This window comes from Actinocatenispora thailandica, from assembly GCF_016865425.1.
GTDB classification, from domain to species: domain Bacteria; phylum Actinomycetota; class Actinomycetes; order Mycobacteriales; family Micromonosporaceae; genus Actinocatenispora; species Actinocatenispora thailandica.
This window is the reverse complement of sequence record NZ_AP023355.1, coordinates 3,674,008-3,786,431: the sequence shown is the minus strand read 5'-3', so window position 1 is coordinate 3,786,431 and position 112,424 is coordinate 3,674,008. Positions and strand designations below refer to the sequence as shown.

Genomic DNA, 112,424 nt, shown 5'->3' with positions numbered 1-112,424 from the left:
CGGCCGTGCTGCCCCTGCTGCCGGGGGATCTCGTCTTCACCGGAACCCCCGCGGGCGTCGGTGCCGCGCGGAACCCGAAGCGGTTCCTGCGTGCCGGCGACGAGCTGGTCAGCACCATCGACGGGATCGGCGACATGCGCCACCGGTTCGTCGGCCGCGAACGCGTCGTCGGCGCGGAGACGGAGGGCTGAGATGGGCGTGCACCGCCTGACCGGGATCACCGTGGGAGTGCCGAACGTGGCCGACACGGCCGCGTACTACACCGAGTTCGGGCTGTCGCCGGTTCCCGGTGCGGACGACCGGCAAAGGTTCGCGACCGTGGACGGCGGCGAGCAGCTGAGCCTGCGATACAGCAGGCGACGACGGCTGCTGTCGCTGGGGATCGGCGTCGAGAACCCGGACGACCTCGACCGGATCGCCGTGGCGCTGGGGCGCATCGAGGTGCCGAGCCGCCGCGCCGGCGACACCTTGTACACGGTGGATCCGACGACGGGACTGGAGGTCGGCGTGTCGGTGGCGCCGCGGCTGGCGCAGCCGCCGACACCGCCGCCGCGGTACAACGGCCCCGGTGCGCCACAGCGTCGCAACGCCCGTGCCCCGGGCGTCGACCGCGAGCAGCCGGTGCGGCCCCGGAAGCTGGGGCACGTGGTGTTCGGCTCCGTCGACCAGGCGGCCACCCAGCGCTTCTTCACCGCGGGCCTGGGATTCAAGGTCAGTGACGAGGCGCCGGGGCTGGCGTCGTTCCTGCGGTGCTCGACCGACCACCACAACGTCCTCGTGCAGCAGGCGCCGGTGGCCTTCCTGCACCACACCGCCTGGGAGGTCGACGATGTCGACGAGGTCGGGCGCGGCGCCACCGGCATGCTCGACGGACATCCCGAGCGGCACACCTGGGGCCTCGGGCGGCACTACGTCGGATCGAACTTCTTCTGGTACCTGCGGGATCCCGCCGGGAACTTCTCCGAGTACTACTCCGATCTCGACTGCATCGTCGAGGACCAGCTCTGGGAGCCGGGAGTCGTCGCAGCGGAGCGGAGCCTCTACGCCTGGGGGCCGCCACCGCCGCCGTCCTTCCTCGCCCCGGACGACCTCGCCGGTCTGATGACCGACACGCACGGGTGACCGGCGGCGGCCATCGCCGCCGCGTCTGCGCACACCAACCGAAGGAGCACGCGCATGAGCGACCCCACGATGGCCCCCGCGATGGCCTGGACCGAGGCGGTCGAGTACTCGGCCAACCAGGGCCTGCTGGCCAAGCAGCTGTACGTGGTGCTGTCCGAACCCACGAACGGCTTCGGTCCGGTCCTGGCCAACCTCGAACAGCACCTGCGTTACCAGGCGAAACTGGAGAAGGACGGGGTCATGTTCGGCGCCGGCCCGTTCGCCGGTGCGGACGAACGGAACTGGGAGGGCAGCGGCATGTTCATCTACCGCGCCGGTTCCCTGGCACAGGCCCGGGAGTTTGCCGCGGCCGATCCGATGCACGCCTGCGGCGCGCGCAGCTACACGGTGCGGACCTGGCTGCTCAACGAGGGCACCGTCTCCCTCCGGATGTCCTTCTCCGGAGGCAGGGCGAGGCTGGACTAGCCACGACCGACGGCCCGTCCAGTGCTCGTCGTCGGTGGCCGGCGACCACGCCGGCACCCGGCAGCCCCGGTGTACGCCGGCCGGGTGCGCCCTGACGGGGGCGAGTATCGCCCGCAGGGTTGCGGTCAGCGGCGGCGCGGGTTGGTGCGGCGGGTCGCCGGTGCGATGGTCGGGTCGGCCGGCCACGGGTGCCGGGGGTAGCGCCCGCGCAGCTCGGCCCGTACCGCCGGATAGCCGGTGCGCCAGAACGACGCCAGGTCGCTGGTCACCGCGGCCGGTCGCCCGGCGGGCGACAGCAGGTGCAGCGTCAGCGGTACCCGCCCGGCGCCGATGCGCGGGGTGTCGGTGGCGCCGAACATCTCCTGCACCTTCACCGCGAGCACCGGTGCCGCCGGATCGGTGTAGTCGACCCGGATCGACGAGCCGCTGGGTACCGTCACCCGTTCCGGCGCGAGCCGGTCGAGCTCGGCCGCCTGGCGCCAGTCGAGCAGCCGGCGCAGCGCGGCGCTGGCGTCGATGCGCGCCAGGTCGGCCCGCCGCCGGGCCCGGGCCAGCTCGGGGCCCAGCCACGCGTCCGGGTCGGCGACCAGGCCGGCATCCGACACGTCCGGCCAGGGCTCGCCGAACACGGTGCGGCAGAACGCGATCCGGGCCCGCAGCGCCACGCCGCCCGGCCCGAACCGCAGCAACCGCGGGCCCTCGCCGCGCAGCCCGGCCAGCAACGCGTCGTGCACGGCGGCCGGCGCCGGGTCGGGCACCGGGCGGGTGGCGAGCGTGATCGCGCCCAGCCGGTCGATCCGGTCCGCGCGGACATCACCGTCGTACCAACCGATCCGTTCCTCGGTGTGCCGCAGCGCCGCGCCGAGTTCGGCAGCGGTGGTCGGGTCGATCGGTGCGGCCAGCCGGATCCGGGCGGCGGCCCGGCCGACGGGGCGGTCCGCGACCGCGATCGCCAGCCACTGCGCGCCGTGCAACGCCGAGCCCGGTGACAGCTGCGCGGCGGTACCGCCGGCCATCAGGTAGGTGTCCTCGTCGCCCTCGCGCCGGCGGGCCAGCCGCTCCGGGAACGCCAGCCCGGCAACGACGCCGGCCGCTGCCTCGGCGCCCACGCCGGTGGCCGGGTGCTTCGGTGCGGCGCGTTCCAACCGGTGCATCTCCGCCCGCCAGCCGGCCGCACGCCGGTCCCGGTCGAGCGTCCGCCGGGCCGCGGCGAGGTCGTCGGTGCCGGCCCCGTCGGGTTCGGCGAGCAGGGCCACCAGCTCGGCGGTACGCCGGCTGCCCAGCCGCGGCGCCCCGTCGAGCAGCGCCCGGGCCAACCGCGGATGGGTGCCGACGGCGGCGAGCGCCCGGCCTCGCCGGGTCACCCGGCCCCGCGCGTCCACCGCACCGAGCGCGGTGAGCGCCTCGCCGGCCACCGCCATCGCGCCGGCCGGCGGCGGCTCCGGCAGTGCCAGCCCGGTCCCGTCCGGTCGCCCCCAGCAGGCCAGATCGAGCGCGAAGGAGGTCAGGTCGGCGACCGCGATCTCCGGTTCGGGCCGGGCGGGCAGCCGCTCGTGCTGCGCGGCCGACCAGCACCGGTAGACGGTACCGGGGCCTTCCCGGCCGGCCCGGCCGGCGCGCTGCTCGGCGGCGGCCCGGGAGACCGGCACGGTGGCCAGCGAGCCGAGGCCGCGGGCCAGGTCCATCCGCGGTACCCGGGCCAGGCCGGCGTCCACCACGATCCGTACGCCGGGGACGGTGAGGCTGCTCTCGGCGACCGAGGTGGCGAGCACCACCCGGCGCCGGGGCCCGCCGCGCAGCACCGCGTCCTGGGCCGCCGCCGGCTGCCGCCCGTGCAGCTCCAGCACCTCGGCGTCCACAGTGGACAGTGCGGTGTGGACGGTGCCGATCTCGCCGGTACCGGGCAGGAACACCAGCACGTCGCCGGCGGTCTCGGCGAGCGCCCGGCGCACCGTGGCGGCCACGTGGGCGAGCAGCGCCGGATCGACCCGCAGGCCGAGCGCCGGCCGTACCGCCGCCGGCGGCGGGCACCAGACCGGCGTCACCGGATGCAGCGCCGCCGAGGCGGTCACCACCGGAGCGGACAGCGCCGCGGTCAGTGCCGGTACGTCGGCGGTCGCCGAGGTGGCGAGCAGCCAGAGGTCCTCGCGCAGCACCGCCCGCACGTCGGCGCTGAACGCCAGCGCCAGATCCGAGTCGAGCGCCCGCTCGTGACACTCGTCGAGCACCACCGCGGCCACCCCCGGCAGCTCCTCGTCGCGCAGCAACCGCCGCACCAGCAGCCCGGTGGTGACCACCTCGACCCGGGTGGCGGGCGAGACCCGGCGCTCACCGCGCACCGCGAAACCGACCCGCTCGCCGACCGGCTCGCCCAGCAGCGCCGCCATCCGCCGGGCCGCCGCCCGGGTCGCCACCCGGCGCGGCTCGGCCACCAGCACCCGGCCCTCGACCGCGTCGGCCAGCGCCAGCGGGGCCAGCGTGGTCTTGCCGGTACCCGGCGGGGCCACCAGCACGGCGGTGCCGGCGCCGCGCAGCGTGTCGGTCAACTCGCCCAGCACCGCCCGGATCGGCAGGTCGGGCGCGGCGGGCAGCATCCGGCCAGTCTGCCGCACCGCCACGGTGCCGGGCCGACCAGGTGAACTCAACCCACCTGGTCGGCCCGGCCCTGGCGGGACCTGCCGGTCCGCCGGTCGCCCGAGCGGTGACTGGTCGGCCCGGGCCGGTCCGCTCGGCTGGCCGGCCCGGGCCGTCAGCCGGCCGGGTGACCCGAGCGCCTGGCCGGCGACGTGAGGTTTTCGCCCGCTCGGTGCGGGCACCCGCACGGTATGACGCGGCCACGGGGCGACCTGCCGTTCGGGCCGCCGGCGCACAGCGCGCTGAACCTGCGCCTCGCGTTGGCGCTGTTCGGGTTCGTCGTTGCCGGCGGGGCGGCGGTCGCCGGGTTCCTGCTGGGCCGGGTGCTGGGCGGGTTCGTCCTGGCCGCCATCGCGGTCGTCGCCCTCGGCAACGCCGCCTGGGTCCAGCACCGGCGCCGCCAGCGCAGCCGGGCCGAGGGCGGCCGGCACCATTCGCTGTTCGAGTAGCTGCTCCGCCGGTACCAGCAGCGGTCCGCTCCGTGCGGCGGCCGGGGACCGCTGCGGCCGGAAGCGGGCCGGGGGTGCCCCACCCGGAGCCGGCGGTCAGGCCAGCGGTACGCGGGCGCCGAGAGAGTTCACCGCGGCACCGATCCTGCGGTACTCGCGCTGGTAGACCGCCCGCCGCGCGGCGGACGGGTGGCCGGCGAGCGCCGCGGACAGGGTGACCAGCCGGATCTTCGGTGCGATGTCCACCCAGGTCGGTACCGCGTCCAGGTGGGTCACCCGCCAGCGGCCACCGGGCGACTCGGTGAACGTCAGCCGCGGCATCACGCCCTCCCGGCTCGCCGCGATCGGGTCCTCGTGCCGGGCGATCTCGTTGCCCATGCCGTACACCACCCACTTGCCGCCGATGCGCTGGAACGGTTGCACCACGTGGGCATGGCAGCCGAGGATCGCGTCCACGTCGGGCGAGGCGAGCAGGGTACGGGCCTGCGCGCGTTGCTCCTCGGTCGGTTGCTGCTGGTACTCCACACCCCAGTGCAGCGACAGCAACACGATGTCGGCGCCGGCCCGGCGGGCCGCGTGCGCGGCGGTCAGGATCCGGTGCACGTCGGTGATGTCGACCAGCCAGGACTGGCCGGCCGGTAGCGACAGCCCGGTGTTGAGCCCGAACGTGTACGACAGGTCGGCGATGCGCACCCCGTGCACGTCGATCAGGTCGGTCCGGCCCGCCTCCCGGGCGCTGCGCGCGGTGCCGGCGTGGTGCAGGTGCGCGGCATCGAGCGCGGCGAGGGTGTCGGCGACCCCGGCGGTGCCCTGGTCGTACGAGTGGTTGGAGGCGGTGGAACAGTCGTCGAATCCGGTGTCCCGGATCGCCGTGACCACCTGCGGCGGGGCGGCGAACCGGGGCCAGCCGCGCGGTGCGTCCCCCGGCCCCGCGAGCGGCGTCTCCAGGTGGCAGATCGCCAGATCGGCCGCCGACACGTCCGGGCGTACCCCGGCGAGGATGTCGCGGAAGTCCATCCGGCCGTGCCCGTCGGAGCGGGCCTGCTGCCAGACCGGTGGGTGGACGAGTACGTCACCGGCGCCGAGCACGGTGACCTGGCGCGGCCCGGACGCTGAGGGCTGCGCGGCGGAGCGGGCCGGTGCGGATGCGGCGGGGGAGACCGTCCGCGGCCCGTCCGCCGCGCAGCCGGCGGCGGCGACCAGCGTCGCCGCCGCGGCAGCGACGATCGTGCAGCTGCGCTGCCAGGTGCGGCGCGCCCGGGTGGCCCCGCGGGGGGCCGCACGCCGCAGGGGGGCGGTCTCGGCGCGTCGCGACATCGGCCAACCGTACCGACAGCTTCGACGCGCCGCGGCGATTCGGTGATTTTCACCGCGGCCGGATCCTGAGAAGCGCGACCGCGGCGCGTCGCGCGCTGGGTAGGGTCGCCGGCAGACATCGACGTCTGGAGCGTAACGAGTCAGGCCCGCGCGGGCCTGCCTCGACACCGACCGCGAGACCGTACGGACTCGGCGTCGACGGGGGGCGCGGCACCTCCGGGCACGCCGGCGAAAGGCGCGACGAGATGAGCGAGCAAGCCAACATCGGGGTGACCGGGCTGGCCGTCATGGGCCGTAACCTGGCCCGTAACCTGGCCCGGCACGGCTACACCGTGGCCCTGCACAACCGGCACCAGCAACGAACCGACGACCTGGTGGCGGGCTTCGGGGACGAGGGCAGGTTCGTCCCGACCGGGTCGGCCGCGGAGTTCGTCGCCGCGCTGGAGCGGCCGCGCAAGCTGATCGTGATGGTCAAGGCGGGGGCGCCGACGGATGCGGTGATCGAGGAGTTCGCCCCGCTGCTGGAGCCCGGCGACATGATCGTCGACGGTGGGAACGCGCACTTCCTCGACACCCGGCGCCGGGAGAAGGCGCTGCGCGAGCGGGGCCTGCACTTCGTGGGTACCGGTGTGTCCGGCGGCGAGGAGGGCGCGCTGCACGGGCCGAGCATCATGCCCGGTGGCTCGAAGGAGGCGTACGAGTCGCTCGGGCCGATCCTGACCGACATCGCCGCCGACGTGGCCGGCACCCCGTGCTGCACGCACATCGGCCCGGACGGCGCGGGTCACTTCGTCAAGATGGTGCACAACGGCATCGAGTACGCCGACATGCAGCTGATCGCCGAGGCGTACGACCTGCTTCGGCACGCGCTCGGGTTGGAACCGGCGCAGATCGCGGACATCTTCACCGACTGGAACACCGGGCGGCTCGACTCGTACCTGATCGAGATCACCGCGCAGGTGCTCGGGCACGTGGACGCGGCGACCGGCAAGCCGTTCGTCGATGTCGTGGTGGACCAGGCGGAGCAGAAGGGTACCGGTCGCTGGACGGTGCAGACCGCGCTGGAGCTGGGGGTGCCGACCACCGGCATCGCCGAGGCGGTGTTCGCCCGGTCGCTGTCCGGCGGGGCGGCGCTGCGCGAGGCGGCGCGCGGGTTGCTCGGCCCGGCGCGGGCCCCGATCACCGGCGCCGCGGCCGAGACGCTGGCCGCCGACATCGAGCAGGCGCTCTACGCCTCCAAGGTGGTCGCGTACGCGCAGGGCTTCAACGAGATCCAGGCGGGTGCGACGGAGTACGACTGGCCGATCGACCTCGGCGCGGTGGCGACGATCTGGCGCGGCGGCTGCATCATCCGGGCCGCCTTCCTGGACGACATCCGCGCGGCGTACGCGAACGACCCGGCGCTGCCGACGCTGCTGACCGACGGTGGCTTCGCCGAGGCGGTACGCGACGCGCAGGATTCGTGGCGGTCCGTGGTCGCCACCGCGGCCCGGCTGGGCATCCCGGCGCCCGGCTTCTCCTCGGCCCTGTCGTACTACGACGCGCTGCGGGCGCCGCGGCTGCCCGCCGCGCTGGTGCAGGGCCAGCGGGACTACTTTGGGGCGCATACCTACCAGCGGGTCGACCGCCCGGGCACCTTCCATACCGAGTGGGCCACCCGCGACGCAGCGGAACACGAGGTGTAGTAGTTGAGCTACGACGCTATTCAGGCCGAGACCGTCACGATCGGCGGGCACGACGGTGACCGCATCGAGGCGTACCAGGCGCGCCCGCTCGGCCCGGGCCCGTTCGGCGCGGTGGTGGTGATCCACCACCTGCCGGGGTACGACCGGGAGAGCAAGGAGACGGTGCGTCGGTTCGCGGCCGAGGGCTATCTCGCGGTCTGCCCGAACCTGTACTCGCGGCAGGGCGCCGGGATGAGCCACGAGGAGGCGGCCAAGCTGGTCCGGGCCCGCGACGGCGGCATCTCCGACGAGCAGTTGATCGGCGACGTCACCGGCGCGGCGGCGTACCTGCGCGAGCAGACCAGCTCCAACGGCAAGGTCGGCTGCATCGGCTTCTGTTCCGGTGGCCGGCAGGCGTTCCTGGCGGCGGCCAACGTCGATCTCGACGCGGCGGTCGACTGCTACGGCGCGTTCGTGGTCGGCAACCCGCCGGCGGACGCCCCGTTGCGGGCCCGGGGGATCCTCGACCAGGCGCCGAACCTGCGCTGCCCGTTGCTGGGGCTGTTCGGCAACGACGACCAGTTCCCGTCCCCGGACGAGGTGGCGACGCTGGAGAAGGAGCTTTCCCGGCTCGGCAAACCGCACGAGTTCCATTCGTACGACGGGGCCGGGCACGCCTTCTTCTCGGTCGACCGCCCGATGTACCGGCCGGAGGCGGCGCTGGACGGCTGGTCGAAGATCCTGGACTTCTACGGCCGCAACCTGAACTGACCGGCTCGGTGCGGCGGGGTCACCGACCGGTGGCCCCGCCGCAGCGTGTCCCGGCGCCGACGGCGCTCGATCAGAGACCGAACAGCGTGCGCACGATGTCGACGTAGAAGTTGCCCTCGATGTGCCGGAAGATCGCGAACGGCTCGCCCGGGCTGCCCACGAACGGCCGCAGCGTCCACGCCAGCTGGGTGCCGACGAACCCGAACACCACTATCCACACGTACAGCAGTGCCATGCTCGCCTGCCGCTCGGGTGCCGGCGGTGCCGGCCGCATCGGGGCGGTCCCGTTGGTGGGTGCCGGGTGGCCGGCCGCGGCGGCGCCGGGCAGTGCCGCCGGCTGCCCATCGGGCTCGGCGCCGACCATCGCCGCGACCGGCTGCGCGGCCGGTACCGGCGCGACCGGTACCGGGGGTGCCGATGTCGGCTGGTTCATCGACCGCATGCCGCCGACGAGGAACTTCAACCCGACGAACGCGGTGAGCGCCATGATCGCGACGTTGAGCAGCTTGTAGAACGAGTAGTGCGGCGCGGTCACCAGGAAGAACAGGCTGATCGGCGCGAACGCCAGGCACAGCGTGGACATCACCGTCACCGCGACCGACACCAGCGCCACCGCCTGCCGGATCGACAACCGGGCGCCGAACACCAGGTTGAACAGGTACAGCGTCGGTAGGCAGATGACGAGCGTGACGAGCAGCAGGATCGGCAGCTTGACCGCGGAGGCGACGGCCTGCAGCGCTCCGTTCGAGGCGCCGAGCACGGCGCCGTACAGGGCGAGCGAGATCGCCGCGGAGGCGAGCAGTTGTCCCGTCAGTGGGCTGAGGTCACGGTCCTCGCGGATCTGTTCCCAGACCCCGGACCGGTCTCGCAGGATGCGCTCGATCACGAGCAGGCTCTGTGCGGATGCCATGTCAGGCTCCTTGCCGCGACGACGTCGAAGTCGCTACACCCTAAAGGACGCAGCCAACGTCAATCGGTGCGCTCCCGTTCCGTACCGGTCAATCGACGCAGTTCGGTGACCGCGAGGCCGGCCCGGTCCAGCTCGTCGGACAGCGCGGCCAGCGACGGCCCGGTCCCGGACGGCGCGGGCCCGGTGGCGCCCCACCGTTCCAGCCGGCGTACCTCGTCGGCGAGGGCGGCGTGCCGGGCCGGGTCGGCGCCGCAGTCGCCGGCGGCGGTGGCGACTGCCCATTCGATCCGGCGCAGCGACGGCTCGTCGAGGATGTCCGAGCCCGCGCGGATCGCGTCGATCGCCTGCTGCGCGGCGGCCAGCAGTGTCGTGGCCGGCGGGTCGGCCGCCGCCAGCGCGGCGAGCCGGCGGCGACCGAGCAGGACGCCGGCGACCTCGGCGGCTCGCTCGCGGCGCTGGCTGACCGCACCGCGGACCGCCACCAGCCCGGCGGCCAGGGCGACGAGCAGCCCGCCGTCGCCGGCCACCACGCCGAACACCGGTGACGCGCCGCTCGGCCGGGCCCCGGACAGCAGGATCGCGAGCCCGCCGATGCCGAACAGCACCGCGACGATGGTCGTCAGCAGGACCGTGGCCGGGTCGGTACCGCCGGCGAGCAGCCGCCGTCGCACCGGCTCGGGCACCTCGGGTGCGCACACCGGCCGCGGTCGCCGGTCGCGCGCGGGGGAGTCACCCGACGGCGCCGGTGCCTCGACCCGCTGTCTCATGCGCCCTGTCGTACCACAGGGTTCGGCGCCTGGGCAGCCCGGTGAGCTGCCGGCTCGGTCACGGTCGCAGAATTTTGCCTAGCAAGAAAAGTTGCGCTGCCCGCAAAAATTGCTATCGTGAATACGTGGCAGTCGACCCGAGCGGCCTGCGGGCACGCAAGAAGGAGCAGACGCGCATCGCGCTGAGCTGGGCCACCATCCGGCTCGCCGTCGAGCGCGGCCTGGCCAACGTCCGGGTGGAGGACATCGCCGCCGAGGTCGGCGTGTCCCCGCGGACCTTCAACAACTACTTCGCCAGCAAGGGCGAGGCGATCGCCGACCGCGAACTGGAGCGGTTCCGGCAGTTCGCCGCCGCGCTGCGCGAGCGGCCCGCCGGCGAGCCGCTGTGGCCGGCGATCACCGCCGCGGTGCTCGACCGGTACGCGCTCGCCGACGAAACCGGCGACAGTGCCGGGGTCGACGAGACCGCCCGGCGACGCTGGGTCGAGGGGGTGCGGCTGATGATCGCCGAACCGAGCGTGCAGCGCGATCTGGCCGTCGCGTACGCCGCCGCAGAGCAGCAGCTCGCCGCGGCGGTCGCCGCCCGTACCGGCACCGACGTCGACCGCGACATGTTCCCGCGGCTGGTCGCGGGCGCCGTCGGGGTCGCGCTCGGCACCGCCAGGCAGCAGTGGCTGCGCGACCAGTCGGTGCCGATCGCCGACCTCCTCCGCGATGCGCTGGCGCAGGTGGCCGGCGGACTCGCCGTACCCTGACCGACCCTCGCGGCCCGCCCCGCCCCGACACCGGTGGCCCTGCCGGCCCCCCGGCCCGACCCGGCCCCCGACCCGACCCGGCCCCCGACCCGGCCAGCCCCGACCCGCCCCGACCCGACCCGACCCGGAACCGCCCCGGGCAGCGACATCGGCGCCGCCAGGTGCCGGCTGGGCCGGCGATCCGGCACGCGCATCGCGCGTGCCACCACACATCCATGCCGCTCGTGGCCCGGCGGGGCCGCGCGCTGCACCCTGCTCGGAGGTTGCCATGCCCGAAGACGTCGTCATCGCCGGAGCCGGACCCGCCGGCCTGCTGCTCGCGATCGAGCTGAGCCTGGCCGGCGTCCGGCCGCTGGTACTGGAGGCGCTGCCGGAACGCTTGCCGCACAACCGAGCCAACGGACTGGTCGGCCAGGTGGTCCGGATGCTGGACCGGCGCGGCCTGTACGAGCGGCTCGCCGGCACCGCGGGGCCGCCGGTGCCGACCCCGCGGTACATGTTCGGCGGGCTGCCGCTGGATCTCACCGACCTGCCCGACGAGGACAACCCGTTGTACCTGCTGCCGGTGCCGCAACGCCAGATCGAGGACGTGCTGGAGGCGCGCGCCCGCGAGCTCGGGGTCGAGATCCGGTTCGGCCATCGGCTCACCGGCCTGATCCGCACCGACGACGGTGTCCTGGTCCGGGTCGACGGCCCGGACGGCGGGTACGAGCTGGCCGCCGGCTACCTGGTGGGTGCCGACGGTGGGCACAGCGCCACCCGCAAGCTCGCCGGCATCGACTTCCCCGGGGTGTCCCGGGACGACACCGTCTCCCGCTCGGCGCACGTCCGGGTCCCGGACGAGCTGCGCGATCCGGCCACCGGCGGGCTGCGGGTACCCGGCCATGGCACGATCCCGCCGTTCCTCTACCACCGCACCGAGCGCGGCCTGTTCGTCTACGCACCGTTTCCCGGCCGGCCGACGGCGGTGACCACGATGGAGTGGAACGCCCTCGACACCACCGGGGAGTTCGACCTTGCCGAGCTGCGCGCGAGCGTGCGACGGGTGCTCGGCGTCGACGTGGCCCTCGCACCGCCCGCGGGCCCGGGCCCGCACCTGCTGCGCCGCCTGGTCGGCGGCAACACCCGGATCGCCGAGACGTACCGGTCGGGCCGGGTGCTGTTGGTCGGCGACGCCGCGCACGTGCACGCCGCGGTCGGCGGGCCGGGGCTCAACCTGGGCCTGCAGGACGCGGTCAACCTCGGCTGGAAGCTCGCCGCGGCGGTGCGCGGTCGGGACGACCTGCTGGACAGCTACCAGGCGGAGCGGCGACCGGTGGGTGCCCGGGTCGTGACGCACACCCAGGCGCAGTCCGCGCTGATCACGGCCGGGCCGCAGACCACCGCGCTGCGCTCGGTACTCACCGAACTGCTCGCCGACCGCCCGGCCCGCCACCGGCTGGCGGAACTGCTGGCCGGGGCGGACACGCGCTATCCGGCCGAGCCGGGCGCGCATCCGCTGGTCGGCCGGTGGGCACCGGATCTGGTGCTGCGCCGGGCGACCGGCCCGCTACCGGGCTCCTCGACCGGTCCGGCCTCGGGCGAGGCGGCCGGTTCCCGAGCCGGCGGGGTGCCGGGCGCGGCGGCCGCTCCGGGGCCGGATGCCGGGGCTGCGCCGGTGCGGTTGGCCGAGCTGACGGCCGCGGGGCGCCCGCTGCTGCTGGACCTGACCACCGGCCACGACCTCGGTCGGGAACTCGCCGATCTCGCGGGGCGGGTGGATGTCGTCACCGCGGCGCCGGTTGCCGGGGCGCCGACCGCCATGCTGTTGCGGCCGGACTGCTATCTGGCGTGGGCGTCGGACTCAGCGAACCCGGACCCGGCGGAGCGGGCCGCACTGTGTGCCGCGGCCGGGCGCTGGTTCGCTGCGCGGCGGCTGGTCGAGCCGGTCGCGTGACTCCTCCTGCCGGTCGGCCCACCGGGACAGCTGGTCGACCTGGTCGGACAGTGCGGCGCGGCGCCCGGCGTCGCCGCCGCAGTCCAGCGCGGCCCGGCTCACTGCCCACTCCGCGCGGCGCAGTGCCGAGTCGTCGTCGCGGACCGAAGCGGCCCGGATCCGGTCGATGTCGCGCTGCGCGAGCGCCAGCAGCGTCGCCGCCTGCGGATCGCGCACCGCGAGGTCGGCCAGCAGGTGCCGGCTGAGGAACACCCCGGTGCGCTGCGCCCAGCGGCGGCGCAGCGCGCAGAACACGCCGTGCACCACGGTCAGCCCGGCGGCACCGGCGACCAGCAGCCCGCCGCCGCCGACCAGCTCGTCGAAGGCGTGCGGCGCGCCCTCCGGGCGGCCGCTGGAGGCGAGCACGGCGACTGCGCCGGCGCCGAACAGGGCGGTCAGCACGGCGGCGAGCAACGCCATCGAGGAGTCGGCACCGTCGAGCAGCCGCCGACGCATCGGCTCGGAGACCTGGGGCGCGCACACCGGGCGCAGCTGATCGACCATGCGCCTGTCGTATCACAATCAGACGCCGACGGGCACTCCGGAGGGCCGTGACACGTCGATCATTTCGATACGCAAACCGGGCGGGCCGCGGACCGTGCCGGCCGGACGACGATCGCGCCGGTCCGGTTCGAGCGCGGTCGCGCCGGCCCGGCCGCGGGGTGCGGTGGCCCGGCCCGACGCTGGTCGCGCCCGCCGGTCCGATCGGGCGGTCCCGCCGGCGGTCGGCCGCGACCGCTGGACCGCGAATCAGCCCTCGCTGTCCACTGTGGACATCCAGGACTCGACCTCGGCGGCGGTGCGGGGCAGCGCATCCGACAGCAGCCGGTAGCCGTCCGCCGTGATCAGCACGTTCTCCTCGATCCGGTAGCCGAGTCCGCGGAACTCGGCGGGCACCAGCTCGTCGTCCGGCTGGAAGTACAGCCCGGGCTCGACGGTGAGTACGTGGCCGGGTGCGAGCGTGCCGTCCAGGTACTCGTCGGCCCGGGCGGCGGCGCAGTCGTGCACGTCGAGGCCGAGCATGTGGCCCGACCCGCACAGCGTCCAGCGCCGGTAGACCGTCGAGTCCGGATCCAGCGCCTCCTCGGCCGAGCAGGGCAGCAGGCCGAGGTCGGCGAGCCCGTACGCGCTGACCCGCATCGCGGCGCGGTGGAAGTTGCGGTACGACGCGCCCGGCTTCAACTCCGCCAGCGCGGCGTCGTTCGCGGCCCGGTTCAACTCGTACAGGTCGCGCTGGATCGGGCTGAAGTGCCCGGAGATCGGCAGCACCCGGGTGATGTCGGCGGTGTAGAGCGAACGGGTCTCCACGCCGGCGTCGAGCAGCAGCAGGTCGCCGTCGCGGACCGGGCCGTCGTTGTCGATCCAGTGCAACGTGGTGGCATGCGGGCCGGCGGCGACGATCGAGTGGTACCCGACGTCGTTGCCCTCGGTGCGGGCGCGTCGCCAGAACGTGCCCTCCAGGTACCGCTCGGAGGTGGCCTTCGCGCGGTCCAGCGCGCGCACCACGTCGGCGAAGCCGCGCGCGGTGATGTCGCAGGCCAGCTGCAACTGCTCGATCTCGTAGGCATCCTTGACCAGCCGCAGCTCGGCCAGTACCGCGGCCAGCTCGTCCGCCGCGTACCCGTCGTCGCGGGCCGGCAGCAGCGCGTCCACGCCCGTGTCCACCCCGCGCAGTACCCGGGTGGGCAGGCCGGCGCGCAGCGCGGTCTCCAGGTCGGCCACGTCGCGGGTGACCAGGCCGAGTTCGGCGGTGGACTCGGCGAGCGACGGCCGGCGGCCGACCCACAGCTCGCCGGCCCGGCTGCGGTAGAACTCGCCGTTGTCCCGGCGCGAGCGCGGCGGCGCGAACAGCGTGTCGCCGTCCGGCTCGACCACCAGCACCGAGTCGGCGTGCTGGTCGCCGGACAGCCACACGTAGTTGGAGTGCGCCCGGAACCGGTAGTCCTGGTCGGCCGAGCGGGTCTTGAGCCGGCCGGCCGGCACCACGATCCGCTCCCCGGGGAACGCCGCCCGCAGCCGGTCGCGGCGCTTCGCGGCGAACCCGGCGACCGGCAGCTGCGCCAGCTCCCGGCGCTCGGTGTCCGCCCAGCCGGTACTCATGAACGCGTCCAGCGCCTCGGTCGGCGGCCAGTCGTGGCTGCCGGTGGCGAACTGCTCGCGGGCCATCACACCTCCCAGCGTTCCGTATGTCGAACGATGCAACGCTAGGCACCGGACCCGGCGAGGTCAATGCGCCGACCCTGGCTCGGTGTGGACCCTGGGCATTTGTCCGGCCGTACGGAATGGTCCGGTGGCGGACCTCACCGCCAGCCGTTCGATGCACGGAACGGACGCCGGTCACGACCCGCCGAGGAACTGGTCGAGCTCGGTGTCGAGCAGGGTCCCGGCATCGATGCCGACCGCGGCGAGCAGCCCGTCCAACTCCATGCTCACGATCCCGTGCAGCCGCACCCAGAGCCGCACCGCGGTGGCGGCGACGGTCGGATCGACCGCGCTGTCCCGGCTGCGAGCCCAGTCGGCAACCTCGCCGCGCAGCCGTGGCGGAGCCGGCGGCAACGGCCCGGGCAGGGCGGCGACCAGCTCCAGCAGTACCCGCATGGCCTGGTGCGACGCGGTCACCACGGTCGGCGCGGCCAGGTGCCCGTCGCCGTCCGGGTCGGTCAGCATCACCCGGTAGACGGCCGGGTCGGCGAGCGCCCATTCCCGGTACGCGGTGGCGACGGCGCGCACCTGCCCGGCCGGCCGGCGCCGCCGCGCCGCCTCGGCGGCGGCGGTGACCGCCGCGGTCAGCTGCTGGTAGCCGACCGTCGCGAGCGCGGTCACCAGCGCTGCGCGGGAGTCGAAGTACCGGTAGACCGCCGGGCCGGACATGCCCATGGCGCGACCGATGCCGTTGAGCGACAGCCCCGGTACGCCCCGCTCGGCGAGCTGGTCGCGCGCCCGCCGGAGGATCTCCGCCCGGGTCGCCGCGCGCTGCCGTTCCCGCCGCCCCGGCACCGCTGGTGTACCCGGGTGCGTGGCCGCGCCGGTCGGCGCCGTGCCCGGCTGTGCCGCTCGGGTACCGGCCGACGCGTCCGCGCCGGCCGGCTCGGCGGCGTCGTCGGCCGGCCGCCTCATCCGCGGAACGCGTCGGCGTGGTCGCGGGCGAACTCGTCCACCCCGCGCGCCGGGTGCCCGGTCAGCTCCGGTACCGCGGTGGAGACGCCGGCCGCCTCGCCCCGGCGGTAGTGCGCGTAGTCCTCCAGCAGGCCCTCGATCTGCCAGTCGGGCAGGGCGCCGCGCAACTGCTCGGCGAAGCTCTCCGGTGGCACGTCCGCGAAGCGCACCTCCCGGCCGGTCGCGGCCGAGAGCGCCGCGGCCAGCCGGGTGTGCGTGATCGCCTCCGGGCCGGTGAGGTCGTAGCGGCGGCCCAGGTGGCCGTCGGTGGTCAGCACCGTGGCCGCCGCCTCGCCGATGTCGCGCACGTCGACCGCGCTGACCGCGGCGTCCCCGATCGGCGCGCCGAACCCGCCGGTCGCCCGGATCAGCCCGGCGAACGCGAGGGTGCCCTGCAGGAACAGGTTGGGCCGCAGGATGGTGTGCGCCGGGCCGTGCTCGGCCGCGTAGCGCTCGACCTGCGCGTGCCAGCGCAGGAACCGCACCGGTGAGTCGGTCGCGGCGGCGAGCTGGGAGAGGATCGCGACCTGGCCGACGCCGGCCGCTCGGGCCGCGTCCAGGAACCGTAGCTGCCGCTCGGCGGCCCGCGCCGAGGACGGCGTCACCAGGTACGCGGCGTCGACATCGGCCAGCGCCGCGTCCAGCGCGGCGGGATCGTCGAAGTCGGCCCGCACGGTCTCGTCCGCGCCGGGCACCGGCCCGCCCTCGGTGCGCAGCATCGCGCGCACCGTCACGTCGCGCCCGGCGAGAGCCTGCAGCACCGCACCTCCGGTGGCGCCGCTCGCCCCGGTCACCAGAATCCGTCGCATGACGCCCGCCTCCTCAGTTATAGCCTCTAACAAAGTTAGAGTATCTCACTGAAGGCGGTCGGGAAGGTGATCGTCAGCACCGCCCGGCCGGGCCGTCCAGCGCAGGGTCAACTCCGGCAGCTGCTCCATGTTGTCGGCGCCGCGGCCGATCTCGACGAACCCGTGCCGGGCGTAGAAGGCCCGCGCGTCGACGTTCGCCTCGAACACGTGCAGCGTCAGGCACTCCGGGCTGTACTCCCGCACCGCGGCGAGCAACAGCGAGCCGATGCCGTGCCGGCGCCGTTCCGGCCGCAGGTACAGGGCATCCAGCAGGGTGCCGTCCAGCGCCGCGTAGCCGACGACCGTGCCGTCCGCCTCGGCCACCAGCACCCGGCAGCCCGGCAGGACTACCTCCCGTACCCAGCGCACCACCTCGTCGTGGCCGCGCCGCTGGGGCGGCAGGTACGGCATCGTCGCTGCCCGGGACTGCCGGTGCACCTCGGCGATCGCCGCCGCGTCGTCGGCCGTCGCCGGCCGGATGGAGATGGGTGTCCGCATCCGACGACCGTACGGGTCGTCGCCGGCCGCCGCGCGCGGGTTTCGGCCCCGCCGGGCGGCTACCGGTCGCCGAGGGTCAGCGCGGGCCGGATCGCGGCGCCGCCGTCGACCACCAGGGTCTGCCCGGTCAGCCAGCCCGACGTGCTGCCGGCCAGGAAGACGGCGGCGGCCGCGATGTCGGCCGGCTCGCCGATCCGGCCCAGCGGGATCGCCGCGTTCAGTGCCGGTTCGTGGCCCTCCCACAGGGCGCGGGCCAGCCGGGTCCGGACGATGCCCGGCGCGATCGCGTTGACCCGCACCCGCGGCGCCAGCTCGGCGGCGAACTGCCTGGTCAGGTGGATCACCGCGGCCTTGGTGGCGTTGTAGTAGCCGATGCCCGGCTCGGTCAGCAGTCCGCCGACCGAGGCCAGGTTGACGATGCTGCCGCCGCGCTCACGCATCGAGGCGCGCCACACCGCCTGCGTCCACAGCACCACCGACAGCTGGTTGACCTGCACCGTCTTCTCCGCGCGGGCCACGTCCAGGTCCACCATCGGCCCGTAGTAGGGGTTGGTGCCGGCATTGTTGACCAGCACGTCGACCCCGCCGAACGCGTCGACCGCGGCGGCGACGCAGCCGGCTGCGGCGTCCGGGTCGCCCACGTGCGCGGCGTGCGCCCGGATCTCGACGCCCGGGTACGCCGTCCGCAGCCTGTCGGCGACCTCGTCCAGCGCGTCCTGCCGGCGGGAGGTCAGCAGCACGTGGCAGCCCTCGGCGGCGAGTGCGGTGGCGATCGCGGCGCCGATGCCTCGCGATGCCCCCGTGACGAGGGCGGCGCGGCCGGCCAGTCCGGTGTCCATGCGGTACCCCTTTCGCGGCCGACCCGGGTCGATGTCCCGGTATGGGGCCGGTGTCCGGTGCGTGGCGTTGACGTGGTTCGCCGATGGGCTTACCTTACCGACCAGTAGCGTGCCGTCCAGCCGACACGAAAAGAGGTCCACTGTGGACAGGTTCACCGGGCGGGTCGCCGTCGTCACCGGCGCGGCGCAGGGCATCGGCGCGGCCACCGCGTGCCGGCTGGCGGGTGAGGGCGCGACCGTGGCGGTACTGGACCTCGATCTCGACCGCACCGCCGAGACGGTCGCGGCGATCCGGGCCGCCGGCGGCACCGCCGACGGGTACGCCGTGGACGTGGCCGACGCCGGCTCGGTGAGCGCGGCGGTCGACGCCGTCGCCGGGGCGTACGGGCGGATCGACGTGCTGGTCAACGACGCCGGCGTGACCCGCGACAACCTGGTGCACAAGCTCTCCGAGGACGACTGGGACACCGTCCTTTCGGTCAACCTCAAGGGCGCCTACCTGGTCAGCCGGGCGGTGCAGCAGCAGATGGTCCCGGCCGGGTACGGGCGGATCGTGTCGCTGTCGTCCACCTCGGCGCTCGGCAATCGCGGCCAGGCCAACTACGCCGCGGCGAAGGCCGGCATCCAGGGGCTGACCGCCACCCTGGCGATCGAGCTCGGCCGGTACGGCATCACCGCGAACGCGGTCGCCCCCGGCTACGTGGCGACCGCGATGACCGCGGCGACCGCGCAACGGGTCGGCATGGACCCGGCCGAGCACCAGCGGCTCGCCGCCGAGCAGATCCCGGTACGCCGGGTCGGCCGGCCCGAGGATGTCGCTGCCGCGATCGCGTTCCTCGCCTCCGAGGAGGCCGGCTACGTCAGCGGCCAGACCCTGTACGTGAACGGGGGGCTGCGCTGATGGAGTTCGGACTGACCGACGAGCAGCGCGCGATTCGCGACACCGTGCGCGACTTCGTCCGCAAGGAACTGTCCCCCGCGAGCCCGAGGTGCTGGCCCGGGACCGCCGCGGCGAGCCCGGGCTGACCCGCGAGGAACTGACCGGGTTGCAGGCCAAGGCGCGCGGTTTCGGCTTCTGGGGCCTCTCCACACCCGAGGAGCACGGCGGGATGGGCCTCGACGCGGTCACCCAGGCACTGATCCACACCGAACTGGGCCGCAGCTACGTGCCGTTCACCTTCGGCGGCGAGGCCGACAACATCCTCTACGAGGCGAACGACGCGCAGCGCGCCGAGTACCTCGTGCCGACGATCGAGGGCGACCGGATCTCCTGCTTCGCCATCACCGAACCCGGCGCCGGGTCGGATGCGGCGAACATCCGGCTCACCGCCCGCCCGGACGGCGACGACTGGCTGCTGTCCGGCGAGAAGACGTTCATCACCAACGGCAACGACGCCGACTTCGCGATCGTCATCGCGCTCACCGACCCGGCGGCCGGCGCCCGCGGCGGCTCCACCGCCTTCCTGGTCGACCGCTCGATGGGCTGGACCTCGTCGCCGATCGTCACGATGGGGCCGGCCGAACCGGCGTCGCTGTTCTTCGACCAGGTGCGGGTGCCGTCCTCGCACATCCTCGGCGAGGTCGGGCAGGGCTGGCGGCTCGCGATGCGCTGGATCGGCCGCGGCCGGTACCTGATCCCGGCCCGGGCGGTCGGCATCGCCGAGCGGGCGCTCACGATGGCCATCGAGTACGCGAAGACCCGGGAGACGTTCGGCGCGCCGATCGCCGCCAACCAGGCGATCCAGTGGATGATCGCGGACAGCGAGCTGGAACTGGAGGCGGCCCGGCTGCTGGTGCTGCGCGCCGCCTGGCTGGTCGACACCGGCGCCGACCCGCGGCACGCCTCCTCGATGGCGAAGCTGTCCGGCGCCGCCATGGTCAACCGGGTCGTCGACCGGGTGCTGCAGATCCACGGCGGCATGGGCTACACCCGCGAGCTGCCCATCGAACGCTGGTACCGCGAGGTGCGGCTGTTTCGCATCTTCGAGGGCACCGACGAGATGCAGCGGCTCATCCTCGCCCGTGATCTGCTGCGCGGCCACACGAAGGTGGGGCTGGCGTGAGAACGTTCGACAGCGCCGCCGAACTGCTCGCCGCCGCCGGGGCCGACCTGGGCACCAGCGACGCCCGGCCGGTCAACCAGGCTCGCATCGACGCGTTCGCCGACGCCACCGGTGACCGGCAGTGGATCCACGTCGACGCCGAACGGGCCGCCGCGGGCCCGTTCGGCACCACCGTCGCGCACGGGTTCCTGACCCTGTCGCTGCTGCCGATGCTGCTGCGCGAGGTGGTCCAGGTGCGGGCCGCCCACGCGCTCAACTACGGCCTGGACCGGGTCCGGTTCCCCGCCCCGCTGCCGGCCGGCTCGCTGGTCCGGGCCAGCGCCAGGCTGCTGTCCGCCGAGCCGGTCGAGGCCGGCGTGCAGACCGTGCTGCGCGCCACCGTGCGGGCCGACGGCGCCGCCAAGCCGTGCTGCGTCGCCGACCTGGTGACCCGCTACCTCTTCTGACCGCTGCCGCGGTCAGCCCGCCGACCCCGCCGCCGACCGGCCGCCGGTGCGGTCTGCCCACCGTCGCGCCGCCGCCGACCGGCCGCCGGTGCGATCGACCCACCGCCGACCCCGCCGCCGACCTGTCGCCGGTCCGGTCGGCCCACCGTCGGGCCGCCGACCATCCGGCCGCCGGTGCGGTCAACCGACCGTCGGGCCGCCGTCGACCGGGAGCACGGCGCCGGTCAGGTACGGGTTGGCCACCAGGGCCAGGATCGCCTGCGCCACCTCCGCCGCGGTACCGACGCGGCCGATGCTCGCCGCCTTGCCGTACTGGGTGAACACCGCCTCGCGCGCCTCGGCCGGGAACCCGGACCACCACGCGGTGTCGACGACCCCGGGGGAGACCGCGTTGACCCGAACCGGGGTCAGCTCGGCGGCGAGGCTCGCCACGCCGGCCTCCACCGCGCCGTTGATCATCGCCAGGCCGACCGCGCCGGGGGCTGCCGAGCGGGCGCTGGCCGCGCCGACCAGGGTGATCGAGCCACCTGGCTGCAGCGCCGGCAGCGCGGCCTGGATCGCCCCGAGGAATCCGATCACCTTGGTGTCCAGCCCCGCGCGGACCGAGTCGAGGTCGAGCCCGGTGACCGGGCCGATGCCGGCCGAGTCGCCGGCCGCGAGCACCAGATGGTCCAGCCGGTCGGGTACCGCGGCCGCGATCGAGCCGCGGTCGTGCAGATCGGCGACGCGCCAGGCGATCCGGTCGCCCGCGGCGCGCAGCTTGGCCTCGTCCCGGCCGGTGACGGTGACCTCGGCGCCGGCGGCGCGTGCGGCCCGGGCGGTGGCCAGGCCGATGCCGGAGCTGCCGCCGACGACGAGGACGGTACTGCCTTCGAGAACATCATTGTGAGACGTCATGTCTCGAAATATATCCGAGTCATGGCGTCTCGTAAACTGGCCGGATGGACGAGGCATCCAGGCGCGGCCGGCCCGACCCGGCGAAGGCCCACCCGCCCCAGGACTCGGGGCCCCGCCGACCCCGTCAGACGCGCGGTCCCGGCACGGCTCCCGGCCCCGGACCGGGCAGGGCTCCCGACCCCGGCCAGATGCGCGACCCCGGACCGGCTCCCGACCCCGGACCGGCTCGCGACCCCGGACCGGCTCCCGACCCCGGACCGGCTCCCGACCCCGGACCGGTTCGCGACCCCGGACCGGTTCGCGACCCCGGACCGGCTCCCGACCCCGGACCGGTTCGCGACCCCGGACCGGCGGCCGACCACGGCGGGGCGCGCGGTACCGACGAGGTGAAGCGCGGCCGGCCCCGGGACGAGCGGGCCCGGCTGGCGATCCTGCAGGCCGCCCGGGACCTGCTACTGGAACACGGGTACGGCGCGCTGACCGTCGAGGGCATCGCGCGCCGGGCCGGCGTCGGGCGGCAGACCGTGTACCGGTGGTGGCCGACCAAGGCCGACGTCGCGCTGGAGGCGATGAACGCGCAGGCCGAGCTGGAGATCGCGGCCGGCGACCTGGCCGGCTTCCTGCGGGAGACCTTCACCGTCGCGCCGCGGTACGTGGCCGCCCTGTCCGGCTTGATGGCGCACGCGCAGCTCGACCCGGCGTTCGCGACCCGGTTCCGGGCAGAGTTCCTGGCCCGCCGGCGGGCGGCGCTGATCGACCTGGTCCGCGCGGAGCTGCCGGACGCCGATCCGGAATACGCCGCCGATCTGGTCTTCGGCACCCTCTGGTACCTGGTGTTGACCCGCCCGGAGCGCCTCGACGCCGCCCTCGCCGACCAGCTGTACGCCACCCTGCGCGGCCGGCGCCGCTGACCCCGCGGCTCGGGTGCGGGGTCAGCCGCCTCCGCAGGGCGGCATCGAGCTGGCGGCGCCGGTGCCGGGGTAGGCGAGGAAGTCGGCCAGCACCGTGCCGGCCACCAGCAGCCCGACCAGGGCCGGCGCGGTCAGCACGATGCCGAGGGCGCGGACGCCCAGTGGCCGGCCTCGCCCGGCCAGGGCGACCACGGCGAGGACGAGCGCGGCGCCGAACACCGCGACGGTGCCGACCGGCACGGCGAGCGGGAACCCGTGCTGCCAGTGCACCGCGCTGTTGTCCCCGTCGAACCGCACGCAGGCGGCCCGCACCCTGGCCTCGGCGCGTCCGGCCAGCACGCTCATCGCCACCAGGCCGAGGACACCCAGGGTCAGGGCCGCGCCGGCCGCTGCGGCCCACCGCCAGCCGGCCGTCCGTCGGCGGCGGATCCGCTCCGCGTCCGGCGTGCCGTCGGACGGTGCCCGGACCGTCGGTGGCGTTGGCGGGTCGGCGTCTGGGTGCACGGCTCCTCCGGCGGGTGGGACGGGCGGCCGAACGCTAGCCTCCCGGCGCAAGCCGGCGAAACGGCGGAGTGTGATGCACACTGCGTTAGGTTGACCGATGGCGAACCACGTCGTTAGGTTCGGTGCCGTGGATGGTCATCTGCGTCTCGGCTACGAGCTGGCGCTCCTCGCGAACCACCGGCACGCCGTCGCCGACGTGCACTGTCGCTGACCGCTCCGTCGGTCGGGCTTCCGGACCACCGACACCACCCCGCTCGGTGACCGTCCGTGTCGGACGGAGCCGTCGCTTCTTGCCCCTTTTCTTGCGCATTTCCGCTCGCTAGTGTCATTCGCGGTGATACCGCCGACCGGCAGCGGTGCGCTTCCGGCTGCCGGTACCCCGCCGGCTTCTCAAGGAGCCCTCGTGAACCGCAAACCCGTCCTGTCGATCGCCGCGGGCGCGCTGCTGGCTGGCACGCTCGCCGCCTGCGGCACCACCGGCGGTGGATCGTCCACCACCGCCTTCGATCCCAAGACCTGCCAGGGCGGCACGCTGGAGGTGCTGAACCAGCGCGACATCACGCACCTGGACCCGGCCCGGATCTACACCTCCGGCGGCGGCAACATCCCGTCGCTGCTGTTCCGGACGCTGACCACCCGCAACCGGGCGGCCGGTGCCGCCGGCGCCAAGGTGGTGCCGGATCTCGCCACCGACCTCGGCACCCCCAGCGACAACGCGAAGACGTGGACCTACCACCTGCGCTCCGGCCTGAAGTACGCCGACGGTAGCGCGATCACCAGCGAGGACATCAAGTACGGCATCGAGCGGTCGTTCTCGCCCGACCTGCCGGGCGGCGCCGCGTACCTGCGCGACTGGCTGGTCGGCGCGAAGAACTACGCCGGCCCCTACAAGGGCGACGCGAAGACGCGGGAGCTGGCCGCGATCGAGACGCCGGACACCAAGACGATCGTGTTCCACCTCAACAGCCCGCACGGCGACTTCCCGTACCTTGCGACCGCGACCCAGTTCGCGCCGGTGCCGAAGGCCAAGGACGACGGGGTCGACTACGAGAAGCACCCGGTCTCCAGCGGCCCGTACCAGATCGAGACGTACCAGAAGAACAAGAAGCTGGTGCTGACCCGCAACAAGTACTGGTCGCGCGGCGTCGATCCGCAGCGGCTGGCCTGCCCGGACACGATCGACATCACCTCCGGGCTCAACCCGGACGTGATCAACCAGCGGCTCGCGGCGGGCTCGGGCAACGACGCGAACGCGGTCACCACCGACACCGACCTGGGCCCCGCACAGCTCGCGCAGCTGCAGAGCAACCCGGAGCTGGCCAAGCGCGTCGCCAAGGGCAACTTCCCGTACACGTACTACCTGACGTACGACACGACGAAGGCGCCGTTCGACAAGCTGAAGGTGCGGGAGGCGTTCAGCTACGCGGTGAACCGCAACTCGGTGATCAACGCGATCGGCGGCAGCTCGCTCGGCTACCCGGCGACCACCTTCCTGCCGGCGCAGAAGTCCATGGGCTACCAGCCGTACGACTACTTCCCGGCCGGCAAGAGCGGTAACCCGGCGAAGGCGAAGCAGCTGCTCGCGCAGGCCGGTTACCCGCACGGGCTGACGGTCACCCTGGCGCACAACAACACCGCCGACGACCCGAGCGGTCCGGAGGTGGCGACCGCGGTGCAGGACGCGCTGAAGAAGGCCGGCATCACGGTCAAGCTGCAGACCATCGACTCCAACTCGTTCTACGACACGCTGAACAACCCGAAGACGCAGCCGCAGCTGGCGATCGCCGGCTGGGGTGCGGACTGGCCGAGCGGCGGACCGTTCCTGATCCCGCTGTTCGACGGCCGGCAGATCATCGCCTCCGGCGGCAACTTCAACACCGCGATGGTGGACGACCCGGCGGTGAACAAGCAGATCGACAAGATCAACGCGATCACCGACCCGGCGCAGGCGGCGAAGGCGTGGGGCGCGCTCGACGCCTCGATGGGCAAGCAGGCCTGGTACGTGCCGCTCTACCACGGCAAGGACCTGACGCTGTACGGCAAGAACGTCAAGAACGCGTTCGTGTCCGACTGGACCGGCGTCTACGACCTGTCGCAGCTCTCGGTCAAGTGAGTACCGACGCACTGGCCGACCAGGCCGGGGCGCCGGCGCCCGAGGGGGGCGCCGGCGCCCGGTCGGTGTGGCGCGCCCTGCGCCGCGAACCGGCCGCGATGGTCGGCCTGGTCGTGGTCCTGCTGCTGATCGTGGTGGCGCTCGCGGCGCCGCTGCTGACCGCGCTGGAGGGCCAGGACTACACCAGCTACCACGACGGGCTGCTCGACTCCGCCCGCGGCGGGGTGCCGGCCGGCGACCTCGGTGGTGTCTCCGCGCACCACTGGCTCGGCGTCGAGCCCAAGACCGGCCGGGACCTGTTCGCCCGGGTGGTGTACGGGGCGCGGGTGTCGCTCGCGGTGTCGCTCGCGGCGACCGTCCTGCAGCTGCTGATCGGGCTGTCGGTCGGGCTGGCCGCCGGGCTCGGCGGCCGGATTGCCGACGCGGTGCTGTCCCGGGTGACCGACCTGGTACTGGCGTTCCCGGCGCTGATCTTCTCGATCGCGCTGCTCGGCATCGTGCCGCAGTCGTTCCCCCGGCCGGTGCTGCTGGTGCTGGTACTCGCGCTGTTCGGCTGGGCCGGTACGGCGCGCATCGCCCGCGGGCAGGCGCTGACGCTCAAGACCCGGGACTACGTCTCGGCCGCCCGGCTGGCCGGGGGCCGCGGTGCCCGGCTGGCCCGCCGGGAGATCCTGCCCGGCCTCGCCGCCCCGGTCATCACCTACGCCGCACTGATGGTGCCGGGCAACATCGTCGCCGAGGCCGGCCTGTCGTTCCTCGGCGTGGGCATCAACCCGCCGACGCCGTCCTGGGGCCAGATGCTGTCGTCTGCCACCACCTGGTTCGGGGGCGACCCGATGTACGTGGCGGTCCCCGGCGTGCTGCTGTTCGCCACCGTGCTGTCGTTCACGCTGTTCGGCGACGGGCTGCGCAACGCGCTCGACCCGCGGAGCACGTCGCTGTCGAAGAGGGCGGAGTAGCCATGGCCGCATACCTGGTGAGGCGGGTCATCGGTGCGCTGGTGGTGCTGCTGGTGCTGTCCGCCGCCGTGTACGTCATCTTCTACGCGCTGCCCGGCAACCCGGCTCAGCTGGTCTGCGGGCCGAAGACCTGCCAGGCCGACCAGCTGCACCGGATCGAGACCGAACTCGGCCTCGACCAGCCGATCTACCTGCAGTACTGGCACTTCCTGGTCGGCATCGTCGCCGGCCGGACGTTCTCCGGCGGCCCCACGGCGATCCACTGCGCGGCGCCGTGCCTGGGCTACTCCTACCAGACCGGCGAGCCGGTGACCTCGCTGCTGCTGGATCGGCTGCCGGTGTCGGCCTCGCTGGTGGTCGGCGGCTTCGTGATCTGGGTACTGGTCGGGGTCGGGCTCGGGGTGGTCTCCGCGCTGCGCCGCGGCCGGGCGCTGGATCGCGTCGTGACCACCGCGACGCTCGCCGGCAACTCGGTACCGGTGTTCCTCGTCGGTCTGCTGCTGCTGATCGTGTTCTGCGTGTACCTGCGCTGGCTGCCGTTCCCGGGCTACCAGCCGCTGACGGCGAACCCGGCGCTGTGGGCGCAGAACCTGATCCTGCCGTGGGTGGCGTTGTCGGTGGTGTCGGCGGCGGTGTACACCCGGCTGACCCGCACCTCGATGCTGGAGACGCTGGCCGAGGACCACATCCGCACGTTCCGGGCGTACGGGCTGAGCGAGTCGCGGGTGATCCGCCGGCACGCCCTGCGCGGCGCGCTGACCCCGCTGATCACGATCGGCACCATCGACCTGGCCACCTCGCTGACCGGGGCGACGCTGACCGAGAGCCTGTTCGGGCTGCCCGGGTTGGGGCAGCTGCTGGTCACCTCGGTACGCAACATCGACCTGCCGGTGGTGGTCGGCGTGACGATCCTGGCCGGCGCGGTCATCGTGGTCGCCAACATGTTCGCCGACATCCTGTACTCGGTGGCCGACCGGAGGGTGGCGCTGGCATGACCGGACGGCTTGCGCGAGAACCGTTCGACGAGAACGGGACCCGGGTGCCGGCGCCGCGGCCCGGCGGCCATGCCGGGGACGAGCCGATCGTCGCGGTGGACGAGCTGACGGTCACCTTCCCCGGCGGCACCCGGGCGGTCGACGGGGTGTCGTTCGACCTGGCGCCGGGCGCGTCGCTGGGCATCGTGGGGGAGTCCGGGTCCGGCAAGAGCGCGACCGCGCTGGCGCTGCTCGGTCTGCACCACGGCACCGGCGCGCGGCTCACCGGCCGGATCGAGGTCGCCGGTACGGTGGTCGACGACGGCGATCCGGAGCGGCTGCGGCGGCTGCGCGGGGCGACCGCGGCGATGGTGTTCCAGGATCCGATGTCGGCGCTGGACCCGTATTTCAGCGTCGGCAGCCAGATCGCCGAGGTGTACCGGCTGCACACCGGCGCCTCCCGGCGGGAGGCGTGGTCCCGGGCGGTGGAGGTGCTCGACCACGTCGGGATACCGCACGCGGCGCGGCGTGCCGCCGAGCCGCCGCACCAGTTCTCCGGCGGGCAGCGGCAGCGCGCGCTGATCGCGATGGCGCTGGCGCTGCGTCCGAAGGTGCTGATCGCCGACGAGCCGACCACCGCGCTGGACGTGACGGTGCAGGCGCAGATCCTCGACCTGCTGCACGGCCTGCGCGAGGAGACCGGGATGGCGCTGCTGCTGGTCACCCACGATCTCGGGGTGATCGCCGGCACCGTCGACGAGGTACTGGTGATGCAGCGCGGCCGGATCGTCGAGCGCGGTGCGGTGCGGCAGGTGCTGTCCGCGCCCGGGCACGACTACACCCGGGACCTGCTGTCGGCGGTACCGCGGGTGGACGCGCCGCGGCAGCGCGCCCTGGCCGACGGTGCGGCCCCGACCGAGCCGTTGGTGCGGCTGGTGGAGGTGCGGCAGGACTTCCCGGTCGGTCGCGGCCTGGTACCGGGCCGGCACCGGACCGTCGCCGCGGTCGACGGGGTGAGCCTGGACGTGCGCCGCGGTGAGGTGCTCGGCGTCGTCGGCGAGTCCGGTTCGGGCAAGACGACGCTGGCCCGGATGATGGTGCGGCTGCTGCGGCCCACCGGCGGCCGGGTCGAGTTCGACGGTACCGAGATCGGCGGGCTGTCCGACCGGCGGCTCGCACCGTTCCGCCGCGACCTGCAGATGGTGTTCCAGGACCCGATCTCGGCGCTGAACCCGCGGCGCAGCGTGGGGGAGAGCATCGCCGATCCGCTGCGTACCGCGGGGATCCGGGACGACACCACGATCCGGTCGACGGTGCGCGAGTGGCTGGCGCGGGTCGGGCTGGACCCGGACCGCTACGACGCCTACCCGCACGAGTTCTCCGGCGGGCAGCGGCAGCGTGTCGGCATCGCCCGCGCGTTGGTGCGCTCGCCGAAGCTGGTGGTGTGCGACGAACCGGTGTCGGCGCTGGACGTGTCCACCCAGGCGCAGATCATCGACCTGCTGGCGCAGCTGCGTACCGAGCTGGACCTGACCGTGGTGTTCGTGGCGCACGACCTCGCCGTGGTGCGCCAGGTGTCCGACCGGGTCGCGGTGATGCACGGCGGCCGGCTGGTCGAGCTGGCCGACGCGGACACCGTCTACACCGACCCGCGGCACGACTACACCCGGTCGCTGCTCGCGGCGGTACCGGTGCTGGACCCGGATCTCGCGGCGGAGCGCCGGGCCGAACGCCTCGCGCTGGTCCGCTGATGGCCGACCCGGTGCCGGTTCCGCTCCCGGCCGACCCGGTGCCGGTCCCGCTCGGGCCCGGTGTGGTGACGCTGTCCGACCGTCGGACCGAGCGGCATTGGGCGGTGTCGCTGGGCCGGTACCTGGTCGATCCGGTAGCGGTCACCCAGCGGCGGTACGCGGCCGTCACCGGCGCGTGGCCGGGCGCGGTCACCGATCCGGACCGCCCGGTCGACGGCGTCTCCTGGTTCGACGCGGTCCGGTTCTGCAACGCGTACTCGGCCCGCGCCGGGCTCGCCCCGGTCTACCGGTTCGACGGCGACGAGGTGACGGCCGACCCCGGCGCGGACGGCTACCGGCTGCCGAGCGAGGCGGAGTGGGAGTACGCGTGCCGCGCCGGCAGCGCCGGCCCCCGGTACGGTGAACTCGACGAGATCGCCTGGTACCGCGGCAACTCCGGTGGGCGCAGCCACCAGGTCGGGCAGCGCGCGCCGAACGCGTGGGGCCTGTACGACCTGCTCGGCAACGTGTGGGAGTGGTGCGCCGACCACTACGACCCGCAGGTCTACGGCAGCTACCGGGTGCTGCGCGGCGGCGGGTGGGCCGACGAGCACTGGAGCTGCCGCGCCTCGGTGCGCCGGCGCAGCCACCCGACGTTCCGCATCGACGACGTCGGCTTCCGCCTGGCCCGCTCGGTCCGGTGACCGTGCCGGGTGCGGCTCAGTCGTCGGCGGGCCCGGCCAGGTAGCCCCAGTCCCGGGCGATCCGGCGTAGCCCGCGCGGGACCTCGGCCGGGTCGGGCAGCGGGCGGGCCGGTTGCGGCCGGCCGGACCGGATGTTGTCCGACCAGTCGCCGAGCCCGCGGCGGTACGAGCCGTGGCCGTGGCTGCCGTACTCGACCATGCCGGGTTCCCATTCCACGCCGAGGAACGCGCACAGCCGTCGCGTCTCGCCCGCCGGGTCGGCGACGAGCCGCTCGTACCGGACGTCCAGTCCGGGCAGCGTCGCCCGGCACCGCTGCACCTCGGTACAGAACCGGCGCAGGTACGCGACCGTCTCGCCGGCCGGCTCGTTCGGGCGGGCGGCGCGCCACGACTGGTGGATGGCCCCCGGATGGCGTAGCAGGAACACGAACCGGGCATCCGGCCAGATACCGGCCAACCGGTCGGCAAGGAACACGTGGTTCGGCGTCTTCTCGACCAGCACGCTCTTCCCGCTGCGCCGCAACACCTCGGCGAGCAGCCGGTCCCACATCATGGCGGTCAGCTCGCCCTCGTCGATGCCGAACTCGGCCAGCGCGGTCTGCGCGAACCAGCTCGTCGCCTGGGCGGCGAGATCGCCGAGGTGCATCTCGTGCGGCGCGTACAGCGCCGAGTGACTGCCGAGCATGCTGCGCAGCAGCGTCGATCCGCTACGCACCGACGAGAGGATGAACACCGGTGCCCGCAACTCCCGCCGGGCTGGGACCAGGTCGCGGACCGGCTTGGCGCGGGTGGCGGCGCCGGCGCGCACCAGCCGCAGGCCGGTGGTCCGCGACAGCGCACGGTTCAGCGACCGTTTCACGTCAGGCACGCCGCGACGCTAACCACCGAGGCTGTCCGTCCTGCCCGCACTTGCTGTGCCTCGGCTAAGAGGTCGCGCGCCGCCACGCCGCAGCCACGAGCGTGCTGCGGCAAGGGGGCCGTTGGTGGCGGTGCCGGCCGGGCGCGCCGGCAGAGGATGGTGCACCCGCGACCGTGCGGCGGCACCGAACGGATCGGTGCCGCCGCACGAGAGGTCGGTCAGCGGGTGGCGAGCGCGGTGTCGATGCTCGCGAGGACGGTCGGGTCGTCCGGCACGGTGGTCGGGCGGTGCCGGGCGACGACCGTACCGTCCGGGGCGAGGACGAACTTCTCGAAGTTCCACTGCACGTCGCCGGCCGCGCCGTCGGCGTCTGCGGTGCCGGTCAGCACCTGGTACACCGGGTGCCGGCCCGGGCCGTTCACCTCGACCTTCTCGGTCAGCGGGAAGCTCACCCCGTAGGAGGTGGAGCAGAACGTGCGGATCTCGGCCGGGCTGCCCGGCTCCTGCTCGCCGAACTGGTTGCACGGCACGCCGACGACCGTCAGCCCGCGCCCGGCGTAGTCGCCGGCGAGCTTCTCCAGCGCCGTGTACTGCGGGGTCAGCCCGCACTTCGACGCCACGTTGACGACCAGCAGTGCGTTGCCGTCGGCGAGCTCACCAAGCGAGCTCGGCGCGCCTTCCAGCGTGCCGATGGGCAGATCCAGTACCGACACCGTGTCCTCCCGGGATGCGGAGTTGCCTGTGGTGGTGGCGTTCTCGGTGGCCGACTCGGCCTCGCGTTCGGCCCGCTTGGCCACCCGGAACGCCTCGTCGTCCATGCCGCGGCGCCAGTAGCCGGAGATCGACACCTGGTCGCGGGCGAGGCCCAACTCGTCGAAAAGATACCCGCGCAGCGCCTTCACGTCGCCCGCCTCGCCGTGCACGAACGCGTGCCCGCGGCCGGCCGGGACCGGCAGTGCCCGGACCGCTTCGGGCAGGCTCGGGCCGGAGCCGCGGTGCAGCCAGCGCACCGTGGTCCGCGCGCCGGCCGCCAGCGCCACCTCCTCGGCCGGGCCGTCGACCTCGATGAACGCCCAGGCGGGGGTCGTGTCGGGGATGCGCTCGAGGGCGACGGCGATGGCCGGCAGCGCCGACTCGTCGCCGGCCAGCAGGTGCCAGTCGGCGCTCGGGTCCGGCGCGTAGGCGCCGCCCGGTCCGGCGAGCAGTACCTCGTCGCCCGGCTTGAGGCCGGCGGCCCACGGTCCGGCCAGCCCCTGCTCGCCGTGGTAGACGAAGTCGAGGACCAGCTCGTCCGCGCTGATCCCGCGCACCGTGTAGGTGCGCAGCACCGGCCACTGCTCGCGGGGCAGCTGCTCGCGGGCGGTGCCGAGGTCGAACGGCTCCGGGTACTCCACCCCGGGGCGCCGGAATACGACCTTCACGTACTGGTCGGTGAACTCGTTGGCCCGGAACTCCGCGAGGCCGGGGCCACCGGCCGCCACCCGCACCAGGTGCGGCGTGAGCCACTCGGTGCGGACGACGGTCAGGCTGGTCAACTGTCCGCGCCGGGATCGTTCGGGCATCGGCGGCTACCTCCACAAAGATCGAGTGAGGCAACCCTAACCGAGTTTGTCGCCGTCATCGACTCTGACCGATCGGCCGATCTTGCCAGTTGCGTCATGTGCCCTAGCCTCGACCCATGATCGATCTGGAGGCCGAGATCCAGCGATTTGTCCGGGTCCAGTACCAGGGGGTGTTCGACCGCGTGCACGACAGCCACGCGCGCCGGCCGGTTCCCGCGGTACGGCAGGCGATCCTGGACGAACTTCGCCAGGCCGGCACCACCCCCCGCAAGGATCTGGTCGACGGCGCCGCCGAGGCGATCTCCGCCGGCAACCCCTACACGCTGCCCTAGACCAGCCGAGCCGGGCCGTCCGGTCCGGTAGCCCCCACCCCCGCGTCAGCCGTCGGCACGGGGGCATCGGTGCGTGCCCGGCGCGGTGTGCCGGTCGGGCCGCTCGCCGGTGCGATGCTGGCGCGGTGGGGGAGCGCATCGAGGACGACGAACTGCTCGCGGTCGCGGACCGGCTGCTCGCGGTCGAGTCCACCGCCGCGCACCCGGACGCCCTGCATGCCGCCCTCGACCTGGTACTGGGCCTGCTCGGCCCCGGTGTCACGGTGGAACGGTTCGCCTCCGGCGGCCGGCCGAGTGCCCTGGTGTACCGGCCGGCGCCGCGCCGGCCGACGTTCCGGGTGCTGCTCAACGCGCACCTGGACGTGCTGCCGGGTTCTCCCGACCAGTTCGTCCCGCGCCGCGTCGGCGACCGGCTGTACGCCCGGGGCGCGCAGGACATGAAGGTCACCGCGCTGGCGCTCGCGCTGGCGTTTCGCGAGCTGGCCGACGTGCTGCCCTACCCGCTCGGCCTGCAACTGGTCACCGACGAGGAACTCGGCGGCTACCACGGCACCGCGCACCAGGTGGCGCAGGGCGTCCGGGCCGGCTTCGCGATCGTGGGGGAGTTCAGCGGGCTGGAGCTGGTGACCGAGTCCAAGGGCATCGCGGACGTGACGCTGACCGCGGTCGGCCGGGCCGCGCACGGCGCGTACCCGTGGCTCGGTGACAACGCGGTGCTGCGGCTGGTTCGGGCGGTCGAGCGGCTGCTCGCCGAGTACCCGCCGCCGGCCGAACCGGTGTGGCGCGCCACCGTGAACCTCGCCGCGATCGAGACGGCCGACACCGCGATCAACCAGGTACCGGCGCAGGCGCAGGCCCGGCTGGACATCCGTTACCCGCCGGAGGACACCCGGTTCGCCGGCCGCGCCCCGGACGAGGTGGTGGCGGCGCTGGTGGAGCTGGTCGGCCCGGACGTGGCGGTACGGCTGGACCGGTTCGATCCGCCGCATCGCGCCGACGAGGGGTCGATGGAGGTGCGGGCGCTGCGCGACGCGGTCCGGGCCGAGGGCTACCCGGGCGGCTTCCTGCGCAAGCACGGTGCCGCGGACTCCCGGCACCTGGCCGCGGTCGGCATCCCGGCCGTCGCGTTCGGCATCGATGGCGACGGTCAGCACGGCCCCGCCGAGTACGCGGACCTGGCCACGCTCGGGCCGTACCGCCGGGCGTTGCGCCGCTTCCTGCTCGCGGTGGCGCCGTGACGCGCGTCGCGCGTGCCGCGCGCCCCGGGCCTGGGTCGAAGCCCGCCCGCGGGCTTCGGGGCGGGCGCCAGGGCGTGTCTTCACGGCCAGCCACCCTGCTGCGTCGGGCCCGTTCGCCCGCTCGCGGCGTTGTCGGCACGGGCGCATCCGACACCGGTATGCACCCGCACCTGCGCCTTGCGAGCGAACAGACGGACTCCGGCTCGCCCGGGCGGAGCCATGAAGACACGCCCTAGTCCTCCGCCGGTGGCAGCGCTCGGTCGGCGTAGGCGAGCAGCGGCGTGCCGTCGGACGATGGCCGCCGGCCCTGGAAGTCGAGGCCGACCCGCTCGGCCACCCGGATAGAGGCCGCGTTCGTGTCGTCGATCCAGGCGATCACCGGTACCGACGGGTCGACCGCGCCGGCCGCCGCGATGCCGGCGCGGGCGACCTCCTGTGCGTACCCGTGGCCGCGCGCCGCGGTGGCGAACCGGTAGGCCAGGTTCCAGCTGCGGTCCGGCAGGCGACGGACGCCGCCGAGCCCGATCAGCGTCTCGTCGCCGGGTCGGCGCACCGCCCAGTAGCTCAGCCCGTCGGCCGCCCAGCCGCCGAGCACCAGGTCGAGGAAGGCGCGGGTGGTGGCGATGTCGGTGTGCCGGCCGGCGGGGAAGTGGTGCCAGCCGTCGGGATCGCCGTGCAGCGCGAACAGCGCGTCGAGGTCGGTGTCGGCGACCGCCCGCAGGTCGAGTCGGTCGGTGCGGTGGTGGGTGAAGGTGGTGGCCACGGGGCCAAGCTACCGGGCGCGCGGGTCCGGCGCCGATGCGATTCGACAAATAGTTGACACTGACTAGTCGATCAGTAATAGTTGATCCTGACCAACAGATCGGACGATGACCCATGGCGACGAAGCGCAAGGTCGGCAACCTGCTCGGCCTGGCCGTGCTGTGCTACCTGATCCAGCGCCCGATGCACCCGTACGAGCTGAGCCGCACCCTGCGCGACAACAACGACGTGCGCAGCATCAAGTTCAACCACGGCTCGCTGTACATGGTGGTCGGCCAGCTGGAGCGGGCCGGCTTCATCGCCGCGCAGCAGACCAGCCGACAGGGCGCCCGGCCGGAACGCACCGTGTACGCGCTGACCGACGCCGGCCGCGCCGAGGTGCGCGACTGGCTGCGCGACCTGGTCGGCGACCCGAAACACGAGTACCCGCAGTTCGTCGCCGCGCTCTCGCTGGTCGCCGCGCTGCCGCCGGACGAGGTGCTCGTGCTGCTCGCGCAGCGACTGGCCCGGCTCGCCGAGCAGCGCACCGAGATCCGCACCATCATCGACACGGCCACCGCTCAGGGAGTGCCCGGGCTGTTCCTCGTGGAGGAGGAGTACCGGCTCGCCCTGCTGGACGCCGAGGTGTCGTTCGTCGAGTCGTTCCGCGACCGCATCACCGATCCGCACAACGACTGGAGTGCGCTCTGGGCCGACTTCCACGCCGGCCCGCAGGCGCCAAGGGGAGAGCAACCATGACCGACACCAGAACCGCGATCGTCGTCGGCGGCGGTATCGCCGGGCCGGTGACCGCGCTGGCGCTGCAACGCGCCGGGATCACCGCCACCGTGTACGAGGCGTACGACGGCACCGCCGACGGGGTCGGTGCCATGCTGAGCATCGCGCCCAACGGCCGCGCCGCGCTGGACGTGCTGGACGCCGGGCACGTGCTCGACGAGATCGGTACCCCGATGACCGCGATGCTGCTGCGCAGCTGGACCGGCAAGGTGCTGGCCGAACTCGGCACCCCGCCGGGGCTGCCGGATCAGCTGCTGGTGCAGCGCGCCGACCTGTACCGCGCGCTGTACGACGAGGCGATCGGCCGGGGCATCGCCGTCGAGCACGGCAAGCGGTTGGTGTCGCTGGCGGACGACGGATCCGCGGTCACCGCCCGGTTCGCCGACGGTACCAGCGCGACCGCCGACATCCTGGTCGGCGCGGACGGCATCCGGTCGACCACCCGCGGCCTGATCGACCGGGGCGCACCGGCACCCCGCTATGGCGGGCTGCTGAACTTCGGTGCGCTGGTCCCGGATGCCGGCGAGTCGACCGGCGGCAAGATGCACATGGTGTTCGGCAAGCGCGCCTTCTGCGGCTACCTGGTGTACGAGGGCGGCCTCGGTGGCTGGTTCGTCAACCTGCCGCGAGACACGCCGCTGTCGCTGGCCGAGCAGCGCGCGGTGCCCAACCGGGTGTGGCTGGAGCGGCTGCGTGCCGCGTTCGCCGGCGACCGCACCCTCGCCCCGGACCTGATCGGCCGTACCGATCCGGACGACCTGCTCGTCGTCGGCCCGGTCGAGGACCTGCCGACGGTACCGACCTGGCACCGCGGCCGGGTGGTGCTCGTCGGCGACGCCGCGCACGCCACCTCGCCGTCCTCCGGCCAGGGTGCGTCGCTCGCGATGGAGTCCGCGGTGCAGCTGGGCCGCTGCCTGCGCGACCTGCCGCCGCAGCGTGCGTTCACCGCGTACGAGCGGCTGCGCCGGTCCCGGGTGGAACGCATCATCGCGGCCGGTGCCCGCACCAACAGCAACAAGGCGGCCGGCCCCGTCGCCCGGGTGCTGCGCGATCTGGTCCTGCCGGTGGCGATGCGCTCGTTCGCCAAGCCGGAGAAGATGGCCTGGCAGTACGGCTACCGCATCGACTGGGACGCCTCCGCCGCCTGACCATCCACAGTGGACTATCCGGCCGGCGGGGCGAGCAGGGTGTCGGACTGGTGCGAGTCGCGCAGCGCGGCGGCCACGGTGCCGTCCGCCTTGAGCGCCTCGACGCTGGCCCGCAGGAACTCGATCGATCCCGCCGCCCGGTCCCGGGTGGTACCGACGGCCTGCCGGATCTGCATGAACCGCTCGTCGATCAGCCGCAGGTCCGGGTCGGCCGCGACGATCCCGGTCAGCGGCTGCCGGATGCCGGCCACCGCCTCGACACCGCCGGCGCGGAACACCTCGATCGACTCCGCGCCGCGCACCAGGGTGGCGTGCCGCAGCGTGCGGGTCAGGTACAGGTCGTAGGCGGAGCCCTGCTTGACCGCGATGCGCACGCCCGGGGCATCGACGTCGGCGACGGTGCGCAGCGGCGAGCCCTGCGGTACCGCGAACACCCCCTCGATCACCACGTACGGCGCGGTGAACGCCACGTCCGCTTCGCGCGCGGGCTCGATCGCGAGGAAGCAGATGTCCGCGGCGCCGGAGATCATCGCCTGGTACGACTTGCGGGCGGCGTCGAAGCAGACGAACTCGACGGGCACCCCGAGCCGGTCCGCGACCGCCCGGGCGATCGCCACCGTCACCCCCGCCGGCGCGTCCGCCGAACCCTGTGCGAGCACCGGATTCCCCAGGTTGATCGCGGCTCGCAGCACCCCGCTCGGGGCAAGATCGCCGACCACGTCGGCAGCGGCATCCACCATCCCCCGACCCTATCCGTACCCCCGCCGACTTCGGCTCGGCGGGATCGCCTCGGCCATCGGGGTCAGCGGGCGCGGCGGAGGGCGGCGTCGAGGGCGTAGGGGCCGGGGCCGGTGACCGCGATCGCCAGGAAGGCCCAGCAGAACAGGGCGGCCGGCTCGCCGCCGTTCTCGATCGGTAGCAGGGCGTGCGGTTGGTGCACGGTGAAGTATGCGAACGCCATGCTGCCGGAGCAGATCAGCGCGCAGGCGCGGGTGCCGAGCCCGAGCATCACCAGGGTGCCGCCGACCAGTTCGATGACCGCCGCGTACCAGCCGGGCCAGCTGCCGACGGAGCCGGCGGCGTGCTGCGCGACGGCGGGCCAGTCGAACAGTGCGGAAGCGCCGTGGCAGGCGAACAGCAGGCCGACCACCACCCGGAACGCGCCCAGCGGTACGGCCCGCCTCGGGCGTTCCGGGCCGGCCGCGGGTCCCGGTGGTGCGGGCTCGACGGCGGCGGGTACCGGATCGGTGGGGCGGTCGGTGTTGGGGTGCGGCATCGGATCGACCTTCCGCCGGAGGCAAGGGGGTACGCGTCGCCGGCGGCGATGCGGGCCGTCCGCCGGCGACGCGTTGCCCAACTATAAAGGTTGTTTACGGTAAAAGTCCGACGTATTGCTGCCAGCTGGCGCGCACCTGCCATCCCGCCGGCGCCGCACGCCCCGGACGCCGCTGCCGGCACGAACCGGAGCCCCGACGGGCACACGGAAACGGCGGCCGTCCGGGGTGGACGGCCGCCGCTTGCGGTGTGGTGCCGGTCGATCAGTGGGTCAGCATCTTGCGCAGCACGTACTGCAGGATGCCGCCGTGCCGGTAGTAGTCGGCCTCGCCGGGGGTGTCGATGCGCACCACCGCGTCGAACTCGACCTCGCCCGCGGTCACGTGCACCGTGCGCGGCGTCGTACCGTCGTTGAGCGCGGTGACGCCGCTGATCGCGAACGTCTCCTCGCCGGTGAGCCCGAGCGACTCGGCGTTCTGGCCCGCCGGGAACTGCAGCGGCAGCACGCCCATCCCGATCAGGTTGGAGCGGTGGATGCGCTCGAACGACTCGGCGATGACCGCCCGCACGCCCAGCAGCACGGTGCCCTTCGCCGCCCAGTCCCGGGACGAACCCGAGCCGTACTCCTTGCCGGCCAGGATGACCAGCGGGGTACCGGCCGCCGCGTAGTTCTGCGCGGCGTCGTAGATGGCGGCCTGCTCACCGGTGGTGAAGTCCTTCGTGAAGCCGCCCTCGACGCCGGGCACCAGCTGGTTGCGCAGCCGGATGTTCGCGAACGTGCCGCGGATCATCACCTCGTGGTTGCCGCGCCGCGAGCCGTACGAGTTGAAGTCGCGCCGCTCGACCCCGTGCTCGGTCAGGTACTTCCCGGCGGGGGAGTCCGGCTTGATCGCACCGGCCGGCGAGATGTGGTCGGTGGTCACCGAGTCGCCCAGCTTCGCCAGCACCCGGGCGCCGGCGATGTCGGCCACCGGCTGCGGGTCGCGCGCCATGCCCTCGAAGTACGGGGGCTTGCGCACGTAGGTCGACTCGTCGGCCCAGGCGAACGTGTCGCCGGTCGGAGTCGGCAGCGACTGCCAGCGCTGGTCGCCGGCGAACACGTCGGAGTAGTCCGACGAGAACATCTCGGAGGCCAGCGCGCCGCCGATCACGTTCTCGATCTCCAGTCCGGACGGCCACAGCTCGCGCAGGAACACCGGCTTGCCCTCGGCGTCGGTACCGACCGGCTCGGTCTCGAAGTCGATGTCCATCGTGCCGGCCAGCGCGTACGCCACCACCAGCGGCGGCGAGGCCAGGTAGTTCATCTTGACGTCCGGGTTGATCCGGCCCTCGAAGTTGCGGTTGCCGGACAGCACCGAGATGGCGGTCAGGTCGTTGTCGTTGACCGCGGCGCTGATCGCCTCCGGCAGCGGACCGGAGTTGCCGATGCAGGTGGTGCAGCCGTACCCGACCAGGTTGAAGCCGAGCTTGTCCAGGTAGGGCGTCAGGCCGGCGCGCTCGTAGTAGTCCATGACCACCTTCGAGCCGGGCGCGAGCGTGGTCTTGACCCACGGCTTGCGGTTCAGCCCGCGCTCGACCGCGTTCTTGGCCAGCAGCGCGGCGCCCACCATCACCTGCGGGTTGGAGGTGTTGGTGCAGGAGGTGATCGCGGCGATCACGACGGCTCCGTGGTCCAGCTCGAACTCGGTACCGTTCTCGTCGGTCACCCGCACCGGCCGGCTCGGCCGGCCGTTCTTGGCCGCGGACGGTACCCGCGGCGCGCCGGCCGCGTCGTCACCGGAGAACGCGGGGGAGTCGCTGGCCGGGAACGACTCGGCGTCCGCCTCGTCCTGCCCGCCGAGCTTCTCGTCGGTCACGTAGTCCTTGAGCGTGTTGCGGAACATCGACTTCGCGCTCGCCAGCGGCACCCGGTCCTGCGGGCGCTTCGGGCCGGCCAGCGACGGCTCCACGGTGGACAGGTCCAGTTCCAGCCGCTCGGAGTAGTCCGGCTCGGCCGCCGGGTCGTGCCACAGGCCCTGTTCCTTGGCGTACGACTCGACCAGGGCGATCTGCTTCTCGTCTCGCCCGGTGAGCCGCAGGTAGCGCACCGTCTCCGCGTCGATCGGGAAAATCGCGCAGGTCGAGCCGTACTCCGGGCTCATGTTGCCGATGGTGGCGCGGTTCGCCAGCGGCACCGCGGACACGCCGGGACCGTAGAACTCGACGAACTTGCCGACCACGCCGTGCTTGCGCAGCATCTCGGTGATGGTCAGCACCAGGTCGGTGGCGGTCGCGCCGTCCGGCAGCTGGCCGGACAGCTTGAACCCGACCACCCGCGGGATCAGCATCGACACCGGCTGGCCGAGCATCGCGGCCTCCGCCTCGATGCCGCCGACGCCCCAGCCGAGCACGCCGAGGCCGTTGACCATGGTGGTGTGCGAGTCGGTGCCGACCAGGGTGTCCGGGTAGGCGACGCCGTCGCGGGCGAAGACGGTGCGGGCGAGGTACTCGATGTTGACCTGGTGCACGATGCCGGTGCCCGGTGGGACGACCTTGAAGTCGTCGAACGCGGTCTGGCCCCAGCGCAGGAACTGGTAGCGCTCCTTGTTCCGCCCGTACTCCAGCTCGACGTTGCGCTCGAACGCGTCCTCGCGGCCGAAGATGTCGGCGATCACCGAGTGGTCGATGACCAGCTCGGACGGGGCCAGCGGGTTGACCTTGCCGGTGTCGCCGCCGAGCTCGCGCACCGCCTCGCGCATGGTGGCGAGATCCACGATGCACGGCACGCCGGTGAAGTCCTGCATCAGCACCCGGGCCGGGGTGTACTGGATCTCCACGCTGGGCTGCGCGGTCGGGTCCCAGCCGGCCAGGGCCCGGATGTGGTCGGCGGTGATGTTCGCGCCGTCCTCGGTGCGGAGCAGGTTCTCCAGCAGGATCTTCAGGCTGTACGGCAGGCGGGCCTGCCCGTCGACCGCGTCCAACCGGTAGATCTCGTAGGTGTCGTCACCTACCTGCAGGCTGCTCTTCGCGCCGAAGGTGTCGAGGCTCGCCACGTCGTACTCCTTCGCTCAGGTATGTCTTGCAGTCTCGCGTACTGGCCGGTCACCGCCCTACTTAGGCAAGCCTCAGCGGGGTGGCTCCGGCGCCGACCGTCGAAGTAAACCGTACGTCCGTCTTGCTATTTCGCGCAACCCGGGTCATGCTGCTCTCGCGATGTCCGGACACCCGAGGAGCACGCGATGATCCACCACGTCCAACTCTCCTGCCCGGCCGGCACCGAGGACGCGCTGCGGGCCTTCTACGCCGGCGTTCTCGGGCTCACCGAGATCCCCAAGCCGCCGGTACTCGCCGCGCGCGGCGGCTGCTGGTTCCGCGGCCACGGCGTCGAACTGCACCTCGGCGTCGAGGCCGACTTCAGCCCGGCGCGCAAGGCGCATCCCGGCCTGATCTGGCCCGACCTGGACACCCTCGCCGAGCGGCTGACCGCCGCCGGCTACCCGGTCGACTGGGACGACGACTTCCCCGGCATGCGGCGCTTCCACTCCGCCGACTGCCACGGCAACCGCCTGGAGTTCCTGCACCCCGTCGACGCCGAGGCCCAGTAGCCTCCCGACAGCCTTCGTTGACATCCACGACGAGCGAGGAGGGTGGTGTCCGACCACGAGCAGTTCGGCGACACCGTCGAGCTGCCCGAACAGTTCGGGTTCACCATCGAGACGACCGAGTTTCCGCCCGCCGACCGGATTGCGCCGGTCAGCGGGCTCCGGCGACTACAGCGGGAGGCGGGGGCCGGCGTTGCGCTGGGCGGCCACCCACGCCTCGACCTCGTCGGCCTTGCGCGGCAGCCCGGCCGACAGGTTCTTCGCCCCGGTCGCGGTGACCAGCACGTCGTCCTCGATACGGATGCCGACGCCGCGCAGCTCGGCCGGCACCTTCTCGTCGTCGGGCTGGAAGTAGAGGCCCGGCTCGACGGTCAGCACGAACCCCTCCTTCAGCTCGCCGTCCCGGTAGTGCTCCTTGCGCGCCTCGGCGCAGTCGTGCACGTCCAGGCCGAGCATGTGGCTCAGGCCGTGCAGGGTCCAGCGCCGGTAGTACATGTTCTGCTTGTCCAGCGCCTCCTCGGCCGAGGGCAGGATGCCGAGCGACTCCAGCCCCTCGGCGAGCACCCGCATCGCGGTCAGGTGCACGTCGGCGAACTTCACCCCGGGCCGGATGTAGTCCATGCCGGCCTGCTGGGCGGCGTAGACGATCGAGTACACCTCCCGCTGCAGCGGCGTGAACTGCCCGTTCACCGGCACGGTCCGGGTCACGTCGGCGGTGTAGAGCTGGTTGTTCTCGATGCCCATGTCCATCAGCAGCAACTCGCCCGGCGCGGTCCGGCCGTCGTTGCGCACCCAGTGCAGCGTGGTGGCGTGCGGGCCGGCGGCGACGATCGAGTCGTACCCCACCGCGTTGCCGGCGACCCGGGCGCGCAGCCCGAAGACGCCCTCCAGCAGCCGCTCCGGGACCGGCCGGTCGGCCGGCAGCGCCCGCACCACGTCCTCGAAACCCAGCACGGTCGCGTCGATCGCGTCCTGCAACTGCGCGATCTCCCACTCGTCCTTGACCAGCCGCAGCTCGGACAGCGTGTTGGCCAGCTCGCGGTCGCGGGCGCCCCGGTCGTCGCCGTCCCCGGTGACCGCGATGCGCCCGTCCACGCTCGCGTCGAACCCGCGCAGCACCCGGGTACGGGTCGGGTCGAGGTCGCCGAGCACCTTCTCCAGGTCCTTGACGTCGGCGGTCTCGACTCCCAGCAGGGTGGACTTCTCCGCCAGGCTGTGCCGGCGGCCGACCCACAGCTCGCCGTACTGCGCGTCGCGGAAGAACTCGTCGGTGTCGCGCGGGGAGCGGGGATGCCCGTAGAGCACGGCATCGTGGCCGCCGGGCCGCGGCCGCAGCACCAGCACCGAGTCCGGGTCGAACTCGCCGGTCAGGTACGCGAAGTCGCTGCCCGGCCGGAACGGGTAGAAGCAGTCGTTGTTGCGCACCTTCTCCCGGCCGGTCGGGATCACCAGTGTCTCGCCGGGGAACGCCCGGGAGAGCTGCTCGCGCCGGCGCGAGTGGCACGGGGCCTGATCGAGCGGGGCGAGGCCGGTCAGCTCCGAGTCGGCCCAGCCTTCCCGCATGAACTTGAGGTAATTCTCCGGGAATGCCGGGTCGTGGCTGCGTCCCTTGGCCTGCTCGTCGCTCATGCCCTGCCTCTCCTCACACCTGCACGCTCATCCGACCGTATCGCCCGGGGTCGGATCCCCCGACGGTATATCGCCCGCCGACGATGCGGGACGCAGCCTGCTCGTCACGATCGCGGACAGCCCGGCGAGCACGTCGTCGATGTCGCGCTCCGGCTGGAACACCAGCCAGTCGACCCCGACCACCAGCGCCACCCCGAACAGCGCCGACGCCGCCAGCCCGACGTCCAGGTCGGCGGCGAAGTCGCCGGCGGCCACCCCCGCCGCGATCACCTCGCCGATGGTGCCGATCACCTCGCCGCGCACCAGCGCGACCGTCTGGTGCCACTGGTTGTTCGTCCGCCACATCTCGCTGAGCAGCAGCTGCGCGAACGCCCGGTAGTCCCGCAGGTACGCCAGCTGGGCGGCGACCAGCGCGGTCACCGCCTCGGCGGGCGGCAGCCCGGCCGTCGCGGCGCGCAGCCGCTCGGTGAGCCGGGCCACCCCGTGCGTCAGCAGCTGCTCGAACAGCCCGGTCTTGGAGCCGAAGTTGTAGTAGACGGTGCCCTTCGCCACGCCCGCCCGGTCGGCGATCGCGTCCACCGTGGTCGCGGCGAAACCCTGCTCGGCGATCAGCTCGACCGCCGCCGCGTACAGCTTGTCCCGGGTGGCGTCGCGACGGTCGGCCTGCTTCATCTACAGCTCCAGATCCGGATGCAGCTTCGTCGGGGTCAGGCGGCGGGAGCGCCGGACCACCAGGCAGGTCGCCGCGAACGCGGCGACCCCGAACCCCACCAGGATGCCGGCCCCGCGCAGCACCATGCCGGTCGACCCGCCGCTGATCAGATGGCGCAGGCAGTCGACCACGTAGGACATCGGCAGGTACGGGTGGATCGCGCCGAGGATCGCCGGGGAGGTCTGCAGCGGGTAGGTGCCACCCGCGGTGACCAGCTGGGTGATCAGCAGTACCAGCGTGAGCACCCGGCCGGCGGATCCGAGCGCGGCGCCGAACAGCTGCTGCAGGCCGGTGTAGGCGACCACGGCGGCGGCGAGGAACGCCAGCATCGCGACCGGACGGACCGGATCGAGGCCGAGGGTGGCGGACAGCACCAGCTCCAGGATGCCGGCCTGCACCACCCCGATCGCCACCGCCGGCAGCCAGCCGGCCGCGGCGACCCGCCAGGCGGGCGCCCCGGACACCAGGTGCCGCCGGGTCACCGGCCGCAGCAGCATGTACCCGACCATCGCGCCGACCCACAGCGACAGGCCGAGGAAGTACGGCGCGAATCCCTCGCCGTAGCTTGCCGCCGCGTGCCGGGTGGCGCGGTGCAGGTCGACCGGGTCGGCCATCACGTCCGAGCGTTGGGCCCGCTGGGCGGCGTCGTAGTCGGGGATCTGCCTCGCCCCGTCGGCCAACCCGTCGGCCAGCGCGGTCGCGCCGTCCGACAGCTTCGACACCCCGCCGGCGAGCCGGCCGGCGCCGGCGGACAGGCTGCCCAGCCCGCCGTCGAGCTGCCGTGCGCCGGTGGACAGCTGGTACAGCCCGCTCTGTAGCTGCTTGCCGCCGCTGACCGCCTTCGCGGTGCCCTGGTGCAACTGGTGCGCGCCGGTGGCGAGATCGCCCACCCCGTCGGCCAACTTGTCGATCTTGTCCCGCGCCCCGGCGACGTCGTCGGCCAGCTGCGGCGCCTTCTTCGCCACCTCGCGGGCCGTCTTGGCGACCTGCGTCGCGTCCGCCTTGACCTGTTCGAGGCTGCCCGCGTCGGCGTCGAGCTGGTGCTGCGCCGCCTTCGCCGCCCGTACCGCGTCGGTGGCTGCCTGCCGGGCCTTGGTGAACGCCGGATCGTTCGCCGCCTCCGGGTGCTTCTTCGCGTACGCGTCGAGCGCGTCCCGCACCGCCTCGGTCTGGGTGACCGCCTTGTCGACGTAACCCGGCAGGTCGTCGATGTGCTTGGCGACCGCGTCCGCCCCGTCGGCGAGCAGCAGCGCGGAGTCGCGGATCGATCCGGCGTTGTCCCGCAGGAACGGCTCCACCCGGCCGGCCATCTTGTCCACGGTGGACGCGAGCTTCTTGGTACCGGCGGCCGCCTGCCCCGCGCCGGTGTCCAGCTTCGCGGCACCGGAGTTGAGCGCGATCAGGCCGGTGGTCAGGTCGGCGGCGCCACGGTGCGCCTGTGCGATGCCGTCGGCGAGGCTGTCCGCGCCCTTCTTCGCGCTGGCCGATCCGTCCCGGAGCGCGTCCGCGCCGTGCTCGGCGTCGCCCGCGCCGTCGGCGAGCTGGCCGGCGCCGTCCGCGGCCTGACCGGTCTTGTCGTGCAGCGCGCCGAACGCCAGGTACATCTGGTCGAAGTACCGGCTCGCCGCGCTGTTCGCCGCCGCGGTCCGGATCTCGGCGAACGCGCTCTTGCCGATCACCCCGGCCAGGTAGTTGGTGGCGTCGTCGGTGGTCAGCCGCAGCCGGCCGCGCCGCGGTGGCGCGTCGTGCGACGGCGAGACCAGCGCGGTGGAGAAGCCGGCGGGGATGGTGAACGTCATCAGGTAGTCGCCGTCCGCGAGGCCCTTGCGGGCCCGCGCCGCGCTGGTGGCGTGCCAGTCGAACACGTGCCGGTCCACCAGCTGGTCGACCAGGTCGTCGCCGGCCGTCAACGTCTTCCCGCCGGGCTGGTGCGCCGGCCGGTCCTGGTTCACCACCGCCACCGGGATGCGCTTGAGCTCGCCGTACGGGTTCCAGAACGCCCACAGGTAGAGGCCCGAGTACAGCAGCGGGATCAGCGCCAGCGCGCCGATCGCGGCCCGGGTCAGCGGCGCTCGGGTGAACCGGCGCAGCTCCAGCCCGGCCAGCCCGGCGGTCCGCATCACGCCGCCCCCTGCGCGTCGAGCTCGACGGTGGCCGGCTCGCCCCGGTCCGGCACGGCGGGCGCCGGCTGCCGGCCTGGCCCGTCCGGCGGTCCGTCCCCGCCCGGTCCGTCGCCGTCTCGTCCGTCGCCGTCTCGTGCGGCGTCGTGTCGGGTCCAAGAGTCGGGCTCGGCCGGCTCGGCGGTGCCGGCTCGGCCGCGCAGGTGCACCGTCTGGTCGACGGGCGCGTCGCCGGTCTCCCGGCAGGAGGCGAGCACCGTGACGCCGGCGTCGGCCCGCTCCCGTAGCACCCGCCACAGCGCCGCTCGCTCGATGCCGTCGGTACCGAGGTCCACGTCGTCCACGACGATCAGCCGGGGCCCGGTCAGCCCGGCGAGCAGCAGGCACAGCAACTGCCGCCGGTACGGGTCGAGGTCCCGGCCGAGCGCGTCCGGGTCGAGGTCGAAGCCGCTCCCGGTGACCAGCGCGCGGGCGTGCGCCCGGCGCCGGCGGGGTTGCCACGGGCCGAGACCCAGCAGTGCGAGGCGCTCCCGGACGTGTTCGGCGACGCTCAGCGCCGGCTCCGGCTCGTGCGCACCGGGTACCAGGCCGAGGGCGGCGACGCGCTGCACCGCCGGCGCGGTCCGCGGCAGCGGGTGCCCGGCGACCGACAGGGTGCCGCGGTTGATCGCGAACCGGCCGGTGACCGCGAGCAGCAGGCTGGTCCGGCCGCTGCCGGCGGCGCCGGTGACGGCGACCAGCTCACCCGCGGCGACGTCGAGATCGACGTCGTGGAACACCCAGCCACGCCGGGTGCGCAGGCCCAGCCCGGCAGACCGGATCGCGGCGCCCGCCGAATCCGCCGCGGCGTGCCGGTCGGCCGGCTCTGCGGCGGCGGGCCGGTCGGCCAGGTCTGCCCGGTCTGCGGCGGCGTGCCGGTCGGCCGGGTCTGCCCGGTCTGCGGCGGCGTGCCGGTCGGCCGAGGAGAGGTCCCGCTCGTCGTCGGGTCCGTCCGCGTGCTGTCGATGCTGCGCCACCGTCGCCTCCAAAAACTGACCGCTCCGTACAAAAACTTAGCGCGAGAGGGCCGGCGATGCGCGGTTTGGTGTCGTTACTCACCGGTCACTTGACGAACTTGAGTCGAGTCGTATCAAGTTTTGGCATCGGAACTCAAAGTTGAGTTGAGTGCACTCAATTTGATCGCGAGGATCTGTCGGGTGACCAAGGAAAGACGTGGCGGGCTGCTCGGCGAACACGACTTCCGCCACCTGTGGACCGCGGACCTGGCCAGCCAGCTCGGTAGCCGGCTGAGCATGATGGCGCTGCCCCTGCTGGCCGTGATCACGCTGCACGCCAGTACCTTCCAGGCCGCGGCGCTGTCGGCCGCGCAGACGGCCGCCTCACTGCTGCTGGGCCTGTTCGCCGGTGCGCTGGTGGACCGGATGCGCTGCCGCCCGGTGCTGATCGCCGCCGACCTCGCCCGGTTCGCGCTGCTCGGTTCGATCCCGGTGGCGGCCCTGTTCGGCGTGCTCGGCCTGCCCCAGCTGTACGCGGTGGCGTTCGCCGCCGGCGTCGGCACCGTCTTCTTCGACACCGCGCACACCACGTACCTGCCGCGGCTGATCGGACGCGGGCAGCTGGTCGAGGGCAACTCGCGGCTGGCGAGCAACTCCTCGATCGCCGCGGTGGCCGGCTCGGTCGGCGGCGGGTACCTGGTGCAGCTGTGCACCGCGCCGGTGGCGATCGCCGTCGACGCGGTCAGCTACCTGTGGTCGGCGGTGTGGCTGGGCACCATCCGTACCGGCGAGCCGCGTCCCGCGCGGCCGGCTCGTCCCCGGCTGCTGCACGAGATCGGCGAGGGGGTCCGGTTCGTGGCCGGTCAGCCGATCCTCGCCGCGATCGCCGGCAACACCGCCACGGTGCTGTTCTTCCAGGCCGCCAACCAGGCGATCATGGTGGTGTTCCTGGTCCGCGAGGTGCATCTGACGCCCGGGGCGATCGGGCTGCTGGGCACCGTCGGGTTGCTCGGCGCGCTCGCCTCGGCGGCGCTGACCGGCCGGATCGCCCGGCGGCTCGGCAGCGCCCGCGCGCTGTGCGCGTCCACCGTGCTCAACGGCGTGGGTTTCCTGCTCTATCCGCTGACCGGTCCGGGCCTCGGGCTCGTCTGGTACGTGCTGGCCGGCGGGCTCACCGCGTTCACCATCATCACCCGGCACGTGATGGCGGTGACCGCCCGCCAGCAACTGTGCCCGGACCGGCTGCTCGGCCGGGTCAACGCCACCATGGAACTGACGACGTACGGCGTGATGCCGCTCGGCGCGCTGGCCGGCGGGCTGCTCGGCACCCTGCTCGGCCTGCGCACCACGCTGGTGGTGTCCGGCTGCGCGATCCTCGCGGCGAGCCTGTTCCTAGTGCTGTCACCGGTCCGGCGGCTCCGCGACCTGCCCGCCGCCGACCACCCGGATTCCGCCCCGGCCGCTGCTGATCGGTCCGTCGCCGCCGGCACGGGGCCGGCGCAGGTGGGCGGCGAGCGCGTCGCCGAGTAGCCCCGCCGGCACCGTGCCCGGTGCCGGCAGCTCCTCCAGAGCAAGGCCGTTGGACAGGCCGACCGCCAACAGCACCAGCTCGCGCGCCACCGCGGCGTCGGTGATCCCGGCGGCGCCGAGCAGTTCGGCGACGGCGGTGGTCAGCGAGTCGAGCAGGTCCCGCCGGTATGCGACGAACCGGCGGCGGGTGGCCTCGTCCCGCATCGCCCGCAGCCAGTACTCCAGGAACAACAGTTGCCAGTCGCGGTTCCCGGCCATCGCCGCGGTCAGCCGGTCACCGGCGGTGCGGACCAGGTCACCCGGATCGATCGTCGGGTCGGTGGACAGCTCGGTGACCAGCGCGGTCCGGCTCGCGATCTGCTCGTCCAGCAATGCGAAGAACAGCTCGTCCTTGCTGCCGAAGTTGGAGTAGACCGCGCCCTTGGTGAAGCCGGCCCCGGCGGCGACTTCGTCGATGCTGGCGGCGGCGAAGCCGCGGTCGGCGAAGACCCGGGCGGCGGCGAGGAGGACTCGGCTGCGGACCTCGGGGCGCGGGGTGCGGCGCTGGCGGGGCTTGACGGTGGCCATGGCAAGAGGATACTGCTCGGTATTGGATACCAACCAGTATCGAGTTTTGAGGTGCCGGATGACACACCACGACCTGGTGATCCGCGGCGGACTCGTGTTCGACGGAGCCGGGTCCGACCCGGTCCGGGCGGACCTTGGCATCGCCGACGGCCGTGTCGCCGCGATCAGCCCGCTACCGCTGCCGCCTGCGCCTCGTGAACTGGACGCCACCGGCCGGTGGGTAGTGCCGGGGTTGTTCGACGTGCACACCCACTACGACGCGGAGGTGCTGGTCGATCCCGGTCTCGGCGAGTCCGTCCGGCACGGGGTCACCACCGTGCTGATCGGCAACTGCTCGCTGTCCACCGTGTACGCCGACGCGCAGGACTGCGCCGACCTGTTCGCCCGGGTGGAAGCGGTGCCCTGGGACGCGGTACACGACGCGGTGAAACGGCACCGCGACTGGACCGGCCCCGCCTCGTACCTGGCCGCGCTGGAGGCCAAGCCGCTCGGCGCCAACGTGGCCGCCCTGATCGGCCACTCCGACCTCCGGGTGGCGGCGATGGGTCTGGCCCGGGCGGTCGACGCCGGTGCGCGTGCGACCGGCGCCGAACTGACCGCCATGCGCACCATGCTTGCCACGGCGCTGGATGCCGGGTTCGCCGGGCTGTCCACCATCCGCAGCAGCTTCTCCAAACTCGACGGGGTGCGGTACCCCGCGCATCAACTGCCGTCCAGCTACGCGACGTGGCGGGAGTACGCATTGCTGAACGCCGTGCTGCGACCCCGGGGCCGGGTCCTGCAGTGCACCCCGAACCTCACCCGGCGAGCCGAGGTGGCGCGGTTCTTCCAGCAGAGCGCCGGGCTGCTGCACCGCACGCCGCTGCGCACCTCGTTGCTGTCGGCCGCGGACATCAAGGCCGATCCGGCATTGATTCGGCTGCTCATCGGCGTCACCCGGCTGGCGAACCGTCCGGTGCCGCGGCGCTGAACGTACGCGACGAGCTGGACCGCGGCCGGCTGCTCGCCGACGCGGACTACCGGCGCTGGTTCCGCAAGGACTGCCGGCGGCGGTTCGGCGCCCGGGTCTGGCATCGCGACCTGTCCGACGCCGAGATCGTCGCCTGCCCGGATGCCTCGGCGGTCGGCCTGTCGTTCGCCGAGATCGGTGCCCGACGCCGGATCGACGCCACCGACGCGTTCCTGGACCTGGTCGTCGCGCACGGACCAGCGCTGCGGTGGCGGACCACCATCGCCAACCACCGCCCCGAGATACTTGACCGGATCGCCCGCAGTCCGGCGGTGCAGCTGGGGTTCGCCGACTCCGGGGCGCATCTGCGCAACATGGCGTTCTACAACTACGGCCTGCGGCTGCTGAAACGGGTGTACCGGGCCGAGCAGGCCGGCACGCCGTTCCTGCCGCTACCAGCGGCGGTGCATCGGCTCACCGGCGAACTCGGTGACTGGTACGGGGTGGACGCCGGACACCTGCGGGTCGGTGGCCCGGCCGATGTCGCGGTACTCGATCCGGCCGGGGTGGCCGACCTGCCAGCCGACTACCACGAGGCGGTGATGCCGGCGTTCGGTGGACTGCGCCGGATGGTCAACCGCAACGACGACGCCGTCGCCGCCACCGTGGTCGGCGGTCACCTGGTGTACGAGAACGGTCGGTTCGCCGACGGTTTCGGTACCACCCTGCATGCCGGCCGCGTGCTGCGCGCCGGCCGGCCGTGACCGCAGCACTGCGTCGAGCGGGATCCGCCGGTGTCGGCCGGGGTATGCGTGACATACGCCCACCTCGCCGCGGGCGGTCGACCGGGCGGGTATCACGGGATGAGAAGCATGCCGCCGGGCCAGGATCGGCGCGCGGCCGCCGGCGTAGGTTGCCGGGCATGGTGATGGTGGACGCGCCGGTGCTGCGGATGTCGGGGGTGGACCTGGTCCGCAACGGCAACCTGCTGCTCGACTCGGTGTCGCTGACCGTACGGGAGGGCGAGCACTGGGCGCTGCTGGGCGCCAACGGTGCCGGCAAGTCCACCATGCTCGGCCTGCTCGGCGCGCAGGTGCACCCGACCCGGGGCAGCGTCGAGGTGCTCGGCCGGCTGCTGGGCCGCGTCGACCTGCGCTGGCTGCGTACCCGGTTGGGGCACGTCGATCCGCGGCACCCGCTCGGTGCCCCGCTGCGGTTGTTCGAGGTGGTACTGACCGGGCTGACGAACACGATCGAGCTGGTGCCGCGGTGGCGGCCCAGCGACGACGAGTCGGCGCGGGCACGTCGGTTGGTCGACGATCTCGGTCTCGGTCACCGGATCGACGCCCGCTGGCAGACCCTGTCGCAGGGCGAGCGTGGCCGGGCGCTGATCGCCCGCGCCCTGGTCGCCGAGCCGAAGCTGCTGCTGCTGGACGAGCCGGCGACCGGCCTCGACCTGGCCGCCCGCGAGCAGCTGCTGGAGAGCCTGGACCTGCTGCGGCACAACGATCCCCGGCTGGCCACCGTGCTGGTCACGCACCACCTGGAGGAGTTGCCGGCCAGCACCACCCATGCGGCACTGCTTCGGGCCGGGCGGCTGGTCGCGGCCGGGCCGGTGGCCGAGTCGCTCACCACCGAACACATCAGTGCCTGCTTCGACCATCCGGTCCGGATCGACCGGGTCGACGGCCGCTGGACCGCCCGGGCCGGCCGCCGCGCCGCGCCCGCGGCGTGCTGACCGCCGACGCCAGCCGCCCCGCGCCGCACGAGCCGCGCGGTTCCGGCCGGCCCGCTCACCGCGGCGAGACCGTGCGGCTGCCGGACGGTTGCGCCCGGCCGGCCGGGTGCGCGTGGGCTACCCGGAATCGGTACCGGTCGGCTGGGCGCTGCCGTCCAGCGCCCGGATGCCGTCCAGCGCCCGCCTGACCTCGAACCGGTCGCCGATGCGCTCGCACAACCGCAGCGCCCGGGTGTGGCGCGCCAGCGCCTCGTCCCGCCGGCCCACGCCGGCCAGCGCGAACCCGTACGTGTTCAGCGCGGTGATCAGGTCGAGGTAACCGGGCAGCGACTCGAACATCCGCACCGCGCGTTCGGCCCACCGCAGCGCTACGGCGAAGTTGCGCCGGCGCAGATGGACCACCGCGAGGTTCTCGTACACCGAGCATTCGTCCCGCAGGTCGTTGGTGCCGCGCGAGACGGTCAGCGCCTGGTGCAGCGCTGCCTCCGCCTGGTCCAGCTCGCCGAGCCGGGCGAGCGCGAAGCTCAGGTTCGCCCAGTGCCGCCCCAGCGGCGGGGTGAGCCCGTAGCAGCGGGTGTGCTCGTCGATCTGCTCCCGGTGCAGCTCGGCGGCCTCGTCGTATGCGCCGAGCTTGCCGGCGGCGATCCCCAGCGTGCTGGTCGCCGCCTCCGCCGCGCGGTCGGCCTCCGACAGCACCTCCCGGGCCTGCGTGAGCTGCTGGTACGCCTCGTCGTAGTGTCCGAGCTGGCACAGGGTGCGGCCGAGCCGGGCGCGGGCGCGGGCGGCGCCGATCCGGTCGCCGATCGCCTCGGCCCGGGCGTGCGCGAGGCGATGCACGTCGAGCGCCTCGGACCAGTGCCCCCGCTGGCTCAGGTACTGGTCGAGCAGGGTGGTGAGGGCCAGCACGTGCCCGGTCGCGCTGCCCGGCCGGTGCAGGGCGGCGCAGATGTTGGGCAGCTCCGCGTCGTACCAGGCGAGTGCCTCGGCGGCGGTGCCGATGCCGGGGGTCGGCGGTGCCGGCGACGGCGGCGGCACGTCGCGCCGGTCGTCCGGGAACGCCGCCCGCCGTGCCTCGGCCGCGGCGGCGACGTAGTAGTCGAGCAGCCGGTCCGGCGCGTCGTCCGCGCCGGCAGCGAGTTCCCCGGCGTACGCCCAGGTCAGGTCGTGCATGGTGTACCGGCCGTGGGCCGCCGGCTCGACCAGGTGGCTGCGCGCCAGCACGTTCAGCAGCTGGCGGGCCCGGGTCGGCGAACCGGCGGTCAGTGCCGCCATGGTGTGCACGTCCAGGTCGCGGCCCGGGTAGCTGCCCAGCAGCCGGAAGGCCTGGCCGGCGTCGGCGGGCAACCGGGCGCAGGATGCCGCGAAGACCGCCCGCAGCGAGGTGTCGGAATCGGCGGTCGCGTCCAGGTAGGCGAGCGCGCCGTGCGCTTCGAGGTCGCGGATCAGGTCCGCGACCCGGAAGCCGGGCTGGGCGGTGACCAGCTCGGCCGCGACCCGCATCGCCAGCGGCAACCGGCCGCAGCGGGCGGCGAGGTCGGTCAGCAGCGACCGCTGGTCGTCCGGCTGCGCACCGAGTACACCGGCGAGCAGCGTGGTGGCCTCGCCGGGGGCCAGCGGCTTGACCACGATCCGGGTCGCGCCGTCCCGGGCGACCAGCCCGGCCAGCGCGTTGCGGCTGGTGACCACCGTCATGCAGGCGGCGTCACCGGGCAGCAGGGCGCGCACGCAGTCGGCCGAGTGGGCGTTGTCCAGCACCAGCAGCATCCGCCGGCCGGCGAGCAGGCTGCGCGCCAGCGCGGCCCGTTCGGGTGTGCCGCCGGGGATCGGCGCGTCGGCCGGCAGCAGGCTGCGCAGCAGCTGGCCCGAGGCGGCTGCCGGGGTCACCGGATCGCCGCCGTCGAAGCCGTGCAGGTCGATCCAGAGCTGGCCGTCCGGGAACCGGTCGGCCACCCGATGCGCCCAGTGGCTGACCAGCCCGGTCTTGCCGACCCCGCCCATGCCGCAGACCAGCGCCAGCCGGGCGGTGTCCGGCGCGGTCGACACCGCGTCGAGGGTGGCCAGCGCGCGCTCGCGTCCGACGAAGCCGGGCACGTCGGCCGGCAACTGCCGCGGCACCGGCGGTTCGGCCGGCCGCGGCTCGTCGGGTTCCTCGGCGCTGCTGGCCCGCCGCCAGGCGGCCTCCCAGCAGGGCAGTTGCGCCGGGTCGACGTCGAGAGCCAGCAGCGTGTGCCGCAGTACCGACAGCGCCGGCGGATGCGCGCGTTGCGCGCTGAACGCGTCGGCGATCGTGGATCGCGGCAGGCCGCAGCGCTTGGCCAGCTGCGCGAAGGACGGGTTGCCGGCGGTCAACTTGGCGCGATGCAGCGCCCGGGCCAATCCGGCGACGCCGGCGACCGCGGCGAGTTCGTCCAAGGCGTCGCCGACGGCGGTGTCGGGCGCCGGCCGGTGTTGCGGGGCCGCGGCTGGGCTGGGCACGCGCCACCTCCGCCGTCGTACGGATCCGTCCGGGTTCATCCGAAGACCTAGCCCCGGACTCTAGGAGCCTGGTTGCCTGGGTGCCAGCCCCGTTCGGGCAGTTCTCTCGTTCGTAGGAGCTGGTGCACATGCCTGAATCCGCACATCCTCGCACCCTGACCGCCCGCGTCCTGGTCCTCGCGGTGCTCGGCACGCTGGCCGCGTCGTTCTTCGCGGTCGTGTCGCCGGTCGCCACCACCGCGGCGCACGCGTCCTCGATCGGCGGGAGCATCACCCGCTCCGAGGTGATCGCGCGGGCCCGTGACTGGCTGGACAAGAACGTCCAGTACAGCCAGACCTCTTACCACACCGATCCCAGTCACAGCAAGACGTACCGGCAGGACTGCTCCGGGTTCGTCTCGATGGCCTGGCACCTCAGCTCCAGCCGGACCACGTGGACCCTGCCGGACGTCAGTACGAAGATCTCCAAGAGCAACCTGATGGCGGGCGACATCCTCGACGACCCGAACAACCACACCGCGATCTTCGAGAAGTGGATCGACAAGAGCGCGGGCACCTTCTGGGTGATCGAGGAGGCCAACCCGACCAACGACATGCTGCACTACAAGTGGAGCCTGAGCGCGCACACCGGCTACGGTGCGTACCGCTACAACAAGATCGTCAACGACCACACCGCCGGCCATCCGAACACCTACGCGCCGACCACGGTGTGCGGCTCCGGCTACTACTACATCGGGATGCACAACCTCGGCTACGCGACGATCTACCTGTCGTGGAACGGCTCGACCAAGAAGAACTGCGTGGTGACGCTGGCGCACAACGCGTACGGGTCGAAGTCGATGGGTGCCCACCTCGCGGTGCAGAACGGCACCTCCGGATCCGACAACGGCAGCTACACCTCGTATGCCGGGCCGGTGCGCAAGTACGCGCCGTCGGCCTGCGTCAAGTGGGGCGGCAGCTACCAGAGCTCGTCCTGGACCAGCAGCTGGAGCCACTGCGGCTGACCGACCTGGGGTGGTACCGGGCCCGTCCGATGCTTCGGACGGGCCCGGACCGGGTTCCGGTCAGCTGGCGTACACCTCGAACTCGGATGCCTGCCCGGCCGGCCAGCCGGTGTTGGCGGTGAACGTCAACCGCAGGTAACGGACGTTCGCCGGGTCGAAGGCGATCGTGACCTGGTTGCCGGTCGCCGGGTCGAACCGGTACCCGGCGGAGCCGACCACGGTGTCGAACGACGAGCCGTCGGTCGAGCCGGTGACCGACAGGGTCTGGGTACGCGCCGCCCACGCGGTCGACGGCGGCAGCTTCAGCACGATCCGCGACACGCTGGTCGCGGCGCCCAGGTCGACCTGCAGCCACTGCGGGAACGCGTTGTCGATCGACTCCCAGTAGCTGCCGGCGTCACCGTCGACCGCGTTGCCCGGCGTGTACACGTCGGTGTGGCCGCTGGCGGTGACCGGGCGGCCGGCGGCGAGGTTGCCGTCGGGCGGCGGCGGGTTGCCGCCGTCGTCGCCGGGTTGCGGCCAGGTCGAGCAGTCGCCCCAGGTGGTGTCCCAGCCGGAGTTGCCGCCACCGTCGGTGATGGCGAACGACGACCCGCCGGTCGGGTACGGGCAGTTGTAGACGCCGTCCACGCCGACCCCGGTCGCCGTGACTCCGGTGAACGTACCGGAACCGCCGGTCTCGGCCTGCAGCACGACGGTGCCCACGTTGCGTACCGTGGTGTCCTGCACGGTCAGCCCGGTCACCTGCTTGCCGTCGCCGGCGCCGCCGACCACCTCGATCGCCGAGTACGGGCTGTCCACGATCCGGGTGTCGGTCAGCCGCACGTCCGCGTCGATGGGGTAGTCGTAGGCGTCGAAGCGGATGGCGCTCATCGGGTGCTGCCAGTTGGGGTTGAGCGCGCCGGTGCGCAGCAGGTAGTTGCCGGTCAGCGCGATGGTGCCGGCCAGCGGCGAGAATCCCTGCCCGGCGATGAACTGCTGGTTGGACACCGCGATGCCGGAGCCGAGCGCGTTGGTGTCGGCGACCAGGTTGTCCGACGCCGTCAGGTCGGTTCCGCCGTACAGCGCGATGCCGTTGGCCAGGTTGGGCTGGATCACCGTGTTGTGGCTGATGGTGTCGTTCGCGTCGGCGGCGTACAGCGACCACAGCGCGATCCCGTCGTCACCGGTGTTGCGGATGAAGTTGTCGGTGATCGTCGAGCCGGTGACGGTGCCGTTGAGGTTGATGCCGTCGGCGGTGTTGTCCAGGATCCGGTTGTGCTCGATGGTCAGGTTGGTGTTGCCCGACCCCATCAGCCAGATCCCGACCTCCTGGTGCTGGATCCACACGTCGTCGACGGTGGAGCCGGCGCCGAGGCTGCCGTTGACGAAGCTGTTGGCGGAGCTGCCGCTGCGGGTGGTGATCTCGCCGATCGCGGCGAAGTGCGACAGGGTGGTCGCGCCGGGCGAGCTCGACGCGTCGATCAGGTGCGAGCCGTGCAGCACCGAGTACCAGGGGCCGGCGCCGGTCAGGGTCAGCCCGTGGGCCTGCAGCGGGCCGCTGGTGCGGTAGGTGCCGGCCGGCAGGTACACCGACCTGCCCTGACTGCGGGCGTCGGCGAGCGCCTGGTTGATGGCGCTGGTGGCGTCCGCGGCGCCGGTCGGATCGGCGTGGTAGGGGGAGTCGGTGACCGACAGCGAGTTGGCGGGCGCGCCGATCGGCGCACCGACGTTCTCGAAGTCGGCGACGTCGACGGTGGTCGGCACGTCGCCGCTGTCGACCTGCAGCCGTACCGTGTCGCCGGCCGCGGCGGTGGTGCCCAGCAGCAGCCGGGCGTCGTCGAAGAAGTGGTGCGTCTTGCTGCCGGTGATGTTTCCGGTGTCCAGGTAGGTGTACTTCGCGTCGAGCGACAGCGTGCCGACCTTGCTGTCGCCCACGTACACCGAGAGGGTGCCGGCGGCGCCGCGGGCGAGGTGGTAGCTGACGTCGACCGCGTTCGCGGCGGCGGCGAGGGTGAACTGCACGTGCTGGCCGGCGGCGAGCTGCACCGCCTCGCGCCCGGACGCCTCCGACGCGACGGTGCCCTGGGTGTGGTCCGGCCCGATGACGGTGCCGGTGGTGTCCGCCGCCTCCGCCTCGTACTCGGTGAACGGGACGTCGGCGCCGACGCCGGCGGGTGCGTCCGCGGTGGGGCGCAGCGGATGCGGGTGCGGGTGTGGGTGCGCCGCGGCGGCACCGGCCGGTACGGCCAGCCCGAGCGCGGCGAGTCCGACCGCGGCGAGGCCGGTGCACAGCCGGCGCGGGACGACTCTGGTGTGACGGGGCGAGATTGCTGACATGACATGACCCTTCCGGTTGGTCCGTACGTCTCTCGCGAACTGGCGGTCGCCTCACCTCCGTCCACTGTGGATTCGTGCCGGCCCGGCAGGGCCGGGCGTGGTGCCGCGGCCGGCTGCGTCAGCGCAGTCGCAGCCAGGCCGCGGTGTCGGGGGGCAGCAACCCGCCGGCCAGCGGTGCGCTGGCGAGCAGGACCGCCACGTGGCTGGGCAGCGGGGCCGGGTGCGCGGCGAGGTTGACCACGCAGCCGAAGCCGTCACCGCGGCGGAACGCCAGCACCCCGGGCCGCGTGTCGAGCCAGTCGAACCGCTCGTCCCGCAGCTCCGGGCTGTCGCGGCGGATCGCCAACGCTCGCCGGTACAGGGTCAGCATCGAGGCGGGGTCGTCGCGCTGCGCCTGCGCGGTCAGCGGCGCCCAGCCGGCCGGCTGCGGCAGCCACGGCGTGGCGTCCGATCCGGCGGGGGAGAAGCCGTACGGTGGTCGCCGGCCGGCCCACGGCAGCGGTACCCGGCAGCCGTCCCGGCCCACGTCGGTACCGCCGGATCGGTGGAACATCGGGTCCTGGCGCACCTCGTCGGACAGCTCCTCGACCTCCGGCAGGCCCAGCTCGTCGCCCTGGTAGACGTAGGCGGCACCGGGCAGCGCCAGCGACAGCAGCGCGGCGGACCGGGCCCGGCGGGTACCGAGAGCGCGGTCGCTCGGGGCCCGGTGCTGCCGGTGGTCCAGGGCGAACGAGGTGTCGGCCCGGCCGTACCGGGTGACGTGCCGGACCACGTCGTGGTTGGACAGCACCCAGGTCGCCGGCGCGTCGACCGGCCGGTGCGCGGCGAGGGTGTCGTCGATGCAGCCGCGCAGCGCCGCCGCGTCCCAGTGGCAGCCGAGGAAGTCGAAGTTGAACGCCTGGTGCAGCTCGTCCGGCCGCAGGTACCGGGCGAAGCGTTCGGTGTCGGGCAGCCAGATCTCGCCGATCAGCGCCCGGTCGCGGTACCGGTCGGTGATCCGCCGCCAGGACCGGTAGATCTCGTGCAGCTCGTCCCGGTCGGTGTACGGGTCGGGGTCGCCGGCACCGAAGTCCGGCAGCGCCGGGTCCTTGCACAGCAGCGCCGCCGAGTCGATCCGGATCCCGTCCACCCCGCGGTCCAGCCAGAACCGCAGGATCGACTCGAACTCCTCCCGTACCTTCGGGTTGCCCCAGTTGAAGTCGGGCTGCTCGGGGGCGAACAGGTGCAGGTACCACTCGCCGCCGGTGCCGTCCGGGTTGGTCGTGCGGGTCCACGCCGGGCCGCCGAAGATGGACTGCCAGTCGTTGGGCGGCAGCTCGCCGTCCGCGCCCCGGCCGGGCCGGAACCAGAACAGCTCCCGCGCGGCCGAGCCCGGCCCGGCCTGCACCGCCTCGGCGAACCACGGGTGAGCGGTCGAGCAGTGGTTCGGCACCACGTCCACGATGCAGCGCAGGCCCGCCTGATGCGCCTCGCCGAGCAGCGCCTCGGCGTCGGCGAGGGTACCGAAGACCGGGTCGATGTCGCGATGGTCGGCGATGTCGTACCCGGCGTCGGCCATCGGCGACGGGTACCACGGGCTGAACCACAGGGCGTCGACACCGAGCTCGGCGAGGTAGGGCAGCCGGGTCCGGATCCCGGCGAGGTCACCGATCCCGTCGCCGGTGCCGTCGGCGAAGCTGCGCGGGTACACCTGGTAGATCACCGCGTGCCGCCACCACCGGTCGGACGTCTCGGGCATGTTGGTTCTCCTCGTTGTACGGCGGCGGGTGCCGCGTGCGATGCGGGGTCGGCGCGGGTCAGCCCTTGAGGCTGCCGGCGGCCAGGCCCGACATGATGTTGCGTTGGAAGATCAGGAAGATCACCACGGTCGGTGCGGCGGCGATGGCGAGCGCGGCGATCAGGATGTTCTGCGGCACGTTCTGGGACAGCGAGTAGATCCCGACGTTGAGCGGTTGCCTGGCCGGGTCCGCTTCGGCGAGCAGTGGCCAGAGGAAGTCCTTCCACACGTTGGTGACCGCGAAGATGCTGACCACGCCGAGGATCGGGCGCGAGATCGGCAGCACGATCGACCACAGCGTGCGGATCGGGCCGGCGCCGTCGATCGCACCCGCGGCGAGCAACTCCTCCGGTACCGCGTCGAAGAACCGCTTCAGCAGGAAGATGTTGAACGCGTTGGTCACCGACGGCAGCCAGATCGCCCACGGCGTGTTGAGCAGGTTCGCGTGCAGGATCGGCAGGTCCAGCACGGTCAGGTACTGCGGGACGATCAGCACGGTGGCCGGGATCATCAGGGTGCCGATCATCGCGGCGAGCACCACGTTGCCCAGCACCGGCCGCAGCTTGGACAGCGCGTACGCCGCGGCCACGTCGAACACCAGCTGGAACGCGAGCGCCCCGGCCGCGTACAGCACGGTGTTGGCGAGCAGCCGGCCGAGCGACAGCTGGCTCCACGCGGTGGCGTAGTTGCCCGGATCGGGGTGCGCCGGCCACCAGGTCGGCGGCGCCTGCGCGGTCTCCTGCGCGGTCTTGAGCCCGCCGGTCACCATCCAGTACAGCGGGCCGATGAACACCAGGGTGAACAGCACGATCACCGCGCCGAGCACGATCCAGTACGCCGCTTTGGCGCCGGGGCGGTGCAGCCGGGTCGGCGAGACGAGGGTACGGGTCTGCATCGGCTCTCCTATCCGCGTGGCCGGTCGAGCCGGACGTACACCGCGGCGAACGCGGCCAGCACGAGCAGCAGCAGCACGCCGAGGGCGCTCGCGCCGCCGAGATCGTTGAGGTTGAACGCGTGCTGGTAGATCAGGTACACCACGGTGGTGGTCGCGCCCTCCGGTCCCGACCCGTTGGCGAGCAGGAACGCCTCGATGAACATCTGCATCGTCGAGATCACCTGCAGCATCAGCATCAGCGACAGCACCAGCCGGCACTGGGGGACCGTCACGTGCCAGAACCGGCGGAACAGCCGGGCACCGTCGATCTCGGCCGCCTCGTACAGCTCGCCGGGGATGGACTGCAGCGCGGCGAGGTAGATCAGTACCGCGCTGCCCATGTTCATCCAGGTGGAGGCGAGTACCAGCGACGGCATCGCCATCGTCGTCGACTGCAGCCACTGCGAGGTGGGCAGGCCGAACGTGCTCAGGATGCTGTTGAACAGCCCGTCGCCGGGGTCGTAGGCGTACTTGAACAGCAGTAGCGCGCTCGCCGGTGGCAGCATCACCGGCAGGTAGACCAGTACCCGCAGGTAGCCCTGCGCGTGCCGGAACTCGTTGAGCACCACCGCGATCAGGAACGGCAGCGCGAACCCGAGCAGCAGTGCCAGCCCGGTGAACTCGGCGGTGTTGCGCCACGCCTGCCAGAACGCCGGGTCGTCGATCACCCGCTGGTAGTTCGCCAGCCCGACGAAGCTGGTCTCGCCGAACCTGGTCTGCTGCACGCTGAGCACGAACTCGCGGATCATCGGGTACCACGAGAACAGCAGAAAGCAGAGCACCCCGCCGGCGAGCAGCAGCCAGCCGGTGAGGTTGCGTCGCACCCCCCGGCCGTACCGCGGAACGCGGATCTGGCCGCTGCGGGTGCTGCGCTGCGAGCGCCGCGGCGCTGCGGTGACGGTCATCGCCGTTCCTCCACTGTGTCCGGTGCCGATGGCTGTGCGGCTATCGCGTTCGGCGGGCCTGGGTCCGGTTCCGGTGCCGGGATCCGTGCCACGGCACCGGAACCGGGGTCGTCAGCCGGTCGCCGCGAGTACCTGGTTGACCTGCTGCTCGGCGGTCGCGAGCAGCTTGCCCACGTCGGCGTTGCGGTTGGTCAGCACGGCCGACATCGCGGTGTCGAGGACCTTGTAGATGGCCTGCGCGTTCGGCGGTTCGACCTTGAACGGCACCGGGTGCTCCCGGAACGAGGCGTAGTTGTCGACCGGTACGGTGGCGTTGTCGGCCCGGAGTTTCTCGATCTTCGCCTCCGTGTCGCCGGTGAACAGCTGCGGCTCGGGCTGGCCGACGGTCTGCCCGATCCTCTTGCCCCGGGCGTAGTCGAACTGGCCCTTGCCCGGCGTCAGCTCCTCGTACGCCAGCCACGCGATGCCGGCCCGGATCTGCGCCGGGGTGTCGGTCTTCTTGAAAAAGTACTGGTCGCCACCGCCGAGGGTGGCCGGTGCCGGGCCGGTCTCACCGGGCATCGGGCCCATCCCGAAGTCGGCGTAGTCGCCCTTGAAGTTCTCGTGGATCGCCTTGATCGTGTCCGGCGCGCCGACGTACATTCCGACCTTGCCCGCCGAGGCGAGCTTCAGCAGGTCGGCCCAGGCGAGGTTCTGCTTGGCCCCCATGCTGTCGTCGGTGTAGCGCATCTCGTGCAGCCGGGTCAGGATCGCGCGGCCGTTGGCGTTGTTGAAGTCCGCCTTCTTGCCGTCGGCGGTGACGACCTGGCCGCCCTGGGCGTACATCTCGGCGGTGAAGTGCCAGCCGCCGTTGTTGCCGGCGCTGTAGTCGGCGTAGCCGGCGACGCCGTGCCCGACCTTCTCGGTGATCTGCTTGGCGTCCTTCGCGACCTCCGCCCAGGTGGTCGGCGGCTGGTCCGGGTCCAGCCCCGCCTGCTTGAACAGCTTCCGGTTGATCACCAGCCCCATGGCGTAGTTGGTGCGCGGCAGCGAGTAGAGCTTCCCGTTGCGGCGCCCCACGTTCAGCGTGGTCTTGTCCAGATCGGACAGTCCGGGCACGGTCTTGTCGGTGACGTACGGGGTGATGTCGGCGACCTGGCCCGAGTCGAGCACCTGCTCGGTGTCGGTGGCGTAGGCGTAGAACACGTCGGCCTCGGTGCCGCCGCGCAGTTGCGCGGTGAACGAGGCCGGTTCCTCGCACGGGAACTTGTCGACGCTCTTGATGGTGATGTTCGGGTGCAGCTTCTGGAACGCGGCGACGTCGGCGTTCCAGGCGTCCCGGTCGGTCTTGTTGCTCTTCGGCGGCTGGCAGTCGACGCTGATGGTGACCTTCCCGTTGCTGCTGCCGTTGTCGGAGGACCCGCAGCCGGCGAGGCCGGCGGCGCCCGCGCAGGCCGCCAGGGCCACGGCCAACGCCCTGCGGAACTGACTGTTCATCGAAAGACCCTTCGTCGGGCTTGGTCGCCCGCCGCCGTGTCGCGCGGGGTCGCGCGCGTCGGCGAGCGCACGGTCGGGTACGGGCGCGCCGTACCAGATCCGGGCGCCCGCGCCAGCCGCGGTGAACGATGCCGGTACTTAACCATGGCGAGCAGATCAACGCAATAGCAAGACGGAATCACGCAAGAAACAAACGAGATCGGCGCACATCTTCAAGTGTCGTCGCTCAGGGAGATGAGGTTCGCGCTCCGGTGACCCGCGTCGGCCGGACTCCCGGATCGGCACCAGTGGGCGCGGCGGGTCCTCGACCGGCGGCACGACGATGTGCCGCGGGTCCTCGGCAGGCGGCACGACGGTGCGCCGCAGATCCCCGACGACGGGCGGGGGCCGGGGCGGTGCCGGGGGTGGGTCAGGGGTGGCGGGTGGTGGAGGAACGGACCACCAGTTCCGGCTCGAAGAGCAGCTCGTCGGTGGCGACGTGCTTGCCGTCGATCTGGTTGACGAGCAGCTCGACGGCGGCGCGGCCGAGCGCCTCGATCGGTTGCCGCACCGTGGTCAGCGGCGGGTCGACGCAGGTCATCAACGCGGAGTCGTCGTACCCGATGACCGACACGTCGCCGGGCACGTCCTTGCCGGCGCGGCGGGCGGCCCGGACGGCGCCCAGGGCGAGCAGGTCGGAGGCGCAGACCAGGCCGGTGACGCCGTCGGCGAGCAGCCGGGCAGCCGCGGCCTGGCCGGACTCCAGGGAGAACATCCCGTGCGTGACCTGCACCGTCTTCGCCACCCCGAGCCGCTGTGCGAGCGCGGTGAACGCGGCCCGCTTGCGCTGCGAGGGCACGTGCTCGGGCGGGGCGAGCAGCAGCCCGATGCGTTCGTGGCCGAGCGAGACGAGGTGCCTGAGCGCCTGCTCGGCGGCGACCGCGTCGTCGGTGGACACCCGCGGGAACGGCAGGTCGTCGACCGCGGCGTTGAGCAGCACCGCGGGCAGGCTGCGGTCGATCAGCCGGGCGTAGTGGTCGTGCGGGCCGGCGGACATCGCGTACGACCCGCCGGCGAACAGCACGCCGGACACCTGCTGGCCGAGCAGCAGGTCGACGTACTCGGCCTCGGAGACCCCGCCGGAGGTGCGGGTGCACAGCACCGGGGTGAAACCGCGCTGGGCGAGCAGGTCGCCGACCACGTCGGCGAACGCGGGAAAGATCGGGTTCTGCAGCTCCGGCAGCACCAGGCCGACCAGCCGCAGCCGCTCGCCGCGCAGCTGGGTGGGCCGCTCGTACCCGAGGACGTCGAGGGCGGTGAGCACCGCGTCACGGGTCGCCTGCGAGACGCCGGGCTTGCCGTTGAGCACCCGGCTGACGGTCGCCTCGCTGACGCCGACCTTCTCCGCCACCACTGCCAACCGCCGCACCATGGCAAAAACCCTACCTCAACTTACGCAAGAACTTGCAGCCGCCGCCCACCGATCACCCTTTCCCGAGTCGGTCATGGTGTTGTCTGGTCGGGGAAACGGTTGCCGACGAGACGACACCATGATCAACAGGGCGGTGCGGTCATCGGCAGGGCGGGGGAGAGTCAGCAGGGCAGGGCGATGCGTTCGGCACTGAGGAAGGCGCGGGTGGCGGCGCTGGGCTCGCGGTCGGCGGTGGTGGCGACCGCGGTACGCCACACCGGGGCGGCACCGGCGACCGGGACGAACCGCGCGCTGGTCTGCTTGTGCCGGAACGACTCGGGTACCAGCGCCACGCCGAGCCCCTGGGCGACCAGATCGAGCAGCGTGTGCACGTCGTTGACCGTAAGCGCCACCCGCCGGGACAGCCCGGCGACCCGCAGCGCGTGGTCGGTCACGTCCCGGGTGACCCAGCCCGGCGCGAAGTCCACGTACGTCTCGGAGTCCAGCTCGGTCAGCGCCACCGCGCCCGCGGTGCCGAGCGGGTGGCCGGGCGCGCAGGCGAGCACCATCGGCTGCTGCTCCAGCGGGGTGAGCGTGACCGCGGCGGCGGAGCCGTCCGGCGGTTCGGAGACGAACGCAAGGTCCAGCGCGCCGGTGCGTACCTCGTCGATCAGCTCGGGTGAGCTGCCCTGACGCAGCGCGATCCGTACCCCCGGGTGGGCGGTGCGGAACCGGCCGAGGGCACGGGGCAGGTCGATGCCGCCGAGGCACTGGATGGTGCCGACGGCGAGGTTGCCGCGCAGCAGCCCCTGCACGGCCGCGACCGCCTCGCGTGCCGCGGTGACGGTGTGCAGGGTGCGGCGGGCCTCGGCGAGCAGCGCCCGGCCCGCCTCGGTCAGCTCCACCCGACGGGTCGAACGGACGAACAGCGCGGCGCCGAGGTCGCGCTCCAGCGCGCGGATCGACGCGGACAGCCCGGACTGGGCGACGTGCATCCGGGCGGCCGCACGGGTGAAGTGGCGCTCCTCGGCGACGGCCACGAAGTACTCGATCTGGCGCAGCTCCATCAGCACTCCCGCGCACCGCGCTTCAGCAGCGGTGGTGATCGATCGCATCGTTTTCTTCTGTTGGACAGCTCAAAGAGCCGGGTTCAAAGTACAACGGAGGGCGGCGGCCACCTGGGCCGCGGCGGAGCAGGAGGCGAAGCATGCAGTACCGGACGCTGGGCGGGACCGGCACCGTGGTGTCGACGATGTGTCTGGGCACGATGACCTTCGGTGCGGAGAGCAGCGAGGAGGTGTCGCACGCGCAGCTGGACTCCTACCTGGAGCAGGGCGGGAACTTCATCGACACCGCGAACGTCTACTCGCACGGCGTGTCCGAGGAGATCATCGGCCGCTGGTTCGCCAAGCGGTCCGGGGCGCGCGAGGCCGTGGTGCTCGCCACCAAGGGCCGGTTCCCGATGGGCGAGGGCAAGAACGACCTGGGCCTGAGCCGGGTCAACCTGACCCGGGCGCTGGACGCGAGCCTGAGCCGGCTGGGCACCGACGCGATCGACCTCTACCAGGCGCACGCGTTCGACCCGTTGACGCCGCTGGAGGAGACGCTGCGGTTCTACGACGACGCGGTGCGCGCCGGAAAGATCCGCTACGTCGGGGTCAGCAACTTCCTCGGCTGGCAACTGCAGAAAGCGGCGCTGCTGACCGAGTTCCTGCGCCTCGCGCCGATCGTGACCCTGCAGCCGCAGTACAACCTGCTCGTCCGGGACATCGAGTTCGAGCTGGTCGACGTGTGCCGCAACGAGAACATCGGCATCCTGCCCTGGTCGCCGCTGGCCGGCGGCTGGCTGACCGGCAAGTACCAGCGGGACACCACGCCGACCGGCGCGACCCGGCTGGGCGAGAACCCGGACCGGGGCCAAGAGGCGTACCAGCGGCGCAACGCGCAGGAACGCACCTGGCGGGTGGTGGACGCGGTCCGTTCGGTGGCGGAGGAGCGCGGGGTGTCGATGGCGCAGGTGGCGCTCGCCTGGCTGCGCGACCGTCCGGCGGTGACCTCGGTGATCCTCGGCGCTCGTACCGTCGAGCAGCTCGCCGACAACCTGGCCGCCGACGACCTGCGGTTGTCCGAGCGCGAGCAGCAGACCCTCAGCGAGGCGAGCGCCCCGGTGATGGCGGACTACCCGTACGGCGTGCCCGGAGTGCAGCAGCGCCACCGCGGTCTGTAACGGCCGGAGGTGGATCACCGGTCCCGCCCCGGGGCGCCTGACGGCCCGGGGCGGGACCGTGTGCCCGGCCACCGTCGGACCGCACCGGTAGGGTGGCGGCGATCGAGGGCCGTCGGCGGCCGGAGCGGCGCGGAGAGGGGCATCGTGGGCAGGGTGTTGGCACCGGGTCAGCGCGCCGAGCTGTGGGTGGCGGGTGTCGACACCGAGCCGCGACCGGTGTTCAGCTCGACCACGATGCTGTTCGAGGCGCCGAACTGGAGCGCCGACGGCCGGTTCCTGGTCGTCAACGCCGACGGTGGGCTCCACCGCATCCCGGTCGACGGCGGCGACGCCGAGCCGATCGAGCTGGGCGAGGTGCCGCCGATCAACAACGACCACGTGCTCGCACCGGACGGCACCGCGGTGTACGTCTCGGCGCAGGACGGGCACCTCTACCGGATCGCCGACGGCACCGCGACCCGGCTGACCGACGACCAGGCGCCGGCCCGCTCGTTCCGCTACTACCTGCACGGCATCAGCGCCGACGGCGAGACACTGGCCTTCGTGGGTACCGAGCGGGTGGGCGCCGACGCCAGCGCGCTGCGGCGGGTGTTCACCCGGCCGGCCGGGCCGGGCACCGACACGCTGCTCGGCAGCGGGTTCTCGCCCGCCGACGGCCCCGAGTTCGGACCCGACGGCAGCGTCTACTTCAACTCCGAGCTCGGCGCCGACGTGCCCGGCCACGCCCAGTTGTACCGGGTCGGTCCGGACGGGCGCCGGCCGGTCCGGCTCACCCACGACGAGCGGGTGAACTGGTTCCCGCACCCGTCGCCGGACGGCGCCCACCTCGCCTATGTGAGCTTCCCGCCCGGCACCCTCGGCCACCCGGAGAACGTCGACGTGCTGGTCCGGCTCTGCCGCCCGGACGGTACCGGCATCCGGGACGTCGCCGCGGTCTTCGGCGGCCAGGGCACCATGAACGTCAACAGCTGGTCGCCGGACTCCACCCGGTTCGCCTTCGTCGGCTACCCGAGCTGACAGACTGAGCGTCGTTGTCAGCGCGACGCCGGCCCGCCGCCGGCATCGCGCCGGGCGTCCGCCCGGCGCGGATCGCGACACGCGAGAGGATGAGCCCCATGCCCACCGGAGCACTGCCCGAACGGGTACGCGAGATGTTGGCCAAGCCGAACCCGGCGGTGATCACCACGGTGCGGCCGGACGGCCAGCCGGTGTCCGTCGCCACCTGGTACCGGCTGGACGGCGACCGGATCCTGGTCAACATGGACGAGCGGCGCGCCCGGCTGCGCTACCTGCGGGAGGACCCGCGCGTCTCGCTCACCGTGATCGACGAGGACAACTGGTACACCCACGTCAGCCTGCAGGGACGGGTCACCGAGCTGGTCGACGACCCCGACCTGTCCGGCATCGACAGCCTGTCCCGGCACTACGGCGGTAACCCGTACCCGGACCGGGAGCACGCCCGGGTGAACGCCTGGATCACCATCGACCGGTGGCACGGCTGGGGCTCCCTCGCCGAGTGAGCCCGACCAGGTGAGCGGCGAGTGCGGGCGGCGGCCGGTGTGCGCCGGCCGCCGCCCGCACCTGCCGGGTTGGACCCGGGCCGCTCACCTGCCGGGTGTGAACCCGGCGGCTGGGATCCCGTGTCGGACGGTGCCGAGGAAGGCGCCCCACTGCGCCGCGTCCACACGCAGCACGCCGCCGACGGGATCCTTGCTGTCCCGCACGTACCAACGGCCTTTGGCGCTCGCAACCTCGACGCACTGACCGCCCTGGGCGCCACTGCGGCTACTCTTCCACCACCGCAGCGGAGTCGCGTCGGTGCTCATAGAGTTCCTTCCTGAGCCTGTCCACGTAGTTGATCGACTCGGCGGTGGACAGCGCCTCACCTCGGCTGCCTTCAAAGGTCTTGGTCAATCTTTCCACGTCTGTCGGGTCGGGCAGAAGCTGTCCGCCGCCGGTGGCCTCGACGTACGCGATGTGCTCGCCGTGAACGGTTTCCAGGACGGTGAACGAACCGTCGAGTGGAGCGGTCGCGCTCTGTGCGTAGGTCAGGATGTGCAAGCGAACATGTGGCCGAGCGGCGACGAGGGTGAGATGGCGCAGTTGTCGGGCCATCACGGACGGGCCACCGACCGGCCGGCGTAGCGCGCTCTCGTCGAGGACCACCGACAACAAGGGCGGCGGATCGCGTTCGAGGACGGCTTGGCGGGCCAGTCGCGCGGTGAGCCGCCCGTCTGCGTCCGCGACCGATGGCGCCGGCGGCCATGCGGTCTCCAGGACGGCGCGAGCGTAATCCGCCGTTTGTAGCAGCCCGGGAATCAGCTGGACCTCGAATTCGTTGATCGAACGCGCTTCCTCTTCCAGATGCACGAATGACTGGAACCACTTGGGAAACGTGTCGCGCGCGAGCATGGGGAGCAGGGTGGACAGTGCTCCGCCGGTGTCGAGGGCGGCATCACAGGCGGCTGTGAAGTCCGCGGTCGGGGTGCGCTGCAACGTTTCCACCATGCTGATCAGCCCGGGGAGAAGTTGATCCGCTCGGCGAGCTGCGCCTGGCTCAGGCCGCGGCCGTGCCGGAACCGCCGGAGCTGGAGGACGAAGTATTCCTGCAACGTCTCCGGTGGGGTGTCGTCCGGGTCGGTCAATGCGCTCTCCGTCCACTGTGGAATCCGTACACAGATCACCTGTTGGGAGCGCGAGCCTACCCTCCGTGTCCATGACGCGCCAGGCTGGTTGCATGAACGCAGAGCGCAGCACCCAACCGGAGACCCAGCCCGGCACCGAGCCGGCCACCGAGCCGGTCAGCGAACCGGTCACCGAGCCGGTCAGCGGACCGGTCAGCGGACCGGTCAGCGAACCGGCGGCCGAGCCAGACAACGACCTGAACACCGGCTCGGACGGTGCGACCGGCAGCGAGCCGCTGCGGGAACCGAGCGACGCCGAACTGCTCGCGCAACTGATCGGGGCCGCCGGTGGCGCGCCGCGACGCTTCGTGCTCGCCGCCCGGGACGACGAGGACACGCCGACGGTCTTCCGGTGGGGCCTGGAGTTGCCGGACGGTGCGTACCTGGTCAGCCCGGACGGCGCGGCCATCGGGTGCTGCTCCAGCGCGCGATCGGCACTGGACCTGTTCGACCGGGTGTGCGTGCTCGACCTGCTCTGGCTCGACCCGCCCTGACCGGCTCGGCCCCGGGCGCCCACTCCCGGAAGCACCTCGGACGTCCGCAGCCCCGGTCGGGACCATCGGCGCGCCGCCCGGCCCGTGCGCCCCGGGCCCCGCGGACCGGCCACCGTCCACAACAGACTGTCCGAACGGGACGCTGCCCCACCTCCCCACGGCGCCCCGTTCGGACCCCGCGGGTCGCCGGCCGGCGCCACGCCCCGGCCGGCGACCCGCCCCGACTCAGCCGAGGGAGAGCACCAGCGAGGCGACCGCCAGGGCGAGGTAGGTGGCCGGAAACGCGAGGGTGGCGTAGCCGTGCGCGCGCAGGTGCGCGGCGACGGCGCCGACGAAGTACAGCACCAGGCCGGTCGCGGCGGCGACGCCGAGCGGCCGGATCGCGATGCCCACCAGTAGTCCGGCGGCGCCGGCCAGCTTCGCCGCCGCGAGCCACGGCAGCCAGGAGTCCGGCACGCCGACCGCGGTCAGGAACCCGCGGACGAAGCCGGCCCGCGCCGCCGCGGCGGCGCCGATGGCCCCGGTTGCCGCCGCGGTCGCCACGACGACCACCAGGTACCCGATGCTCATGCTGATCCCTCCCTCGCCGGAACGCCCGTGCCGGGATCGACGCCGCCGACCCGCCCGGTGCCGGAGTCGGCGCCGGGAACCCGTGCGGTGCCGGGCTCGGTGCCGAGGACGCGCCCGCCCGGCCGCTCGGTCCGTGTCCCGACATTGCGCCGCGGCTTCCCGGCGCGGGGTGCTGCCGGGCCGCGGCGGTAGCCTGAGGTGTTGGGTCTCATCTGCCGAACCGGTCCTTTCGGGCGCGGGCACTGGTCGATCACCTGTCTGACGTCTCCCGGGCCAGGAAGGTGACCTCGTGGCCGGCGCCGATCTCACCGACCGGTTCGCGGCGGCCCGCGATCGGCTGCGCCGGGTCGCGTACCACCTGCTGGGCTCGGCCGACGACGCCGAGGACGCGGTGCAGGCCGCCTGGTTGAAGGCACACGCGTCCGACGCCGAGGTCGACAACGTCGACGGCTGGCTGACCACGATCACCGTGCACGAGTGCCTCGACCAGCTGCGGGCCCGTACCCGCCGGGCCGAACTGCCGCTGGACGACGCCGCGCCGGTGCTCGCCAGTCGCGCCTCGTGGGTGTCGCCGGAGTCCGACGCGCTGCTCGCCGACGGTGTCGGTCGGGCGCTGCTGGTCGTGCTGGACCGGCTGTCCCCGGCCCAGCGGGTCGCGTTCGTGCTGCACGACGTGTTCGCGATGCCGTTCGACGACATCGCCCGGCTGCTGGACCGCTCACCGGTGGCCGCCAAGAAGCTCGCCAGCCGGGCCCGGGACCGGATTCGCGCTCCCCAGGCGGCTGCGCCGCGCCGGACCCGGGAACACCTCCGGGTCGTCGAGGCGTTCCTCGCCGCGGCGCGCGGCGGTGACCTGGCCGCGCTGCTGCGGCTGCTCGCCCCCGACGTGGTCCGCACCGTCGACGCGAACCTGGTCGGCCGCCAGGTGCCGGCCGAGGTACGCGGGGCCGACGCGGTCGCCGAGGAGAGCCGGCTGTTCACCCGGCGGGCCGCCACCGGCGTGGTGCTGCTGGTCGACGGTGCGCCCGGCGTCGTGCTCGCACCACACGGCCGGATCCGGGCGGTGTTGCGCATCGGGCTCGGCCCGGACGGCCTGATCCACGCGGTCGACATCGTCGGCGACCCCGCCCGGCTCGCGGCCCTCACCCTGACCCCGCCCCGCGGTGACGGTACGCCCGGCGGCGTCCCGGGCGGTCGGCGCCAGCCCGGTCGGTACCGGTCGCCGGTCGGCGGGTCCAGGCAGGACCGGCACTCGAAGACGCTCGTCGCATGCGGGGGGATCGGGCCGGACGGCGGCACCCTACTGCTCGGGTCCGGGACCGCCGGGAGCGGAGCGGTGTTCGACGCGGGCCGAACCACTGCCCGGTACCGGAGGGCGGGTGACAGACTCTGGTGGTGGGCGGGCCGAGTACCGAGATGCGGGAGCGGATCGAGCTGTTCCGGGCGCGCGGGCGGGACCGGGCCGGCCGGCCGCAGATGCCGCTCGACCAGGCGCGGGCGGCGTTCGCACCCGCGGGAGACATCCATCCGATCCCGGCCGACGTCCGCGTCACCCCGGTCGATGCCGCCGGGGTCCCGGCGTACTGGCTGGATCCGCCCGGAGTCAGGGCCGATCGGGTGCTGCTGTTCGTGCACGGCGGCGGGTTCAGCCGCGGTTCGCTGCGCAGTCATGGGGAGCTGGCCGCCCGGCTCGGTCGGGCCGCCGGCAGCCGGGTGCTGTTCTGCGAGTACCGGCTGGCCCCGGAACATCCGTTCCCGGCCGCGGCCGACGATGTGCGCGCCACCTGGCGCTGGCTGGTCGGTACCGCGGCAGCGGCGCCGGGATCGGTTGCGCTGTGCGGTGACTCGGCCGGTGCCGGGTTGATCGTCGGCCTGCTCGCCGCGCTGCGTGACGACCGTGCGGGCCGCCCGGCGGCGGCGGTGTTGCTGTCCCCGCACGTGGACCTGACCTCGTCCGGCGCCTCCCGCGACGAGCAGGTGGCCGACGATCCGCTGTTCACCCCGGCGATGCTCCGCGGCATCGCGGCCGACTACCTGCAGGGCGCCGATCCGACCGATCCGCTGGCCTCACCGCTGTTCGCCGACCTGCACGGGTTGCCGCCGCTGCTGATCCTGGTCGGTACCGCCGAGCTGCTGCTCGGCGACGCGCAGCGGCTGGCCGCGGCGGCCGGCGACGCCGGGGTGGACGTGACGCTGGCGGTCGGTGACGGGCTGCCGCACGCCTACCCGCTGCTGCTGGGCACTCCGGAAGCGGCCGCCGCCACCGATCGGATCGCCAGGTTCCTCCGCGCCCGGCTCGGCTGATCGTCCACCATGGACGGCCGGCGGCCGAGTGTCGCGGCAGGTCGGATCCGGGGTGCCTACGGTGCGGGTCGGGCCGCCAGCCGCTCGGGTGGATCCGGCGTCACTCCGGGTGATCCGGGTCCTCGGCGAGCTGGCCGAGCGGGATCGGCGTGTCGACCGGGCGCGCCGACAGCGCGAGCGGATCCGGCAACTCGGCCGGGCCGTCCACCCCGGACAGCGTGGCGGTGATCCCGGCGACCGCGGCGCCGCAGCTGCGCCCCTGGCAGCGGCCCCGGCCGCAGCCGGTCGCGGCGCACACCGTACCGAGGCCGGTGGCGCCGGCGGTGACCGCGTCCCGCACCGCGCCGTAGCGCACCCGCTCGCACCGGCACACCACGGTGTCCTCGGTCAGCCAGCTCTGCCACCCGTCCGGTACCGGATAGACCGCGGCGAGAGCGTCGGCGAACCTGCGGTAACGGGCGCGGGCGCCCTGCCAGGCCGAGGCGCGGGCGGCGTGCCCGCGTTCGCCGAGCGTACCGAGGTCCAGGGCGGTGGCGAGGCCGGCGAGAGCGCCCTCGGCGGCGGCGAGCACGGCACCGCCGACGCCGGTCAGCTCGCCCGCCGCGTACACGCCGGGACGGCTGGTGAGCTGCGCATCGTCGACCGCCACGACCGGCGATCCGTCCGGGCCCGGCTCGGTGTCGCAGCCCAGCGCGAGCGCCAGTTCCAGCTGCGGCACGAACCCGTACCCGACGACGACCGCGTCGGTCTCGACGGTCTTCTCGCTGCCCGGCACGATCGTCCAGTCCGGCTTGAGCTTCGCCACCGTCGCCGACTCCACCCGGCCGTTCCCGTGCACCGCGACGACGGCGCGGCCGGCCCGGACCCGGGTACGGTGCCGGGTCAGCGTCGCGGTGTAGCGCGCCGCCTCGGCCACCTTCTCCGGCGCGAGCGCCATCGCCCGCGGCCGGCGTACCCAGCCGCGGGTGTGGTTGGCCTCCAGCACCCCGGCCAGCCGGGCGCCGGCGTCGATCAGGCCGGCCGCCACCGGCAGCAGGAACGGCCCGGTCCCGGCGACGAGCACCCGGTGCCCCGGCACGATCCGGGCGCCCTGCAGCAGCGCCCGCGCGGCACCCGGCGTGTACACCCCGGGCAGGTCGGCGCCGGGGCACGGCAGGGTCCGGTCGTACGCGCCGGTCGCGAGCACCACCCGGGGCGCGGCGATGACACCGGCGTCCACGGCGCGCCCGGACGAGACGTCCGCGAGGTAGAGCAGCGCCCCGCCACCGACCCGGGGCTCGGCCGCCCAGACGGTGACCTGCTGGCGCTGGGTGACCCGGCGGTGCCGGGCCAGCCGGGCGATCAGGTCGGCGGCGGCCGGCTGCTCGTGGTGCGCGCGTTCCGGCCGCACCGCGCCGAACTCCACCGGCAGCTGCCGGTGGTACTGCCCGCCCGGCCGCACGTCCGCGTCCAGCAGCAGCACGCTCGCGCCGCCGTCGGCCGCCTGCACCGCGGCGTGCAGCCCGGCCGCGCCCGCGCCGACGACCACCACGTCCGCCGCCCTGGTCGGAATCACCGCGCGCCCCCGTCCCGTGCCGTCGTGACCGTGTCGCCGGGCCGCGCCACGTACCGGCAGGCCCGGATGTTCGGGGAGCCGTTGACGGTGACCAGGCAGCCGTAGCAGACGCCGATGCCGCAGAACACCGCGGCGCGCCCGTCGTCCCAGCCGACCCGGCCGGCGGCGAGCAGCGCCGCGCCGACCGTCTCGCCGGCCCGCAGCGGCACCGCGGTCCCGTCGACCACGATCTCCCCGATCGGTTCCGCGGTCGGCTCCACCGGATCGTCGACGACCCGGTACGGGCCGCGCGCGGTGTCGTCGTCGGTCATCCGCAACTCCCTCGCGCCGGCGGGCGGTCGTGTCGTTCGGTGGCCGCGGTGCCGGGTCGCCCGCCCGACCCGCCGGCCGCTGGCCGGTGGACCGGGTGCCCGGGGGCCGCGCTCACCGGTCGGCCTCCGGTTCGGGCCCGGCGAGACCGGGCCGGTCCGGTGCGTACGGTGCCGGGTTCACGCTCGGTGCGGCACCGGTGATCAGGTCGGCGAGCAGCGCACCGGTGGCCGGCGCCAGCCCGACGCCGGCGCTGCCGTGCCCGGTGGCGTACCACAGGCCGGGTTGCTGCGGGTCGGCGCCGATGATCGGCAGCTGGTCGGGCGTCTGCGCGAACAGCGCACCGGCGCCGCGCAGCGCGGCGACCTCGCGCAGCGCCGGCAGCAGCCGGACGGCGTCGGCGGCGAGCCGGCGCAGCGCCGCGACCGGCACCGCGGCCTCGAACCCGCCCCCGGTACCGGGGGCGCCGATCGCCAGCGCGCCGGTGCCGGTGGGCGCCAGTACCAGCCGGGCCGCCTGGTCGGGCCCCACCTCGTACACGGTCTGGTCCAGCGGCTGCGGCAGCGCCTCGGTGACCAGCAGGTGGCCCTGGCCGGGGCGGACCGGCAGCCGGACCGAGGCGAGTTCGGCCAGTGGTGCCGACCAGGCGCCGGCCGCGAGTACCAGGGTGTCGGTGCTGACCGGGCCGGCCGCGGTGTCGACCCGCAGGCCGGTGCCGGCCGGCTCGATGGCGGCGACCGTCGCCGTCGGGACCACCACGGCGCCGCGTTCCACGGCGGCCGACAGCACCGCGAGGGTGGCCGCGACCGGCGCGACACGGGCGTGGTCGGGGTAGCGCACCGCGAGCGAGACGTCGTCGGCCAGGGCCGGCGCCACCGCGGCCAGGTCGGCGTCGGACAGCGGTTCGGCGGCGAGGCCGGCGGCGCGCTGCTCGGCGGCGAGCGTTTTCAGGTGCTTCGCGGCCTCGGCACCGCGGGCGACCGAGATCGCACCCTCGGTGCTCAGTCGCAGGTCGGGTTGGTGGCCGAGGTCGGCGGCGAGCCGGTCGGCGAGGCCGCCCCACCGCTGCCGCGAGTACCGGGCGAGGTCGAGCAGCGGCCCCGGCCGGTGGTCGACCGCGACGCCGCCCAGCCCGGCGCCGGTACCACCGGCGGCGACCGCGCCGCGGTCGACGATCAGGACCGACCGGCCGCGTACGGCCAGCTCGTAGCCGCAGCAGGCGCCGACCAGGCCGGCGCCGACGACCACCGCGTCCACGGTGGCCGGCGCTGAGTGGCTGAACACGCGTCTCCTTCTGCGCCGCGGGCAGGTTGGTGCCGGCGTACCGACACCCCACAGTGCGCCAAACTCTAGAGGTCGGGGCTGTGCCGGCCGGCACCAACACCCTGCTTCCCGGCCGGCCGGCAGGGGCCCGGTGTGATCCGCGTCGCCGCCGGCGCCGCATCCGGGCGATGCAGTGCGGAATTATCACCCGTTTTGCCAGATATATGGCACTCCTGCGGCTCGGCGGGCCCGGCCCCCGCCGCCCGGGACGTTCGCCGCTCGCCGGTCCCGGCCGGGTCGTCCGGCGGTGAGTCGGCGCCGCCGGCCGGGCGCGTGAAAAGATGGCGTCCATGTGCGGACTGCTCACCTTCGTCAGCGCCCACGGCATCGCCGGCGTGCATCGCGACCACATTGCCGACGCGCTGGAGAACCTGCACCATCGCGGTCCGGACGACACCGGCGTGGAGACGTTCGGCGACTCGCCCGGCGGCGACGTGGTGTGCGGGTTCAAGCGGCTCGCGTTCATCGACGTGGCGCACAGCCACCAGCCGCTGCGCTACCTCGACCGCTACCTGCTCACCTTCAACGGTGAGATCTACAACTACCTCGAACTGCGCGAGCAGCTGCGCCAGGAGTGCGGCGCGAAGTTCGAGACCGACGGCGACGGCGAGGTGATCCTCGCCGCGTACCACCACTGGGGCCTGGAGACCGCGCTGCGCCGGCTGCGCGGCATGTTCGCGTTCGTGATCTGGGACAAGGTGGAGCGCCGCGCGGTCGGCGCCCGCGACCCGTTCGGCATCAAGCCGCTGCACTACCTGCTCACCGCGGACGGGCTCTACCTGTCCAGCGAGAAGAAGGCGCTGATGCCGTTCGCGGCGTCGGCCAACGCCGGCAACAACGGCATCGACCACGCCAACCTCTCGCACTACCTGACCCTGCAGTACGTGCCGGAGCCGAGCACGATGCACCTGGGCATCAGCCGGGTCGAGTGCGGGCAGGCGTTCACCTACCGGCCGGGGGAGCCGGTGCAGCTGTCCCGGTACTACCGGGCCGACTTCCGCCCGTCGCCGGTCTCCGACGAGCAGGCGCTGTACAAGAAGATCGAGGATGCCCTGCGCGAGTCGGTGCGGCTGCACATGCGCTCCGAGGTGCCGCTGGGCTGCCTGCTGTCGTCGGGCATCGACTCGACCGCGGTGGTGGCGCTGGCCCGCGAGTTCAACCCGAACGTGCTGACCTTCACCGTTGGCTACGACGTGCCCGGCTACTCCGAGATCGACGTGGCCGCCGACTCCGCCCAGCACCTCGGCGTGCAGCTGATCCCCACCAAGATCGGCCCGCAGGACATGATGGAGGCGCTGCCGCGGATCGTCTGGCACCTGGACGACCCGGTGGCCGACCCGGCGCTGGTCCCGCTGTACTTCGTCAACCGCACCGCCGCGCAGCACGTCACCGCGGTGCTGTCCGGCGAGGGTGCGGACGAGTTCTTCGGCGGCTACACGATCTACCGCGAGCCGCTGTCGCTGCACTCGATCGCCTCGATGCCCGACGGCATCAAGCGGGGACTCAAGTCGGTGGCCAACGTGATGCCGGAGGGGGTGAAGGGCAAGAGTTTCATCGACCGGGGCACGGTGCCGCTGGAGCAGCGCTACTACGGCAACGCCCGGATCTTCTCCGAGGCGGAGAAGCAGGTGCTGATGCGCCACTACGACCCGTCGGTGGCCTACACCGACGTCACCGCCCCGCTGTACGCGGAGTGCGCGCATCTCGACGAGGTCACCAGGATGCAGTACATCGACCTGTACACCTGGCTGCGGGGCGACATCCTGGTCAAGGCCGACCGGATGTCGATGGCGCACTCGCTGGAGGTGCGGGTGCCGTTCCTGGACCCGGCGGTGTTCGAGCTCGCGGCGACCATCCCGACCGAGCAGAAGGTCACGCTGCGCGGCAACCACACCAAGTTCGCCCTGCGCCAGGCGATGCGCAACATCGTGCCGCCGGCCATCGTCAACCGCCGCAAGTGGGGTTTCCCGACGCCCACCCGGGTCTGGCTCAAGCAGGACATGTACGAGTGGGCGGCGAACATCCTGGCCCGCTCCGGCGCCGGCGCGCTGATCGACCTCGGGTACGTGCGCAAGCTGCTCGACGCGCACCGCAAGGGCGAGGCCGACAACAGCCGCAAGGTGTGGACCGTCCTGGTGTTCTGCGTCTGGCACGCGATCTTCGTGGAGCGCTCCATCGACCCGCGGCCCAAGCCGGCCGAGTCCGCGCTGCTCACCAAGCCCGTCGTCCAGCGCGCCGCCTGGTGACCGCCGCGCCGGTTACCGCGCGGACGGCAGTCTGCCTACCATCCGAAACGGGACGACGCCGAACAAACGAGATGATCTAGCATTCGCCTGTCGATCTGCACCGAGCAGGGGAGTGGCGATGGCGGGATCCAGACGGTACCGAAGAATCGGCCGCGTGGCGGCGGCCGGCGCGCTGGCGGGCGGGCTGGTCCTTGCGGCACCGGGCGCCGGGACGGCGGGCCCGGCCCGCGCCGGCGCCACCCCGACGACGTACTACGTGGACGCGACCGGCGGTGCCGACAGCAACGCGGGCACCTCGCCGGACGCCGCCTGGCAGACCCTCGGGAAGGTGAACGGGCGCGGCTTCGCGCCGGGCGACACGATCGAGTTCAAGAAGAACCAGACGTGGACCGGCACCCTGACGCTGTCCTCCGACGGTGTGGACGGCGCCCCGATCACGGTCGGGTCGTACGGGGACGGTGCGCGGCCGGTGATCACCGGTGGTGACACCTGCGTCGCGGTCGAGGGCAACTGGTGGGTGGTGACCGAGATCGAGGCGACCGGCTGCGGCTGGGCCGGTTTCGAGCTGGGCAAGGCGAACTCGGCGGCCGGCACGCACGGCCAGCACGACCTCGTCGACTCGGTGCTGGCCAGCCACAACGTGGTTGGAGTGTCCATCATGGACACCGCTGCGTTCAACGCCGTGCAGTGGAGCCAGCTGATCGACAACGACAAGATGAGCGTGAACGACCCGGCACCGGACAACGACTCCGGCGCGTTCGGCGTGCTGCTCAACGGCGACGACAACCTGGTCACCCGCAACACCATCAGCGGCAGCTTCGCCGACAGCGACGACTACACGTACGACGGGGCGGCCGTCGAGGTGTACGGCGGGGACCGCAACACGGTGACCTACAACGTCAGCGTCGACAACGAGACGTTCACCGAACTCGGGCACCAACCGGGCGGCACCGCCAGCGACAACATGTTCGGCTACAACCGCGTGACCTCGACGAAGCCGCGCGCCGCGTTCCTGGTGACCCGGGGTGCCGGCGACACCAACCTGGGGCCGGTGCTCGGCACCCAGGCGTACGACAACTCGGTCTACCTGCCGCAGTCCGGGTACGACCCGGCGACCGGGCGTGGGCTCAGTGAGGGTTGGGTCTGCGACGCGGGATGCTCGGCGGACGTGCTGAAGCTGCGCAACAACGTCTTCTCGGTGTGGTGGAAGCCCGGATACGAGGACGGCGCGGGCGCCGACGAGGACAACGACGTGTACGACACCTCGTACCCGGAGACGGCGTGGCAGTTCACCGCCGGCCCCCACGACGTGCGCACCGACGACGTGGGCTGGGTCAGCAAGGCGACGCCCGACCTGCACCTGACCGCGGCGAGCCCGGCCATCGGCCTCGGCGTGGCGCCGGACAGCCAGTACGCCGACGCGTTGCAGTGGGACCTGGACGGTACCGAACTGTCCGGCCCCCGCGACGCCGGCGCCTACCAGTACCACTGATCCGGGCCGGTCGCCCGCACCGGCGTTCGTGCGGCCGGCCGGCCCGCCCCAGCCCTGACGACGCCGGCGCCCCAGCCCTTGACGGCGCCGGCGCCTCAGCCCTTGACGGCGCCGGTGAGCACCCCCTTGGTGAAGTGGCGCTGCAGGAACGGGTAGACGAGCAGGATCGGCACGATGGACACCACCAGGATGGCCATCTGGATCGCCGCCTGCGGCGGCAGCCGCTCGGTGCCCAGTTCGGCACTGCCCAGCTGGGTGTCGTTGATGACGTAGGTGCGCAGCACCAGCTGCAGCGGCCAGAGCCGGCTGTCGTCCAGGTACAGCAGGGCGGCGAAGAACGCGTTCCAGTAGCTCACCGCGTAGAACAGCCCGATCACCGACAGCACCGCCTTGGACAGCGGCAGCACGATCCTGGTGAAGGTACGCAGTTCGCCGGCACCGTCGATGCGGGCGCTCTCGATCAGCTCGCCCGGCAGGTTGGCGAAGAAGGCCCGCAGCACGATCACGTTGAACGCGTTGACCATCGTCGGCACGATCAGCGCCCAGATGCTGTTCAGCAGCCCGGCCTGCTTGACCACCAGGTACAGCGGGATCATCCCGGGCGTGAACAGCATGCTGAACAGCACGATCAGCAGCAGCGGCCGGCGGGCCACGAAGCCGGGCCGGGACAGCGCGTACGCGAGGAGCCCGGAGACGGTGAGGCTCAGCAGCGTACCCACGACCGTGACCAGCACGCTGATCAGCAGCGCCCGGGTGACCACGCCGCCGGCGAACAGTGACCGGTACGCGTCCAGGCTGATCGAGTGCGGGATGAGCACCAGCCCGCCGGCCTCGTTGATCTGCCGGTCCGGTGCGACGCTGGTGGCGACCACGCCGACGAACGGCACCACCACCGCCGCGCAGAACACCGCGAGCACCACGCCCTTCGCCACCCGCATCGGCCAGGACGGCGCCGGTACCCCGTTGACGATCCGGCGGCTCACCGGCTGTACACCCCGTCCTCGCCGAAGATGTGCGCCACCTTGTTCGCGACCAGTACCAGCACCACGCCGACCAGCCCCTTCACCAGACCCACGGCGGCCGCGACGCCCCAGGCGCCGCCGACCACACCGTTGTTGTAGACGTACGTGTCGAGTACCTCGCTGACGTCGCGGCCGACCGCCTGCTGCTGCAGGATGATCTGCTCGAAGCCCACCGTCAGCGAGTCGCCGAGCCGCAGGATGAACAGCAGGATGATGATGCCGCGCAGGCCGGGCAGCGTGACGTGCCACAGCTGCCGCCAGCGGCTCGCGCCGTCCACGCTGGCCGCTTCGTACAGCTGGGAGTCGATGGTGGACAGCGCGGCGAGGAACAGGATCGTCGCCCAGCCGGTGTCCTTCCAGATCACCTGCGAGGTCAGCAGCACCCGGAACAGCTCCGAGTTGCCGATGATGTCGATCGTGCCGAGGTCGTGCGCGCGCAGGTAGTTGTTGAGCAGGCCGCTGCCGCCGAGCATCTGCTGGAACAGCGCGACCACGATCACCCAGGACATGAAGTGCGGCAGGTACAGGATGCTCTGCGCGATCCGCTTTATCCGCTCCGAGAACAGCGAGTTCATCAGCAGCGCGAGCAGGATCGGCGCCGGGAACACGAAGACCGCCTGCAGCACGGTGAGGATCAGCGTGTTGGCCAGGGCGCGCAGGAACGCCGGGTCGCCGTCGACGATGACCGCGAAGTTGGTCAGGCCCGTCCAGGTACTGCCGCGGATGCCCAGGAACGGCTGGTAGTCCTGGAACGCGATGACGTTGCCCAGCAGCGGCAGGTAGTGGAAGCCGAGGATCAGCGCGATGCCCGGCAGCGCGAACAGCAGCAGTACCCGGTCGCGCAGCAGCCGGCGGCCCAGCCCGGGCCGGCGCCGAGCGCCGGTGGCGCGGTCGAGCGGCACGGTGTCCGGCCGCCGCGCGGCGAGCCGGCCCGGCGGTGCGGTCGGCAGCGCGGTCCGCCGGCTCACCGCTTCGCCATCTCGGCGTACGCCTTCGCCAGCTCGGACTTCATCGCGTCGCCGCCGGAGGACAGGAACGTCTTGACCGCCGACTTCCACGCCGACACCGGCTTCTTTCCCTGCACGATCTGGTTCTCCACGTCGGTCATGACCGCGTACAGCTGCGCCCACTTGCGCGACATGGTCTCGGAGTACAGGCCGTACGAGGCGTCGTAGACCAGCCGGTCCGCGATCTTCGCCTGGATCCGGTGCTGGCGCTGCGGCACCTCGGGCTTGCCGGCGTAGTACAGGGCCAGTTCCGAGTCGCAGATGTACTGCAGGCCGATGCCGGTCTCGACGACGCCGACCTTGGTCGGGATCGGATCGGAGCCGTGCAGCGTGTAGTGCCGGCCGGCCAGCCCGTACTTGCGGAACAGGTACTCCTCGGTGCCGAACGGTGCCGCCATCCAGTTGGCGAGCGCCAGCAGCGTCTCGGTGGAGTGCTTCGAGTCGGAGCTGAACGCGGTGACGTTGTTGAGCGCCGCGCCCATCCACGGCTTGCCCAGCCCGCCGTCGAAGCCGGGCACGTCGAGCATGTCGACCGAGAACGCGTCGCCGGCGGTGTTCTCCGCGTAGTACTGGTTCCAGGCGACGAAGCTGTCCAGGTCGAAGACGGCGATGCCGCCGTTGAACCACTGCTTGCGGGCGCTCGCCTTGTCGCCGAACGCATCGGGGTTGACCACGCCGGCGGCGACCAGCTTGCGCGTCGCCTCCAGCGCGTCGGCGTTCTGCTCCTGCTCGTACATGGCGGTGAACGTCCCGCCGGAACGGGTCCACACGTTCGCCATGCCGAGCATCTGCCGGACGTACGCCGTCGGCGCCTTGGTCCACGCCCAGCGGTGCCGCTTCGGGTCGGTCATCTCCTTGCACAGGTCCAGGAACTCGGCGAAGTTCTTCGGCGCCGGGTCCTTGATTCCCTTGGCCGCCAGCAGATCCGCCCGGTACAACGGGAGCGAGGTGCGAGACATCCCGCGCGGCACCGGCACCCCGTAGATGCCGCCGTTGAACACGCAGCCCTTCCAGTACTCGGTCGGGATGTTCGCCAGGAACGGGTACTTGTGCACCGCGTCGCCGGACAGCTGCTCGGTCAGGTTGCGGCACTTCGCCTTCAGCAGCGCCGGCAGTTCCGGGGTGGTGGCCGGCGGGATGTTGAGCACGTCCGGCAGGTCGCCGCCGGCGATCCGGGTGGCGAACTTCTTCGGGTACTCGTCGTTGGAGGCCATGCTGATCGACAGGTCGGAGCCGAGTCGGTCGTTCATCGCCCGCCAGAACGCGTTGCGGTTCGCCGCCGGCGGGATCGCGCCGGGGATGTTGGTCAAGAACGAGATCGGCTTGCCGTCGCCGGGCTTGTCGTGAATCGCCCGGACCGGATCCGCCGGGTACTTCAGGAAGCCGGCGAGCACCGTGTCGGTGCCGGGCAGGTCGGGTGTGACGCCGTGGTAGGGCTGGTGGTCGGGCAGTTTGACGGCGAGGTTCGCCGCGGCGGTGTCCGCACCGCCGGAGCTGCAGGCGGTCAGCAGGGGAGTGCCGGTGACCGCGACGGCGGTGGCGGCGAGGCCGCCACCGAGGAGAGTTCTTCTGCTGATCGGCTGCATGTGAGGTCGTCCTCCGAACCGGGAGCGCACGGGAGGTGATCGGCGTCCGCCGATTGATGTGCGCGGCCTCACCATGACATAGTACGTCCTATGTCTTCAAGACTCGGTACCGCGCGAATCGTGTTCGACCCGCGCGACAGCGGCTACCACACGTTCCGGATCCCCGCGATCGTCGCCCGCGGTGGCGTCCTGTTCGCGTTCTGCGAGGGCCGCCGGTACGGGTCGGGCGACGCCGGCGAGATCGACGTCGTGCTGCGCCGCTCGTACGACGGCGGCCACAGCTGGGGCGAGCTGGCCGTGCTGTCCTCGGTACCGGGCAGGACCTGCGGCAACCCCACCCCGGTCGTCGACCCCGGCTCCGGCGACCTGGTGCTGGTGACCGTGCAGAACGGCGCCGACACCGACGAGGCAGCCGCCACCCGCGGCACCGACCCCGACACCGGGCGCCGGGTGTACGTGCAGCGCAGCCGCGACGGCGTCGGCTTCTCCCCGCCCGAGGAGATCACCGCGCAGGTCAAACCGGTCGGCTGGGGCTGGTACGCCACCGGGCCGTGCCACGCGATCGCGCTCACGCACGGCCGCCACCCGGGCCGGATCGTGGTGCCCGCCAACCACTCCCGGCTCCCGCCGCCCGGGGTCGAGCCGGTGCGCTACAGCGGCGGGCACTGCATCCTCAGCGACGACGGCGGGCGCACCTGGCGGCTCGGATTCGTCGACGACAACGACGGCCCGGCGATCAACGCCAACGAGACCGCCGTCGCCGAACTGCCCGACGGACGGCTGTACTTCACCGCCCGCAACCACCGTGGTACCGGGCCGGCCCGGGTGCACGCCTGGTCGGCCGACGGCGGTGAGCACCTGACCGCGCCGTACGCGGGGATCGCTGGGATCACCGCACCCGGCGTCCAGGGCAGCGTGCTCGCCGTCGGCGACCGGCTGCTCGCGACCACCCCGGCCGATCCGCGGATCCGGCGCGAACTGACCGTGTTCGGCAGCGACGACGGCGGTGCGAGCTGGCGGCCGGAGCTGGTGCTGCACGCCGGGATGGCCGGCTACTCCGACCTGGTGGCACTGCCCGACGGCCGGGTCGGCGCGCTGTACGAGTCCGGCGAGACCTCCTCGTTCGCCGCGCTGCGGTTCGCCACCTTCGATCCCGCGAGGTGCTGACCGCCCGACCCGACGACCGCCGAGCGGCCCCCACCGTCCAGAAGCGACGACCGACGAGAGGCGATGGCCGTCGAGAAGCAGGACCGCCGAGAAGCGATGACCTTCGAGAAGCAGGGAGCACACTTGTCCAGCACGCGACACCCCCGCCTGGCGGGCGTGGTACCGCCGCTCGTCACGCCGCTGACCGCAGACCAGGAGATCGACACGGAGTCGTTGGCCCGCCTGATCGCCCACCAGCTGTCCGCCGGGGTGACCGGAGTCTTCGTCCTCGGCACCTCCGGCGAGGGCACCTTCCTCACCGACGACCAGCGCCGCACCGTACTGGCGGTGACCGTGGCGGAGGTGGCCGGCGCGGTGCCGGTGCTGGCCGGTGCGGTCGACGCGTCCACCGCCCGCGCCGCGGCACACGTGGCCGCCGCGGTGGCGGCCGGGGCGGACGGTGTCGTGGCCACCGCACCGTTCTACGCCGCGACGCACCCGGCGGAGATCGACCGACACTTCGTCCACCTCGCCGCCGCCGCCGGTGACCTGCCGCTGTACGCGTACGACATTCCGGCGCGGGTCGGCACCAAGCTGCCGGCCGAACTGCTGATCGATCTCGGCCGGCGCGGGGTGCTGGCCGGCGTCAAGGACTCCAGCGGCCAGGACGGCAGCCTGCGCCGGGTGGTACTGGACCGCCAGGACGCCGGGCTGACCGACTTCACCGTGATGACCGGCTCCGAGACCAGCGTCGACTCGGCGCTGGCGTACGGCGTGGACGGGGTGGTCCCCGGCCTGGGCAACGTGGACCCGGCGGGGTACGTCCGGATCGCCGCGGCGAGCCGGGCCGGTGACCACGACGCGGCGCGGGCCGAGCAGGACCGGCTGATCCGGCTGTTCGAGATCGTGGCCGTGCCCGACCGGGCCCGGATGGGCGCCAGCTCCGCCGCGCTCGGCGCGTTCAAGGCCGCGCTGTACCTGCTCGGCGTGCTCGACTGCCCGGTCACCGCGTTCCCGTCCGTCCCGCTGGACGCGGCAGAGATCGCCGGCGTCGCCGCACTGCTGGCACGCGCCGGCCTCGCCCCAGCCCGGCAGTAACATCGCGGTGACGCGTCGTCCGCCCGAGCCGCTCGGCCGTGTCGGTGCGCTCGCCCCGTCGTGAGGAGACCCACCAGTGAGTACCGCCGCGCCGACCGGCCGGCCCCGACGCAGCAGCGGGACGCAGGAGTTCATCCGGGAACAGATGACCTCGCTGATCCTCACCCGCGGGCTGACCGCCGGTGATCCGCTGCCGACCGAACCGGAGCTGATGGAGCTGTTCGGGGTCGGCCGGCATCCGTTGCGGGAGGCGCTCAAGGCGCTGCAGGCCGTCGGCATCGTGGAGATCCGGCACGGCTTCGGCACCTACGTCGGGTCGGTCGGGCTGCAGTCGCTGGAGGACGGGCTGACCTTCCGGATGCGCCAGTCGATGGCCGGCGACCTGCACGAGGTCCGCAACGTGCTGGAGGTGCGGGAGGCGCTGGAGGTCGGGCTGGCCGAGAAGGTGGTGACGCACTTCGGCCGGCACGGCACGGACGAGCTGGCCGGCATCGTGGAGGCGATGCGGGCCCGCGCCGACGCCGGCGAGTACTTCCCGGACGAGGACTGGGCGTTCCACCGCGCGCTGTACGAACCGCTCGGCAACGAGCTGGTGCTCGACCTGGTGAGCGTGTTCTGGCGGGCGTTCGCCGGAGTCGACGCCCGGCTGCCCGGGCCCCGCTACAGCCCGGCCGACGCGCTGCGCTGGCACCGGGATCTGCTCACCGCGCTGACCACCGGCCGGCCCGAGCGGTTCGCCGCCGCGATGGCCGACCACTTCGTCGGCATCCACGCTCGGCTGGCCGACTGATCGGTCAGCCGGTCAGGTGCTCCCGGCCGGCCGGCGCCTGGTAGGGCTCCGGCCAGTAGTCGAGGACGGTGGCGATCCGGCCGTCCGGCGCGAACCCGAAGAACGTGATCGCGTCCTGCGTCTCGCCGCCGACGGTGAACCGGGTGCGACTCACCGCCCGGTCACCGTCGGCCAGCACCTCGCGCACCACGAGATGCCAGTCGCCCGGGTATTCGCGGTTGAAGCGCAGGTAGCGTTCCCGGCCGGAGATGGTCTCCCCGGTCTGCGGCAGCTCGTAGCGGACGTCGTCGGCGAGCACGGCGGCGAAGCCGTCCCAGTCGCGGGTGTCGGCGCTCGCCCAGTAGCGCCGGACGGTGTCTCGGTGGTCGGTCATGGCCGCAGGCTACGGCCGACCACCGACAGGCCGGTCAGGCCGCGGTGACCGGGGCCGGGGTGGGGGTCGGCGCCGGGCGGCTCGGCTGGTACCAGGAGCGCAGCTCGGCGTTGCTGACCAGGTGCCGGGACAACGTGCCGCAGGCGCAGCGGACGTACACCACGACGCCCTCGGACGTGGTGTGCCGGGAGACGACCTGGCAGGTGCCCGGCTCGGGACGGCGGCAGTACTGGCATTCGATGCTCATGGATGTTCCTTGGAACCGAAGGGCAGGCTGTGGTTGTCCAGCCGGCTCCAACAATGGGACGACTATCGTTGAAAATCAATTAACGAGATTTGAAGAGACCGTGTAGGAGTACCTTCATGATCGACATTCGCCGGGTCGGTGTCCTCCGGATGATCGGCCAGCACGGTGGCGTGACCGCCGCGGCGCACGCCCTGCACCTCACCCCGTCGGCGGTGTCTCAGCAGGTCAGGCAGCTTTCTCGGGAGCTGGGAGTGCCCCTGCTGGAGCCCGCCGGGCGCGGTGTGGTGCTGACCGCGGCGGCCGGCGTGCTGGTCCGGCACGCCGACCAGTTGGCCGCCGACTGGGAGCGGGTGGTGACGGAGATCTCGCAGTACGCCGACGATCAGTCCGGTGAGCTGCGTCTCTGCGGGTTCCCCACCGCGATCGTCAGCCTGCTCGCGCCGGCCGCCGCGCTGCTGCGCGCCCGGTACCCCGAGATGGCGGTGCGGGTGGACGAGGCGGAACTCGCCGAGGGGTACGACCTGGTGCTCGCCGGCGACGCCGACCTCGCCGTGGTCGTACCGACACCGGACGCGCCGGCCGGCGTCGAGGACGCCAAGTTCGACCTGGCCCGGCTGCTCGACGAGATGCAGGACCTGCTGCTGCCCGCCGACCACCCGCTCGCCGGCCGGGACAACGTGGAACTCGCCGAGGCGGCCGACGAGCGCTGGATCGTCGGCAACCCGGCCCGCTCGCACCAGCAGCAACTGGTCCTGGTCGCCTGCGCCGCGGCCGGCTTCACCCCGGACATCGCGCACACCGTCACCGACTGGACCGCCGTCGCCGCGCTGGTCGGTCGCGGCCTCGGCGTGTCGCTGATCCCGCGGATGACGCACCTGCCGGCACAGGACGCGGTGGCCCGGATCCCGCTGCGCGGCACCCACGCGCCGCGCCGGCGGATCCTGACCTGCGTGCGCCGCGGGAGCGCGCGCCAGCCCGCGATCGAACGCGGCCTGGCCGCGCTGCGCGAGGTCGCCGGCGCCGGCGAACTGCACGGCCGCTCCGCCACCGTCGTTCCCAACTGACCCGGTCGGTCGCCAGCGCCGTGCCCAACCGTCCCGGCCGGTCGCCAGCGCCGTGCCCAACCGTCCCGGTCGGTCGCCAGCGCCGTGCCCAACCGTCCCGGTCGGTCGCCACCGCCGTGCGTCCCGGTCGGTCGCCACCGCCGGCAGATGCGCCGGCGGCCGTCGTACTCGGTGGCCGTCGGCGCTCCGGCTCTGCCGGGCCGGCCCGACGCACGGCGGTCAGTCCGTCGCCGGCACCTCGGTACGGTCGGTCCTCGGGACGGGGGAGTGGCGTGGGGTGCGGCGGGTGATCGCGACGCCGACCAGGCAGATCGCGCCGCCGACCAGCGCCAGCGCGGCCGGCGTCTCGGCCAGCAGCAGCCAGCCCAGCAGCACCGCGACCGGCGGTACCAGGTAGGTCGTCGCGCCCATCCGGGCCGCCCCGGTGCGAGCCAGCGCGTACGCCCAGGTGGTGAACGCCAGCGCGGTCGGCAGCGCGCCCAGGTAGACGGTCCACAGCACCGCCTCGACCGGCGCCGCGGCCAGCTCGTGCACCAGCCGCGGGGCGTACGGCAGGCAGGCGAGCGCGCCGACGGTGGCGGCGAGCCACGTGGTGCGCAACGCCGAGGTGGTGGCGAGCACCGGTTTCTGGCTGAGCACGCCGACCGCGTAGCCGACCGCGGCGAGCAGGCACAACAGCACCCCGGACAGGTCGCCGGTACCCGGCTGGGCGGTCGCCACCCCCATCACCAGCACGCCCGCGAACGCCACCAGCACCCCGATCACCAGCATCCGCGGGAAGCCCTCGCGCAGGAACACCCCGGCCAGCACGGCCAGCAGGATCGGTCCGACGTTGACCAGCATCGCCGCGGTCCCGGCGTCCACCCGCCGCTCCGCCGCGTTCAGCGCCACGTTGTACATCCCGAACCAGGCCAGCCCGCACACGACCACGCCGAGCCATCCCCGCCCCGCGGCCAGCCGGCGCTCCGGCGCCGCCCCGCTGCCCCGGTGCCGGCGGCCGGTGCGGGTGCCCGCAGCTCGGCTGCCGGAGCCGACGCTCGCCGCGCCGCGGCGCGCTGCCGCAGCGACTGGCCGGCGACCAGTACCCCGAGCACGACGCTGCCCACCACCAGCCGGCCCAGCGCCAGCGGCCCGGCGCTCAGCTGGCTGCCCACGTGCCGGATCGCCACGAACGCCGACGCCCAGAGCACCACCGTCACGCCCGCCGCCAGCACCGGCGCCGTGCGCCCCGTTCCCTCGATCATGCGGCGAGCCTAGAACCGGGACGGTTCGTCGTCGGCCGAAGCGTCCGCGCCCCGCCGGCCCGGCGCCGGGATGTCCACCACGTCGGCCGAAGCGTCGCGCCCCGCCGGCCCGGCGCCGGGATTTCCACCACGACGCTGCGCGACCGACTCGCATCGGTCCGTCTCGCACCCGCTGCCGGGCAGCCAGGCGCAGCGACAGCTCCCAGGGCCGCCCGGCCCGGTCCGCATCGAGCACCCTCGGCAGGTAGCACCCGGCCGCGTGGACCTCGTCCTGGCGCCACGGTGCGACGCGGGTGCTCAGCGGCCCCCGGGTTGCCGTCAGCCGGCGAGTTCGGCGTAGCCGCGGGCGACCGCCTCCCGCCGGGTCGGCAGGTCGAACGGGCCGGCCGCGGCGACCCGCTCGGCCGGCGTACCCGCGGCGTACCCGGCGGCGATCCGGTCGGCCAGCTCGGCGAGCTCGTCGCGCTGTCGCCGCGCGTACCCGGTGTCGACGACCGCGCCGTGGCCGGGCACCACCGGGCCGGTCGCGTCGCGCAACAGCCGGGCGAGCGTCGCTGGCCAGCTGATCGGGTACGCGTCGCCGAACTGCGGCGGTGCGTCCACCTCCAGCAGGTCGCCCAGCACCAGCACGCCGGCGTCCGGTACGAGCACCGCGAGGTCGCCATCGGTGTGCCCGCGCCCGCCGTACCGCAGCTGCACCCGCCGGCCGCCGAGGTCGAGCACGGTGCGCTCGTGCACGGTGCGGTTGGGCGCCAGGGGCGTGACGGCGGCCAGGCCGGCCAACTCGGGGTCGTCGTCGGCGTGCCGTGCCGCGGCCTCGGCGACGACCTGCCCGGGCTGGTCGGCCAGCCGGCGCCGGGTCGCCTCGTGCGCCCAGATCTCGGTGTCCGGCCCGGCGAGCGTCGCGTTGCCGAAGCAGTGGTCGAAGTGTGCGTGCGTGTTGACCAGCACCAGCCGACCCGGAGCCAGCTCGGCCAGCGCGCGCCGCAGCCGGTCGGCCTGCGCCGGTGTCGACAGCGTGTCGACCACCAGCGTCGCATCGTGGCCGGACACCGCGGTCACGTTGACGTCGAGCACCGGGTAGCGCCAGACGTGCACGCCGTCGGCGACCTGCTGCCAGGCCGGGTTCATGCCGGCTTGGCGGCGGTGCTCTCGCCCAGCGCCGCGGCGACGAACCGGCGCCGGTCCACCAGCACCCGTTCGACCGTACCGGTGGCGACCTCGACCTCGCCGTCGCGCACCGACACGTCGAACCGCAGCCGCTTGCCATCCACTGTGGACAGTCGGGCCACCGCGACGACCTTACCGCCGATCGGGGTGGGTCGCAGGTGGGTGAGCTGGACGGAGGTGCCGACCGTGGTGGTGCCGGAGGGCAACCGGGAGGTGGTGGCGAGCACGGTGGCCGCCTCGGCGAGCGCGAGCACCCGCGGGGTGCCGAGCACCGGCACGTCGCCGGAGCCCAGCGTCTGCGCGGTGTCCGCGTCGGTGACGGTCAGCTCGACCCGGGCGGTGAGACCGGCTGGCAGCTCCATGAGCCCAGCCTACGCACCTTCGGGGCGCGCCGTCCGGTGCTGCCCGCCGATCAGTCCGCGCCACGAGAACTCGGTCAGCAGGTCGATCGCCGCCTCGTCGGACAGCTCCGGAACGCCGCCCAGGAAGCCGCCGACCAGCTGCCGGTAGGTGAACTGGAACCACATTCCGGTCAGCGCCACCGCCACCGCGGCCGGCTCGCCGGGCAGCGCGAATCCCTTGTCTGCCAGCAGCTCCAGGTGCCGGCGTATGGCACCCTGGTCCGGCGACATCAGGTCCGCCAGCCGGGCGCCGAAGTGCTCGTCGACCATCGCCGCCTGGGTGACGGCGACGAACACCGGCTTGTTGTCCCGGAACGCCTCCCAGAAGCCGGCGACGTGCCATCGCAGCACGTCCCGGTCGGACAGGTCGTGGTCGTACGGGTGTTCCCGGTCGACCCGCTCGTCGCTTGCCGTGAGCATGTCCGCGAGCAACGTCTCCAGCAGCGCTTCCTTGCCCGTGAAGTGGTTGTAGAACGAGCCGGCGGAGCGGCCGGCCGCGGCGGTGATGTCGGTGATCTTGGTGTTCAGGTAGCCGCGCTCGTCGAACACCCGCACCGCGGCCGCCTTGAGCGCCGCCGCGGTCGCGGCCGCCTGTTCCCGCCGCCCGCCGCCCGCCGCGCTGCCGGCCGCGGGTGCCGCACTGCGTCGAGCCATCGCCGCCCCTCCGGAGCCGAGCCGTCGCCGTCCCGGTGGGACCGCCCACCCGGGCTTGACAGGGAACCTAGCAGTGGAGATGCTGAATCTAAATTCACTGAATCAATATTCACCCAACTGGGAGTGCCCGATGACCGACCCGGACGTACTGATCGTGGGAGCCGGCCCGGCCGGTCTGACGCTGGCGATCGAGCTGGCCCGCCGCGGCGTGCCGTACCGGCTCGTCGACGCCGGACCCGGCCCGTTCCCCGGATCGCGCGGCAAGGGGCTGCAACCGCGCACCCTGGAGGTGTTCGAGGACCTCGGGGTGCTCGACGCGGTGTTCGCCGCCGGCTCGCCATACCCGCCGATCCGCGCCTACCGCGGCGACACGGTGCTGTACGAGGGCCGGATGGCGCCGGAGCGTGCGGTGACGCCGCACCTGCCCTACCCCAACGTCTGGATGCTGCCGCAGACCCGCACCGTGCGGATCCTCACCGACCGGCTGCGCGAGCTCGGTGGGACCGTCGAGTACGACACCGCGGTGGTCGGGTTCGACCAGGACGACGACGCGGTCCGCGCCGAACTGGGCAGCGGCGAGACGATCACCGCGCGGTACCTGGTCGGGACGGACGGCGGTCGCTCCACGGTACGGGCCGGGCTCGGCGTCGGGTTTCTCGGCGAGACGCGCGAGGCGGAGCGGTCCATCGTGGCCGACCTGCCCGTCGCCGGCCTCGACCGGGAGCACTGGCACTTCTGGGGCGACGGGCCGGCCACCGGCATCGGGCTGTGCCCGCTCGGCGGTACCGACCTGTTCCAGTTGCAGGCGCCGCTGCTGGGCGGCGAGACACCGACGCCGGACACCGCCGGCGTGCGCGCCCTGTTCGCCGAGCGGGCCGGGGTGGCACTCGACCTCGGCGAGGTGGTCTGGGCCTCGGTGTGGCGGGCGAACATCCGGATGGTCGACCGGTACCGGGTGGGGCGGGTGCTGCTGGCCGGCGACGCCGCGCACGTGCACTCGCCGGCCGGCGGGCAGGGCCTGAACACCAGCATCCAGGACGCCTACAACCTGGGCTGGAAGCTCGCCGGCGTGCTGGCCGGTGGGCCGGAGCCGCTGCTGGACAGCTACCAGCACGAGCGGCTGCCGGTGGCCGCGGGCGTGCTCGGCATCTCGACCGCACTGCACGACAAGGGGCTCGCCGGCGACCGTGACGCGCTGCGCCGGGACGACCCGGAACTGGCCCAGCTGACCCTCGGCTACCCGGACTCGCCACTGTCGGTCACCGACCTCGACCTGCCGGCGCGTTCGGCCGCCCCGCCGACGCGGCCGGCCTCGACCTGCCGCCCGGCGCGGTGGCACCCGCCGGCACCGGCCGGGAGGGCGACGGTGCCGCCCGGGCGGGTGACCGGGCGCCGGATGCGCCGTGCCGGGACGCCGAGGGCGCGCCGGTGCGGTTGTTCGACGTCTTCGCCGGGCCGCACGCGACGATCCTGGCGTTCGGCACCGGACCGGTCCCGGCGGCGCGCGAGGGCCTCGTGGTGCGGCGGGTGGTGCGTCCCGGCGTCGCGGCGCGAGACGCGCTGATCGACGTCGAGGGCCACGCGCACGCCGGGTACCGGGCGGCCGGCGACCGGACGACGCTGGTGCTGGTCCGGCCGGACGGCTACCTCGGCTATCTCGGGTACGACCCGGATGACCTGGCCGCCTACCTGGCGAGGTTCGGCTTCTGACCGCCGATCTCGGCCGGCCCCGGGCAGGTCCGCCCGAGCGCGGGCCCGGTGAGATCCGGCGCCCGAGGGCCGATGCCGATCGCGGGCCCGCAGCGGGGCCGGCGCCCGACGGCCGCTCACCGCCGGGCGCCGGTACCCGGGCCGCGGCCGGCGCGGGCGTGGTTGACTGGGTCGATGCGGCCGGATGTGGGTGGTACGGCGATCGACGAGGCGGCGGAGTGGCTCCGCGCCGCCGACCGGATCACCGTGCTCACCGGCGCCGGCATCTCCACCGAGTCCGGCATTCCGGACTTCCGCGGGCCGGACGGCGTCTGGACCCGCGACCCGGAGGCGGCCGGGCTGGTGTCGCTGCCCGACTACCTCGCCGACGAGGACGTCCGGCGCCGAGCCTGGCTGGCCCGCCGGGACAACCCGGCCTGGCACGCCACCCCGAACGCCGCGCATCTCGCCCTGGTGGAGCTGGAGCGCGCCGGCCGGCTGTGGGCGACGATCACCCAGAACATCGACGGCCTGCACCAGCGGGCCGGCGCCGATCCGAGCCGCGTCATCGAACTGCACGGCACGCTCTACCAGGTCGAATGCCTGCAGTGCGGTCGGCGGGTGCCGATGACCGAGGCGCTCGACCGGGTGGCGTCCGGCGACCCCGACCCGGCCTGTACCGCCTGCGGTGGCGTGCTGAAAGCGGCGACGATCGCCTTCGGCCAACCCCTGGACCCCTCGGTGCTGTCCACCGCCACCGCCGCCGCGGTCGCGGCCGACGTGTTCGTCGCCATCGGTACCTCGCTGACCGTGCACCCGGCCGCCGGCCTGGTCGACCTGGCCGCCGCGGCCGGCGCCCGGGTCGTGATCGTCAACGCCGAACCGACGCCGTACGACGCGATCGCCGCGCGCCGGCTCGCCGCACCGATCGGCGCCGTCGTACCGGCGCTGGTGCACAGGGTGCTGCAGGGCAACGGCTAGTCTGTTCCGACCACGGGACGTATCAGGGTGATGGGGGTCGCCGATGACGCAGCCGCCGATCTCGGCACGGGCCGACGCACCGCTTCCCGAGACGCCGAACTCGGGCGGCACCAGCCGTCGGCGCCGGATCATCGGCGTATCGGTCGTGGGTGCGCTGTTCGTGGCCTGGTGCGTCACGGTCGGCCTGCCGACCGACCCGATCCTCGCCAGCATCTGGCTGTGGGTGCTGACCATCGGCTGGAACAACGGCCGGCACTGGACGCACCACCTGCGGTTCCTGCGCGACTGGCTGCCGGTGCTGATCTTCCTGGTGCTCTACAGCTACAGCCGGGGCTGGGCGTACACCTCGACGACGGTGCCGCACGTCTACGAGATGCTCGCGATCGACCATGCCATCTTCGGCGTCACGCCGACGGTGTGGCTGCAGCAGCACCTGTACGACCCGAACCACATCCACCCGTGGGACGTCGCCGTCAGCTTCGTCTACTTCTCGCACTTCGTCACGGTCTACATCGTCGCCGCCGTGCTGTGGCTGCGGAACCGGTCCGCCTGGGCGGCGTTCATGCGCCGCTGGATGCTGCTGACCTTCGCCGGGGTGGCCACGTACATCCTGTGGCCGGCCGCGCCGCCCTGGTGGGCCGCGAAGTACGGGCTGATCGAGCCGGTGGCGCGGTTGTCGTCGCGCGGTTTCAACGCGCTCGGGCTGCACGGTGCCGGCAACATGCTCAACCACGCCCAGCTCGGCGCCAACCCGGTGGCGGCGATGCCGTCGTTGCACTTCGCGTTCTCGCTGTGCGTCGCCGGCTTCTTCATGACGCAGTTGCGCAAGCGGTGGATCCCGTTGCTCGCGCTCTACCCGCTCGCGATGGCGTTCACCCTCAGCTACTGCGGTGAGCACCACGTGACCGACATGATCGCCGGTGCCCTGTACGTGCTCGCCAGCTTCGTGCTGGTCTCGGTCGGCGAGCGGCTGTGGCGCCGCCGCCGCACCCGCCGGCTGCTCCGGACCGCGGAGACCATCCGCGCCGACGCGGGCGCCGACCGCACGGCCGCCCCGGTGGAGCTCGACCGTACGGCGCGTCCCGCGGATCTCGACCGCACGGCCGCCCCGGTGGAGCTCGATCGGGCGGCCGAGGTGGAGGCGGGTGCGGCACCGGGCCCCGCCGGTACCGACCCGGGCGCCGGTGCGAGCGGGTCGGCGGCGACCGCCGAGCGGGACCCGGCCGGAGCGCCGGTCAGCGGACCACCCGCCGGTCGCGGTTGACGCCGCCGCCGGCCGGTCAGTCGTCCGGGTCCATCGCGACGACCTCGCGCAGGAACCCGCGCGCGGACAGGAAGTCGCTCAGCGAGTCGCGGTGCTCGGCGCAGGCCAGCCACGTCTTGCGCCGGTCGCCGGCATGGATGCGCGGATTGCTCCAGCGCAGCTGCCACCGCGCCGCCTGCCGGCACCCCTTCGCCGAACACTGCACCGGTACCTGATCGCCGTCCACGCTCCCAACCTTCCCATCCGTCGGGAGCGCGCTCGGCCGCACCCCGGGGCGATCAGAACATCCCGTTGCCGTTGGCCGATTCCGCCGGGATCGGCTGCATGACGTCCCAGTGCTCGACGAGCTTGCCGTCGGCCAGCCGGAAGATGTCGATGATCGCCGTACCGGGCTGGCCGGGCACCCGCACCCCGTAGACGTGGCCGACGACCCGGTCGCCGTCCGCGAGCAGCGTCCGTACCTCGGCGCGCAGCTGCGGGAACGTCTCGCGCAGCTCGGTGACGAAGGCGCGCAGTCCGTCGACGCCGTCGGCGATGCGCGGGTTGTGCTGGACGTACCGGTCGCCGACGAGCCGGACCGCGGCGTCGGCGTCCTTGCGGTTGATGGCCGCCTCGTAGAAGGCGAGCACCGTCTGCTTGTTGCGCTCCTGCTGTGTGAGTTGCTGCTGGACCGAGGACATCGGCAGGCTCCCTTGACCGTACGGCTGTGGTGTCAGGACCATAACGCTACAGCTGTACAGTTACAAGTGTTCAGTTAAGATGCCGGGCATGGGCAGGCAGGCGACGGGGCGCGGCCGCAACCCGCGCGGTCAGGGTGACCGACTGCGGGCGGAGATCATCGAGGCCACGCTGCGGCTGCTCGACGAGCTGGGGGACGACGAGGCGCTGTCGATGCGGGCCGTGGCACGCGCGGTGGGCGTCGCGGCGACCTCGGTCTACCTGCACTTCACCGACCGCGATGCGCTGGTCCTGGCCACCCTGCGCCGCTGTCACGACGACCTGATGCGCGCCGCCGACCGGGCGGCGGCGGGTGCCGACGACCCGGCCGGCCAGCTGCGCGCCCGGGTCCTGGTGCTCGGTACCTGGTCGAGCCGGCACCCCGGGCTCTACCGGGTGCTGCACGAGAGCGCGGTCAACCGCCGCCCTGAGATGTCCTTCCGGCACGAGGTCGCCGACTCGACGACGGCCGCGGTCCGCCGGTGCATGGATGCCGGCCTCGCCCCGGCCGGCGACGCGGCGCTGGTCGCGCTGGACCTACGTGCGGCCGTGCACGGTGCGGTCGCCCTGCGCCTGAGCCAGCCCCAGCTCGACTGGCCGCCCCTGGCCGCCCAGCTGGATCGCTTCCTGACCCGCCTGGTGGGCCTACGATCCGCCGATCCGGCCCCCGCAACCGACCCGCACCGCGAACCGCAGACGCCCGCCCCGCCACCCGCCCGCTCCGGCGAACACTGACCCCGCCGCCCACCGTGCATGCCGGCTCTGCACCAGCCCGCGCCCGCCCCAACCCGGCACCCCAGCGAACAGCACCACCAACGGGTACCCGTGCCCCAGCGAACAGCACCCCCACGGAGCGGACCCCAGCGACCGGCGCCACCCACGGACCGGACCCCAGCGACCGGCAACCCCCAAGGCGCGTCCCCAGCGAACGGCAACCCCCAAGGGCCGAGCGAACGGCAACCACCGAGGGCCCAGCGAACGGCAACCACCGAGGGCCCAGCGAACGGCAACCACCGAGGGCCCAGCGACCGGCAACCACCAAGCGTCCCAACGAACGGTGCCCACCACGGGGGTGCCGGGGGGCGAAGCCCCTCCGGCGCGGGGCCTGGGGCTGCGCCCCCAGAAGACAAAGCGAAACCCCTCAGGCGAGCGCATCGCGAGCACACTTCGCCGAGGGGTGAAGCCGCCGGGCGACCACGGGGGAAGCCGCCCGGCGACGGTGCAATGGTACACACGAGGCAGAGGCGGTTGTCTACCCGACAGGACGGCCGTCCGTAGTGATTTCGCCGTGTTCTTCACCGTGATGGCGTACGGGTGCCGGCGCGGTGTCGCAGTGCGACGGTGCGGGTGGTGCGCGTGCACCCGCCCAGCGCGTACCCAGCCTGTCGTGGGAGGCTTGGACTCGCAAGGATGCGCGACGATGGGTGGCGGCCGGGCGTCGGGTGCGGCGGCGGCGAAGCGCAGTCGGTGACGTGCCGTGGAGGTCAGGTGGCCCAGCAGACCACACCAGCTCAGGATGCGACCCTGCTCGAGAAGGCGCTGTTCGAGGTCAAGCGGGTGATCGTCGGGCAGGACCGGATGATCGAGCGGATGTTCGTGTCGTTGCTCGCTCGCGGGCACTGCCTGATCGAGGGCGTGCCGGGGGTGGCGAAGACGCTCGCGGTGGAGACGTTGGCCAAGGTGGTCGGCGGTTCGTTCGCGCGCATCCAGTTCACCCCCGACCTGGTGCCGGCCGATGTGGTGGGCACCCGGATCTACCGGCAGGGCAGCGAGAAGTTCGACGTCGAGCTGGGGCCGGTGTTCGTCAACTTCCTGCTCGCCGACGAGATCAACCGGGCGCCGGCGAAGGTGCAGTCGGCGCTGCTGGAGGTGATGGCCGAGCAGCAGGTGTCGATCGGCGGTCAGACGCACGAGGTGCCGCGCCCGTTCCTGGTGATGGCCACCCAGAACCCGATCGAGCAGGAGGGTGTGTACCCGCTGCCCGAGGCGCAGCGGGACCGTTTCCTGCTGAAGATCCAGGTTGGCTATCCGACCGACGTGGAGGAGCGGGAGATCGTCTACCGGGTCGGGGTGTCCACTCCGGAGCCGACTGCGGTGTTCGCTACCAGCGACCTGATCGGGCTGCAGGCCAAGGCCGACGAGGTGTTCGTGCACAACGCGCTGGTCGACTACGCGGTGCGGCTGGTGCTGTCGACCCGCAACCCCGCCGAGTACGGCATGCCCGACGTCGCCGGCCTGGTGCAGTACGGCGCGAGTCCGCGTGCGTCGCTGGGCATCGTGCGGGCGGCGCGGGCGCTGGCGTTGCTGCGGGGCCGGGACTACGCGCTGCCGGCCGACATCCAGGACATCGCGCCGGACATTCTGCGGCATCGGCTGGTGTTGTCCTACGACGCGCTCGCCGACGGTATCCCGGCCGAGCAGATCGTCGACCGGGTGCTGGCCACCGTGCCGCTGCCGACGGTGGCGCCCCGGCAGAACGCGGACGCGCCGGCCAGTGCGGCGCCGGCGTCGGGCACGCCGCAGCCGGCTGGTTCCTGGCCGCAGCCGGGGCGTGGCCTGTGACGCGAGGTCCGGTGGCGGTGTCGCGCGCGCCGGTGGTGGGTGAGCGGGCGTGATCCGGTGGAGTCCGGCCCGTGCGGTGCGTCCCGGTGGGGCGGTGCCGGGTGCCGAGGCCGGTGAGCGGGCGTGAGCCGGGGGGGTCTGGCCGCGTTGGGTCGGCTGCGACGGCATGCGACCCGGGAGCGGTACGTCTCGCCGCAGCTGGACGTGGGCCGTTCCGAGGTGACCCTGTCCCGGCTGCAGCTGCTCGTCACCCGCAAGCTGGACGGCCTGCTGCAGGGCGACTACCTGGGGCTGCTGCCCGGCCCGGGTACCGAGCCGGGCGAGTCCCGGGAGTACCGGCCGGGCGACGACGTGCGGCGGATGGACTGGCCGGTGACCGCGCGCACCACGGTGCCGCACGTGCGGCAGACCATCGTCGACCGGGAGCTGGAGACCTGGCTCGCGGTCGACCTGTCGGCCAGCCTGGACTTCGGTACCGCCGACTGCCTGAAGCGTGATCTGGCGATCGCGGCGGTGGCTGCGATGTCGCACCTGACGGTGCGCGGTGGCAACCGGATCGGCGCGGTGATCGGTACCGGCGCCGACACCTACCGGGTGCCGGCTCGGGCCGGCCGCCGCGGCGCCCAGCTGCTGCTGCGTAGCGTGGCGCGGACGGAGCGGCCGGCGGCTGGCGGGCGCACCGACCTGGCCGCGCTGATCGACGCGCTGAACCGGCCGCCGCGGCGGCGCGGGATGGCGGTGGTGATCTCCGACTTCCTCGCCCCGACCGGGTGGGAGCGGCCGCTGCGCCGCCTCGCGGTCCGGCACGACGTGCTGGCCGTCGAGGTGCTCGACCCGCGCGAGCTGGAGTTGCCCGACGTCGGGGTGCTGGAGCTGGTCGATCCGGAGACCGGCCTGGTGCACGAGGTGCAGACCACGCCGACGGTCCGGGCGCGCTACGCGGCGGCGGCAAGCGAACAGCGGGCCGCGATCTCCACGGCGCTGCGCCGCGCCGGCGTCGGGCATCTGCGGCTGCGTACCGACTCCGACTGGCTGCTGGACATCGTCCGGTTCGTGGCCGCGCAGCGGCACGCCCGGACGAGGGGGACGACCCGATGACGTACCGATGGGCACCGCATGACGTTCCGCTTCGCTGCGCGCTCCCGCGGGGGCCGCGCATGACGCACCCCACGACACCGTTCGCCGCACACGACCGCGGGGGCCGCACATGATCCGCTTCCTGTCCCCGTGGTGGCTGCTCGCCGTCATCCCGGTGCTGGCTCTGGCCGGGGTCTACGTCTGGGTGCAGCTGCACCGCCGGTCGTTCGCGATGCGCTTCTCCAACCTGGAGCTGCTGCAGCGGTTGACCCCGCGCGGGATCGGCTGGCGCCGGCACGCGTCGGCCGGGGCGCTGGTGCTGTCGCTGCTGGCGCTGGCGCTGGGGATGGCCCGGCCGGCGGTGGATGTGCAGCAGCCGATGGAACGGGCCACCGTCATCCTCGCCATCGACGTGTCGCTGTCGATGGAGGCGACCGACGTGGCGCCGAACCGGTTGCGTGCCGCGCAGTCGGCGGCGAAGGACTTCGTCGAGCAGTTGCCGCGCAACTTCAACGTCGGCGTGGTGTCGTTCGCGAAGTCGGCGAACGTGGTGGCGTCCCCGACCAAGGACCGCAACCAGGTGTACTCGGCGATCAACGGGTTGCGGCTGGCCGAGTCGACGGCGACCGGTGAGGCGGTGTTCACCTCGTTGCAGGCGATCGCCGCGGTGCCGGCGGACGGCGCGTCGGGCGCGCCGCCGGCCCGGATCGTGCTGCTGTCGGACGGCTTCCGCACCTACGGCCGCACCATCGAGGACGCCGGCAAGGCCTCGTCGGCGGCGAACGTCCCGGTGTCCACGATCGCGTTCGGCACCGATCACGGGCACGTGTCGATCGGTGGCCAGACCACCCCGGTGCCGGTGGACAAGCAGTCGTTGCACAAGCTCGCCGACATGACCAAGGGGCACTACTACGCCGCGGCGAGCGCCAGCCAACTCAAGCAGGTCTACCAGGACATGGGGTCGTCGATCGGCCATCGCACGATGGCGAAGGAGATCGGCCAGTGGTACATCGGGTTCGGTCTGCTGTTCGGGTTGGCGGCCGCGGCGATGAGCCTGCTCTGGTCGTCCCGGATGCCGTGACGCCCGCCGACCTCGCCCGGCCGGCGGGCGCGGCCCGACGGTAGTCTCTGGTCCCGTGGCGGCCGCTCGCGGCCGGCGTGACGGCTGGCGCCGGCTGCTCGCGGCCGGCGAGGATCGCAACAGGGAGTGCAGATGGCTCGTACCGTCCTGGTGACCGGTGGCAATCGTGGGATCGGCCTGGCCATCGCGCAGCGGTTCGCGAAGCAGGGCGACCGGGTCGCGGTCACCCACCGCGGCAGTGACGTCGCGTCCGGGCTGTACGGGGTGCGGTGCGACATCACCGACCCGGCGCAGGTCGACGCCGCGTTCACCGAGATCGAGGCGGAGTTGGGCCCGGTCGAGGTGCTGGTGGCCAATGCCGGCATCACCGCGGACACGCTGCTGCTGCGGATGAGTGAGGATCAGTTCGGCTCGGTGCTGGAGACCAACCTGGCCGGCGCCTGGCGGTGCGCCAAGCGCGCGGCGACGAAGATGCTGCGGGCCCGTTGGGGCCGGATGATCTTCATCTCGTCGGTGGCCGGCCTGTCCGGCAACCCGGGGCAGACGAACTACGCGGCGAGCAAGGCCGGCCTGGTGGGGCTCGCCCGGTCGATCACCCGCGAGCTGGGCTCGCGCAACATCACCGCCAACGTGGTCGCGCCCGGCATGATCGAGACCGACATGACCGCCGAGCTGCCGGAGGCGCGTCGCAAGCAGATCCTCGACGGCATCCCCGGCGCCCGGTTCGCGCAGGCCGACGAGGTCGCCGCGGCGGTCGGGTTCCTCGCCTCCGACGAGGCCGGCTACATCACCGGCGCGGTACTGCCGGTCGACGGTGGCCTCGGCATGGGCCACTGAGCGGTCGACCGCTTCGCACCCGCGCCGCGACCGGCCGGGTAGCAGGCAGCATCCGGGGCGACGGCCCCGCCGAGCACACGAGCTAGGAGACGAGCAAGCGTGAGTGGACTTCTCGACGGCAAGCGGCTGCTGATCACCGGCGTGCTGACCGACCAGTCGATCGCGTTCTCGGCGGCGAGGCTGGCCCAGGAGCAGGGCGCCGAGGTGGTGCTCACCGGGTTCGGGCGGATGTCGCTGGTGGAGCGGATCGCCAAGCGGTTGCCGAAGCCGGTGGGCGAGATCATCGAGCTGGACGTGACCAACGCCGACCAGCTGGCCGGGCTTGCGGACAAGGTGCGCGAGCAGGTCGACGGGCTGGACGGGGTGGTGCACTCGATCGGGTTCGCACCGCAGTCGGTGCTGGGTGGCGAGTTCCTGAACGCCGAGTGGGACGACGTGGCCACCGCGGTGCAGATCTCCACCTATTCCTACAAGGCGCTCGCGATGGCCTGCCTGCCGCTGCTCGGCCGTGGCAGTTCGATCGTCGGGCTGACCTTCGACGCGACGCTGGCCTGGCCGGTGTACGACTGGATGGGTGTGGCGAAGGCCGGCCTGGAGTCGGCGAGCCGCTACCTGGCGCTGCACCTGGGCAAGCAGGGCATCCGGTCGAACCTGGTGTCGGCTGGGCCGCTGCGCACCATGGCGGCCAAGTCGATCCCGGGCTTCGAGCAGTTCGAGGACAAGTGGGTCGAGCGGGCACCGCTGGGGTGGGACCTGACCGACACCGACGCGGCCGGCCGGGCGATCTGCGCGCTGCTGTCCGACTGGTTCCCCGCCACCACCGGTACGGTCCTGCACGTCGACGGCGGCTTCCATGCGGTGGGTGCCTGACACCGCCATCTACCGGTGGTAGAAGATAGGGGCGTGTACGACGCGTTCCTGTTGCTGTCGTTCGGCGGCCCGGAGGGCCCGGACGACGTCATGCCGTTCCTGCGCAACGTGACCGCCGGCCGTGGCGTCCCGGACGCCCGGCTGGCCGAGGTCGCCGAGCACTACCAGCACTTCGGTGGCGTCTCGCCGATCAACCAGCAGTGCCGCGACCTGCTCGACGCGGTCCGGGTCGAGTTCGACGGGCACGGCATCGACCTGCCGGTCTACTGGGGCAACCGGAACTGGGATCCGTACCTGGCGGACACCCTGGCGCGGATGCGCGACGACGGCGTGCGGCACGCGCTGGCGCTCGCCACCAGCGCGTTCGGCTCGTACTCGTCCTGCCGGCAGTACCTGGAGGACATCGTCGCGGCCCGGGCCAAGGTCGGTCCGGGCGCGCCGGCGGTCGACAAGCTGCGGCAGTTCTACGACCATCCCGGGTTCGTCGAACCGCACGCCGACGCGTTGCGCTCGGCGCTCGCCACGCTGCCGGCGGGGGAGACCCGGGTGGTGTTCACCGCCCATTCGGTACCGGTGGCGATGAACCGCGCCGCCGGGCCGACCGGCGACCGCTACACCGACCAGCTCACCGAGCTGGCCGAGCTGGTGGCGGCCAGGGCCGGCGCGGCGGTGCCGCATCAGCTGGTCTGGCAGTCGCGGTCCGGCCCGCCGCAGGTGCCGTGGCTGGAGCCGGACATCAACGACCACCTGGAGTCGCTGGCGAAGCAGGGCGTGGCGAACGTCGCGGTCAGCCCGATCGGGTTCGTCTCCGACCACGTGGAGGTCCGTTGGGACCTGGACAACGAGGCGGCGGAGACCGCGAAGCGGCTCGGCCTGGGGTACGCGCGGGCCGCCACTCCCGGTACCGATCCGAGGTTCGTCGCGATGGTTCGTGAGCTGGTCACCGAGCGGCTCGACCCGGCGGCCCCGCGCCGGCGGCTCGGTACCCTGCCGGTCTGGGACACCTGCGCCGAGGGCTGCTGCGCGCTGCCGCCGCGCCGCTGACGCCGGCCGCCGCCCCGCCGGTCGGGTGTCCGCGCCGGCGGGGCTGCGGCCCGCCGTTCGACGCCTGCGCTCGGCGACCATCCGGCACAGCGTGTCGGCGAGGGCGTCCGGATCCGGGGTGTCCCTCGCGGACGGTGCGGGCGGCGAGCATCCGTTCCGGATCGCTGCCGGTGACCAGCGCCCCGACGGTGATGGGATGCGGTTCGACGCCGTCAACCCAGCGGCGAGTTGCAGGCCGCGACGAGCGCGCGGCGGCAGGCGGTGGCGAGCGGGCGCAGCGCCGCGGCTCGCTGGTTCGCCTCGTACGCGTTGATCGCGCCACCCGGCTCGTCGTGCTCGGCGAGCGCCAGCACCCGGTCGAGCATCCCGGCCCGGGCGTAGAGCCGGCGGCTGCGCGGGTCGTACCCGGCGGGCAGGTCGGCGCTGCCGCCGCCGCGGCGCAGCGCGGTCAGCGCCGGTGCGAGCGACGGCCGCCAGCGCGCGACGTCCAGCTCCGCGAGGGCCTGGGTGGACGCGGCCAGCGCCAACCCCAGGTCGGCCTCCGCCTCGGACGGGGTGACCAGCTCCGGGGGCAGCCCACCGGCGGCGATCTCGTACCCCCGCCAGGTGATCGCGAGCCACGTGTCGCCGGAGCCCGAGGTGTACTCCCGGGGTTCCGGCACCAGGCCGATCGCACCGGCCACGATGCCCTCGCCGGCGAGCAGCGCCGCGGAGGTGAACGGGCCGGGGCCGGGCAGCCCGCGCGGGTCGCCCGGCGCCGGCAGCACCAGCCGGATCTGTTCCGGGGGCAGCTTCGCCAGGCCGGTCAGCGCCTCCCGCAGGGTCTGCTCCCGGACGCTGCCCGGCATGTCGAGCACCGCGTGGTCGGTGCCGTCCTCGAGTGCCACGGCGGCGTCGTCGAACGGCACCAGCCCGGCCCGCCAGGAGCGGATCCACGGGGTGAGCCGCACGGTGGGCCGCACACTGGTCGCTACGGACTGGACCGGATCAGCGGACATACCCCCCAGAGTAGAGGCAGCATCCGAGGACTGCCGCCCACGTACCCGGCGCGCCGGCGTGACCGAATCGACTCCCGCCGGCTACGGTCGCCTCGTGCGCAGTCCGTTTCGCCGCCGGGACGACCGGCACGACGACCGTTACGGCACCGACGTGCTCGCCGATGACCGGAACCGGCGCCCGAAGGTTCCGGTCGTCGACGCCGAGCCGGGCCTGGTCGTCGAGGACGCCGGCGGTGGCTTCTGCGGCGCCGTGGTCGGGTTCGAGGCCGATGCCGTGGTGCTCGCCGACCGGCACCAGAAGCGACGGCTGTTCCCGCTGGTACCGGGCGGGTTCCTGATCGACGGTGCGGTGGTGACGCTGCGCCGGCCGGCCCGCCCGGCGACGCCCGCGGCGCGCCGGCGCACCGCCTCGGGTTCGATCGCGGTGCCGGACTCGCCGGCGAAGGTGGCCCGGGCCAGCCGGATCTGGGTGGAGGGCATCCACGACGCGGCGCTGGTGGAGCGGATCTGGGGCGACGACCTGCGGGTCGAGGGTGTCGTGGTGGAGCCGCTGTCCGGGGTGGACGACCTGGTCGGTGCGGTCGCGCAGTTCCAGCCCGGCCCGGACCGCCGGCTCGGGGTGCTGGTCGACCACCTGGTCGCCGGCAGCAAGGAGAGTCGCATCGTCGCGCAGGTGACCTCGCCGTACGTGCTGGTCACCGGACACCCCTACGTCGACATCTGGCAGGCGGTGAAGCCGGCGAAGGTCGGCATCCGGGCCTGGCCGGAGGTACCGAAGGGGCAGCCCTGGAAGGAGGGCGTGTGCGCCGCGCTCGGGGTGAGCGACCCGGGCGCGCTCTGGCGCCGCATCCTCGGCTCGGTCCGCGACTACCGCGATGTCGAGGCCCCGCTGCTCGGCGCCGTCGAACACCTCATCGACTTCGTCACCGCTCCGGCCGACTGATCCGCCGTCCGGCGCGGCCACCGGCCGGTGATTCGACCGGACAGTCAGGCGAGCCGGGTCGCGCCGATGTAGCCGAAGCTGAAGTAGGCGGGGACCACCTGCACCGGGATGCCGAAGTCGGCGGCCTGCACGATCTGCCCGTTGCCGATGTACATGGTGACGTGGTGGATCCCGGACACCCGACCGTTGTAGGAGTAGAACAGCAGGTCGCCGGGGCGCAGCGCGTTCGACGACACGTGTCGCCCCTGCAGGTACTGGTATTCCGCCGAGTGCGGTAGCTCGATCCCGATCTGCTGGTAGGCGTAGAGCGCGAGCCCGGAGCAGTCGAACCCGACCGACGGGTCGGCGGCGTCCCACACGTACGGCTTGCCCTGCTGGGCGAGCGCCGCGCGTACCGCCACCATGGCGCCGCCGCCGGTGGACGCGGAGACCTCGGTCGCGGTGTTGGCGGCGCGCCGCCGCGCGGCGGCCTGCCGCCGCTCGCGGGCTGCCGCGGCCGCCCGGACCGACTTGTTGTGCGCCTCGATGGCGTCGAGCTGGCCCTGCACCTTGTCGCGCTGCGCGGTCAGCGTCGAGACCCGCTTGTGCCGCCGGTCCACCGCCTGCTGCGCGGCGGCCTTGGCGCGAGCGGCCTTGCGGCGCGCCGCGTTCGCCGCCTTCAGCGCGGACCGGGCGGTGCCCTCGGCGAGCACCGCGAGCCCCTTGGACTGCCGGTACCGGTTGAGCGTGGCGGCCTGCTGGTTGCCGACGTAGCGCAGGTAGCCCAGGTTGGTGATCAGATCGGACGGGTCGCCCCGCAGCACGCTCGCGGTGGTGCCCAGCACGCCGCCGAGTTCGTAGTTGCGGCGCACCATCAGGCCGACCCGATCCTGCTGCTTGTCGACGGCGGCGCCGGCCGACCTGGTCTTGCGGCGAGCGGCGGCCAGCGCGTCGGCGGCCTTGCGCTGCCGCACCGCGGCCCGCTCGTACTTCTCGATCGCCACCGATGCGTCCACCGACGCCTGGCGCAGGTCGGCGTCCGCCTGGGCCAGCTGCGCGCTGAGCTGGCCGACCCGGGCGGCGACGCCGCTGGTCGACCGGATGCCGTTGGGCGCGGCGTGCGCCGAGGTGGCCGGCAGCAGGGCCAGCACCACGAGCGCGGCCGGGGCGACCAGCAGGGCGGAGCGGAGCAGCCGGGCTGCTTCCGGCCAGCGGCACCGGACACGCCGCGAAGCCGGCCGAAGGGGTGAAGCGGGCTGCACTGCGAACACCTCCCAGGCGAGCACGTGGCACCAGTCAAGGGTGATGTCGGCCGACGTACCCACGGACCGGGCGAGGTTAACTCGATCGGGTGTCGAGGCCGCGCCCGGCTACGACCCTTTCGTGCGAAAAGTTCGGTACCGGTTTGCCCGGCCTGGCCGGAGTTGGTGCGAGTTGCGCGCCGCGGTCACTCCGCCGGCAGCACGTCCCGCCGGAAGACGAACGTGGCGATGTCCAGGGCGCTGACCGCACCGTCCGGGCCGCGCCGCACGGTGAGGATCTCCCCGGTGTTCATCCCGGTGTGGCAGCGCCACACGTCCGGCGCCTCGGGGGTGAACCGCCACGGGGTACCGCCGGGCATCGTCACCGCACGCAGCACCAGCGCCCCGTCGGTCCAGCCCGCCTCGTACTCCCGGCCCATCCACCACCAGCGGCCGGTGAGCGGCGCGACCTCGGCCGGCGCCGGCTCGCCCGGCCGCCACGGCGAGACCGGCTCCGGCTCGTTGTCGAGCACCGTGGTCAGCAGGTCGATGCCGAACCCGCCGATGCCCGAGCCGAGCATCGTGTACGCGTTCGCGAACGCCACCACCCCGGTGCGGCTGCGCCGGTGCACCACCAGGACGGCGAGGTAGCCGGGCATCGAGCCGGTGTGCCCGAGGTAGACCCGCTCACCGCGGCGCCACAGCTCGACGCCGAGACCGTGGCCGGCGGTCCACGACTCCAGGTCGCTGATCGCGACCGGTACGGCCATCTCGTCGACGGTGGTCGCGGCCAGAACCGTCTCGCCGCCGGCGGTCGCCGGGTCGGCCAGGAACGCCGCCCACCGGGTCAGGTCGCCCACCGTGCTCCACAGCTGGCCGGCCGGTGCCATCGCACCGGCGTCGTGCCGCGGCTCCTCGCGCAGCGTGCCCAGCCACGGATGCACCACGTACCCGCGGGCGAACGGCTCGGTGGGCTGGTAGCTGGTGCGGGTCATGCCCAGCGGTGCGAGCAGCTGGTCGCGCACCAGCTGCCACCACGGCTGGCCGGCGGCGCGGGTCAGCAGGGCGCCGAGCAGCCCGTACGCGAGGTTGGAGTAGTGGTAGCCGGCGAACGGTGGGCCGGCCAGCTTGCCCGCGTCGAGCCCGGCGAGCAACGCCTCGACGTCGCCGCCGGCGGATCGTTCCCACCAGTCGCCGTCCGGCTCCCGTTGCAGTCCCGACACGTGCCCGAGCAACTGGCGCACGGTGACGGCGCCGACCGGCGTACCGGGCAGGTGCGCGGCGAGCGGGTCGTCCAGCGCGAGCGCCCCGGCGTCGCGCAGCCGCAGCACCAGCGCGGCGGTCAACGTCTTGGAGATCGACCCGATCCGGTACTGGAGGTCCGCGGTCGGCGTCGGCACCTCGCCGGCGCCCGCCACGTGCACCAGCGTGCCGGCCCGGACCACGCCGGCGATCAGCGACGGCACCCGGCCGGTCGCCTGCGCCGCGGCCACCGCGGCGTCCAGCCGCGCGACGGTATCCGGGAGCAACCCGGGGTGGCTGTTCGGGTCGACGGCCACGCATTCCTCCGGTATGGGGCAAGATGATCAATGGGCGGGCGGGACGTTATCACGGTCGACAACGGCACGATCGGCCAACGGTTACCGGTTCGCGCCGGGGTGGAGGTGTCATCGGGTGCATCGCCATGTCACGATCGACTTGTGGCGGCGATCATATGGTTGGCACTCGGCGTGGTCCTGGCCGTCGCCGAGGCCTTTTCCCTGAGCTTCGTGGCGATCATGGTGGCCGCGGGCGCCTTCGCGGCGGCCGGGGCCGCCGCACTCGGCGCGCCGGTGTGGCTGCAGGGCCTGGTGTTCGCCCTGGTCACCGCGGCGACGCTGGCGGCGGTGCGGCCGATGATCGTCCGTTACCAGCGCTCCTCGGCGGAGCGCGCCGATCACGAGCCGATGGGGTGGCGGCGCTGGAGGGCGCCGACGCGATGGTGCTCGAGAGCGTCGACGAGCACCACGGCCTGGTCCGGATCGAGGGCGAGGAGTGGACTGCCCGGTCGTTCGACGCGACGCAGACATTCGAACCCGGTGAGCGGGTGCAGATCATCAAGATCAAGGGCGCCACCGCCCTGGTGTGGAGGATGCCGTAATGGACGCGGTGCTCGGCGTCATCGTCGCCATCATCGTGCTGATTGTGCTGATCGTGCTGATCCGTTCGGTACGGATCGTGCCGCAGCAACAGGCATACATCGTGGAGCGGCTCGGTAAGTACCTGAAGACGCTGGGGCCGGGCCTGAACCTGCTCGCCCCGTTCGTCGACCGGGTCCGTACCAAGGTCGACCTGCGCGAACAGGTGGTCAGTTTCCCGCCGCAGCCGGTGATCACCTCGGACAACCTGGTCGTGTCGATCGACACGGTGCTCTACTTCCAGATCACCGATCCGGCCCGCGCCACCTACGAGATCGCGAACTTCCTGCAGGGCATCGAGCAGCTGACGGTCACCACGCTGCGCAACGTGATCGGCTCGATGGACCTGGAGAAGACGCTGACCAGCCGGGACGACATCAACCGGCAGCTGCGTGGGGTGCTGGACGAGGCCACCGGCAAGTGGGGGATCCGGGTCAACCGGGTCGAGATCAAGGCGATCGAGCCGCCGCCCAGCATCCGTGACTCGATGGAGAAGCAGATGCGCGCCGAGCGGGACCGCCGGGCGGCGATCCTGACGGCCGAGGGCCACAAGCAGTCGCAGATCCTGACCGCCGAGGGTGAGAAGCAGTCGGCGATCCTGCGGGCGCAGGGTGACCGGGAGTCGCGGGTCCTGCAGGCCGAGGGCCAGGCGAAGGCGATCCGCCAGGTCGCCGACGCGATCCACCGGGCCAACCCGGACCAGAAGCTGCTCGCCTACCAGTACCTGCAGACGCTGCCGCAGATCGCGGCGGGTCAGTCGAACAAGATCTGGGTGATCCCGGCCGAGCTGACCAAGGCGCTGGAGGGCTTCGGCGGCGCGTTCGGCAAGATGATGGGTGGCGGCAACGGCATCGAGTCCGGCGAGGAGTACGTGCCGGACGAGGAGGTCGCCGGCTTCGCACCCGAGGCCGAGGCGGAGGCGGAGAAGGCCGCGCAGGCCGCTGCGGACGCCGCGTCGGAGGCGTCGGCCGAGGTCAGCGGGCCCGACCAGGGCGTCAAGAGCGAGCAGCCGGCGCTGCCGGCCGCCCCGGTGCCCGCCTCCGAGCTGACCGAGCCGGCGCCGGCCGGCCAGCCCGCGCCGGCAACCCCGCCGATGCCGCCGACACCCTCGGCGCAGGCGGCGCAGCCGGTCACCGGGCAGACCCCGCCGCCCGCGGGCGGGGTGTACCGGTCGTCCGGGCAGCCCCCGACCGCCGGACGGTAACGCCCTTGTCGGTGCGCCGGACGCGGTGCGGTTGAATCGTCGCGTGGTAGACGCGCAGCCGCCCGCTCCGGCGCCCGCCGACAGTCTCGTCGACGATCCGACCGACACCCGACTCGACGACTACCGCGAACTGACCGACGTCGCGCTGCGCACCCGGTACGAGCCACCGCACGGGCTGTTCATCGCCGAGGGCGAGCTGGTGCTGCGCCGCGCGCTGCGGGCCGGCTACCGGCCCCGGTCCTTCCTGGTCGATGCCAAGCGGTACGGACAGGTAGCGGACCTCGCCGCCGGCGCCGGTGCCCCGGTGTACGCCGCGGGGCAGGACGTGCTCGAAGCGGTCACCGGCTTCCACGTGCACCGGGGCGTGCTCGCGTCGTTCCACCGCCGGCCGCTGCCGGCCGCCGAACAGGTGCTCGCCGAGGCGCGCCGGGTGTTGATCCTGGAGGACGTCAACAACCACACCAACGTCGGCGCGGTGTTCCGGGGTGCCGCCGGTCTGGGATTCGACGCGGTGCTGCTCTCACCGTCCTGCGCCGATCCGCTGTACCGGCGCAGCGTGCGGGTGAGCATGGGCGAGGTGTTCGCCATCCCGTATGCACGGCTCACACCGTGGCCGGCCGGCCTCGCGGTGGTGCGCTCGGCCGGCTTCACCGTGCTCGCGCTGACGCCCGCTGCGGGCGCGATCCGGCTCCAGGACCTGACCGAGGCGCAGCGACGGCGGCCCGCGCTGCTGTTCGGCGCGGAGGGGCCGGGGCTGTCCGGTGCCGCGCTGTCCGCCAGCGACGTGCGGGTGCGCATCCCGATGCGCGGTGGCGTCGACTCACTCAACGTGGCCGCTTCGGCCGCGGTCGCCTGCTGGGAACTGTCCCGGACCGACTGACCGGCGCCGGGACCTGCCCGCGTTGCCTCGTGTCGGTCCGCCCATGACGGCCGCCACATATGTACGTTCAGGCCGGATCGTGCACGCCGCGCGCAGTCCTTGCCAACGTCTGATCGAAAAGCGTTACGTTCGAGCACTTGACATCATGAGATCGTGGATAAGAATCGTCACAGTCCCGGCTCGGCGAACCGCTAGGCACCGTTCGCGGTTCGCTCACCCTCCGTCGGGCGTGAACCGATGACGGCTGTCGGTAGGAGGTGCTGGGTGACGGTCGAGGGCGCGGCCCCCGTGGCGATCCGGTCCGGTCCGGACGCGCTGATCGCCGCGCGGTACCAGGCTGCCCGGCGTGTCGCCGGTCCGGCCGCCGACGGCTCGCGAAAGGGCCCGCGGTCGGCCACGGGTGGCCGGCGAAACGGGATCCCACCGGTGGTGGATCGTCGGCGAAACGGTGCCCGCGCGTTGCGCGGTCACCGGGCGATGGCAATCACCTCTGCGCAGGACACCGTTCGGTCGGCGCCGCGGCAACCGAACGGTCAGCGTTTCCCCGATCCCACCGATCGCGTACCGGACAACGGGATGCTGACCCGAGTTCCCGTGTCGAAGCTGCCGGACGGCGGTGCGATCCCGCCGGTCACCGCGGCGTTGCTTACCCAGTTGATTGTTGCCGAAGTGGTACAACGACTGCTCGACGCCGGGGCGCGAACCCCGGTGTACCTTTCCGCCAATATCCCCGGTGGGGACGAGCACAACCGAATCCTTGAACAGCGGTACGCCGGCAGGATCCGGCGCACCGCCTGAGCCAGCGAAGGCGAGGACCATCATGAGTCCCGTTTCCGACGGAAGGTCGCCTCAGACCATGGACGAGAACACCAAGCCGGTCAGTCGCCGGCGGCTGCTGCAGGGTTCGCTGGCCGTGGCCGCTGCCGCGCCACTGGGTGCGACGCTCGCCGGCTGCGCCGGGGGCAGTGGCAGCAACGACAAGGCCAAGACCGGAAAGAAGTCGTCGACCAACCCGTTCGGCGTGGCCAAGGGTTCCGCGATCGACGCGGTCATCTTCAACGGCGGCTACGGATACGACTACGTGACCTTCGCGGCGAAGGAAGCCGACAAGAAGCAGGGCACCAAGTCGGCGGTGAAACCGTCCACGAAGATCGCCCAGCAGCTGCAGCCGCGGTTCGCCGGCGGTAACCCGCCGGACCTGATCGACAACTCGGGCGCCAACGCGATCGGCTTCTCCACCATTCTGAAGAGCCTGTCGGAGCTGGACGACGTCTTCGAAGCCAACAACTACGAGGGCACGAAGATCGCCGACACGGTCTACCCGCACGTGAAGGACCCGGGCACGTTCAGCGGCAAGTTCGTCGCGATGAACTACGCGATGACCGTGTACGGCATCTGGTACTCCGGTTCGCTGTTCTCGGCGAACGGCTGGACCCCGCCGAAGACCTGGGACGAGGCGATCGATCTCGGCGCCAAGGCGAAGAAGAAGGGCAAGTACCTCTTCGTCTGGGGCAAGGAGGCCGCAACCTACTACCAGACCCTGGCGGTCGACTCGGCGATCAAGGAAGGCGGCCCGGACGTCCGCCTCGCGCTGGAGAACCTGAAGCCGAAGTGCTGGTCGAACCCGAACATCCAGAAGGTGTTCCAGAAGATGGAGACCTGCGTCAAGCAGGGCTACTTCGTTCCCGGCGGCGCCGGCACCCAGTTCACCAAGGCGCAGGCCAAGTGGAGCAACGACCAGCAGGCGATCCTCTACCCGTCCGGTGGCTGGATCGAGAACGAGATGAAGAACGCGACGAAGTCCGGGTTCCAGATGAAGGGCATCCCGGAGTTCACCCTCACCAGCAACTCGCAGATGCCGTACGAGACGATCCGCAGCGCCGCGGGTGAGCCGTACATCGTGCCGAGCACCGGCAAGAACCCCGCCGGCGGCAAGGAGATCATGCGGGCGATGCTGTCGAAGGACGCGGCGACCAACTTCAGCAAGACCCGCCTGGCCCCGACCATCGTCAAGGGCCTGGTCCCGGCGGACGGCTTCGGCTCGACCGCGCTGCAGTCGCAGACCCAGATGCTGGACAAGGCCGGGACGAACGTCTTCAACTACCAGTTCGTCGACTTCTACGGCACCAACCCGGACATGCTCGTGCCGTGGAACTCGTTCCTGTCCGGCAAGATCGACGTCGCCGGGCTGACCAGCGCCCTGCAGAAGATCACCGACAAGGTGGCCAACGACAGCTCCGTCAAGAAGAACAAGGTCACTTCGTGAGTTCGAGCGTCTCGACCACCCCGGCCGGCCGGCCTGCTCGGCCGGCCGGCCGGGGGCGCCGGCGGCGGCTCACCTTCGACCGG

105 protein-coding genes and 6 pseudogenes (2 of these 111 only partly in view) are annotated in these 112,424 nt (G+C 73.1%); 57 read left to right on the top strand and 54 right to left on the bottom strand.

The genetic code is table 11. The annotated features are described in order from the left end of the window. The 3 genes in view from Athai_RS16870 to Athai_RS16860 are tightly spaced (at most 54 nt apart) and all read left to right on the top strand, a layout consistent with a single transcriptional unit that may run on beyond the window. Positions 1-191, top strand: the end of a protein-coding gene (locus tag Athai_RS16870; RefSeq protein ID WP_203962363.1) for a fumarylacetoacetate hydrolase family protein. It extends 679 nt beyond the left edge of the window; 191 of the gene's 870 nt are visible here — the last part of the coding sequence; its start codon lies off the left edge, out of view; the stop codon is at positions 189-191. Between the two features lies 1 nt (position 192). Then, positions 193-1,122 (top strand): VOC family protein, encoded by a 930-nt coding sequence (locus Athai_RS16865; protein ID WP_203962362.1) that lies wholly within the window; start codon positions 193-195, stop codon positions 1,120-1,122. 54 nt (positions 1,123-1,176) lie between these two features. Then, positions 1,177-1,587, top strand: a complete 411-nt coding sequence (locus Athai_RS16860) for a YciI family protein (RefSeq protein WP_203962361.1) — start codon at positions 1,177-1,179, stop codon at positions 1,585-1,587. A 125-nt stretch (positions 1,588-1,712) separates the two neighbouring features. Here Athai_RS16860 and hrpB read toward each other — a convergent pair whose 3' ends face one another. After that, the gene (hrpB, locus tag Athai_RS16855; protein WP_203962360.1) at positions 1,713-4,181 is read right to left on the bottom strand and encodes an ATP-dependent helicase HrpB; all 2,469 of its coding nucleotides are present in this window, start codon (positions 4,179-4,181) and stop codon (positions 1,713-1,715) included. A gap of 231 nt (positions 4,182-4,412) precedes the next feature. On the opposite strand from hrpB, the gene Athai_RS16850 reads away from it, so the two are divergent. Beyond that, entirely contained in the window at positions 4,413-4,670 is a 258-nt protein-coding gene (locus Athai_RS16850; RefSeq protein WP_203962359.1) for a DUF6343 family protein, read from the top strand. Positions 4,671-4,766: 96 nt separating this feature from the next. Here Athai_RS16850 and Athai_RS16845 read toward each other — a convergent pair whose 3' ends face one another. Beyond that, positions 4,767-5,987, bottom strand: a complete 1,221-nt coding sequence (locus Athai_RS16845; protein WP_203962358.1) for a CapA family protein — start codon at positions 5,985-5,987, stop codon at positions 4,767-4,769. 245 nt (positions 5,988-6,232) lie between these two features. Between Athai_RS16845 and gndA the strand changes: the two genes are divergently transcribed. Next, positions 6,233-7,672, top strand: coding sequence for an NADP-dependent phosphogluconate dehydrogenase (gene gndA / locus Athai_RS16840; protein WP_203962357.1), 1,440 nt, complete (start codon positions 6,233-6,235; stop codon positions 7,670-7,672). A 3-nt stretch (positions 7,673-7,675) separates the two neighbouring features. Then, positions 7,676-8,422: a dienelactone hydrolase family protein gene (locus Athai_RS16835; protein ID WP_203962356.1), complete on the top strand. Its 747-nt coding sequence runs from the start codon at positions 7,676-7,678 to the stop codon at positions 8,420-8,422. Positions 8,423-8,492: 70 nt separating this feature from the next. Here Athai_RS16835 and Athai_RS16830 read toward each other — a convergent pair whose 3' ends face one another. Next, positions 8,493-9,332, bottom strand: coding sequence for a hypothetical protein (locus tag Athai_RS16830; RefSeq protein ID WP_203962355.1), 840 nt, complete (start codon positions 9,330-9,332; stop codon positions 8,493-8,495). A 59-nt stretch (positions 9,333-9,391) separates the two neighbouring features. After that, on the bottom strand, positions 9,392-10,099 hold the full coding sequence (locus Athai_RS16825; protein WP_203962354.1) for a hypothetical protein: 708 nt from the start codon (positions 10,097-10,099) through the stop codon (positions 9,392-9,394). Positions 10,100-10,224: 125 nt separating this feature from the next. Between Athai_RS16825 and Athai_RS16820 the strand changes: the two genes are divergently transcribed. Both Athai_RS16820 and Athai_RS16815 read left to right on the top strand, forming a co-directional pair. Next, positions 10,225-10,854, top strand: coding sequence for a TetR/AcrR family transcriptional regulator (locus tag Athai_RS16820; RefSeq protein WP_239156993.1), 630 nt, complete (start codon positions 10,225-10,227; stop codon positions 10,852-10,854). A gap of 268 nt (positions 10,855-11,122) precedes the next feature. After that, entirely contained in the window at positions 11,123-12,790 is a 1,668-nt protein-coding gene (locus tag Athai_RS16815) for an FAD-dependent monooxygenase (RefSeq protein ID WP_203962353.1), read from the top strand. Here the strand turns inward: Athai_RS16815 and Athai_RS16810 are convergent. The 6 genes from Athai_RS16810 to Athai_RS16785 form a co-directional block, all read right to left on the bottom strand. After that, on the bottom strand, positions 12,698-13,333 hold the full coding sequence (locus Athai_RS16810; protein ID WP_203962352.1) for a hypothetical protein: 636 nt from the start codon (positions 13,331-13,333) through the stop codon (positions 12,698-12,700). The genes Athai_RS16815 and Athai_RS16810 overlap by 93 nt on opposite strands. A 246-nt stretch (positions 13,334-13,579) precedes the next feature. Next, positions 13,580-14,995, bottom strand: a complete 1,416-nt coding sequence (locus Athai_RS16805) for an aminopeptidase P family protein (protein ID WP_203962351.1) — start codon at positions 14,993-14,995, stop codon at positions 13,580-13,582. Positions 14,996-15,166: 171 nt separating this feature from the next. Next, complete coding sequence (locus tag Athai_RS16800; RefSeq protein WP_203962350.1) at positions 15,167-15,946, bottom strand: TetR/AcrR family transcriptional regulator; 780 nt, start codon at positions 15,944-15,946, stop codon at positions 15,167-15,169. Beyond that, positions 15,943-16,794 carry an NmrA family NAD(P)-binding protein gene (locus tag Athai_RS16795; protein ID WP_203962349.1) on the bottom strand — a complete coding sequence of 284 codons (852 nt, stop codon included), beginning with the start codon at positions 16,792-16,794 and terminating at the stop codon, positions 15,943-15,945. Before Athai_RS16795 ends, Athai_RS16800 begins: the two co-directional genes overlap by 4 nt. A 45-nt stretch (positions 16,795-16,839) precedes the next feature. Beyond that, the gene (locus Athai_RS16790; RefSeq protein ID WP_203962348.1) at positions 16,840-17,331 is read right to left on the bottom strand and encodes a GNAT family N-acetyltransferase; all 492 of its coding nucleotides are present in this window, start codon (positions 17,329-17,331) and stop codon (positions 16,840-16,842) included. Between the two features lie 59 nt (positions 17,332-17,390). Continuing rightward, positions 17,391-18,170 (bottom strand): SDR family oxidoreductase, encoded by a 780-nt coding sequence (locus Athai_RS16785; RefSeq protein ID WP_203962347.1) that lies wholly within the window; start codon positions 18,168-18,170, stop codon positions 17,391-17,393. 142 nt (positions 18,171-18,312) lie between these two features. Between Athai_RS16785 and fabG (Athai_RS16780) the strand changes: the two genes are divergently transcribed. The 4 genes from fabG (Athai_RS16780) to Athai_RS16770 are packed head-to-tail and all read left to right on the top strand — an operon-like array spanning position 18,313 to position 20,679. Further along, positions 18,313-19,071 carry a 3-oxoacyl-ACP reductase FabG gene (gene fabG, locus Athai_RS16780; protein WP_239156992.1) on the top strand — a complete coding sequence of 253 codons (759 nt, stop codon included), beginning with the start codon at positions 18,313-18,315 and terminating at the stop codon, positions 19,069-19,071. Next, the gene (locus Athai_RS34190) at positions 19,071-19,196 is read left to right on the top strand and encodes an acyl-CoA dehydrogenase family protein (RefSeq protein WP_239156991.1); all 126 of its coding nucleotides are present in this window, start codon (positions 19,071-19,073) and stop codon (positions 19,194-19,196) included. The genes fabG (Athai_RS16780) and Athai_RS34190 overlap by 1 nt, the downstream gene beginning before the upstream one ends. After that, positions 19,160-20,233 carry an acyl-CoA dehydrogenase family protein gene (locus Athai_RS16775; protein ID WP_239156990.1) on the top strand — a complete coding sequence of 358 codons (1,074 nt, stop codon included), beginning with the start codon at positions 19,160-19,162 and terminating at the stop codon, positions 20,231-20,233. The genes Athai_RS34190 and Athai_RS16775 overlap by 37 nt, the downstream gene beginning before the upstream one ends. After that, entirely contained in the window at positions 20,230-20,679 is a 450-nt protein-coding gene (locus tag Athai_RS16770; RefSeq protein WP_203962345.1) for a MaoC family dehydratase, read from the top strand. The genes Athai_RS16775 and Athai_RS16770 overlap by 4 nt, the downstream gene beginning before the upstream one ends. Before the next feature lie 180 nt (positions 20,680-20,859). Here Athai_RS16770 and Athai_RS16765 read toward each other — a convergent pair whose 3' ends face one another. Then, positions 20,860-21,576, bottom strand: coding sequence for an SDR family oxidoreductase (locus tag Athai_RS16765; RefSeq protein ID WP_203962344.1), 717 nt, complete (start codon positions 21,574-21,576; stop codon positions 20,860-20,862). Positions 21,577-21,962: 386 nt separating this feature from the next. On the opposite strand from Athai_RS16765, the gene Athai_RS16760 reads away from it, so the two are divergent. Beyond that, positions 21,963-22,487: a TetR/AcrR family transcriptional regulator gene (locus Athai_RS16760; protein WP_203962343.1), complete on the top strand. Its 525-nt coding sequence runs from the start codon at positions 21,963-21,965 to the stop codon at positions 22,485-22,487. Positions 22,488-22,508: 21 nt separating this feature from the next. Here Athai_RS16760 and Athai_RS16755 read toward each other — a convergent pair whose 3' ends face one another. After that, the gene (locus tag Athai_RS16755) at positions 22,509-22,991 is read right to left on the bottom strand and encodes a hypothetical protein (RefSeq protein ID WP_203962342.1); all 483 of its coding nucleotides are present in this window, start codon (positions 22,989-22,991) and stop codon (positions 22,509-22,511) included. 403 nt (positions 22,992-23,394) lie between these two features. Between Athai_RS16755 and Athai_RS16750 the strand changes: the two genes are divergently transcribed. From Athai_RS16750 to Athai_RS16730, 5 genes are read left to right on the top strand one after another with little or no spacing between them, the layout of a single operon-like run. After that, positions 23,395-25,104, top strand: coding sequence for an ABC transporter substrate-binding protein (locus tag Athai_RS16750; RefSeq protein ID WP_239156989.1), 1,710 nt, complete (start codon positions 23,395-23,397; stop codon positions 25,102-25,104). After that, positions 25,101-26,063, top strand: coding sequence for an ABC transporter permease (locus Athai_RS16745; RefSeq protein ID WP_239156988.1), 963 nt, complete (start codon positions 25,101-25,103; stop codon positions 26,061-26,063). The genes Athai_RS16750 and Athai_RS16745 overlap by 4 nt, the downstream gene beginning before the upstream one ends. Positions 26,064-26,065: 2 nt before the next feature. Next, positions 26,066-27,058, top strand: coding sequence for an ABC transporter permease (locus Athai_RS16740; protein WP_203962341.1), 993 nt, complete (start codon positions 26,066-26,068; stop codon positions 27,056-27,058). Continuing rightward, the gene (locus Athai_RS16735) at positions 27,055-28,788 is read left to right on the top strand and encodes a dipeptide ABC transporter ATP-binding protein (protein WP_203962340.1); all 1,734 of its coding nucleotides are present in this window, start codon (positions 27,055-27,057) and stop codon (positions 28,786-28,788) included. The genes Athai_RS16740 and Athai_RS16735 overlap by 4 nt, the downstream gene beginning before the upstream one ends. Continuing rightward, entirely contained in the window at positions 28,788-29,471 is a 684-nt protein-coding gene (locus tag Athai_RS16730) for a formylglycine-generating enzyme family protein (protein ID WP_203962339.1), read from the top strand. The genes Athai_RS16735 and Athai_RS16730 overlap by 1 nt, the downstream gene beginning before the upstream one ends. Before the next feature lie 16 nt (positions 29,472-29,487). On the opposite strand, the gene Athai_RS16725 is transcribed toward Athai_RS16730, so the two are convergent. From Athai_RS16725 to Athai_RS16720, 3 genes and pseudogenes are all read right to left on the bottom strand, one after another. Next, complete coding sequence (locus Athai_RS16725; protein WP_239156987.1) at positions 29,488-30,339, bottom strand: sulfotransferase family protein; 852 nt, start codon at positions 30,337-30,339, stop codon at positions 29,488-29,490. A gap of 209 nt (positions 30,340-30,548) precedes the next feature. Then, entirely contained in the window at positions 30,549-31,043 is a 495-nt protein-coding gene (locus Athai_RS34185; protein ID WP_239157418.1) for a glutathione peroxidase, read from the bottom strand. Between the two features lie 33 nt (positions 31,044-31,076). Next, positions 31,077-31,892 (bottom strand): annotated as a pseudogene (locus Athai_RS16720) (siderophore-interacting protein); the annotation flags it as partial. 116 nt (positions 31,893-32,008) lie between these two features. Here Athai_RS16720 and Athai_RS16715 point away from each other — a divergent pair. Then, positions 32,009-32,224 carry a hypothetical protein gene (locus Athai_RS16715; RefSeq protein WP_203962338.1) on the top strand — a complete coding sequence of 72 codons (216 nt, stop codon included), beginning with the start codon at positions 32,009-32,011 and terminating at the stop codon, positions 32,222-32,224. Positions 32,225-32,349: 125 nt separating this feature from the next. Then, positions 32,350-33,462, top strand: a complete 1,113-nt coding sequence (locus Athai_RS16710) for a M20 family metallopeptidase (RefSeq protein WP_239156986.1) — start codon at positions 32,350-32,352, stop codon at positions 33,460-33,462. Positions 33,463-33,694: 232 nt separating this feature from the next. On the opposite strand, the gene Athai_RS16705 is transcribed toward Athai_RS16710, so the two are convergent. Further along, positions 33,695-34,225, bottom strand: coding sequence for a GNAT family N-acetyltransferase (locus tag Athai_RS16705; protein WP_203962337.1), 531 nt, complete (start codon positions 34,223-34,225; stop codon positions 33,695-33,697). Positions 34,226-34,338: 113 nt separating this feature from the next. On the opposite strand from Athai_RS16705, the gene Athai_RS16700 reads away from it, so the two are divergent. Next, positions 34,339-34,962 carry a PadR family transcriptional regulator gene (locus Athai_RS16700; RefSeq protein ID WP_203962336.1) on the top strand — a complete coding sequence of 208 codons (624 nt, stop codon included), beginning with the start codon at positions 34,339-34,341 and terminating at the stop codon, positions 34,960-34,962. Next, positions 34,959-36,149, top strand: coding sequence for an FAD-dependent oxidoreductase (locus Athai_RS16695; protein WP_203962335.1), 1,191 nt, complete (start codon positions 34,959-34,961; stop codon positions 36,147-36,149). Before Athai_RS16700 ends, Athai_RS16695 begins: the two co-directional genes overlap by 4 nt. A gap of 14 nt (positions 36,150-36,163) precedes the next feature. On the opposite strand, the gene Athai_RS16690 is transcribed toward Athai_RS16695, so the two are convergent. The 3 genes from Athai_RS16690 to acnA form a co-directional block, all read right to left on the bottom strand. Further along, positions 36,164-36,889 carry a transporter substrate-binding domain-containing protein gene (locus Athai_RS16690; protein WP_203962334.1) on the bottom strand — a complete coding sequence of 242 codons (726 nt, stop codon included), beginning with the start codon at positions 36,887-36,889 and terminating at the stop codon, positions 36,164-36,166. A gap of 62 nt (positions 36,890-36,951) precedes the next feature. Next, the gene (locus Athai_RS16685) at positions 36,952-37,425 is read right to left on the bottom strand and encodes a DoxX family protein (RefSeq protein WP_203962333.1); all 474 of its coding nucleotides are present in this window, start codon (positions 37,423-37,425) and stop codon (positions 36,952-36,954) included. 262 nt (positions 37,426-37,687) lie between these two features. Next, a complete protein-coding gene (gene acnA, locus Athai_RS16680) occupies positions 37,688-40,456 on the bottom strand; it encodes an aconitate hydratase AcnA (RefSeq protein ID WP_203962332.1) in 2,769 nt (922 codons plus the stop codon). 186 nt (positions 40,457-40,642) lie between these two features. On the opposite strand from acnA, the gene Athai_RS16675 reads away from it, so the two are divergent. After that, a complete protein-coding gene (locus Athai_RS16675) occupies positions 40,643-41,008 on the top strand; it encodes a VOC family protein (protein WP_203962331.1) in 366 nt (121 codons plus the stop codon). A 165-nt stretch (positions 41,009-41,173) separates the two neighbouring features. Here the strand turns inward: Athai_RS16675 and Athai_RS16670 are convergent, their stop codons facing one another. From Athai_RS16670 to Athai_RS16655, 4 genes are read right to left on the bottom strand one after another with little or no spacing between them, the layout of a single operon-like run. Continuing rightward, a complete protein-coding gene (locus tag Athai_RS16670) occupies positions 41,174-42,634 on the bottom strand; it encodes an aminopeptidase P family protein (RefSeq protein ID WP_203962330.1) in 1,461 nt (486 codons plus the stop codon). Positions 42,635-42,661: 27 nt separating this feature from the next. Then, entirely contained in the window at positions 42,662-43,306 is a 645-nt protein-coding gene (locus Athai_RS16665) for a TetR/AcrR family transcriptional regulator (protein ID WP_203962329.1), read from the bottom strand. After that, positions 43,307-45,466 carry a YhgE/Pip domain-containing protein gene (locus Athai_RS16660; RefSeq protein WP_203962328.1) on the bottom strand — a complete coding sequence of 720 codons (2,160 nt, stop codon included), beginning with the start codon at positions 45,464-45,466 and terminating at the stop codon, positions 43,307-43,309. Then, entirely contained in the window at positions 45,466-46,482 is a 1,017-nt protein-coding gene (locus tag Athai_RS16655; RefSeq protein WP_239156985.1) for an ATP-binding cassette domain-containing protein, read from the bottom strand. The genes Athai_RS16660 and Athai_RS16655 overlap by 1 nt, the downstream gene beginning before the upstream one ends. 180 nt (positions 46,483-46,662) lie before the next feature. Here Athai_RS16655 and Athai_RS34180 point away from each other — a divergent pair. Further along, positions 46,663-47,829 (top strand): annotated as a pseudogene (locus tag Athai_RS34180) (MFS transporter); the annotation flags it as partial. Between the two features lie 33 nt (positions 47,830-47,862). Here the strand turns inward: Athai_RS34180 and Athai_RS16650 are convergent. Next, the gene (locus Athai_RS16650; RefSeq protein ID WP_203962326.1) at positions 47,863-48,558 is read right to left on the bottom strand and encodes a TetR/AcrR family transcriptional regulator; all 696 of its coding nucleotides are present in this window, start codon (positions 48,556-48,558) and stop codon (positions 47,863-47,865) included. A 58-nt stretch (positions 48,559-48,616) separates the two neighbouring features. Between Athai_RS16650 and Athai_RS16645 the strand changes: the two genes are divergently transcribed. Both Athai_RS16645 and Athai_RS16640 read left to right on the top strand, forming a co-directional pair. Further along, positions 48,617-49,528, top strand: a complete 912-nt coding sequence (locus Athai_RS16645; protein ID WP_203962325.1) for an amidohydrolase family protein — start codon at positions 48,617-48,619, stop codon at positions 49,526-49,528. A 901-nt stretch (positions 49,529-50,429) separates the two neighbouring features. Continuing rightward, complete coding sequence (locus tag Athai_RS16640) at positions 50,430-51,245, top strand: ABC transporter ATP-binding protein (RefSeq protein ID WP_239156984.1); 816 nt, start codon at positions 50,430-50,432, stop codon at positions 51,243-51,245. A gap of 117 nt (positions 51,246-51,362) precedes the next feature. Here the strand turns inward: Athai_RS16640 and Athai_RS16635 are convergent, their stop codons facing one another. Next, entirely contained in the window at positions 51,363-53,720 is a 2,358-nt protein-coding gene (locus Athai_RS16635; RefSeq protein ID WP_203962324.1) for a tetratricopeptide repeat protein, read from the bottom strand. A gap of 128 nt (positions 53,721-53,848) precedes the next feature. On the opposite strand from Athai_RS16635, the gene Athai_RS16630 reads away from it, so the two are divergent. Continuing rightward, positions 53,849-54,724 carry an NlpC/P60 family protein gene (locus Athai_RS16630; RefSeq protein WP_203962323.1) on the top strand — a complete coding sequence of 292 codons (876 nt, stop codon included), beginning with the start codon at positions 53,849-53,851 and terminating at the stop codon, positions 54,722-54,724. A 60-nt stretch (positions 54,725-54,784) separates the two neighbouring features. Here the strand turns inward: Athai_RS16630 and Athai_RS16625 are convergent, their stop codons facing one another. The 7 genes from Athai_RS16625 to Athai_RS16595 all read right to left on the bottom strand — a co-directional run bounded on the left by Athai_RS16625 (position 54,785) and on the right by Athai_RS16595 (position 64,592). Continuing rightward, positions 54,785-57,043 (bottom strand): discoidin domain-containing protein, encoded by a 2,259-nt coding sequence (locus tag Athai_RS16625; protein ID WP_203962322.1) that lies wholly within the window; start codon positions 57,041-57,043, stop codon positions 54,785-54,787. A 118-nt stretch (positions 57,044-57,161) separates the two neighbouring features. Further along, a complete protein-coding gene (locus tag Athai_RS16620) occupies positions 57,162-58,781 on the bottom strand; it encodes a glycoside hydrolase family 13 protein (RefSeq protein WP_203962321.1) in 1,620 nt (539 codons plus the stop codon). A gap of 58 nt (positions 58,782-58,839) precedes the next feature. Continuing rightward, positions 58,840-59,715, bottom strand: coding sequence for a carbohydrate ABC transporter permease (locus tag Athai_RS16615; RefSeq protein WP_203962320.1), 876 nt, complete (start codon positions 59,713-59,715; stop codon positions 58,840-58,842). An 8-nt stretch (positions 59,716-59,723) separates the two neighbouring features. Further along, entirely contained in the window at positions 59,724-60,659 is a 936-nt protein-coding gene (locus Athai_RS16610) for a carbohydrate ABC transporter permease (protein ID WP_203962319.1), read from the bottom strand. Positions 60,660-60,770: 111 nt separating this feature from the next. After that, positions 60,771-62,135, bottom strand: coding sequence for an ABC transporter substrate-binding protein (locus Athai_RS16605; protein WP_203962318.1), 1,365 nt, complete (start codon positions 62,133-62,135; stop codon positions 60,771-60,773). A 409-nt stretch (positions 62,136-62,544) separates the two neighbouring features. Then, complete coding sequence (locus Athai_RS16600; RefSeq protein WP_203962317.1) at positions 62,545-63,546, bottom strand: LacI family DNA-binding transcriptional regulator; 1,002 nt, start codon at positions 63,544-63,546, stop codon at positions 62,545-62,547. 161 nt (positions 63,547-63,707) lie between these two features. Then, on the bottom strand, positions 63,708-64,592 hold the full coding sequence (locus Athai_RS16595) for a LysR family transcriptional regulator (RefSeq protein WP_203962316.1): 885 nt from the start codon (positions 64,590-64,592) through the stop codon (positions 63,708-63,710). A gap of 140 nt (positions 64,593-64,732) precedes the next feature. Between Athai_RS16595 and Athai_RS16590 the strand changes: the two genes are divergently transcribed. From Athai_RS16590 to Athai_RS16580, 3 genes are all read left to right on the top strand, one after another. Then, positions 64,733-65,752, top strand: a complete 1,020-nt coding sequence (locus tag Athai_RS16590) for an aldo/keto reductase (protein WP_239156983.1) — start codon at positions 64,733-64,735, stop codon at positions 65,750-65,752. Between the two features lie 153 nt (positions 65,753-65,905). Continuing rightward, positions 65,906-66,769, top strand: a complete 864-nt coding sequence (locus tag Athai_RS16585; protein ID WP_203962315.1) for a TolB family protein — start codon at positions 65,906-65,908, stop codon at positions 66,767-66,769. Between the two features lie 98 nt (positions 66,770-66,867). Beyond that, a complete protein-coding gene (locus Athai_RS16580) occupies positions 66,868-67,272 on the top strand; it encodes a PPOX class F420-dependent oxidoreductase (protein WP_203962314.1) in 405 nt (134 codons plus the stop codon). A gap of 84 nt (positions 67,273-67,356) precedes the next feature. On the opposite strand, the gene Athai_RS16575 is transcribed toward Athai_RS16580, so the two are convergent. From Athai_RS16575 to Athai_RS16565, 3 genes are read right to left on the bottom strand one after another with little or no spacing between them, the layout of a single operon-like run. Beyond that, positions 67,357-67,578 carry a DUF397 domain-containing protein gene (locus tag Athai_RS16575; protein ID WP_203962313.1) on the bottom strand — a complete coding sequence of 74 codons (222 nt, stop codon included), beginning with the start codon at positions 67,576-67,578 and terminating at the stop codon, positions 67,357-67,359. Then, complete coding sequence (locus Athai_RS16570; protein ID WP_203962312.1) at positions 67,538-68,260, bottom strand: DUF5753 domain-containing protein; 723 nt, start codon at positions 68,258-68,260, stop codon at positions 67,538-67,540. Before Athai_RS16570 ends, Athai_RS16575 begins: the two co-directional genes overlap by 41 nt. Before the next feature lie 5 nt (positions 68,261-68,265). Further along, positions 68,266-68,397: a helix-turn-helix domain-containing protein gene (locus Athai_RS16565; protein WP_203962311.1), complete on the bottom strand. Its 132-nt coding sequence runs from the start codon at positions 68,395-68,397 to the stop codon at positions 68,266-68,268. A 92-nt stretch (positions 68,398-68,489) separates the two neighbouring features. Between Athai_RS16565 and Athai_RS16560 the strand changes: the two genes are divergently transcribed. After that, positions 68,490-68,930 carry a hypothetical protein gene (locus tag Athai_RS16560; protein ID WP_203962310.1) on the top strand — a complete coding sequence of 147 codons (441 nt, stop codon included), beginning with the start codon at positions 68,490-68,492 and terminating at the stop codon, positions 68,928-68,930. A 225-nt stretch (positions 68,931-69,155) separates the two neighbouring features. On the opposite strand, the gene Athai_RS16555 is transcribed toward Athai_RS16560, so the two are convergent. Continuing rightward, positions 69,156-69,500 carry a DoxX family protein gene (locus tag Athai_RS16555; protein WP_203962309.1) on the bottom strand — a complete coding sequence of 115 codons (345 nt, stop codon included), beginning with the start codon at positions 69,498-69,500 and terminating at the stop codon, positions 69,156-69,158. A gap of 289 nt (positions 69,501-69,789) precedes the next feature. On the opposite strand from Athai_RS16555, the pseudogene Athai_RS34175 reads away from it, so the two are divergent. Together Athai_RS34175 and Athai_RS16545 are read left to right on the top strand one after the other, a co-directional pair. Continuing rightward, positions 69,790-70,257, top strand: a pseudogene (locus Athai_RS34175) (sigma-70 family RNA polymerase sigma factor); the annotation flags it as partial. A 659-nt stretch (positions 70,258-70,916) separates the two neighbouring features. Then, entirely contained in the window at positions 70,917-71,804 is an 888-nt protein-coding gene (locus tag Athai_RS16545; RefSeq protein WP_338028147.1) for an alpha/beta hydrolase, read from the top strand. A gap of 100 nt (positions 71,805-71,904) precedes the next feature. On the opposite strand, the gene Athai_RS16540 is transcribed toward Athai_RS16545, so the two are convergent. The 3 genes from Athai_RS16540 to Athai_RS16530 form a co-directional block, all read right to left on the bottom strand. Then, positions 71,905-73,359 carry an FAD/NAD(P)-dependent oxidoreductase gene (locus Athai_RS16540; protein ID WP_203962307.1) on the bottom strand — a complete coding sequence of 485 codons (1,455 nt, stop codon included), beginning with the start codon at positions 73,357-73,359 and terminating at the stop codon, positions 71,905-71,907. Further along, a complete protein-coding gene (locus Athai_RS16535; protein ID WP_203962306.1) occupies positions 73,356-73,670 on the bottom strand; it encodes a 2Fe-2S iron-sulfur cluster-binding protein in 315 nt (104 codons plus the stop codon). The genes Athai_RS16540 and Athai_RS16535 overlap by 4 nt, the downstream gene beginning before the upstream one ends. A gap of 112 nt (positions 73,671-73,782) precedes the next feature. Continuing rightward, complete coding sequence (locus Athai_RS16530; RefSeq protein ID WP_203962305.1) at positions 73,783-74,952, bottom strand: NAD(P)/FAD-dependent oxidoreductase; 1,170 nt, start codon at positions 74,950-74,952, stop codon at positions 73,783-73,785. 329 nt (positions 74,953-75,281) lie between these two features. Between Athai_RS16530 and asnB the strand changes: the two genes are divergently transcribed. Beyond that, positions 75,282-77,237: an asparagine synthase (glutamine-hydrolyzing) gene (asnB, locus tag Athai_RS16525; protein WP_203962304.1), complete on the top strand. Its 1,956-nt coding sequence runs from the start codon at positions 75,282-75,284 to the stop codon at positions 77,235-77,237. 154 nt (positions 77,238-77,391) lie between these two features. Next, positions 77,392-78,729, top strand: a complete 1,338-nt coding sequence (locus Athai_RS16520) for a hypothetical protein (protein ID WP_203962303.1) — start codon at positions 77,392-77,394, stop codon at positions 78,727-78,729. A gap of 95 nt (positions 78,730-78,824) precedes the next feature. On the opposite strand, the gene Athai_RS16515 is transcribed toward Athai_RS16520, so the two are convergent. Genes Athai_RS16515 through Athai_RS16505 form a run of 3 tightly spaced genes read right to left on the bottom strand, consistent with a single transcriptional unit; the run spans position 78,825 to position 82,344 of the window. Next, on the bottom strand, positions 78,825-79,712 hold the full coding sequence (locus Athai_RS16515; protein WP_239156981.1) for a carbohydrate ABC transporter permease: 888 nt from the start codon (positions 79,710-79,712) through the stop codon (positions 78,825-78,827). Beyond that, positions 79,709-80,719, bottom strand: coding sequence for an ABC transporter permease (locus tag Athai_RS16510; RefSeq protein ID WP_239156980.1), 1,011 nt, complete (start codon positions 80,717-80,719; stop codon positions 79,709-79,711). Before Athai_RS16510 ends, Athai_RS16515 begins: the two co-directional genes overlap by 4 nt. Continuing rightward, complete coding sequence (locus Athai_RS16505; RefSeq protein ID WP_203962302.1) at positions 80,716-82,344, bottom strand: type 2 periplasmic-binding domain-containing protein; 1,629 nt, start codon at positions 82,342-82,344, stop codon at positions 80,716-80,718. Before Athai_RS16505 ends, Athai_RS16510 begins: the two co-directional genes overlap by 4 nt. Before the next feature lie 90 nt (positions 82,345-82,434). On the opposite strand from Athai_RS16505, the gene Athai_RS16500 reads away from it, so the two are divergent. The 3 genes from Athai_RS16500 (at position 82,435) to Athai_RS16490 (ending at position 85,378) form a co-directional block, all read left to right on the top strand. After that, on the top strand, positions 82,435-83,511 hold the full coding sequence (locus Athai_RS16500) for a sialidase family protein (RefSeq protein WP_203962301.1): 1,077 nt from the start codon (positions 82,435-82,437) through the stop codon (positions 83,509-83,511). 123 nt (positions 83,512-83,634) lie between these two features. Continuing rightward, positions 83,635-84,588 (top strand): dihydrodipicolinate synthase family protein, encoded by a 954-nt coding sequence (locus Athai_RS16495; protein WP_239156979.1) that lies wholly within the window; start codon positions 83,635-83,637, stop codon positions 84,586-84,588. A gap of 76 nt (positions 84,589-84,664) precedes the next feature. After that, positions 84,665-85,378: a FadR/GntR family transcriptional regulator gene (locus Athai_RS16490; protein WP_203962300.1), complete on the top strand. Its 714-nt coding sequence runs from the start codon at positions 84,665-84,667 to the stop codon at positions 85,376-85,378. A 4-nt stretch (positions 85,379-85,382) separates the two neighbouring features. Here Athai_RS16490 and Athai_RS16485 read toward each other — a convergent pair whose 3' ends face one another. Next, positions 85,383-85,751, bottom strand: a complete 369-nt coding sequence (locus Athai_RS16485; protein ID WP_203962299.1) for a nuclear transport factor 2 family protein — start codon at positions 85,749-85,751, stop codon at positions 85,383-85,385. Between the two features lie 34 nt (positions 85,752-85,785). After that, positions 85,786-85,998: a hypothetical protein gene (locus tag Athai_RS16480; RefSeq protein WP_203962298.1), complete on the bottom strand. Its 213-nt coding sequence runs from the start codon at positions 85,996-85,998 to the stop codon at positions 85,786-85,788. 116 nt (positions 85,999-86,114) lie between these two features. Between Athai_RS16480 and Athai_RS16475 the strand changes: the two genes are divergently transcribed. Then, complete coding sequence (locus Athai_RS16475) at positions 86,115-87,062, top strand: LysR family transcriptional regulator (RefSeq protein WP_203962297.1); 948 nt, start codon at positions 86,115-86,117, stop codon at positions 87,060-87,062. Between the two features lie 219 nt (positions 87,063-87,281). Here Athai_RS16475 and Athai_RS34170 read toward each other — a convergent pair whose 3' ends face one another. The 5 genes from Athai_RS34170 to Athai_RS16455 all read right to left on the bottom strand — a co-directional run bounded on the left by Athai_RS34170 (position 87,282) and on the right by Athai_RS16455 (position 90,531). Continuing rightward, positions 87,282-87,992, bottom strand: coding sequence for a DMT family transporter (locus tag Athai_RS34170; protein WP_239156978.1), 711 nt, complete (start codon positions 87,990-87,992; stop codon positions 87,282-87,284). Further along, a complete protein-coding gene (locus tag Athai_RS34165; protein ID WP_239156977.1) occupies positions 87,944-88,306 on the bottom strand; it encodes a hypothetical protein in 363 nt (120 codons plus the stop codon). The genes Athai_RS34170 and Athai_RS34165 overlap by 49 nt, the downstream gene beginning before the upstream one ends. 318 nt (positions 88,307-88,624) lie before the next feature. After that, a complete protein-coding gene (locus Athai_RS16465; RefSeq protein ID WP_203962296.1) occupies positions 88,625-89,437 on the bottom strand; it encodes an MBL fold metallo-hydrolase in 813 nt (270 codons plus the stop codon). Continuing rightward, entirely contained in the window at positions 89,434-89,838 is a 405-nt protein-coding gene (locus Athai_RS16460) for a thioesterase family protein (RefSeq protein WP_203962295.1), read from the bottom strand. The genes Athai_RS16465 and Athai_RS16460 overlap by 4 nt, the downstream gene beginning before the upstream one ends. 9 nt (positions 89,839-89,847) lie before the next feature. Further along, on the bottom strand, positions 89,848-90,531 hold the full coding sequence (locus Athai_RS16455) for a TetR/AcrR family transcriptional regulator (RefSeq protein WP_203962294.1): 684 nt from the start codon (positions 90,529-90,531) through the stop codon (positions 89,848-89,850). 79 nt (positions 90,532-90,610) lie between these two features. On the opposite strand from Athai_RS16455, the pseudogene Athai_RS16450 reads away from it, so the two are divergent. From Athai_RS16450 to Athai_RS16435, 4 genes and pseudogenes are all read left to right on the top strand, one after another. Next, positions 90,611-91,843, top strand: a pseudogene (locus Athai_RS16450) (FAD-dependent monooxygenase); the annotation flags it as partial. Between the two features lie 20 nt (positions 91,844-91,863). Beyond that, positions 91,864-92,241 (top strand): aromatic-ring hydroxylase C-terminal domain-containing protein, encoded by a 378-nt coding sequence (locus Athai_RS35100; protein ID WP_338028146.1) that lies wholly within the window; start codon positions 91,864-91,866, stop codon positions 92,239-92,241. 174 nt (positions 92,242-92,415) lie between these two features. Then, entirely contained in the window at positions 92,416-93,201 is a 786-nt protein-coding gene (locus Athai_RS16440) for an SIR2 family NAD-dependent protein deacylase (protein ID WP_203962291.1), read from the top strand. A 43-nt stretch (positions 93,202-93,244) separates the two neighbouring features. Continuing rightward, positions 93,245-94,465 (top strand): phosphatase PAP2 family protein, encoded by a 1,221-nt coding sequence (locus Athai_RS16435; protein ID WP_203962290.1) that lies wholly within the window; start codon positions 93,245-93,247, stop codon positions 94,463-94,465. Positions 94,466-94,481: 16 nt separating this feature from the next. Here the strand turns inward: Athai_RS16435 and Athai_RS16430 are convergent, their stop codons facing one another. Together Athai_RS16430 and Athai_RS16425 are read right to left on the bottom strand one after the other, a co-directional pair. Beyond that, positions 94,482-94,691, bottom strand: coding sequence for a hypothetical protein (locus Athai_RS16430; RefSeq protein ID WP_203962289.1), 210 nt, complete (start codon positions 94,689-94,691; stop codon positions 94,482-94,484). A 52-nt stretch (positions 94,692-94,743) separates the two neighbouring features. Next, complete coding sequence (locus tag Athai_RS16425) at positions 94,744-95,145, bottom strand: nuclear transport factor 2 family protein (protein WP_203962288.1); 402 nt, start codon at positions 95,143-95,145, stop codon at positions 94,744-94,746. A gap of 88 nt (positions 95,146-95,233) precedes the next feature. On the opposite strand from Athai_RS16425, the gene Athai_RS16420 reads away from it, so the two are divergent. The 7 genes from Athai_RS16420 (at position 95,234) to Athai_RS16390 (ending at position 102,653) form a co-directional block, all read left to right on the top strand. Further along, positions 95,234-95,917, top strand: a complete 684-nt coding sequence (locus Athai_RS16420; RefSeq protein WP_203962287.1) for a TetR/AcrR family transcriptional regulator — start codon at positions 95,234-95,236, stop codon at positions 95,915-95,917. A 675-nt stretch (positions 95,918-96,592) separates the two neighbouring features. Then, positions 96,593-97,744, top strand: a complete 1,152-nt coding sequence (locus Athai_RS16415) for an AAA family ATPase (protein WP_203962286.1) — start codon at positions 96,593-96,595, stop codon at positions 97,742-97,744. A 156-nt stretch (positions 97,745-97,900) separates the two neighbouring features. After that, positions 97,901-98,842, top strand: a complete 942-nt coding sequence (locus Athai_RS16410; RefSeq protein WP_420829833.1) for a DUF58 domain-containing protein — start codon at positions 97,901-97,903, stop codon at positions 98,840-98,842. Positions 98,843-98,951: 109 nt separating this feature from the next. Continuing rightward, positions 98,952-99,902: a VWA domain-containing protein gene (locus Athai_RS16405; protein ID WP_203962285.1), complete on the top strand. Its 951-nt coding sequence runs from the start codon at positions 98,952-98,954 to the stop codon at positions 99,900-99,902. A gap of 132 nt (positions 99,903-100,034) precedes the next feature. Beyond that, entirely contained in the window at positions 100,035-100,739 is a 705-nt protein-coding gene (fabG, locus tag Athai_RS16400) for a 3-oxoacyl-ACP reductase FabG (RefSeq protein ID WP_203962284.1), read from the top strand. Positions 100,740-100,838: 99 nt separating this feature from the next. After that, complete coding sequence (gene fabI / locus Athai_RS16395; protein ID WP_203962283.1) at positions 100,839-101,609, top strand: enoyl-ACP reductase FabI; 771 nt, start codon at positions 100,839-100,841, stop codon at positions 101,607-101,609. A gap of 33 nt (positions 101,610-101,642) precedes the next feature. After that, a complete protein-coding gene (locus Athai_RS16390) occupies positions 101,643-102,653 on the top strand; it encodes a ferrochelatase (protein WP_203962282.1) in 1,011 nt (336 codons plus the stop codon). A gap of 212 nt (positions 102,654-102,865) precedes the next feature. Here the strand turns inward: Athai_RS16390 and Athai_RS16385 are convergent, their stop codons facing one another. Then, entirely contained in the window at positions 102,866-103,651 is a 786-nt protein-coding gene (locus tag Athai_RS16385; protein ID WP_239156975.1) for a hypothetical protein, read from the bottom strand. Between the two features lie 94 nt (positions 103,652-103,745). On the opposite strand from Athai_RS16385, the gene Athai_RS16380 reads away from it, so the two are divergent. Next, positions 103,746-104,594: a DUF3097 domain-containing protein gene (locus Athai_RS16380; protein WP_239156974.1), complete on the top strand. Its 849-nt coding sequence runs from the start codon at positions 103,746-103,748 to the stop codon at positions 104,592-104,594. A gap of 44 nt (positions 104,595-104,638) precedes the next feature. On the opposite strand, the gene Athai_RS16375 is transcribed toward Athai_RS16380, so the two are convergent. Both Athai_RS16375 and Athai_RS16370 read right to left on the bottom strand, forming a co-directional pair. After that, positions 104,639-105,898, bottom strand: a complete 1,260-nt coding sequence (locus Athai_RS16375; RefSeq protein ID WP_203962281.1) for a C40 family peptidase — start codon at positions 105,896-105,898, stop codon at positions 104,639-104,641. Between the two features lie 122 nt (positions 105,899-106,020). Continuing rightward, entirely contained in the window at positions 106,021-107,373 is a 1,353-nt protein-coding gene (locus Athai_RS16370) for a serine hydrolase domain-containing protein (RefSeq protein WP_239156973.1), read from the bottom strand. A 141-nt stretch (positions 107,374-107,514) separates the two neighbouring features. Between Athai_RS16370 and Athai_RS16365 the strand changes: the two are divergent. The 6 genes and pseudogenes from Athai_RS16365 to Athai_RS16340 form a co-directional block, all read left to right on the top strand. Continuing rightward, positions 107,515-107,954 (top strand): annotated as a pseudogene (locus Athai_RS16365) (NfeD family protein). Next, positions 107,954-109,033, top strand: a pseudogene (locus Athai_RS16360) (SPFH domain-containing protein); the annotation flags it as partial. The pseudogenes Athai_RS16365 and Athai_RS16360, both read left to right, overlap by 1 nt. 205 nt (positions 109,034-109,238) lie before the next feature. After that, the gene (locus tag Athai_RS16355; RefSeq protein ID WP_239156972.1) at positions 109,239-110,075 is read left to right on the top strand and encodes a TrmH family RNA methyltransferase; all 837 of its coding nucleotides are present in this window, start codon (positions 109,239-109,241) and stop codon (positions 110,073-110,075) included. 264 nt (positions 110,076-110,339) lie between these two features. Further along, positions 110,340-110,873 (top strand): phosphoheptose isomerase family protein, encoded by a 534-nt coding sequence (locus tag Athai_RS16350; protein WP_203962278.1) that lies wholly within the window; start codon positions 110,340-110,342, stop codon positions 110,871-110,873. A gap of 58 nt (positions 110,874-110,931) precedes the next feature. Continuing rightward, positions 110,932-112,341 carry an N-acetylglucosamine/diacetylchitobiose ABC transporter substrate-binding protein gene (gene ngcE, locus Athai_RS16345; RefSeq protein ID WP_203962277.1) on the top strand — a complete coding sequence of 470 codons (1,410 nt, stop codon included), beginning with the start codon at positions 110,932-110,934 and terminating at the stop codon, positions 112,339-112,341. Next, positions 112,338-112,424, top strand: partial view of a carbohydrate ABC transporter permease gene (locus tag Athai_RS16340; RefSeq protein ID WP_203962276.1) — the 5' portion only. 912 nt of this gene lie beyond the right edge of the window; only the first 87 of its 999 coding nucleotides appear in the window; it begins with the start codon at positions 112,338-112,340; the stop codon falls past the right edge of the window. The genes ngcE and Athai_RS16340 overlap by 4 nt, the downstream gene beginning before the upstream one ends.

Bases quoted from the DNA above. Each gene is read 5' to 3' on its own strand.
- Athai_RS16620 (WP_203962321.1), bottom strand. From the start codon at position 58,781: ATGCCCGAGACGTCCGACCGGTGGTGGCGGCACGCGGTGATCTACCAG.
- Athai_RS16610 (WP_203962319.1), bottom strand. From the start codon at position 60,659: ATGACCGTCACCGCAGCGCCGCGGCGCTCGCAGCGCAGCACCCGCAGC.
- Athai_RS16675 (WP_203962331.1), top strand. From the start codon at position 40,643: ATGATCCACCACGTCCAACTCTCCTGCCCGGCCGGCACCGAGGACGCG.
- Athai_RS16865 (WP_203962362.1), top strand. From the start codon at position 193: ATGGGCGTGCACCGCCTGACCGGGATCACCGTGGGAGTGCCGAACGTG.
- Athai_RS16830 (WP_203962355.1), bottom strand. From the start codon at position 9,332: ATGGCATCCGCACAGAGCCTGCTCGTGATCGAGCGCATCCTGCGAGAC.
- Athai_RS16685 (WP_203962333.1), bottom strand. From the start codon at position 37,425: ATGCCGCACCCCAACACCGACCGCCCCACCGATCCGGTACCCGCCGCC.
- Athai_RS16480 (WP_203962298.1), bottom strand. From the start codon at position 85,998: ATGAGCATCGAATGCCAGTACTGCCGCCGTCCCGAGCCGGGCACCTGC.
- Athai_RS16580 (WP_203962314.1), top strand. From the start codon at position 66,868: ATGCCCACCGGAGCACTGCCCGAACGGGTACGCGAGATGTTGGCCAAG.
- Athai_RS16670 (WP_203962330.1), bottom strand. From the start codon at position 42,634: ATGAGCGACGAGCAGGCCAAGGGACGCAGCCACGACCCGGCATTCCCG.
- Athai_RS16735 (WP_203962340.1), top strand. From the start codon at position 27,055: ATGACCGGACGGCTTGCGCGAGAACCGTTCGACGAGAACGGGACCCGG.
- Athai_RS16845 (WP_203962358.1), bottom strand. From the start codon at position 5,987: ATGTCGCGACGCGCCGAGACCGCCCCCCTGCGGCGTGCGGCCCCCCGC.
- Athai_RS16700 (WP_203962336.1), top strand. From the start codon at position 34,339: ATGGCGACGAAGCGCAAGGTCGGCAACCTGCTCGGCCTGGCCGTGCTG.
- Athai_RS16405 (WP_203962285.1), top strand. From the start codon at position 98,952: ATGATCCGCTTCCTGTCCCCGTGGTGGCTGCTCGCCGTCATCCCGGTG.
- Athai_RS16640 (WP_239156984.1), top strand. From the start codon at position 50,430: ATGGTGATGGTGGACGCGCCGGTGCTGCGGATGTCGGGGGTGGACCTG.
- Athai_RS16460 (WP_203962295.1), bottom strand. From the start codon at position 89,838: ATGGAGCTGCCAGCCGGTCTCACCGCCCGGGTCGAGCTGACCGTCACC.
- Athai_RS16625 (WP_203962322.1), bottom strand. From the start codon at position 57,043: ATGTCAGCAATCTCGCCCCGTCACACCAGAGTCGTCCCGCGCCGGCTG.
- Athai_RS16690 (WP_203962334.1), bottom strand. From the start codon at position 36,889: ATGGTGGATGCCGCTGCCGACGTGGTCGGCGATCTTGCCCCGAGCGGG.
- Athai_RS16590 (WP_239156983.1), top strand. From the start codon at position 64,733: ATGCAGTACCGGACGCTGGGCGGGACCGGCACCGTGGTGTCGACGATG.
- Athai_RS16695 (WP_203962335.1), top strand. From the start codon at position 34,959: ATGACCGACACCAGAACCGCGATCGTCGTCGGCGGCGGTATCGCCGGG.
- Athai_RS16485 (WP_203962299.1), bottom strand. From the start codon at position 85,751: ATGACCGACCACCGAGACACCGTCCGGCGCTACTGGGCGAGCGCCGAC.
- Athai_RS34165 (WP_239156977.1), bottom strand. From the start codon at position 88,306: ATGATCGAGGGAACGGGGCGCACGGCGCCGGTGCTGGCGGCGGGCGTG.
- Athai_RS16415 (WP_203962286.1), top strand. From the start codon at position 96,593: ATGCGCGACGATGGGTGGCGGCCGGGCGTCGGGTGCGGCGGCGGCGAA.
- Athai_RS16860 (WP_203962361.1), top strand. From the start codon at position 1,177: ATGAGCGACCCCACGATGGCCCCCGCGATGGCCTGGACCGAGGCGGTC.
- Athai_RS16560 (WP_203962310.1), top strand. From the start codon at position 68,490: ATGAACGCAGAGCGCAGCACCCAACCGGAGACCCAGCCCGGCACCGAG.
- Athai_RS16805 (WP_203962351.1), bottom strand. From the start codon at position 14,995: ATGGCCCGCGAGCAGTTCGCCACCGGCAGCCACGACTGGCCGCCGACC.
- Athai_RS16765 (WP_203962344.1), bottom strand. From the start codon at position 21,576: ATGACGTCTCACAATGATGTTCTCGAAGGCAGTACCGTCCTCGTCGTC.
- Athai_RS16535 (WP_203962306.1), bottom strand. From the start codon at position 73,670: ATGACCGACGACGACACCGCGCGCGGCCCGTACCGGGTCGTCGACGAT.
- Athai_RS16825 (WP_203962354.1), bottom strand. From the start codon at position 10,099: ATGAGACAGCGGGTCGAGGCACCGGCGCCGTCGGGTGACTCCCCCGCG.
- Athai_RS16505 (WP_203962302.1), bottom strand. From the start codon at position 82,344: ATGCAGCCGATCAGCAGAAGAACTCTCCTCGGTGGCGGCCTCGCCGCC.
- Athai_RS34190 (WP_239156991.1), top strand. From the start codon at position 19,071: ATGGAGTTCGGACTGACCGACGAGCAGCGCGCGATTCGCGACACCGTG.
- ngcE (WP_203962277.1), top strand. From the start codon at position 110,932: ATGGACGAGAACACCAAGCCGGTCAGTCGCCGGCGGCTGCTGCAGGGT.
- Athai_RS16660 (WP_203962328.1), bottom strand. From the start codon at position 45,466: ATGCGGACCGCCGGGCTGGCCGGGCTGGAGCTGCGCCGGTTCACCCGA.
- Athai_RS16545 (WP_338028147.1), top strand. From the start codon at position 70,917: ATGCGGGAGCGGATCGAGCTGTTCCGGGCGCGCGGGCGGGACCGGGCC.
- Athai_RS16475 (WP_203962297.1), top strand. From the start codon at position 86,115: ATGATCGACATTCGCCGGGTCGGTGTCCTCCGGATGATCGGCCAGCAC.
- Athai_RS16615 (WP_203962320.1), bottom strand. From the start codon at position 59,715: ATGCAGACCCGTACCCTCGTCTCGCCGACCCGGCTGCACCGCCCCGGC.
- Athai_RS16440 (WP_203962291.1), top strand. From the start codon at position 92,416: ATGCGGCCGGATGTGGGTGGTACGGCGATCGACGAGGCGGCGGAGTGG.
- Athai_RS16630 (WP_203962323.1), top strand. From the start codon at position 53,849: ATGCCTGAATCCGCACATCCTCGCACCCTGACCGCCCGCGTCCTGGTC.
- Athai_RS16420 (WP_203962287.1), top strand. From the start codon at position 95,234: ATGGGCAGGCAGGCGACGGGGCGCGGCCGCAACCCGCGCGGTCAGGGT.
- Athai_RS16795 (WP_203962349.1), bottom strand. From the start codon at position 16,794: ATGCGACGGATTCTGGTGACCGGGGCGAGCGGCGCCACCGGAGGTGCG.
- Athai_RS16465 (WP_203962296.1), bottom strand. From the start codon at position 89,437: ATGAACCCGGCCTGGCAGCAGGTCGCCGACGGCGTGCACGTCTGGCGC.
- Athai_RS16810 (WP_203962352.1), bottom strand. From the start codon at position 13,333: ATGGTCGATCAGCTGCGCCCGGTGTGCGCGCCCCAGGTCTCCGAGCCG.
- Athai_RS16425 (WP_203962288.1), bottom strand. From the start codon at position 95,145: ATGTCCTCGGTCCAGCAGCAACTCACACAGCAGGAGCGCAACAAGCAG.
- Athai_RS16385 (WP_239156975.1), bottom strand. From the start codon at position 103,651: ATGTCCGCTGATCCGGTCCAGTCCGTAGCGACCAGTGTGCGGCCCACC.
- Athai_RS16575 (WP_203962313.1), bottom strand. From the start codon at position 67,578: ATGAGCACCGACGCGACTCCGCTGCGGTGGTGGAAGAGTAGCCGCAGT.
- Athai_RS16740 (WP_203962341.1), top strand. From the start codon at position 26,066: ATGGCCGCATACCTGGTGAGGCGGGTCATCGGTGCGCTGGTGGTGCTG.
- Athai_RS16650 (WP_203962326.1), bottom strand. From the start codon at position 48,558: ATGGCCACCGTCAAGCCCCGCCAGCGCCGCACCCCGCGCCCCGAGGTC.
- Athai_RS16595 (WP_203962316.1), bottom strand. From the start codon at position 64,592: ATGGAGCTGCGCCAGATCGAGTACTTCGTGGCCGTCGCCGAGGAGCGC.
- hrpB (WP_203962360.1), bottom strand. From the start codon at position 4,181: ATGCTGCCCGCCGCGCCCGACCTGCCGATCCGGGCGGTGCTGGGCGAG.
- Athai_RS16785 (WP_203962347.1), bottom strand. From the start codon at position 18,170: ATGGACACCGGACTGGCCGGCCGCGCCGCCCTCGTCACGGGGGCATCG.
- Athai_RS16790 (WP_203962348.1), bottom strand. From the start codon at position 17,331: ATGCGGACACCCATCTCCATCCGGCCGGCGACGGCCGACGACGCGGCG.
- Athai_RS16500 (WP_203962301.1), top strand. From the start codon at position 82,435: ATGTCTTCAAGACTCGGTACCGCGCGAATCGTGTTCGACCCGCGCGAC.
- fabG (WP_203962284.1), top strand. From the start codon at position 100,035: ATGGCTCGTACCGTCCTGGTGACCGGTGGCAATCGTGGGATCGGCCTG.
- Athai_RS16570 (WP_203962312.1), bottom strand. From the start codon at position 68,260: ATGGTGGAAACGTTGCAGCGCACCCCGACCGCGGACTTCACAGCCGCC.
- Athai_RS16715 (WP_203962338.1), top strand. From the start codon at position 32,009: ATGATCGATCTGGAGGCCGAGATCCAGCGATTTGTCCGGGTCCAGTAC.
- Athai_RS16645 (WP_203962325.1), top strand. From the start codon at position 48,617: ATGACACACCACGACCTGGTGATCCGCGGCGGACTCGTGTTCGACGGA.
- Athai_RS16800 (WP_203962350.1), bottom strand. From the start codon at position 15,946: ATGAGGCGGCCGGCCGACGACGCCGCCGAGCCGGCCGGCGCGGACGCG.
- Athai_RS16455 (WP_203962294.1), bottom strand. From the start codon at position 90,531: ATGGCTCGACGCAGTGCGGCACCCGCGGCCGGCAGCGCGGCGGGCGGC.
- Athai_RS16555 (WP_203962309.1), bottom strand. From the start codon at position 69,500: ATGAGCATCGGGTACCTGGTGGTCGTCGTGGCGACCGCGGCGGCAACC.
- Athai_RS16435 (WP_203962290.1), top strand. From the start codon at position 93,245: ATGACGCAGCCGCCGATCTCGGCACGGGCCGACGCACCGCTTCCCGAG.
- Athai_RS16605 (WP_203962318.1), bottom strand. From the start codon at position 62,135: ATGAACAGTCAGTTCCGCAGGGCGTTGGCCGTGGCCCTGGCGGCCTGC.
- Athai_RS16850 (WP_203962359.1), top strand. From the start codon at position 4,413: ATGACGCGGCCACGGGGCGACCTGCCGTTCGGGCCGCCGGCGCACAGC.
- Athai_RS16815 (WP_203962353.1), top strand. From the start codon at position 11,123: ATGCCCGAAGACGTCGTCATCGCCGGAGCCGGACCCGCCGGCCTGCTG.
- Athai_RS16730 (WP_203962339.1), top strand. From the start codon at position 28,788: ATGGCCGACCCGGTGCCGGTTCCGCTCCCGGCCGACCCGGTGCCGGTC.
- asnB (WP_203962304.1), top strand. From the start codon at position 75,282: ATGTGCGGACTGCTCACCTTCGTCAGCGCCCACGGCATCGCCGGCGTG.
- Athai_RS16600 (WP_203962317.1), bottom strand. From the start codon at position 63,546: ATGGTGCGGCGGTTGGCAGTGGTGGCGGAGAAGGTCGGCGTCAGCGAG.
- gndA (WP_203962357.1), top strand. From the start codon at position 6,233: ATGAGCGAGCAAGCCAACATCGGGGTGACCGGGCTGGCCGTCATGGGC.
- Athai_RS16665 (WP_203962329.1), bottom strand. From the start codon at position 43,306: ATGAAGCAGGCCGACCGTCGCGACGCCACCCGGGACAAGCTGTACGCG.